The sequence below is a fragment of the Pantoea sp. UYEF8 genome (genome assembly GCF_040546285.1).
In the GTDB taxonomy this organism is placed as follows: Bacteria; Pseudomonadota; Gammaproteobacteria; order Enterobacterales; family Enterobacteriaceae; genus Pantoea; species Pantoea brenneri.
Genome location: NZ_JBEPNM010000006.1, coordinates 170,836 through 259,023, shown reverse-complemented (window position 1 = coordinate 259,023; position 88,188 = coordinate 170,836). Strand labels below are relative to the sequence as shown.

General features: G+C 54.0%; 112 protein-coding genes, 4 pseudogenes and 1 riboswitch (1 of these 117 only partly in view). Of the genes and pseudogenes, 73 read left to right on the top strand and 43 right to left on the bottom strand.

The window, feature by feature from the left end; all coding sequences use genetic code 11:
• The 18 genes from ABIB18_RS14190 to ABIB18_RS14105 all read left to right on the top strand — a co-directional run.
• The coding region (locus ABIB18_RS14190; RefSeq protein ID WP_001401901.1) for an IS1 family transposase at positions 1–80 on the top strand (80 nt) is incomplete at its 5' end.
• Between the two features lie 631 nt (positions 81–711).
• A complete protein-coding gene (locus tag ABIB18_RS14185; RefSeq protein WP_354474553.1) occupies positions 712–1,413 on the top strand; it encodes an antitermination protein Q in 702 nt (233 codons plus the stop codon).
• Between the two features lie 339 nt (positions 1,414–1,752).
• Entirely contained in the window at positions 1,753–1,995 is a 243-nt protein-coding gene (locus ABIB18_RS14180; protein WP_313188872.1) for a phage holin, read from the top strand.
• Between the two features lie 9 nt (positions 1,996–2,004).
• Complete coding sequence (locus tag ABIB18_RS14175; RefSeq protein WP_354474573.1) at positions 2,005–2,508, top strand: lysozyme; 504 nt, start codon at positions 2,005–2,007, stop codon at positions 2,506–2,508.
• The gene (locus tag ABIB18_RS14170) at positions 2,492–2,971 is read left to right on the top strand and encodes a lysis protein (RefSeq protein WP_354474551.1); all 480 of its coding nucleotides are present in this window, start codon (positions 2,492–2,494) and stop codon (positions 2,969–2,971) included. Before ABIB18_RS14175 ends, ABIB18_RS14170 begins: the two co-directional genes overlap by 17 nt.
• A 161-nt stretch (positions 2,972–3,132) precedes the next feature.
• The gene (locus tag ABIB18_RS14165) at positions 3,133–3,324 is read left to right on the top strand and encodes a hypothetical protein (RefSeq protein ID WP_354474549.1); all 192 of its coding nucleotides are present in this window, start codon (positions 3,133–3,135) and stop codon (positions 3,322–3,324) included.
• Positions 3,325–3,362: 38 nt separating this feature from the next.
• A complete protein-coding gene (locus tag ABIB18_RS14160) occupies positions 3,363–3,938 on the top strand; it encodes a terminase small subunit (RefSeq protein ID WP_354474547.1) in 576 nt (191 codons plus the stop codon).
• Positions 3,925–5,397, top strand: a complete 1,473-nt coding sequence (locus ABIB18_RS14155; protein WP_354474545.1) for a phage terminase large subunit family protein — start codon at positions 3,925–3,927, stop codon at positions 5,395–5,397. The genes ABIB18_RS14160 and ABIB18_RS14155 overlap by 14 nt, the downstream gene beginning before the upstream one ends.
• Before the next feature lie 12 nt (positions 5,398–5,409).
• Positions 5,410–6,813 carry a DUF4055 domain-containing protein gene (locus ABIB18_RS14150; RefSeq protein WP_354474543.1) on the top strand — a complete coding sequence of 468 codons (1,404 nt, stop codon included), beginning with the start codon at positions 5,410–5,412 and terminating at the stop codon, positions 6,811–6,813.
• A 104-nt stretch (positions 6,814–6,917) separates the two neighbouring features.
• Positions 6,918–7,670 carry a DUF6651 domain-containing protein gene (locus ABIB18_RS14145; RefSeq protein WP_354474541.1) on the top strand — a complete coding sequence of 251 codons (753 nt, stop codon included), beginning with the start codon at positions 6,918–6,920 and terminating at the stop codon, positions 7,668–7,670.
• A gap of 14 nt (positions 7,671–7,684) precedes the next feature.
• Positions 7,685–8,833 (top strand): major capsid protein, encoded by a 1,149-nt coding sequence (locus ABIB18_RS14140; protein ID WP_354474538.1) that lies wholly within the window; start codon positions 7,685–7,687, stop codon positions 8,831–8,833.
• A 46-nt stretch (positions 8,834–8,879) separates the two neighbouring features.
• Positions 8,880–9,272: a hypothetical protein gene (locus tag ABIB18_RS14135; RefSeq protein WP_313188880.1), complete on the top strand. Its 393-nt coding sequence runs from the start codon at positions 8,880–8,882 to the stop codon at positions 9,270–9,272.
• A 1-nt stretch (position 9,273) separates the two neighbouring features.
• A complete protein-coding gene (locus tag ABIB18_RS14130; RefSeq protein ID WP_354474536.1) occupies positions 9,274–9,915 on the top strand; it encodes a hypothetical protein in 642 nt (213 codons plus the stop codon).
• 1 nt (position 9,916) lies between these two features.
• Positions 9,917–10,720, top strand: coding sequence for a hypothetical protein (locus tag ABIB18_RS14125; protein WP_354474534.1), 804 nt, complete (start codon positions 9,917–9,919; stop codon positions 10,718–10,720).
• Between the two features lie 46 nt (positions 10,721–10,766).
• A complete protein-coding gene (locus tag ABIB18_RS14120) occupies positions 10,767–12,320 on the top strand; it encodes a phage tail protein (protein WP_354474532.1) in 1,554 nt (517 codons plus the stop codon).
• Between the two features lie 32 nt (positions 12,321–12,352).
• Complete coding sequence (locus ABIB18_RS14115) at positions 12,353–12,784, top strand: hypothetical protein (protein ID WP_354474530.1); 432 nt, start codon at positions 12,353–12,355, stop codon at positions 12,782–12,784.
• Positions 12,785–12,794: 10 nt separating this feature from the next.
• Complete coding sequence (locus ABIB18_RS14110; protein WP_313188885.1) at positions 12,795–13,205, top strand: hypothetical protein; 411 nt, start codon at positions 12,795–12,797, stop codon at positions 13,203–13,205.
• A gap of 145 nt (positions 13,206–13,350) precedes the next feature.
• Positions 13,351–13,788, top strand: a complete 438-nt coding sequence (locus ABIB18_RS14105) for a phage virion morphogenesis protein (RefSeq protein WP_354474571.1) — start codon at positions 13,351–13,353, stop codon at positions 13,786–13,788.
• 189 nt (positions 13,789–13,977) lie between these two features.
• Here the strand turns inward: ABIB18_RS14105 and ABIB18_RS14100 are convergent, their stop codons facing one another.
• Positions 13,978–14,808: a DUF3037 domain-containing protein gene (locus tag ABIB18_RS14100; protein ID WP_354474528.1), complete on the bottom strand. Its 831-nt coding sequence runs from the start codon at positions 14,806–14,808 to the stop codon at positions 13,978–13,980.
• Positions 14,805–15,536 carry a HipA family kinase gene (locus ABIB18_RS14095; RefSeq protein ID WP_354474526.1) on the bottom strand — a complete coding sequence of 244 codons (732 nt, stop codon included), beginning with the start codon at positions 15,534–15,536 and terminating at the stop codon, positions 14,805–14,807. Before ABIB18_RS14095 ends, ABIB18_RS14100 begins: the two co-directional genes overlap by 4 nt.
• Positions 15,537–15,968: 432 nt before the next feature.
• On the opposite strand from ABIB18_RS14095, the gene ABIB18_RS14090 reads away from it, so the two are divergent.
• The 13 genes and pseudogenes from ABIB18_RS14090 to iraP all read left to right on the top strand — a co-directional run bounded on the left by ABIB18_RS14090 (position 15,969) and on the right by iraP (position 29,519).
• Positions 15,969–16,658, top strand: coding sequence for a hypothetical protein (locus ABIB18_RS14090; protein WP_354474524.1), 690 nt, complete (start codon positions 15,969–15,971; stop codon positions 16,656–16,658).
• A gap of 720 nt (positions 16,659–17,378) precedes the next feature.
• Positions 17,379–19,658, top strand: a complete 2,280-nt coding sequence (locus ABIB18_RS14085) for a hypothetical protein (protein ID WP_354474522.1) — start codon at positions 17,379–17,381, stop codon at positions 19,656–19,658.
• A 254-nt stretch (positions 19,659–19,912) separates the two neighbouring features.
• Positions 19,913–20,176: a hypothetical protein gene (locus ABIB18_RS14080; RefSeq protein WP_409520458.1), complete on the top strand. Its 264-nt coding sequence runs from the start codon at positions 19,913–19,915 to the stop codon at positions 20,174–20,176.
• 359 nt (positions 20,177–20,535) lie between these two features.
• Positions 20,536–21,462, top strand: coding sequence for a LysM peptidoglycan-binding domain-containing protein (locus ABIB18_RS14075; RefSeq protein WP_354474520.1), 927 nt, complete (start codon positions 20,536–20,538; stop codon positions 21,460–21,462).
• Between the two features lie 2 nt (positions 21,463–21,464).
• Positions 21,465–22,580, top strand: a complete 1,116-nt coding sequence (locus tag ABIB18_RS14070) for a phage late control D family protein (RefSeq protein ID WP_354474518.1) — start codon at positions 21,465–21,467, stop codon at positions 22,578–22,580.
• Positions 22,577–23,191 (top strand): baseplate assembly protein, encoded by a 615-nt coding sequence (locus ABIB18_RS14065; protein ID WP_354474516.1) that lies wholly within the window; start codon positions 22,577–22,579, stop codon positions 23,189–23,191. The genes ABIB18_RS14070 and ABIB18_RS14065 overlap by 4 nt, the downstream gene beginning before the upstream one ends.
• On the top strand, positions 23,184–23,549 hold the full coding sequence (locus ABIB18_RS14060) for a phage tail protein (RefSeq protein ID WP_354474514.1): 366 nt from the start codon (positions 23,184–23,186) through the stop codon (positions 23,547–23,549). Before ABIB18_RS14065 ends, ABIB18_RS14060 begins: the two co-directional genes overlap by 8 nt.
• A 4-nt stretch (positions 23,550–23,553) precedes the next feature.
• Positions 23,554–24,702 carry a baseplate J/gp47 family protein gene (locus ABIB18_RS14055; RefSeq protein ID WP_354474512.1) on the top strand — a complete coding sequence of 383 codons (1,149 nt, stop codon included), beginning with the start codon at positions 23,554–23,556 and terminating at the stop codon, positions 24,700–24,702.
• Positions 24,703–25,365, top strand: coding sequence for a UCP028438 family phage-derived protein (locus ABIB18_RS14050; RefSeq protein ID WP_354474510.1), 663 nt, complete (start codon positions 24,703–24,705; stop codon positions 25,363–25,365).
• Positions 25,366–25,429: 64 nt separating this feature from the next.
• Positions 25,430–26,935, top strand: coding sequence for a gp53-like domain-containing protein (locus ABIB18_RS14045; protein WP_354474508.1), 1,506 nt, complete (start codon positions 25,430–25,432; stop codon positions 26,933–26,935).
• Positions 26,908–27,378 carry a tail fiber assembly protein gene (locus ABIB18_RS14040; RefSeq protein ID WP_354474506.1) on the top strand — a complete coding sequence of 157 codons (471 nt, stop codon included), beginning with the start codon at positions 26,908–26,910 and terminating at the stop codon, positions 27,376–27,378. Before ABIB18_RS14045 ends, ABIB18_RS14040 begins: the two co-directional genes overlap by 28 nt.
• A 568-nt stretch (positions 27,379–27,946) precedes the next feature.
• A pseudogene (locus ABIB18_RS14035) lies at positions 27,947–28,582 on the top strand (alpha/beta fold hydrolase); the annotation flags it as partial.
• Between the two features lie 571 nt (positions 28,583–29,153).
• Positions 29,154–29,519: an anti-adapter protein IraP gene (gene iraP, locus ABIB18_RS14030; RefSeq protein WP_031377586.1), complete on the top strand. Its 366-nt coding sequence runs from the start codon at positions 29,154–29,156 to the stop codon at positions 29,517–29,519.
• Positions 29,520–30,035: 516 nt separating this feature from the next.
• Here iraP and ABIB18_RS14025 read toward each other — a convergent pair.
• From ABIB18_RS14025 to ABIB18_RS14015, 3 genes are all read right to left on the bottom strand, one after another.
• Positions 30,036–30,566 carry a GDYXXLXY domain-containing protein gene (locus ABIB18_RS14025; protein ID WP_354474504.1) on the bottom strand — a complete coding sequence of 177 codons (531 nt, stop codon included), beginning with the start codon at positions 30,564–30,566 and terminating at the stop codon, positions 30,036–30,038.
• Positions 30,559–32,766 (bottom strand): DUF4401 domain-containing protein, encoded by a 2,208-nt coding sequence (locus ABIB18_RS14020; protein ID WP_354474502.1) that lies wholly within the window; start codon positions 32,764–32,766, stop codon positions 30,559–30,561. The genes ABIB18_RS14025 and ABIB18_RS14020 overlap by 8 nt, the downstream gene beginning before the upstream one ends.
• 197 nt (positions 32,767–32,963) lie before the next feature.
• A complete protein-coding gene (locus tag ABIB18_RS14015; RefSeq protein WP_354474500.1) occupies positions 32,964–33,344 on the bottom strand; it encodes a winged helix-turn-helix transcriptional regulator in 381 nt (126 codons plus the stop codon).
• A 99-nt stretch (positions 33,345–33,443) separates the two neighbouring features.
• Here ABIB18_RS14015 and ABIB18_RS14010 point away from each other — a divergent pair, with 99 nt between their 5' ends.
• A complete protein-coding gene (locus ABIB18_RS14010; protein WP_069729129.1) occupies positions 33,444–34,175 on the top strand; it encodes an SDR family NAD(P)-dependent oxidoreductase in 732 nt (243 codons plus the stop codon).
• Between the two features lie 103 nt (positions 34,176–34,278).
• Here the strand turns inward: ABIB18_RS14010 and ABIB18_RS14005 are convergent, their stop codons facing one another.
• The 3 genes from ABIB18_RS14005 to ABIB18_RS13995 all read right to left on the bottom strand — a co-directional run bounded on the left by ABIB18_RS14005 (position 34,279) and on the right by ABIB18_RS13995 (position 37,112).
• On the bottom strand, positions 34,279–34,842 hold the full coding sequence (locus ABIB18_RS14005; protein WP_031377583.1) for a TetR/AcrR family transcriptional regulator: 564 nt from the start codon (positions 34,840–34,842) through the stop codon (positions 34,279–34,281).
• 248 nt (positions 34,843–35,090) lie between these two features.
• Positions 35,091–35,792 (bottom strand): glutathione S-transferase family protein, encoded by a 702-nt coding sequence (locus ABIB18_RS14000; protein ID WP_031377582.1) that lies wholly within the window; start codon positions 35,790–35,792, stop codon positions 35,091–35,093.
• 423 nt (positions 35,793–36,215) lie between these two features.
• Positions 36,216–37,112, bottom strand: coding sequence for a LysR family transcriptional regulator (locus tag ABIB18_RS13995; protein WP_354474497.1), 897 nt, complete (start codon positions 37,110–37,112; stop codon positions 36,216–36,218).
• A gap of 100 nt (positions 37,113–37,212) precedes the next feature.
• On the opposite strand from ABIB18_RS13995, the gene ABIB18_RS13990 reads away from it, so the two are divergent.
• Positions 37,213–38,043 carry an SDR family oxidoreductase gene (locus ABIB18_RS13990; RefSeq protein ID WP_354474495.1) on the top strand — a complete coding sequence of 277 codons (831 nt, stop codon included), beginning with the start codon at positions 37,213–37,215 and terminating at the stop codon, positions 38,041–38,043.
• A gap of 145 nt (positions 38,044–38,188) precedes the next feature.
• On the opposite strand, the gene ABIB18_RS13985 is transcribed toward ABIB18_RS13990, so the two are convergent.
• Positions 38,189–41,278 carry an efflux RND transporter permease subunit gene (locus ABIB18_RS13985; RefSeq protein WP_354474493.1) on the bottom strand — a complete coding sequence of 1,030 codons (3,090 nt, stop codon included), beginning with the start codon at positions 41,276–41,278 and terminating at the stop codon, positions 38,189–38,191.
• Positions 41,275–42,384, bottom strand: a complete 1,110-nt coding sequence (locus ABIB18_RS13980) for an efflux RND transporter periplasmic adaptor subunit (RefSeq protein ID WP_031377580.1) — start codon at positions 42,382–42,384, stop codon at positions 41,275–41,277. Before ABIB18_RS13980 ends, ABIB18_RS13985 begins: the two co-directional genes overlap by 4 nt.
• Before the next feature lie 248 nt (positions 42,385–42,632).
• Here ABIB18_RS13980 and ABIB18_RS13975 point away from each other — a divergent pair, with 248 nt between their 5' ends.
• The 10 genes from ABIB18_RS13975 to ABIB18_RS13925 all read left to right on the top strand — a co-directional run bounded on the left by ABIB18_RS13975 (position 42,633) and on the right by ABIB18_RS13925 (position 50,907).
• A complete protein-coding gene (locus ABIB18_RS13975) occupies positions 42,633–42,845 on the top strand; it encodes a hypothetical protein (protein ID WP_354474491.1) in 213 nt (70 codons plus the stop codon).
• A 271-nt stretch (positions 42,846–43,116) separates the two neighbouring features.
• Positions 43,117–44,304 (top strand): M20 metallopeptidase family protein, encoded by a 1,188-nt coding sequence (locus tag ABIB18_RS13970; RefSeq protein WP_031377578.1) that lies wholly within the window; start codon positions 43,117–43,119, stop codon positions 44,302–44,304.
• Between the two features lie 18 nt (positions 44,305–44,322).
• Positions 44,323–45,171, top strand: coding sequence for an ABC transporter substrate-binding protein (locus ABIB18_RS13965; RefSeq protein ID WP_354474489.1), 849 nt, complete (start codon positions 44,323–44,325; stop codon positions 45,169–45,171).
• 6 nt (positions 45,172–45,177) lie between these two features.
• On the top strand, positions 45,178–45,903 hold the full coding sequence (locus ABIB18_RS13960; RefSeq protein WP_354474487.1) for an ABC transporter permease: 726 nt from the start codon (positions 45,178–45,180) through the stop codon (positions 45,901–45,903).
• Positions 45,904–45,912: 9 nt separating this feature from the next.
• Positions 45,913–46,599: an ABC transporter permease gene (locus tag ABIB18_RS13955; RefSeq protein ID WP_354474485.1), complete on the top strand. Its 687-nt coding sequence runs from the start codon at positions 45,913–45,915 to the stop codon at positions 46,597–46,599.
• Positions 46,596–47,375: an ATP-binding cassette domain-containing protein gene (locus ABIB18_RS13950; protein ID WP_031377574.1), complete on the top strand. Its 780-nt coding sequence runs from the start codon at positions 46,596–46,598 to the stop codon at positions 47,373–47,375. Before ABIB18_RS13955 ends, ABIB18_RS13950 begins: the two co-directional genes overlap by 4 nt.
• Before the next feature lie 407 nt (positions 47,376–47,782).
• A riboswitch (TPP riboswitch) is annotated at positions 47,783–47,902 on the top strand.
• A gap of 140 nt (positions 47,903–48,042) precedes the next feature.
• On the top strand, positions 48,043–48,981 hold the full coding sequence (locus tag ABIB18_RS13940; RefSeq protein ID WP_069729135.1) for an FAD-dependent oxidoreductase: 939 nt from the start codon (positions 48,043–48,045) through the stop codon (positions 48,979–48,981).
• Positions 48,971–49,168: a sulfur carrier protein ThiS gene (thiS, locus tag ABIB18_RS13935; RefSeq protein ID WP_031377571.1), complete on the top strand. Its 198-nt coding sequence runs from the start codon at positions 48,971–48,973 to the stop codon at positions 49,166–49,168. Before ABIB18_RS13940 ends, thiS begins: the two co-directional genes overlap by 11 nt.
• A 2-nt stretch (positions 49,169–49,170) precedes the next feature.
• Positions 49,171–49,929: a thiazole synthase gene (locus ABIB18_RS13930; protein ID WP_159222923.1), complete on the top strand. Its 759-nt coding sequence runs from the start codon at positions 49,171–49,173 to the stop codon at positions 49,927–49,929.
• Between the two features lie 9 nt (positions 49,930–49,938).
• Entirely contained in the window at positions 49,939–50,907 is a 969-nt protein-coding gene (locus tag ABIB18_RS13925) for a ThiF family adenylyltransferase (RefSeq protein WP_354474482.1), read from the top strand.
• A 20-nt stretch (positions 50,908–50,927) separates the two neighbouring features.
• Here ABIB18_RS13925 and ABIB18_RS13920 read toward each other — a convergent pair whose 3' ends face one another.
• Together ABIB18_RS13920 and ABIB18_RS13915 are read right to left on the bottom strand one after the other, a co-directional pair.
• Positions 50,928–51,341: an ASCH domain-containing protein gene (locus tag ABIB18_RS13920; RefSeq protein WP_354474480.1), complete on the bottom strand. Its 414-nt coding sequence runs from the start codon at positions 51,339–51,341 to the stop codon at positions 50,928–50,930.
• 15 nt (positions 51,342–51,356) lie between these two features.
• Positions 51,357–51,560 (bottom strand): annotated as a pseudogene (locus tag ABIB18_RS13915) (sulfate ABC transporter permease); the annotation flags it as partial.
• A 569-nt stretch (positions 51,561–52,129) separates the two neighbouring features.
• Between ABIB18_RS13915 and ABIB18_RS13910 the strand changes: the two are divergent.
• The 3 genes from ABIB18_RS13910 to ABIB18_RS13900 all read left to right on the top strand — a co-directional run bounded on the left by ABIB18_RS13910 (position 52,130) and on the right by ABIB18_RS13900 (position 54,218).
• A complete protein-coding gene (locus ABIB18_RS13910; RefSeq protein ID WP_031377566.1) occupies positions 52,130–52,399 on the top strand; it encodes a hypothetical protein in 270 nt (89 codons plus the stop codon).
• A gap of 164 nt (positions 52,400–52,563) precedes the next feature.
• On the top strand, positions 52,564–53,580 hold the full coding sequence (ahr, locus tag ABIB18_RS13905) for an NADPH-dependent aldehyde reductase Ahr (RefSeq protein ID WP_354474478.1): 1,017 nt from the start codon (positions 52,564–52,566) through the stop codon (positions 53,578–53,580).
• Positions 53,581–53,690: 110 nt separating this feature from the next.
• Positions 53,691–54,218, top strand: a complete 528-nt coding sequence (locus ABIB18_RS13900; RefSeq protein WP_069729139.1) for a sterol desaturase family protein — start codon at positions 53,691–53,693, stop codon at positions 54,216–54,218.
• Here the strand turns inward: ABIB18_RS13900 and crtB are convergent.
• The 6 genes from crtB to ABIB18_RS13870 all read right to left on the bottom strand — a co-directional run bounded on the left by crtB (position 54,157) and on the right by ABIB18_RS13870 (position 60,677).
• A complete protein-coding gene (gene crtB / locus ABIB18_RS13895; protein WP_031377563.1) occupies positions 54,157–55,086 on the bottom strand; it encodes a 15-cis-phytoene synthase CrtB in 930 nt (309 codons plus the stop codon). The two genes, ABIB18_RS13900 and crtB, sit on opposite strands and share 62 nt — an antisense overlap.
• Complete coding sequence (locus ABIB18_RS13890) at positions 55,083–56,561, bottom strand: phytoene desaturase (RefSeq protein WP_354474475.1); 1,479 nt, start codon at positions 56,559–56,561, stop codon at positions 55,083–55,085. The genes crtB and ABIB18_RS13890 overlap by 4 nt, the downstream gene beginning before the upstream one ends.
• Positions 56,558–57,718, bottom strand: a complete 1,161-nt coding sequence (gene crtY / locus ABIB18_RS13885) for a lycopene beta-cyclase CrtY (protein ID WP_031377590.1) — start codon at positions 57,716–57,718, stop codon at positions 56,558–56,560. Before crtY ends, ABIB18_RS13890 begins: the two co-directional genes overlap by 4 nt.
• Entirely contained in the window at positions 57,705–58,997 is a 1,293-nt protein-coding gene (locus tag ABIB18_RS13880; RefSeq protein WP_279810365.1) for a glycosyltransferase, read from the bottom strand. Before ABIB18_RS13880 ends, crtY begins: the two co-directional genes overlap by 14 nt.
• A 9-nt stretch (positions 58,998–59,006) precedes the next feature.
• A complete protein-coding gene (locus ABIB18_RS13875) occupies positions 59,007–59,915 on the bottom strand; it encodes a polyprenyl synthetase family protein (RefSeq protein ID WP_069729142.1) in 909 nt (302 codons plus the stop codon).
• 231 nt (positions 59,916–60,146) lie between these two features.
• Positions 60,147–60,677 (bottom strand): YtfJ family protein, encoded by a 531-nt coding sequence (locus tag ABIB18_RS13870; RefSeq protein WP_031377560.1) that lies wholly within the window; start codon positions 60,675–60,677, stop codon positions 60,147–60,149.
• Positions 60,678–60,848: 171 nt separating this feature from the next.
• Here ABIB18_RS13870 and ABIB18_RS13865 point away from each other — a divergent pair, with 171 nt between their 5' ends.
• The gene (locus ABIB18_RS13865; protein ID WP_031377559.1) at positions 60,849–61,076 is read left to right on the top strand and encodes a hypothetical protein; all 228 of its coding nucleotides are present in this window, start codon (positions 60,849–60,851) and stop codon (positions 61,074–61,076) included.
• Positions 61,077–61,128: 52 nt separating this feature from the next.
• Here ABIB18_RS13865 and ABIB18_RS13860 read toward each other — a convergent pair whose 3' ends face one another.
• From ABIB18_RS13860 to ABIB18_RS13850, 3 genes are all read right to left on the bottom strand, one after another.
• Positions 61,129–61,806: a pirin family protein gene (locus ABIB18_RS13860; protein WP_089562284.1), complete on the bottom strand. Its 678-nt coding sequence runs from the start codon at positions 61,804–61,806 to the stop codon at positions 61,129–61,131.
• Positions 61,807–61,940: 134 nt separating this feature from the next.
• A complete protein-coding gene (locus tag ABIB18_RS13855; RefSeq protein WP_354474471.1) occupies positions 61,941–63,671 on the bottom strand; it encodes a DUF2534 family protein in 1,731 nt (576 codons plus the stop codon).
• Between the two features lie 82 nt (positions 63,672–63,753).
• Entirely contained in the window at positions 63,754–64,167 is a 414-nt protein-coding gene (locus tag ABIB18_RS13850; RefSeq protein ID WP_354474469.1) for a DUF2946 domain-containing protein, read from the bottom strand.
• Positions 64,168–64,397: 230 nt separating this feature from the next.
• Here ABIB18_RS13850 and ABIB18_RS13845 point away from each other — a divergent pair, with 230 nt between their 5' ends.
• Positions 64,398–65,339 carry a D-2-hydroxyacid dehydrogenase gene (locus ABIB18_RS13845; protein ID WP_354474467.1) on the top strand — a complete coding sequence of 314 codons (942 nt, stop codon included), beginning with the start codon at positions 64,398–64,400 and terminating at the stop codon, positions 65,337–65,339.
• Between the two features lies 1 nt (position 65,340).
• Here the strand turns inward: ABIB18_RS13845 and ABIB18_RS13840 are convergent.
• The 22 genes and pseudogenes from ABIB18_RS13840 to ABIB18_RS13730 all read right to left on the bottom strand — a co-directional run.
• Positions 65,341–65,688, bottom strand: a pseudogene (locus ABIB18_RS13840) (glutaminase); the annotation flags it as partial.
• 32 nt (positions 65,689–65,720) lie between these two features.
• On the bottom strand, positions 65,721–67,001 hold the full coding sequence (locus ABIB18_RS13835) for a site-specific integrase (protein ID WP_354474465.1): 1,281 nt from the start codon (positions 66,999–67,001) through the stop codon (positions 65,721–65,723).
• A 31-nt stretch (positions 67,002–67,032) separates the two neighbouring features.
• Positions 67,033–67,281 carry an excisionase family protein gene (xisR, locus tag ABIB18_RS13830; protein WP_094119077.1) on the bottom strand — a complete coding sequence of 83 codons (249 nt, stop codon included), beginning with the start codon at positions 67,279–67,281 and terminating at the stop codon, positions 67,033–67,035.
• A gap of 308 nt (positions 67,282–67,589) precedes the next feature.
• Positions 67,590–67,805, bottom strand: a complete 216-nt coding sequence (locus tag ABIB18_RS13820; RefSeq protein ID WP_354474461.1) for a hypothetical protein — start codon at positions 67,803–67,805, stop codon at positions 67,590–67,592.
• A 64-nt stretch (positions 67,806–67,869) separates the two neighbouring features.
• Positions 67,870–68,103 (bottom strand): hypothetical protein, encoded by a 234-nt coding sequence (locus ABIB18_RS13815; protein ID WP_354474459.1) that lies wholly within the window; start codon positions 68,101–68,103, stop codon positions 67,870–67,872.
• Positions 68,100–68,342, bottom strand: a complete 243-nt coding sequence (locus tag ABIB18_RS13810) for a DNA polymerase III subunit theta (RefSeq protein ID WP_354474457.1) — start codon at positions 68,340–68,342, stop codon at positions 68,100–68,102. Before ABIB18_RS13810 ends, ABIB18_RS13815 begins: the two co-directional genes overlap by 4 nt.
• 32 nt (positions 68,343–68,374) lie before the next feature.
• Positions 68,375–68,899 carry an ead/Ea22-like family protein gene (locus tag ABIB18_RS13805; protein WP_354474455.1) on the bottom strand — a complete coding sequence of 175 codons (525 nt, stop codon included), beginning with the start codon at positions 68,897–68,899 and terminating at the stop codon, positions 68,375–68,377.
• 83 nt (positions 68,900–68,982) lie between these two features.
• Entirely contained in the window at positions 68,983–69,327 is a 345-nt protein-coding gene (locus ABIB18_RS13800) for a hypothetical protein (RefSeq protein WP_354474454.1), read from the bottom strand.
• Positions 69,328–69,376: 49 nt separating this feature from the next.
• Positions 69,377–69,688, bottom strand: a complete 312-nt coding sequence (locus tag ABIB18_RS13795; RefSeq protein ID WP_354474452.1) for a hypothetical protein — start codon at positions 69,686–69,688, stop codon at positions 69,377–69,379.
• Positions 69,689–69,710: 22 nt separating this feature from the next.
• The gene (locus tag ABIB18_RS13790) at positions 69,711–70,259 is read right to left on the bottom strand and encodes a 3'-5' exonuclease (RefSeq protein WP_354474450.1); all 549 of its coding nucleotides are present in this window, start codon (positions 70,257–70,259) and stop codon (positions 69,711–69,713) included.
• An 8-nt stretch (positions 70,260–70,267) separates the two neighbouring features.
• Entirely contained in the window at positions 70,268–70,744 is a 477-nt protein-coding gene (locus ABIB18_RS13785) for a single-stranded DNA-binding protein (protein ID WP_354474448.1), read from the bottom strand.
• A complete protein-coding gene (locus ABIB18_RS13780) occupies positions 70,745–71,464 on the bottom strand; it encodes a Rad52/Rad22 family DNA repair protein (protein ID WP_354474446.1) in 720 nt (239 codons plus the stop codon).
• A gap of 2 nt (positions 71,465–71,466) precedes the next feature.
• Entirely contained in the window at positions 71,467–71,610 is a 144-nt protein-coding gene (locus tag ABIB18_RS13775; RefSeq protein ID WP_354474444.1) for a hypothetical protein, read from the bottom strand.
• On the bottom strand, positions 71,607–71,801 hold the full coding sequence (locus tag ABIB18_RS13770; RefSeq protein ID WP_262287632.1) for a hypothetical protein: 195 nt from the start codon (positions 71,799–71,801) through the stop codon (positions 71,607–71,609). Before ABIB18_RS13770 ends, ABIB18_RS13775 begins: the two co-directional genes overlap by 4 nt.
• Positions 71,802–71,907: 106 nt before the next feature.
• Positions 71,908–72,039, bottom strand: coding sequence for a protease FtsH-inhibitory lysogeny factor CIII (locus ABIB18_RS13765; protein WP_354474442.1), 132 nt, complete (start codon positions 72,037–72,039; stop codon positions 71,908–71,910).
• Between the two features lie 24 nt (positions 72,040–72,063).
• The gene (locus tag ABIB18_RS13760; protein WP_354474440.1) at positions 72,064–72,576 is read right to left on the bottom strand and encodes an HNH endonuclease signature motif containing protein; all 513 of its coding nucleotides are present in this window, start codon (positions 72,574–72,576) and stop codon (positions 72,064–72,066) included.
• Between the two features lie 120 nt (positions 72,577–72,696).
• Positions 72,697–72,918 carry a hypothetical protein gene (locus tag ABIB18_RS13755; RefSeq protein ID WP_354474438.1) on the bottom strand — a complete coding sequence of 74 codons (222 nt, stop codon included), beginning with the start codon at positions 72,916–72,918 and terminating at the stop codon, positions 72,697–72,699.
• A 106-nt stretch (positions 72,919–73,024) separates the two neighbouring features.
• Positions 73,025–73,243, bottom strand: coding sequence for a hypothetical protein (locus ABIB18_RS13750; protein WP_354474436.1), 219 nt, complete (start codon positions 73,241–73,243; stop codon positions 73,025–73,027).
• Positions 73,244–73,245: 2 nt separating this feature from the next.
• Positions 73,246–73,488 (bottom strand): transcriptional antitermination N peptide, encoded by a 243-nt coding sequence (locus tag ABIB18_RS13745; protein ID WP_143789000.1) that lies wholly within the window; start codon positions 73,486–73,488, stop codon positions 73,246–73,248.
• 481 nt (positions 73,489–73,969) lie between these two features.
• Positions 73,970–74,788 (bottom strand): DUF3037 domain-containing protein, encoded by an 819-nt coding sequence (locus ABIB18_RS13740; protein ID WP_476132381.1) that lies wholly within the window; start codon positions 74,786–74,788, stop codon positions 73,970–73,972.
• On the bottom strand, positions 74,785–75,525 hold the full coding sequence (locus tag ABIB18_RS13735) for a HipA family kinase (RefSeq protein ID WP_354474432.1): 741 nt from the start codon (positions 75,523–75,525) through the stop codon (positions 74,785–74,787). Before ABIB18_RS13735 ends, ABIB18_RS13740 begins: the two co-directional genes overlap by 4 nt.
• 102 nt (positions 75,526–75,627) lie before the next feature.
• Entirely contained in the window at positions 75,628–76,338 is a 711-nt protein-coding gene (locus ABIB18_RS13730; RefSeq protein WP_354474430.1) for a LexA family protein, read from the bottom strand.
• A gap of 107 nt (positions 76,339–76,445) precedes the next feature.
• On the opposite strand from ABIB18_RS13730, the gene ABIB18_RS13725 reads away from it, so the two are divergent.
• From ABIB18_RS13725 to ABIB18_RS13610, 25 genes and pseudogenes are all read left to right on the top strand, one after another.
• Entirely contained in the window at positions 76,446–76,643 is a 198-nt protein-coding gene (locus tag ABIB18_RS13725; RefSeq protein ID WP_143788997.1) for a Cro/CI family transcriptional regulator, read from the top strand.
• Between the two features lie 113 nt (positions 76,644–76,756).
• Positions 76,757–77,056 (top strand): CII family transcriptional regulator, encoded by a 300-nt coding sequence (locus ABIB18_RS13720; protein ID WP_354474428.1) that lies wholly within the window; start codon positions 76,757–76,759, stop codon positions 77,054–77,056.
• Between the two features lie 135 nt (positions 77,057–77,191).
• On the top strand, positions 77,192–78,052 hold the full coding sequence (locus tag ABIB18_RS13715) for a replication protein (protein ID WP_354474569.1): 861 nt from the start codon (positions 77,192–77,194) through the stop codon (positions 78,050–78,052).
• Positions 78,052–79,440: a replicative DNA helicase gene (locus ABIB18_RS13710; RefSeq protein WP_354474567.1), complete on the top strand. Its 1,389-nt coding sequence runs from the start codon at positions 78,052–78,054 to the stop codon at positions 79,438–79,440. The genes ABIB18_RS13715 and ABIB18_RS13710 overlap by 1 nt, the downstream gene beginning before the upstream one ends.
• A 184-nt stretch (positions 79,441–79,624) precedes the next feature.
• A complete protein-coding gene (locus tag ABIB18_RS13705) occupies positions 79,625–79,945 on the top strand; it encodes a hypothetical protein (RefSeq protein ID WP_354474426.1) in 321 nt (106 codons plus the stop codon).
• 1 nt (position 79,946) lies between these two features.
• A complete protein-coding gene (locus tag ABIB18_RS13700) occupies positions 79,947–80,186 on the top strand; it encodes a DUF551 domain-containing protein (RefSeq protein ID WP_354474424.1) in 240 nt (79 codons plus the stop codon).
• Positions 80,183–80,374 (top strand): hypothetical protein, encoded by a 192-nt coding sequence (locus tag ABIB18_RS13695; protein WP_354474422.1) that lies wholly within the window; start codon positions 80,183–80,185, stop codon positions 80,372–80,374. The genes ABIB18_RS13700 and ABIB18_RS13695 overlap by 4 nt, the downstream gene beginning before the upstream one ends.
• Complete coding sequence (locus ABIB18_RS13690) at positions 80,352–80,552, top strand: hypothetical protein (protein WP_354474420.1); 201 nt, start codon at positions 80,352–80,354, stop codon at positions 80,550–80,552. The genes ABIB18_RS13695 and ABIB18_RS13690 overlap by 23 nt, the downstream gene beginning before the upstream one ends.
• Positions 80,549–80,725: a hypothetical protein gene (locus ABIB18_RS13685; RefSeq protein ID WP_354474418.1), complete on the top strand. Its 177-nt coding sequence runs from the start codon at positions 80,549–80,551 to the stop codon at positions 80,723–80,725. Before ABIB18_RS13690 ends, ABIB18_RS13685 begins: the two co-directional genes overlap by 4 nt.
• Positions 80,726–80,728: 3 nt before the next feature.
• Positions 80,729–81,163: a recombination protein NinB gene (locus ABIB18_RS13680; RefSeq protein ID WP_354474416.1), complete on the top strand. Its 435-nt coding sequence runs from the start codon at positions 80,729–80,731 to the stop codon at positions 81,161–81,163.
• A complete protein-coding gene (locus ABIB18_RS13675) occupies positions 81,160–81,747 on the top strand; it encodes an MT-A70 family methyltransferase (RefSeq protein WP_354474414.1) in 588 nt (195 codons plus the stop codon). The genes ABIB18_RS13680 and ABIB18_RS13675 overlap by 4 nt, the downstream gene beginning before the upstream one ends.
• Positions 81,744–81,950, top strand: a complete 207-nt coding sequence (locus ABIB18_RS13670) for a hypothetical protein (protein WP_354474412.1) — start codon at positions 81,744–81,746, stop codon at positions 81,948–81,950. Before ABIB18_RS13675 ends, ABIB18_RS13670 begins: the two co-directional genes overlap by 4 nt.
• Positions 81,943–82,146 (top strand): hypothetical protein, encoded by a 204-nt coding sequence (locus ABIB18_RS13665; RefSeq protein WP_354474410.1) that lies wholly within the window; start codon positions 81,943–81,945, stop codon positions 82,144–82,146. The genes ABIB18_RS13670 and ABIB18_RS13665 overlap by 8 nt, the downstream gene beginning before the upstream one ends.
• A gap of 2 nt (positions 82,147–82,148) precedes the next feature.
• Positions 82,149–82,436, top strand: coding sequence for a dATP/dGTP diphosphohydrolase domain-containing protein (locus ABIB18_RS13660; RefSeq protein ID WP_354474408.1), 288 nt, complete (start codon positions 82,149–82,151; stop codon positions 82,434–82,436).
• A 264-nt stretch (positions 82,437–82,700) separates the two neighbouring features.
• Entirely contained in the window at positions 82,701–83,306 is a 606-nt protein-coding gene (locus ABIB18_RS13655; protein ID WP_354474406.1) for a recombination protein NinG, read from the top strand.
• Between the two features lie 154 nt (positions 83,307–83,460).
• The gene (locus ABIB18_RS23785; protein WP_502922714.1) at positions 83,461–83,586 is read left to right on the top strand and encodes a YlcG family protein; all 126 of its coding nucleotides are present in this window, start codon (positions 83,461–83,463) and stop codon (positions 83,584–83,586) included.
• Positions 83,576–84,343 carry an antitermination protein Q gene (locus ABIB18_RS13650; protein ID WP_354474404.1) on the top strand — a complete coding sequence of 256 codons (768 nt, stop codon included), beginning with the start codon at positions 83,576–83,578 and terminating at the stop codon, positions 84,341–84,343. The genes ABIB18_RS23785 and ABIB18_RS13650 overlap by 11 nt, the downstream gene beginning before the upstream one ends.
• Before the next feature lie 664 nt (positions 84,344–85,007).
• Positions 85,008–85,247 (top strand): phage holin, encoded by a 240-nt coding sequence (locus tag ABIB18_RS13645; RefSeq protein ID WP_354474402.1) that lies wholly within the window; start codon positions 85,008–85,010, stop codon positions 85,245–85,247.
• Positions 85,216–85,683 (top strand): lysozyme family protein, encoded by a 468-nt coding sequence (locus ABIB18_RS13640; RefSeq protein ID WP_354474400.1) that lies wholly within the window; start codon positions 85,216–85,218, stop codon positions 85,681–85,683. Before ABIB18_RS13645 ends, ABIB18_RS13640 begins: the two co-directional genes overlap by 32 nt.
• Positions 85,680–86,024 (top strand): DUF7940 domain-containing protein, encoded by a 345-nt coding sequence (locus tag ABIB18_RS13635; RefSeq protein ID WP_354474399.1) that lies wholly within the window; start codon positions 85,680–85,682, stop codon positions 86,022–86,024. The genes ABIB18_RS13640 and ABIB18_RS13635 overlap by 4 nt, the downstream gene beginning before the upstream one ends.
• A complete protein-coding gene (locus ABIB18_RS13630) occupies positions 86,021–86,317 on the top strand; it encodes a hypothetical protein (RefSeq protein WP_354474397.1) in 297 nt (98 codons plus the stop codon). The genes ABIB18_RS13635 and ABIB18_RS13630 overlap by 4 nt, the downstream gene beginning before the upstream one ends.
• 229 nt (positions 86,318–86,546) lie before the next feature.
• Positions 86,547–86,768, top strand: coding sequence for a head fiber protein (locus ABIB18_RS13625; RefSeq protein WP_354474395.1), 222 nt, complete (start codon positions 86,547–86,549; stop codon positions 86,766–86,768).
• Positions 86,768–87,265 carry an HNH endonuclease gene (locus ABIB18_RS13620; protein ID WP_354474393.1) on the top strand — a complete coding sequence of 166 codons (498 nt, stop codon included), beginning with the start codon at positions 86,768–86,770 and terminating at the stop codon, positions 87,263–87,265. Before ABIB18_RS13625 ends, ABIB18_RS13620 begins: the two co-directional genes overlap by 1 nt.
• Position 87,266: 1 nt before the next feature.
• Positions 87,267–87,740 carry a terminase small subunit gene (locus tag ABIB18_RS13615; protein WP_354474391.1) on the top strand — a complete coding sequence of 158 codons (474 nt, stop codon included), beginning with the start codon at positions 87,267–87,269 and terminating at the stop codon, positions 87,738–87,740.
• Positions 87,727–88,188: pseudogene (locus tag ABIB18_RS13610) on the top strand (PBSX family phage terminase large subunit); it runs 908 nt beyond the window's last position. Before ABIB18_RS13615 ends, ABIB18_RS13610 begins: the two are co-directional and overlap by 14 nt.

The following is an 88,188-nucleotide window of genomic DNA, read 5'->3' as shown; positions in this document are numbered from 1 at the left end:
AGTCGCTGTCGTTCTCAAAATCGGTGGAGCTGCATGATAAAGTCATCGGGCATTATCTGAACATAAAACACTATCAATAAGTTGGGACCATTACCGGGAAAATAGGCAAATATTTTAGCTCTTATAAAGGAGGTGCACTGACTGGCTTGAGTGTTTTGCCTACACCCCGATATTAGCGGCTTCGGGATAAAGGTAAACACCTGCTATCAGGTAATTAAAGAGAACTGTGTTTCGTGATGATTAGAAATATTTCTATTTATTAGGATTTAGAAAAGTAAAGACTGAATTTGACAAATGTCACATTTTTCGAAGAAAAATAACCCTTATCGCCTATGGCTGTGATTTTGACGTATGTAGCGTTAGTCTCGTCACATGACCATGCCGGACATTGCAATCTTTAAGTGGTTATCTGCCGTACCGCCCTATTTTGCGAAGAGTAGGTGACTTATCTACAATCGCACGATATTCATACGTCAGACATAAATCAGAGCATTTTTTCTGGCTGTGAGCAGGCATGTCACGACGGAATGGCTGGATAATCAGTGTAAACCGTGATGCAGAATTGTGAATGTTTTCCGATGTGGCCGATTCGTTATTAATGGAACTGGATGAATCATGACTGGTTTGACTTCAAACAAATAAAAGATAAATATTCCCACACCAGTAGTTACTTACATAATCATGATTTTTTTCTGATGTACAGGGGATAATATGGATCTTGAAAAAGCCCTGGGCTTTTTTTCGGCACCTCCCGGTTTAAGGCAGCTTTTATCCGACTATGGAAATAACGATATGCTTAAGAAAACGGACGTCCTGGCTGCCGTTGGTCTGGTGCAGCGTCATTCCAGCCTGGGAATGGCTGCTTTTTTCAGTAAAACGAATGGCAGCCCGCAGGATAAGAAAAAAGCGATCATTTTACTGGCCCGTCATGGTCTGGAATATTGCGATACTGTGCCATCTTTAGCACGGCTTGATCCTGATAATAAAAAGAAAGTAATAGTGTGCCTGGCAGCCTGTGCCTGCGCTGGTTACGCTCACAGTGCTGCAACAACACGCAAATGTATGAAATGCGCCGGCCGCGGCTTAACTGATTTGAAAATTTGTCTGCTATGCAAAGGTAAAGGAGTAATAACTGCTGCATGCCGTGACTGTAAAGGGCGCGGGGAATGCGTCGATCGTTTCGAGTCAGCCAGTCGTGGTCATCCCGTACTCATAACCTGTAAGCGTTGTAAAGGACGCGGTTATCCGCGCTATCCATCCACTACTGCGTATCAGGCACTGACACAGATCACGGATGCCATTTCTCTGGACACCTGGAAGAAGAGTGTTAAGCCTTTCTACGATGGACTTATCAGTAAACTGGAAATGGAACAGGCACATGCGGAAGCCGTGTTTAAGCGCGTAATCAGTTAGCGTTATAGTATCGCTGATGAAAAACTACTGCCTGTTTACTTTTCCCTTTCCTGTGATAAATTACCTCTAACGATGGGTTAATGACCCTTTAGAAAGCCTGGCTACGCGTCAGGCTTTTTTATTGGCGTCTGCGTTTATCTGAATCTGACATGCATTATCGCTGACGCATTCCATGGCAGCTCATGCTTTCCCCTGCCAGAAATTTTAAAACTCCTCATTTTCAGTAATGCTGCTCTCGTGACTCAACGGGGTGTTGCATTTCCTATTTCACGTCCTTTCTGGTTACTCTACCGCTGGCCTGTCATCGCGATTCAGTGACCTTTAGCGTGAGCAAAATCAATGACGCTTTCAGCAGATAAAATTACTTCCGGGGCGGCTTACGGTTCCTCAGCGGGCGTGGTGGCAGATGGGATCCTCAACTGGCTAAGCCCAGCTGAATGGAGCGCTCTTGGCGTGCTGGCAGGTATTGTGGTCGCACTGCTCACATTGCTGATTAACTGGTATTACAAGCGAAAGGCAACCCTTGCCCAGATCAGGGCTTTTCAGCGTTTATCCCGGCTGTCAGGAAGCGCGGAGGAGTGACTTGTGACCATCCCGCCGGGTCTGCGCACTAAACTGATTGCGGCTGCAGGTGGCGGAGCCTTACTTATAGCCACTGTATTCCTTGGTGGCCCGGATGGTGTTGAAGGGCGACGTTACGTTCCATATCCGGATATCGCCGGTGTGCTGACGGTCTGCGATGGTCACACCGGCGCAGATATTGTCAGAAGCAAAACCTATAGCGATCGGGAATGCGACAGTCTGCTGCGCGCTGACCTGCAACCTGTTCAGGTAAAAGTTGATAGCCTGGTAAAGGTCCCCCTCAGTGAGTACCAGCGGGCTGCGCTCTACAGCTTTGCATTTAACATTGGCATTCCCGCCTTCTCAAAATCGACGCTGCTCAAAAAGATCAATACGGGTGACCAGCCGGGAGCATGCGACGAACTCCGCCGCTGGGTCTTTGCCGGCGGCAGGAAGTGGAAAGGGCTGATGAACCGCCGGGATATTGAGCGTGCACTTTGCCTGGTCGAGGGAAGTGATGATCTTAAAGGATAAGCTGTACCTGATCCTTGCGCTGCTGGCTATGTTGGCTGTTTCAGCCGCTGCATCATTAGCCTTTTACTATCGAGGGAATGCGCTCGAGTACAAAACCCAACTGGATAAGGTAAGCAGTAGCCTCAGACTGGCGAACGCCAGCATCGCTGATATGCAGGTCCGTCAGCGCGATGTGGCTGTGCTCGATGCGAAATACACAAAGGAATTAGCCGATGCTCAGGCCGCTATCGATAAGCTGCAGCGTGATGTTGCTGATGGCCATAAGCGGTTGCTGCTGCACGCAAGCTGTCCCGCCATGCCACCCGGTAAAACCTCCGGCTCCGCCAGCATGGATAATGCAACCAGCGCCCGACTTGATGACGCCGCTCAACGGGATTATTTCACCCTCATAAGCCGAATCGAAATCGCTATAAAACAGATAGCCGGACTACAGCAGTACATCAGAGAGCAGTGCATGAAGTAAATGACCATCACAGGACACATTTGCGAGTGCGCCTGATGATGGCTGCCATACCATTTTCTGTGCCACGGTAGTCAGGCTATTAAGCGGGTGTAAAAAAGACCTTTCAATCAAATTAACTCATGCATTGATGTGCAACTTGAATTTACGAAAGGGAAGTTCACATGCAGGATTGGTTTATCTCATGGGTTTTTGTGAGCGAAGAAAATGAAATAACTGCACGAGGTTGGGATATCAGACGCGAATACACGACTACAAGCGCAGTTGATGTAGCAAAAAGATATATTGAAGAAATATCTGCTAAGGATCACATTCCCACCGACAGAATCATTCTCATAGCAATGAACAAACTTTAAAGAAGCCGCCTGAAGGCGATTTTTTTATTGGAGTGAATATGGCAAAGCTCACCGATAAACAAGAGCTGTTTGCCCGTGAGTTTATCAAAGACCTCAACGCCACACGGGCGGTTATTCGGGCAGGGTTCAGCAAAAAGTCAGCCCGTAACCAGGCTTGCCGTCTGATGACAAATGATGACATTTTAAACCGTATTGCCGAGCTGAAGGCTGAGCGTAACGATCGGGTTCGGGTGGATGCCGATTATGTTCTGCACCGCCTCGTCGAGATTGACGAGATGGACATTCTCGACATCATGACAGATGAGATGAGCATTAAACCCGTGTCGCAATGGCCCGCATCGTGGCGCCGATACCTGAGTGGATTCGATCTGGCCGAAATGTTTGAAGGTCGGGGCGAAGAGCGCAAAATGGTCGGCATCCTGAAAAAAATCAAATGGCCGGACAAGGTCAAAAACCTTGAGCTGCTCGGTAAACACATTACGGTGCAGGCGTTCCGCGAGCAGGCCACGACATCACTGACAGGCAAAGATGGCGGCCCACTTGAGGTTGCGCTGCTTTCACGCGAGGAATACCGGCAGGCGCGCCGGGAAATGCTGGAGGATGACGACTGCTGACTTCAGGACCGCTGCACGCCGTATAGAGTGTGAAGAGGACGGGCTCTACTTTGCCCGCTACTTCTTTAAGCAGCGCACCGGCAGCAGAATGATCGTCGCGCCACATCATCAGGTGATCCAGCAGGCACTGGACAGGGTGATTAATGGTGACATCCGGCGACTCATCATCAACGTCCCGCCGGGATACACCAAAACTGAGCTGGCGACCATCAACTTGATGGGCCGCGGACTGGCGCTGAACCGCCGCGCCCGTTTTATGCACCTGTCTTATTCCCACAATCTGGCGTTACTGAACTCCTCGACCACACGCAGCATTGTTAAGTCTGCAGCCTTTCAGGCGATGTGGCCCATGGCACTGCGTGAAGATGCTGACAGTAAAGCCATGTGGTGGACGGAATTCGGCGGCGGGGTATATGCCTCGTCTGCTGCGGGACAGGTTACCGGCTTTCGTGCCGGGCATATGGAGCCGGGCTGGCAGGGGAGTCTTATAATTGACGACCCGGTAAAGCCTGACGATGCCTACAGCGAAACGGTGCGTAACGGGGTAAACACCCGCTTCAACGAAACCATCCGTTCCCGCCTAGCGATCGAGACCACGCCTGTCGTGATCATCATGCAGCGTATCCATTACTACGACCTCAGTGGTTATCTGCTGCGGGGCGGTAGTGGCGAGATGTGGCATCACCTGAATCTGCCTGTACTGATTGACCGCAGCCAGTCTTACGCCTTGCAGTATGCTGAAAACTCACACGCGATACCTATTGAACACGGGTTGCCAGATGGCTGGCTCTGGCCGTTCAAGCATAATGAATCGCATCGGGTGCAGCTTTTTTCACACCGGCGCACCGCTGAAGCGCAGTACATGCAGCGTCCGTGCCGTTTCAATGCTGAAGGCGCGCTCTGGACAGAGGCCATAGTGTCCGGAGCGCGAGCACTGGATATCACTCTGCAGCCGTCACGTACGGTGGTCGCCATCGATCCTCAGGCCACCAACAGCGAAGAGAGTGACGAAACCGGAATAATTGTGGCCAGTTCATACGGACGCGGTAACGATAGTCTCTTCTCCGCTGACGCGGATTACTCCGGTAAATACTCACCGAATGGCTGGGCAAAGCGGGCCATCCGGGCCAGTGAAGAACACCACGCTGAAGCCATCGTTATTGAAACCAACCAGGGCGGAGATATGGCAGAAGACACGCTGCGCAATGCGGGCTTCCGTGGGCGCATCATTCGCGTTCATGCCAGCAGGGGCAAGTTTGCCCGGGCAGAACCCATCTCAGCGCTCTACGAGCAGGGCCGGGTGGCGCACCGTGGCAACCTCTATCAGCTGGAGAATCAGCTGCTGGAATACGCGCCCGCTACGGCCAAAAAATCGCCGGATCGCCTCGACGCGCTGGTCTGGGCCATCACTGAACTGTTCCAGCCGAAAGGCACCACTGTCCGTCCATTTTCTGCCTGACAGAAGATTATCATGAGCAACGACGTCCGAAAGCGATCGCCCAAAATTGAGTCAATGGCCGGCTGCTGGCCAATGATTACCGCATTGCTGGGCGGTACGGCGGCCATGCGCCTTGCGGGAAAGACCTGGTTGCCCAAATGGCCCAACGAAGAGGATGCGTTCTATCAGAACCGGCTGGCAGTGGCCACGCTGTTTCCGGCGTTCTCCCGGACGGTCGAAGTCCTGAGCGGTAAGCCGTTCTCCCGGTCGGTGACGTGGGATGAGAAAATCGTGCCTGCCCGGATAAGCGAGATGCTGACAGATGTGGACCTGCAGGGCACTAATCTCCATTCCTTTCTGGCTGATATCTTTGAAGAGGCGATGGCATACGGTCTCTGCGGTATTCTGGTTGAACACCCGCGAGCCGATAAGCCGCTTTCCCTGTCCGAAGAACGGAAACGGGGGGTGCGGCCATACTTCGTCAAGGTGACCGCGAACAGCCTGCTGGACTACGATTCAGAACGTGTTAACGGTCAGGAGACGTTCACCATGCTGCGCTTTGTCGAAGTGGTGAGTGAACGTGATCCGGAGAATGAATTCACTGTACGAGAAATTGAGCAGGTCAGGGTGCTGAATCCGGGCCGATGGCGCATCTATCGCGAGAAACCTGATACCACATCCGGCGCGCTTGAGTGGCAGCTGCACGACGAAGGCACCACCAGCCTGAATAGAATTACTTTTGTCCCGGTTTATGGCGACAGGCGCGGCTTCATGAACGGCAGACCACCGCTTGCGGAGCTGGCCTGGCTTAACGTCGAACACTGGCAGTCACGCAGCGACCAGCAGACTATTCTGCATGTTGCCCGCGTGCCGGTACTGTTCGGTAAAAAACTGGGTGACGGGCCCATCTCGGTGGGAGCTGCGTCGGCCATCATGTCGGAAGAAGATGAGGCGGATTTGCGCTATGTCGAGCACAGCGGTAAAGCCATCGAGGCCGGGCGCACTGACATTATCGACCTTGAGGAGAAGATGCGGCAGATAGGCGCCGAGCTGCTGGTGATCAAACCCGGCCATCGCACCGTCGTGCAGACGCTGGCAGATAATGAGGCGGGGACCAGCGCCCTGCAGCGCATGGTGTGTGACCTCACCGATGCAGCCCGGCTGGCGATGCAGTATCTGGCGGAATGGACCGGTGAGAAAGACGGTGGACACGTCACCATCTTCAGTGACTTTGGTGCCACCACGCTTGCCGAAGCATCGGCAGACTTCCTTGTGAGCATGTATCGGACGCGTGCGCTTTCAGACGAGACGCTCTTCAACGAAATCCAGCGCCGGGGCCTGATTAACAGTGAACTCCGCTGGGCAGACGAGCAGGGGCGTATCCGTGCCATGCCGCCACCCTCGTCAGATAAACCGGTAACAACCGCTCCGGCTTAACCCCTCCAGGCTCATGCATTTGCATGGGTCTTTTTATTGCCGGCCGCTGTGGATGCAGCGCGGCGCCACGAGCCGGATGGCTCCTGTCTGGTTGGATAACCTTAATGAAACTTAAACTCGATGAGAACGGCCATGTTGTCGTAAACGGTGGCAAGCCTGTGTACGTGCAGGATGACGGAAAAGAGGTGATGTTTGATGCGCCCGGTACGCTGCAGACCATTTCGCGTCTGAACGGTGAGGCGAAGTCACATCGTGAACGTGCTGAAGCCGCGGAAATCCTGTTGAAGACCTTTGAAGGCATCGACGATCCGGCCGCTGCTCTGGTCGCGCTGGAAACCGTAAAAAACCTGGAAGACAAAACACTGGTGGATGCCGGTGAAGTCGAAAAGGTCCGCACCGAAGCCCTCCGGGTACTGGAAGAGAAGTACGCGCCGATCGTTAAAGAGCGCGACGATCTGAGCCAGAAACTCACGGCGGAGAAAATTGGCGGCAGTTTCGCCCGGTCGAAATTTATCTCCGAGAAGATGAGTATTCCGGCTGACCTGGTGGAAGCCCGCTTCGGCAGCAATTTTCAGGTAGTGGATGATGCCGTCACGGCATTTGACCGCGAAGGAAACAAAATATTCAGTGCGATCAAACCCGGCGAAGCAGCCGGCTTTGATGAAGCGCTGAGTATTCTCGTTGAACACTACCCGTATAAAGATCAGATCCTCAAAGGCACCGGTGCATCAGGCGGCGGTTCCGGCGGCGGCAATGGCCACACCAACCCCAACACGCTTACCCGTGAACAGTTTGAATCCCTCAGCCCTCAGGAGCAGAGTGCGAGAGCGTGCGCGGGTGTGCAGATTACCGATTAACAGGACCTCCCTGAATGGCTAATACCCTTACCCAACTCATTCCCGACCTGTATCAGTCGCTGGACATTGTATCCCGCGAGCTCTGCGGGTTTATCCCATCCATTACACTCGACGCAACCGCAGAGCGCGCGGCACTCAATCAGCCGATCCGTATTCCTGTGACTCCTGCCTCAGAAGCTGAAGATGTTAAACCTGGCCAGTTGCCACCGGATGACGGTGACCAGGACATTGGCAACGTGCCGCTGGCCATCACGAAATCCCGCATGGTGCCGTTCCGCTGGGAAGGTGAGCAGCAGAAAGGGATTAAATCAGGTCCTGGTTATCACGGTATCCGACGCGACCAGGTCACCCAGGCAATGCGCACGCTGGTCAATGAAATTGAAGCTGACCTCGGTCAGCTCTTCTGCCGTGCGTCTCGTGCAGCGGGGGAAGCGGGTAAAACACCATTCAAAGACACGCTTACCGACACGGCGCAGGTGCGTAAAATTCTCACCGACAATGGTGCGCCGCTCAGCGATCTGCAGTGTGTCATTGATACTACTGCGGGTGCGGCATTACGCACCATGGCACAACTGACCAAAGCCAATGAGGCGGGTACCACAGCGTTGCGTGCACAGAGTACCCTGCTCGAACTGCATGGCTTTACCCTGCGTGAATCGGCGGGTGTGGCAGAAAACACAGGTGCAAAAGCAGAAAAACTGTCTGTCGGTGACGACCTTGAGGCTGGATCCGTGATCATCCCTGTGGCTGCTACAAGCCCCAATACAAAACCTGATATCCCTGATTCTGTCAGTCCGGGGAGTGTTGTGCTGCTGGGTAAACATAAATATGTAGTAGCTTACGTAACACCAGGGGAAGCCATCATTATTAATGAGCCGGGATTGCTGGAGGATATGAAAGCTACAACCAAATTCGACGTTGTCAGTGAGTTTGTTGCCAATTTTGCCTTCAGCCGCTCAGCCATCATTCTGGCTACCCGGGCACCTGCATTACCGGAAGAAGGTGATATGGCGGATGACCGCATCATGATCACCGACCCGCGCACCAACATGTCGTTCGAAGTCTCCATGTACAAACAGTACCGCCGTGTGTGCTATGAAATCGCCGCGGCATGGGGCTGTCAGAACATTAAACCGGAACACACCTGTTTACTGCTCGGTTAACCCCGCGCAGTCGCTTAAGCGAGAACGTCCCCTGAAGAGGTAACCCATGCTGACTCTAAAGCAGCTTGCCGATGCACGCCGCTATATGGGCTATCCCATGACGGGTGACGCGTTGCCGGACGACCGTAGTGATGCGGCTTATGCGCTGGTCACGTCAGGTCGGTACCAGACGCTGGCGCACCGGCTGGCTTCGCTCCGGGCTGAAGAGGAAGCCATTGTGGTGAACTATCTGGCGACGCTGGCAGGTCTGGAAAGTGGTATTGCCCGTGCGGCAGACAATCTTGATACGGATAAGGCTGCTGTCTGGCAGCGAAACCGCTCAGAAGTGTCAGACCGCACGCGTCTCTACAATCAGTGGCGACGTCAGCTGTGCGGACTGCTCGGTATTCCACCGGGACCGTCGCTGGGCAATGGCACTACACCCGTTACCCGGTGCTGACATGGACGCGTATCAACTGGCCGCGAAGGTGAACCAAGGTAACGGTAAGGCGGCGAAACGTCTGGGTAGTATGGCCCGTCATTACCGTGCGACGTCACCATTCAGCCCTTTAAACGGAGAACCTCTGCAACAGTTCACTGCGTCATTCATCACCGATTATGGCTACATGCGGGCGGCGCGCTTTGGTCTGGCCACCCGCATTGGGATCTTTGATGCGGCGGGATTTGAAGTGGGTGATATTCTGGTCTCAGCAGAAGGTACATTTTACGTGGCAGCGCTGCCGCTGTTACAACCCATCCTGTGTGTCAGATCTGAGCGGCTCGTCAGTATCAGCCGTGCCTGTCAGGCGGGTTCCGGTGCCGGGCTTAAGGAGTACGGTGGCACCACCGTCGTGAATGAAACGCTCATCATGTCCGGCTGGCCAGCCAGTATTATTCTGAGCCGGGGCGGTGAGCACAGCCCGCTGAAGTTACCGGGTGAAGTGCGCAGCGCGTGGCATAACATCCTGATGCCAGCGTACAGGGAGCTGCCTGTGCATACGGGGGACTTTGTGACGGATGATACGGGTCATCGTTATGTCATCAGCGGCACCGAACTGACCGCCATGGGCTGGCGGTTCACTGCTTTACAGGTGACTGTATAACATGGCCAGCGTCGATGATGTCTCACATTTCCTGGCAAGGCGGGTCGCTGACGTGGTGTATCCCGGCGGCATTCAGTTACCTGGCATCGTTAATGCTGCGGTGAAAATCTATCCAGGATGGCCAGTGTCTGGCGACTTACAGCAGGATATCGGGAAGGGCGGCGTTCACATCTCTGTATGGCCATTACCGGCAGAACGTAAAATTGGTAGTGCGCTGGGCAGACCCTGTCGGGTCATTGCGAAAGGCAGACCCTCCCTTCAGATTACCGTAAACGGCAGCTTGATAGGCGTCTACGGTGTGGCTTCGGCGTTCACTAACGTGCGGGTAAGCCTTGATGAAAAGGAATTCAGCTTTCAGTTCAGAGCGGGAACCACGGCTGCACAGGTGGTTCACTCACTCACTGTATTGTTACCGCTGTCATTCATAGTGGGCAGCAAAGTATGTGTCCTTATGGTTAAGCATATTAAGGCTCTCGTGACGACCGCAGGCACGGCGGTGAGGGAGTTGCGCAGGCAGATAAAAGATTTTCAGATTACCGTCTGGGCACCCACACCTGTGCTCAGAAACCGGATCGGCAGCGCCATTGATGTTGCTCTGTCTGAGCAGTGTCACATCGATCTTGACGATGGCGCGCCCGCGCAGCTGCTTTACGCCCGACAGTTCGATTCGGACAGGTCGGAAAACTGGCATGTTTACCGGCGCGACCTGATTTTCAGCGTTAATTACGCCACAACGCAGACCCTGACCGCACCAGAAGTTACCCGGACCGTTGTTACCCTTAACGGGCAGCAGACCACGCGGTAACACCTTTTCTTTTCAGCATCAGCTCATTAATCCGGAGTATTTATACATGCCGATCTATTCAACCGGCGACCTCAACACGTCTGCATTAACGGCACCTGACCTTTACGTCCAGGTTGTTCCGCCACGAGCGCGTTATATTAACGGCGTGCCGACCGACGGGCTGGGGCTGGTGGGTGTGGCAAGCTGGGGGCCGGTTAACAGCGCTTTTCGCATCAGCTCAGATAACGATCTTGCATTTTTTTTGGGCACGCCGAAAGAACGGACGTACGACTTATCCACGGCCGTTGCCATTTCACTTCAGCTGGGTGCCTCAAACCTGAACTGCGTTCGCGTCACCAATGGCCGCGACACGCCTGCCAGTGGCCTGCTCTGTGAAAAGGCCGGTAAGTCAGCTCTGCAGCTGGCGGCACTCTACAGCGGGACGCGTGGAAACCGTATTATCGCGGGCATCGGCAGCGGAACCGCGGTTAACTCGAAAAAGCTGACCATCAGTCTGCCGGGAGTTAGTGCTGAGGTGTTCGATAACCTTACGGGCGAAGGCGATGCGCTCTGGAAAGCCATGGCTGAAGCGGTGAATCAGGGCCAGATGAATATCCGGGGTCCCAGCCAGCTGGTGCGGGCGACGGTTACCGAATCTGAAGCGCCTGCCCAGGCTGCGGTTAAAGAGGTCACGTTCAGCGGTGGAACTGACGGCGCGACCGGCATCACCGATGCTGTACTCCTCGGTACCGACAGCATTGAGGGACCACGTAAAGGCATGTATGCCCTGCGTGGCACTAACTCTCAGGTTATCAATCTGATTGATGTGACCGGCAAAGAGTGCTGGCCCGCAATGGCAGCGTTTGCCCGCTCGGAGGGTGCCTACATCATAGCGCAGGGCGCGGCTTCAGCCGGATGTAAAACCCTATCCGAAGCACTCAACAACTCAGGCGTAGACGACTGGCATTTCAAGCTAATCGTGGGTGACTGGCCATCCTGGAAGGACACAGCTAACGGTATCAACCGCATGGTTGCGCCGGCAACATTCGAGGCGGCGAATATTGCAGCCCGATCACCACATATTTCCACCCTCAACAAACGCATCCCCGGCATCATTGCCACCGAGCGGCAGCTTGCAGGGCGACCTTACTCGGTACCGGAAATCGGTGCCATAAATTCAGCACGCCTCGACGTCATCACCAATCCCTGTCCGGGCGGCAATTACTTCGGCATGCGGTCAGGGCGTAATACTTCATCCAATCCGACCCAGAACGATGACACCTACACCCGCATGACCAACTTTCTGTCACTGACCATTGCCGCGAGTTTTGGCAGTGTGGTCGGTGACAATCAGACCACAGACCTGCGCCGGGAGACTAAAAGTACGCTGGAGTCCTTCCTGTCAAACCTTGAGACGCTGAAGATGATTGGTGATCCGAATGGCGGGCCGGCTTTCGCGGTGCGCCTCGATGCGACGAACAACCCGGATTCCCGCGTTGCGCTGGGCTACATGACGGCCGATGTGCAGGTGAAATACCTGAACGTTGTACGCTATTTCCTGGTGAACCTGGAAGGGGGCGGCAGCGTGTCCATCTTCGTCTCAAATGACTCATCCCGCTAACGGCTGCGGCACTCTTAATCCGGAGATAACCCATGCCAACTCTTGGCTATACCGTAGGCCGCGACATTGCTGTCGATATCAATACGCCCACGGGCAGGCTGCGCATTCCCAAAATTATCAGTTTTGACTCTAAGCCGCAGGTCTCGACCCAAAAAATCACGCCACTGAATGGCATTACTGACGAACTGCAAATCCCCGTCGGCTGGCATGGCACCATCACGGCTGAACGTATGGATGCCACGCTCGATGATTTCTGGGCGAAGTGGGAAGACAACTATTACAACGGCATCGATCAGCCCCGCGGCACCATTACCGAAACCATCACCGAAGCGGATGGTACGGTCAGCGTGTTTCGGTATGAAGGTGTGTCGTTTCACCTCACCGATGCCGGGAACAAGCAGGGCGAGAAGACGGTGAACCAGACTCTGTCATGGACGGCAAACCGCCGTAAAAAAGTGAACTGAGGAATAAATAATGGTGCAGGTCAGAGTGCATGAAACATCACCGCCCGCAGTGGCGGAATCTGCGGTGAAATTAAATCAGGTCAGGGATGCTGGTGGGCGCATCATTACCCTGCGCGAGCTGGACCCGGTGCAGGAATCCCGCCTGACGGTTGCAGTCGGCCCGGAAATGGCCATCAACGTGATGTACATGAACATGTATGCCTTTCCGGTTGCGGCGGTTGCTGACATTGACGGGGACGAATATCCGGTGCCACAGAACCCGAAACAGATTGAGAGCATGCTGGCCATCCTCGGTAAAAGCGGGCTTAAAGCGGTGAGCGCCTGGCTGCGCGAAAAGTCGAAAGAGGAAGAAGATGAGGCCACGGAGACCGCTGCAAAAAACTCGCACGGAACCCCGGGTTCATTAACCAGTGCTGGCTGATGAAGTCCGGGGTTCCGTTCAGCGTTATTTTTCCCAGCCTGACAGCGCTGATGCCCCATGAGCGCATTGCCATGGGTGTGGTCATTGGCGAGCTTGAGGGCGGTGCTTATAACTGGAACACGGGCAGGTGGGAGGAGGGTAAGTGATGGACCTTAAGCAGTTTGCGAGAGAACTGTCGTCTGCCTCAGCCAAAATCGCCGCTGAGCTTGAGCTGGGTTTCCATGCCATTGTCAAAGAGATTGAGGAAACGGCAAAGGAAGAAATCGGGGTCTATCAGCCCGCTGTCGGGCCGTTTGAGACATGGGCACCGCTGGCAGCATCGACGAAAGCTGAGCGCGTCCGCCTGGGTTACACCGAAGACGAGCCGCTGCTGCGTTCAGGCCAACTCAGAGACTCCATTGAGAGCGAGGTGGCTGGTCTGGCGGCCATCGTCGGGACCAAAAGTGAACTTGGACTCTGGCAGGAAGTCGGTACCGACCGCATTCCGCCGCGGCCTTTCGTTGGACCTGCATACGTCAGGAAGATTGACCCGTTAATGGAGTCGATTTATGTGGTGATATCGCGAGGTTTCAAAGTCTACTAAATCAGAAAAAGTCCAGAGGTTGTATAAGGTTGACTGACATGCTCCTATGCCAACATTTCCTGATGAGTTCAGGTTTCAGCATATATAAAAAAGACGATTTGAGCTTAGTCTGTCTGATGCGGAGTACATGTAAAACTTAAAAAGTGCGGATGTACGCATTAGTAATGGGCCCAGTAAAGGGCCCTGCAATCATGACCTATCAACGATGATATTCGATGCGAATTCTATGGCCGAACGATGATCGCTAGCAGGAACATGCGCAATATTATGCTTGTCTAAATTGAGCTTTATGGAATCAAGCACTTTAACTTGGGCTAAGGTAGGCGAGAGTGGTTCCTCAAGAGTAAACAACACATCCTTTACTTCGAGTAACTTTTCTTCTGCAGCACGAGTAACTCTCATTACCCATGTGTCACCATGCTCCATCATCTTTCCGGGTTCGGATTGCTCAAAAGCTAGCGGCTTAATCGCTCGAGATATGACGTCATTTCTCTTGGCGACAAGGGGCATAGAAAACTTTGCAAACGTCCCGTTAATCGTCTGATTTTTGAACATATTTTTCAGGGCATCAATTCTGTCGATGCTTCTTTTTAGTTCTTTGGCTAAAACCTCTTCTCTACGTGTTTTGGTGTAATCACTATGGTTTACATAACGATCATAGATTTTTTTCATTTCTTCTCTAGGGTTGTTTGAAAGCACAACTCTGGCCTGACTGAAGTGAAAGATTGATTCGCGCTTGGCAGTAAAGTAGTGGAAAAACTGAGAAAGAGACTGCGCACCGCTTATTTCAATGGCAGTGCTCTTTGCAAATCCCAGTTCTCTAAAGAATGCATCTTTAGCTAAAGGGAAAATGCAATCGTCGTGAAAAAACTTCCTAACGCGAGAGTCATTTCGACTTGTCATCATGAAGTCGAAAAAATTTTCCTTTGGAGCGCACACGACAACACCTACGTTCGCAAACTCTTCAGTTTCCGGATAGGGTGAATATCGAACGATGCTGTATAAGCAAGGCGTTGTCATGTGATACTGCTCCAAAAATCATCTGTTTCGGCTCTAATGAGCGTAGTCTCAATGCTGTTGATGAAATCCTGATCACTACGCCAGTCATCCGGTACATCTTCCCAGAAGTGAGGCATACGGCAACAGGTTTTTAGAAGTTTTTCTTTATGCACGACACGATCTATCATGTCAAAAGTCCACTTCCTCGATTTGTGAGAGTATACGTGGTAGTCGAAATCTCCAGCATCTGAATTTTGATCAAAGGCTAGATTATGGTCAATAAGGTAATACTTATCATGCTGAACGTCGTACAGCATGTTCACGTTGCCTCCTATTGCAGAGAGGCTCCTGTCGCCATTCATGATCCATCGGTCAAACAAGTAGATTCTCTTTTGATCATCGATCGGCACAATTTGCTCGTTTCTTGATTGAGCAAACGTTAAAGAAACGGCATTTTCAATGTAAAGCGTAGCGAACGCATACCCTGGATTAATGTCACTTTTGAGTTCTGGTGAAAATTCTAGCAGCTCATCAGGGATATAAACGACGGTAAAATCAGGTAACGGAAGACCCAGGTCGTAAGCTAGGCAAGCAGAAATGAATTCAGCCAGAAGATGCTTGGGTGGCATTAAAGGCATTGATTTTACGATGTATTTCTTGCCGTCATCGCATCGACAAAGAATCGGCTTAGTGCTGCCTTCATTTATGCGCCTGATAAATTCGACGACGCTGATTTTAGGAGAATCCAACGTTATGCTCATCCATGCGTTGATTAATTAGGCAAAGATACACGGATAGTTCTAATTGCCATATCCTGATAGATGATCAGTGCCTATCGATAGGGAGCATTCGGCCATTTCTTGTAAGCGAAGACGAAAAGCATGAGGAAATGAAGGCCTGGACAGGAAAGCAGGATAGCCATCTTCCAGCCAAACCCTGCTTTCTGGGCCATCCGTAAGCAGGGTATGAACATCAGAAACCAGATGATTAACGACAGGGCTGCGAGGGGATTAGGCTGTTCCATTTGAAATTCTCCATATGATAAATGCCTTTGAGTATCGGCACGCATCAGTGAAAATTTAATAAAAATGAATTTCGCTAATGATTTCTGTTTAGTGTTCTTCCCATATTCATGGCTATTGATTAGGATAACTCTTATAAAAACTGCTATGGAGAAGGGAATGAGGAAGGTTTTGGGGGTTGTAGTTGCGTTTGCACTCACTGGGTGCGCCACCCAGCCAAAAGATCTGGTCGGAATCAAGGCGATCTCAGCAAACTCTACTCTACCTAAGTCTTATATGATGATTCCTCTCAATCAGGAGGATTTTAACCAAAATAGCCTGTTATATAAGCAGGTGGCTCAGGTTCTTAGACAGTCCCTTTCATCCCGCGGATTTACTTTTGAAACTGACCCAGACAAGGCAAGTCAGGTCATATTTTTAGACCTATACCGAACTGGCGCCAAAAGCTCAACGCGGAATGTGACCGTACCTACCTGGGGACAGACTGGTGTGAGTTCATCAACGACTTACGGAACAATAAACTCTTATGGCAAGGGTTATGGGACCTTGAGCTCTTCAACAACTTATACGCCAACATATGGTGTAACGGGGAGTTATACCTCACAGGTTACGGATACTTTCTACACGATAATTATCTCACTTAAAGCATACGACTTCGCCAAGTTTAAACAAAAAGATAAAGATGAGCTGTGGGAGACTCAAATAGCATTGACTTCTTCTACGCCTGATGGGCTCGGTGCCTATAAGGCTATTGCTGCATATGTCGCACCATATATAGACACGACCTTAGAGCGTGATGCTCAGCTTTACCTGTCGCCGAAAGAATACATGCCGTTAACAGAAAAATAGTCTATTGGTTACAATCATCTTACGACAACAGCATCCTAATATTTCCAAAGATTGGGATGCATACACCATTATTAATGGTGGGTTAGTAAATTTGTTTTAGCGCTCAGGCAGAGTTCAAAGCCACATGGCTTTTTAGGGCCGGACCTGGTGGAATGTTCCAGTATAAACGATCAGCAGGAGCAGCCAGCCACTAAGATAAAAGGCCAGACAATAGAGAAAGCTCGAGAATAGATACCAACTCAACTCGTTAAACATATTACAGAGCACGCTAACCGGCGAGGGCCGTTTTTTTTCTAATGCCCCGTCCTGACTGATGGTCACCGCTATGGTTTCTGCAAAAACTCATTCTCATTAAGCAGACGCTTATGGGTGTCGATGGCATCCCATCTCAGGTCGTGAGTATCACCATCCCATTTCGGGCAAATAGTCATCTCTGCACAAAATAGCTTCAGCCTGATATGGATCGCAGCCACTTCGTCTTGGTTGCATCGTTTAGCGATAAAGTTGAGTTGAGCGCCAGTAGTTCGCTTATAAACCGAGTGTGCATTCCGGGATTTTTCAAATAACCGGACGAGCTGATCTGTTGCCTAAGGCTCCTTTGACAGGGACTGAAGCCAGTTATCGCTAATTCAACGTTAAATTTCAGTGTCGCTCTAGCTCGCTTCGCTCCTCAAGCAGAACCGATCAGGCGGTTTTTTATGCCCGTAAAACGAGGTCTTTATGGATGTTCAGGCTTACCGCGTAGCCGTACGCCTTGCGCTGGATGACCAGATCACGCGCAATCTGCTGCAGGTGAGTCAAGATGTGATCGAACTCAATAAGAAGTTCGTCACCATCACAAAGAACATCAAAGTTTTGAGCAGCGCCGCCCGCGAGGCAACATCTGCGCTGCGGGCACTTAATCGCTCCCTGAATAATCAGTTTTCTGGCACATTCCGCGGTGCCCGTGAGTATGCCAGTGCGATCCGGGAGATTGCAGACCAGACACAACGCATGAACCGTGCCTCCCGTAACGTCCCGCTGTTTGCGGGGAGTTTCGGTACGGCAATGACGCTGCCTGTTCTCGCCGCTGGCGCTGCAGCTGCAGGCGGCAGCGGCGGATATGGTAACCATGGCGGGGGACCTGCGCTGGCTTCGCCTTCAGAACAGGGTGGCTGGTGGCATGGCTGGCGTAACGGTGTGCCACCGGGCGGCTGGGGCGGCGGCGCAGGGCATGGCGGAGGAAATGGTTATCCCCCTGGCGGAGGCTCATATTCAGACGGCATGACCAACCTGGCCACCGGCTATATGGGGTTCAGAATGCTGAAGGGCTTCGTTGATGAGGCGGCCCGTTACCAGACCATGACCGAGAAGTTCAGACAGTTCGGCATGAGTCAGGCTGCAATGGAGGAAGCACAGCATTTCGTGGAAACCACACGTGTCAGAGGCTCATCTGCTACTGACATGCTGAAATATCTGGTGGAGGCGCAGGGGGTATTCAGCGAATCCGGTGCAAAAACGCTTGATGAGCAGCTGCGCGCGGCAAAACTGGCAGCACCGGTGCTGGCGCGTATCACCTTCGCCTCACGCGGACTGGATGAGCATCAGCGCGAAGCCACCACCGCTAAGCAGATGGATATGCTGCGCTTCACAGAAACTGCGGGTGGCCTGAAAAGCCCTGAGCGCTTTAATGAACTGATGGACGCTGCTTTTCGCGCCATTCAGTCTTCAGGTGGCAATGTCGATTTCACCCAGTACCGCCAGTTTATGGCCAAAGCGGGGACCTCCGCGTTCAGCCTCAGCAATAAAGCATTATTCGCCGAGCTTGAGCCCATCATCGGTGAACTGAAGGGCAGTTCAGCAGGTGATGCGCTGATTACCGCTTATAACCGGTTGAACGGTATTATCAGGCTGCCTAATCAGGTGACTCATGACCTGATGAAAATGGGTATCTGGGATGCCAGCAAAATTGAACTCAACAGCCTGGGCGGCGTAAGGCGTTTCCGGGGCAATCCGCTTATCAACCCGCAGCTCTTCAGCAAGTCACCGGTTGAATACTATGAAAAAGTCATCCTGCCAATATACCGCAGGAATCATTACACGGATGAGCAAAAGCAGCGTGAGAACGCCCTGATATTCGGGCGGGCCGGCGGCAAAATGTTCAGCCTGATCGACAGGCAGCTTGAGACGATTCATCATCGTATTGAAGCCTATGGCATCGCGCGGGGACTGAATGATGCCTATGGTGCAGTCGGGAGCACCTATAACGGCAAAGCGATTGACTTCCACAAGAAATGGCAGAACCTGCAGCTGATAATGGGCAGGGATGGCGGCCTGCTGGACACCTTCACGCATGGGCTGGACAGCCTGACGCACTCACTTAAGCGAATGACAGACATTGCCCACAAACACCCTGAGATGGCGAAGTTTGCAGGGCAGGCAGCGCTGGCCGTTACAGGCCTGGCGGGCATCAGCGGTGGGTTCTGGGTCATTAAACATGCGGCTGGCGCATTGCTGTCACCGCTTAAGCTGGCGGGCTGGGGCATCGATCTGCTTATCGGGAAAAGCGCCACCACAGGGCTGACCGGACTCACTGCCGCGCTTACCGGGCTGCCTGGCATCATCTCTGCCGTAACGCTGGCGGCCCTGTATCCGGGAAGCACGGTATCACAGAGCCGGGAAATGGCGGAACGTGACCGGCTGGCTCGTCAGAATGCGCTTGATCACGGGATTGCCTATAAGCCCTGGACGCCTTCTCAGCCGGACTTCGACAGGCAGCAGTTTCGGGAGCAGGCGTATCGTAAAACCGGCCGGTACCCACCGGTACCGCCAGTGACCGCAAGTCACGACTCACAGCCCGTCAACCTTCTTTTGACGTACGAAGGGCGCCAGGTGCTGGTGGCTACCGTAATGAGCGGCATCAGTAAACAGGCCGCCAGGGCACCTTCCACCACCAGCGCTTTCGATCCATCAATGCTGATGGTGTATCCGGGTCAGCCCGGCACACTCTCAACACCCTAGCGGCAGGTTCAGTGAACCTTCGGCCACTAAATGCAGTAGCCGTCATGAAACAGAATCAAGCCTTAAGAAGCCATGTCAGGGGCATGTCTACGGGCTTTATCGACATATGGTTTTTGTCAGGTAATTCGTCCCACCAGAACAGGTAATATATTGCCTCTTTTTCACTCGATTGCAGCCTGTTGTGCTGAGCTAATTTATTCCTCTCACTTCTGGAGGGGATCATGAATAAAAGCAAAATTATCTTTTCTATTCTTATGGCCACCAGTGTCTTTTGGGCTGGTATGTCGGAGGCGAAAACGTCGAAGCAAACCGATGATCAAATCCGTCAGCTTATTATCGAAGATTCAATCGCATCATATCCCGGTGTGTGTGCATGCCCTTTTAACTCTGCGCGCAATGGCAGCAGCTGCGGGAGGCGAAGTGCGTGGAGTAAGCAGGGTGGATATGCACCGGTCTGTTATAAAAAGGAAGTCTCAAAGGAAATGGTTGATGACTGGCGTAACAGTCATGCCTCGTGAATTAACCAGCTCCAGCAGGTTTTAACCCATAAGCCTGGACGGTCAGCAGACAACGGTGCGTAAAGGTTAAGCCCACCGTAAACTTTTTGCTGACCTGTTCACTGTTAATCAGTGCGTCAGATACCGGTTAAGGTGGGTCTCCGCTCAGGGCTGGTGATAAGAACTGAATACGGCTCTTACGTCATCAACAACAGTGATTCTGGCATATCCGTTTTTTTCAAACTTCATGATCTTCCGCTTTTCCCGGCTGTTCCCATACCCCGAAGTCAGTCACTCCTGATACAGGCAAACGCAGCATGTCACTACTGAATTCACTGACGCAGTATGCTCAGGGTATCGATCCGACGATTACACGCCTGATGTTAGGTGAGTTCGAATTCATGCAATTTGAAGTCCCTGAACGCATTGCCATTCGCGGCAGGCAGAAAACCGTACAGCATCAGCTAATTGGCGGCCGGCACATTATTGATGTGCTGGGTACCGAGTACGAGCCCCTGACCTGGTCAGGCATTATCATCGGGTCACTGGCCGGTGAACGAGTGCGTGCGCTGGAGCTGATGCGGGATAAAGGGCACCCCGTAGTGCTGACGCTGGATGATTATCGTTTTACAGTCGTGATTACAGCTTTCAGCCCGGTCTATGAATTTGTCTGGCGCCGCCCTTATTCCATCGAGGTGGCAGTTGTCAGCAATGAGGGCTTCCCGGATAAAGTGGATGCACTGACCGGAGCCCTGCGAGGACTGATCGACAGTGACCTCGGACGTTCACTGGGGCTGGCCAATATCATCAACATTGATGCCGTCACGCAGGCAGTTAACGTCCTGCATCTGGCCGTGAAGCGGGTTACCGATTTTGCCCATGCCACGGTTGGGCAGATACAGGCGGTTATCAGGCCGCTAGTCGCCGCACGCAACATTGTTGAGCATGAGCTGGCATTACTTGAAGCCGCAGCCGCAGACATCACATCACTGGGAGGTTTGGTGCCCGGTAATCCCATTTCAAAAACCGTCAGCAATCTTCTCCTGCAGTTAGATCACACCACGCGCATTCCCGCGCTTTACCGCCTGCAGGAAATACTGGGGCGACTGAACAAAAACGTGAACTCTGGCCAGACGGCTGATGGTGTCAGAGCGGTGACGCTGTCGGGTGGTAACCTGTATCAGGTGGCTTCAGAGCAGTATGGCGATGCGTCTCTCTGGGCCAGCATTGCCGAGGCAAATGACCTCACCGATCCGCATCTGAGCGGTATCCGCACACTTAAAATTCCCACCAGCCCGGCGAGTTAACGATGGACGTCAACAACTCCCTCACTGGATCCAGCGCCCGCCATATCAGCGGGCGTTGTTTTTTAAATGGAATGGACGTGCCCTTTGTGTCGTTCAGTATAGAGAACAATGCCTTTCGTGGCGCCGGGACTTTTGATCTTATGCTGGCCATCTCAGCACTGCCCCCGGCCATGAGTATGCTGAACTGGTGGGCGTTGCAGACCACCATCAGGGTCGAGCTTTTCATATCGATCATTACCCGGGCAGGCACTGATGAGAAAAAGCACATCACTGGCAATATCGATAGCTGGCATTACGATCCGGCACGGTTTGAGATATCGGCAGAAGGGCGCGATTTCACCGCCAGGCTGATTGATGCAAAGACTCCGGGTGAAAGCTTCAGGAACCTCACCAGCTCACAGATAGCGACCATGCTGGCACAGCGTCATGGTCTGACGCCGGTGGTCACGGCAACGACGCAGCGGGTTGGTGAGTATTACCAGATTGATACGGCGCATCTGACCGGCGAGCAGACTGAATGGGACCTCATTACCACACTGGCGGGTATTGAAAACTTCTCAGTTTATGTGAACGGCGACAGTCTGCACTTCGAACCCAAACGGGACCCGGCGAGTCCCGACGACTATGTCATCCGGTGGCAGCCGCCAGGCATGCAGGCGTATTCACAGTGCAATATCTCCGATGACCTGTCTTTTTCACGCTCGCTGACCATTGCAAAAGGGGTGTCGGTTGAGGTGCTGAGCTGGAATGCTAAGCGAAAGAATAAACAGTTCATGGCCTCTTACCCAGGCCCGGGCAAAAGCACAGTCCCCGGAAAAACCTCCTCTGAAACTCAGGTCTATCGCGTCATACGCAACGGATTAACGCCAGAGGCAGCCCATGCGCTGGCGCAGTCCATCTACCGGCAGGTGGTACAGCACGAGATGAAATTCAGCGGCTCAACGGCAGGCGACAACCTGCTCATGCCAGACATGCAGGTAAGAATACAGGGTACAAAGAGCCCGTTCGACCAGATTTACCGCTGCGATCGGGTGCGGCGCACATTGAGCCTGGAAACAGGCTACACGATGCATATGTCGGGTAAGAACCACGGCACGGCACTGGAAATCGGGCGATGAGAGCGCTGCTGAATATCATGGCGGCAACGGCACGCCAGAGTAGTGCGGGTGAAAGCGGCACGCGACAGGGCATCATCACCGCCTATGATCCGGACAGTTATGCAGTAAAAGTTCAGCTGCAGCCAACGGGAGAAGAAACAGGCTGGATACCGCTCAGCTCACCCTGGGTAGGTAATCGCTGGGGAATGGCCGCAGGCCCGATGATAGGTGCAGTGGCAGAAGTCGAATTTGATTCGGGGCTCACTGGTGTGGGTATGGCAGCGGGGCAGTTTTATAACGATGAAGACCGTTGTCCTGGGCCGCCTTCGGGGGAATTCTGGCTGGTGCATCAGAACGGCTCGCTCCTGAAGTTCCTTAACAACGGGGAGGTCATGCTGAGTGCAAAAGAGAGGCTCATCTATGACGCACCGGCACATCATTTCACCGGCGGCGACGTCCTGATGGATGGCAATCTTGTCGTGAAGAAACAGATCAGTGACCTCAATGGTAAGTCGGGTACGGTTAATAACATCCGGGTCATCTATAACGGGCACAGACATCTGGAAACTGGCAGGGGAAGTCTGTCCATGACGCCGGACAGAACAATAGGTCAAAAATTATCTCATGTATGACATCTGGCATTTCACCGGTGGTGATCTGAATATTTCACCGGCTGGCGATCTACGACCGGTCAGCAGCACGGAGCGCGGGAAACAGCGCATCCTTCGACGGCTTATGACCAACCCGGGTGAATATCTTTTCCATCCGGAATACGGCGCGGGGCTTGGCGCCAAGGTAGGTGACGTCGTTCATGTGAATGAATGGAAGGCACTGATTCGTGGACAACTTCTGCTTGAGGAGGCTGTTGCTCAGCAACCGCCACCGGAAGTTACGCTCAGTCTTATCAGTCAGGGTGTCAGTGTCATCATCCGTTATACCGATGCCATCGACGGTACCCCGGAAACCCTTATATTTGACGTGTCGGGCTAACTGTATGACTTCTTTGAATCTGAAATCCTTTGCAGAGCTGGTGAGTGATCAGATTGCAGCCCTTCAGGGACGGGTCCGGGGGCTGGTGGATTTGTCTGTCGGCAGTATTCTTCGTTCACTCGCAGAGTCAAATGCCGGTGTAGTGATGTGGATACAGCAGCTTATTGTCAGGCTGCTGGTAACAACCCGTGCGTCTACCTGTACCGGCGAAGACCTTGATAGCTGGATGGCGGACTTCAGCTTTATCCGGCTGTCAGCAGTACAGGCAACCGGAACAGTGACATTCAGCCGCTTTACCGCAACGCAGCCGGCACTGATCCCTGTGGGGTCCAGAGTCAGTACAGCAGACGGTACGCAGACCTATACCGTTATCGAGGGCATGTCGCGTTCTGACATGGCTAAAACTGAATCGGGTTACGACCCCGGGCAGGTCGCTTATTTTATGCGTGCCGGTGTGCGCTCTGTTGAGGCAATGGTCAGAGCGGAAAATGCCGGCGCGGCCGGTAATGCACAGATCGGCATGGTGTCCGTCATCATGGGGTCGGTACCTGATGTTGATACCGTTACCAATACGGCTCCTTTTTCTGACGGCAAAGATGCCGAATCAGACGATGATTTCCGGACGCGCTTTGTGGCGTGGATTTCTTCGCTTTCCCGGGCAACGAAATCAGCTATCGGGTATGCATTATCCACGCTGCAAAGTGGTATTACCTACACCCTGACAGAAAATGAAATACCTGATGGCCAGCATAAGCCAGGATATTTCTACGCCATTATTGATGATGGCAGCGGCAAACCAGACGATGATCTGCTTAATCGCGCCCGGCGCGCCATCGACGACGTGAGGGCCTTTACCGTTGCCTTCGGTGTGTTTGGCCCCAGGGTTATTGAAGCAAGGGTCTTTATGGTCATTACAACTGAAGCTGCAGATAAACATGCTGTGGTCGCTGCAATGGTTCGTGCTGCGATTGAAAATTACATTACAGGCCTCAGACTGGGGCAGCTGCTCTCCTGTTCACGTCTTTCGAGTATTGCATATGATACCAGCCCACTTATCACTAATGTCACATCGGTAACCCTCAACGGCGGAACGTCTGATCTTCCGGCTACGGACAAAGAGGTTATCCGTGTCGGCAGCATCGTGGTGAGTTAAATGGCGAAAAGTGATCAGGACGAAATTAAAGACAGGCTCCGGGAACTGCTGCCACCCGCATGGTTCAGTTCGGACAGCCCGATTCTGGATGGTATTTTAACGGCAGGTGCACAGGCTCTGGCCTGGTGCCATTCACTACTTACCCTAGCGGGATTACAAACGAGGATTGGCACGGCTACCGAGGGATGGCTTGATCTGATAGCACATGATTTCTTCGGAAAAGAAGTGCAGCGGGCTATGGGTGAGCCCGACGAGGTGTTCAGAGATCAAATCAGGAATAGCCTGTTCAGTGAAAAGGGAACGCGGCAGTCCATCACTGACACGCTTAAGAATATGACCGGACACACGCCGGTCATTTTTGAGCCACAACGGCCTATGGATACAGGTGTGTACGGTGGCCCGATGACGGGTTACGGCGCAGCAGGCGGATATGGTTCCTGTGTTCTGCCGTGTCAGGCATTTATCATTGTGCACCGGCCGGCGGGAGCGGGGATCCCCTGCGTCGCCGGGTATGCTTCTGGCACTTCAGGTTACAGCATCGCCTCCCGCGGCGAGTATGCGTCTCAGAAAATGATCTACGGCTTTGTTAAAGACCCGCAGATTTACAGCGCTATAGCAGCAATCAAACCCGAAGGGACCCTTGTCTGGGTGCGCATTATATAAAACTACGTCTTACCGTATTCAGTTCAGGGCTGCCTTAAGGGCGGCCTTTTTTACAGGAGATAGTATGGATCGCCAGATTGTGTATCCGGGCGCTATTCCGCTTGAGACTGACCTGCTCAACACAAATAAATACGCGATGACTGGCCTGTCAAAACTCGCGGCAGTCCTGATGGGAACTGCTACTTATCTGCGTGGGCTGGTATGTACGCCCTCTGTTCCTGCTTCGATGACCATCCGTGTCGGACCCGGAGAGATTTACAGTCAGCAGAATATCGATAATACCGCGTATTCTTCACTTGCAGCCGATACGTCAGACACCATCCTGAAGCAGGGGGTTGTGACTACGACCACGGAATTCCCGCTGAAAGCGCCGGAGATGGCAGGATACAGCATTAACTATCTGATTCAGGCTGCTTATGCCGATCAGGATTCTGGTGCGACTTTACTGCCGTACTATAACGCGGCGGAGCCATCCGTTGCGTTCAGCGGCCCCGGCAACTCAGGTACAGCACAGAATACGGTACGCGCAGGTGTCTGTGAGCTGGTACTTAAAGCGGGTATTGCTGCAAAGACCGGCTCACAGTCAACGCCATCCGTCGATGCAGGCTACATTCCGGCGTGGGTTATCACCGTTGCACATGGCACATCAGCTGTCACTGGGGCGAATATCGCTGCAGCAGATAACGCCCCTTTTTTACCGGAAGGGGGGCTGGTTACAGCCATTCAGCAGGGCTCAATGACCTGCGCCACGGACAGTGGAGAATCTAATACTTATGTTGCGCGTATAGTTCCGCCGCCGCCTGCATTCAGCGATGGAATGCGGCTCGCTTTTAAGGCCAGAAAAGCAAATACAGGACCTGGTACGCTCTCCATAAATGGAAGCGCTGCATATCCCATTTTCTCATCTGTAAATACCGAACTGCTTGGGGGTGAAATTGTCAGCAGCGGAACCGTTGAAGTCCGTTGGGACAGCGCCTTAACCGCCTGGATTATGTGCGGAAGCGCAGGCGGGGCCTTGCCGGTGGCTGAGGCCACCGGGCCCGGTCATGCGATTAATCTGCGTCAGGCGGATGAACGGTATCAGGCTAAAGGCTGCGGGCACTTTCTGCCTCTCACAGGTGGTAAGCTCGACGGGGATCTTCACATTAATGGGAGCCTTGATGTACTCGGGGAAATCCGTCTGGGGGAGGTGAAGCTTTCTGACAACGGGGATATTACTGGTAAACGCTGGGGACAAAACCAGAATGACAGCGGATTGTTATCAGAATGGATCCAGCGTGAAATGAAAAATGCATTGGACTGCGGTGAGGCGGGCGATTACTGGTGGTACAAGAATAAGCTTAGCGGCCTGATTTTTCAGGGTGGGAAATTATCGAGAGAAGATAACAGGACTTCTGTATTGTTTCCGTTGACGTTCCCTTTCGCATGCTGGGGGGTTCAGGTGACGTTAACTAAAACCGGCCATAAAAGCACCTACAACCCAAGTATCCATTCTTATTCAAAACGTGAGTTTACCATCTTCCTTGGTGAACAGGAGAAAGCATGTTTCTGGTGGAGCATAGGGAAGTGATTATGATTTATGGATTTAGTGCAAAGACAAACTCATTCTATCTGATGGACAGTGAGGCCGATTACAGAAAAAATGGAAGCTGGCCGGATGATGTAAAGCCTGTATCAGATGAAATCTGGGCAAAATATTGCGTGCAGCCACCCTCAGGTAAAGCACGCAGCGCGGATGAGCAAGGCTTGCCTTGCTGGGCAGATGCGCCCGAGCCTGATAAGCACTCGCTTTACGAAATGGCACTGCAAAAAAAGAGTTATTTACTTTCAGAAGCCGATCGTGAAATCCGGATGCTGAATGTTGTATCCGATGTGGGTGAGTTGACCAGAGAAGAAAAAAACAATTTAATGAAGTGGAAAACCTACCTGGCAGCTTTATACCGTATTGATCCTCATGATGCGCCAAATATAAGCTGGCCGGTTGAGGTCACTGAAAATTTGACGGAAGATTAAATGCGTAAAAAAATATCCGCCTCACCAATGAAAGGGCAGATTAATATGAGGTGATGCAACATGAATGCTTAAAAAGCATTCTTTTATTATTTGTCTGGCGAATCAGTAAAACAAGACGACTGATTGTTAATTGATCAGTCAGGATTTTTATTCGACGCTGATGCTATATGGCTTATCTTAGCAATCTCAATTCGCAGAGCAAGCATAAGCGGTAAAAAAAATGATTTTTTTATTGTTGAATTCCGGGGTATATAAAAAGATAAGAAATTCATAAAGATAGTTGTCATCATGAGTTCCTTTTTATTAATCAACCCAGGCGGCCGCTGAGCAAAAAATAAACGTGACGATTAGTGTGCAACACCTCTGTGAGGTAAAGGTTGCGCTTGTTTTACAGCAGGTGTGTCGGGACAGTTCTGCTCAAAAACTCTTCATTTTTCTTCTGCAAAACCATTGGTATGACTTTGAAAAACAAAGATTTAATTTTTGAAAATCCAGCAGGAAAAACCCTTATAGATCAGATTTAAAATATAGTGAAAACAAAAAGATAATATAATTTTTCATTACTAATGACAGCATAGCGCAGCGGGTAATGGCGCTGTTACAGCAGCTCGGCATCACGCGCTTTCATCTGGCGGGACACGATATCGGTGCCTGGGTCGCCTGGTCGCTGGCGGCGCAGTTTCCGCAGCAGGTCAGCCGGCTGGCGCTGCTGGATGGCGGCATTCCGGGCATTACGCTGCCTGACTCGCTGCCCGTGGCCGGCGGTAACGCCTGGAAAACCTGGCATTTCGCCTTCCACTGCGTCAGCGATCTGCCGGAAGCGCTGATTGCCGGCCGGGAGGCGATCTACCTGGACTGGTTCTTTAACCGTAAAGCGGCCAGTCCGCACCGGATAGATGCGGCGGCGCGCGCTGAATATCTGCGCCTGTATCAGCAGCCCGGCGCGCTGCGGGCCGGGCTGGCTTATTACCGGGCGGTTGAGCAGTCGGCCGGCCAGAATCGCCAGCGCGCGCAGGCCGGAAAGCTGGCGCTGCCGCTGCTGGCGGTCAGTGCCGATCAGGGCTCGATACCGGATATGGCGACCCCGCTGCGCGCCGTGGCTGAGCAGGTCAGCGGTGCGGTTATCGGGGAATGCGGGCACTTTATTCCCGATGAGCAGCCGGAAAAACTGGCGGAAATATTAACGGGTTTCTTAACTCATTGATCCGATAAGCGGCTAACCGTGGCAGTGTGCCTGCCGTATCGCCCCAGGCCGCCAGCGGCAGGCTGGCGGCGCTAAGCGGGACTGCTGATATCCTGATGCTGATTAAACAGGCTCAGGGTCGGTCCGGTTTTGAGCTGTTTTCTTCAGCCAGAAAATCTTTCTCATCAGCCCGGCAGAGGACGAAAATTCTGTTCTCCTTCAATAAATCGCTGCTGACGTAAATGTGCTTGTCAATTAACGCTAACCTGCCATGCTGGGTCCTCTTTTACCGGGGATGATCCTAATGTGTATTCATGAGGTTCGCTAAATTTCGCTGCCCGTTTTGCGGTGACAGGAAGTTTACCTATTCTCTCCTGTCTGACATGAAGAAAGGTGCTCACGGAGCAGTCTGTTTTGGATGCGGCAGGCCGGTAACCGTGGCAAATTTTCAGAGGCTTACGCTGGTCAAAAAATAGCGTAATCCGACAGAGGTTTTGTTAATTATTTTCAGCCAGTGAACCAGTGGAAATGGTTAATCAGCGTTTCCTCAACCTGATTAACTGCCAAATATAGGTTTTATAGAGTATTTCCCATGAAAAACGTTGTGTTAAGTATGCTTGCCAAAATCTCTAAAATTGATGCGGCTACCAAACAGTTAACTGCCCGCGTCGAGGCTCAATCGCTTCTGATCAGCGCGCTGGTGCTTGCAGTGAGTAAGCAGGGCGGTGTGACTGAAATGATGGAAAGCGCCGGAAAGGCCATCAATACGATTATTGAGTCCGTGGATACCGATGAGGTGCTGAAATCGGATGCGGCCATTCTGCTGCACGAACTGCAGGACTTACTCATGATGGCCCGGACTGTTGATGGTGCCGCGGCTGAAATCGATCAGGATGGGCTTTCTGACATCACCGGCGTTTCTGCCGCAGAGGATGTGCAGCGTAAAAACGAGCAGTAGCCGAGTACCTGCCGGGCTAACCGCCGCTTATTACTCCCGCAATCTCTGTACCAACGACTATCAACGTTTCCCGGGGAGATGCCCCGGGAAACGAACCCGCGTAGTGTGCACGCCATTAAGCATTACGACGGTTACGTACTTTACCGTGCCACATCCGGTAGCAGGCAACCTGGGTAAGCAGACAGAACCTGCTGCGCGGTAGCGTATCAACAGGTTGCTGCACCAACCATAATCTGCCTGTGCTACTCCGCTTCCGTCCCGACCGCTTTACTCACCCGATTGACCGTTGCCCGCTTATAACACCTCTCCGGCCGGTTTAACTCAGCAGATCGCATTGGCAACTGATGCCGGAACGTTCAGCATCTTAGTAAATATCAGCGCTAAGGCGATGATCGATAACCGGTTCCACAGACCAGCAAGAGCCTCGTGGCGATCCGTGACGGGCATCCTGGCAGGAAGGATCTTAAAGCCGCCTGTCAGAGTATTGTTTGGCAGGCCAGTAAGCGTCTGGCATAGTTAAGGCTGAATCGCTTTACCCTGCTCATCAAGCAGATCGGTCAGGAGTGCCGTGCCATCGCTCCCGACGCGGAATGCCCCGTAACGTGCCTGCGCGAAACGCTCGCCATGGCCTTCCTGAAAGAACCAGGCGTTGGTGCCGACGGTCAGCGAGCCAGAATGTTGATGGTATTTCACCCGTAGCTGATTCGCCTGCAGAGGCTCACCGTGATCAAACCGGGCCTGAGTCGCATGACGCTGCGCATCGAGGTCAACAATCAGCGTCCCGCTGGTGGGCAGGCAGGGCGCTGACAGGGTCGCGCCGCAGGTCTCAGCCTGCTGATACAACGTCAGTTCCAGAGGTCGGGTCAGGGTATAATTCAGCGCCATGTAATCACCCTGCATCAGGGATCGCGGGTCAACCGGCGCAAGGGGTAAAATCATGACCGCGCCCTGTTTCAGCACCTGCTCTTTTTGCCAGATGCTGACATTGACGGCCACCAGCGCCAGCGCTATCACTGCGCCTGCCAGCCATCGGCTCTGTTTACGCATTCTCACTGGCACCTCCGATTGGTGCGGGTAACACTTTTTTGACTCCCCATACCAGCCCCAGTAAAACCAGACCACCGACCATCAGCAGCAGGGATTTCTGCAGCAGAGTAACCGCCAGGAAGTAATACCAGCCAATGACATACAGCACCATGAAACCGCCACTGACCACCAGTAATCCCTGACTTCCCTGATAACGCGCCATCAGAATAAACCACAGGCCCAGTCCAATACCCGGTGCATAGAGGGCGACAGCCCCGCAGATCAGGGCGGCGGGCAGTGTGATAATCGAAAACAGCGACTGGCCATTCCTTTTCTGACTGAGTGCACTCAGCACTAAGCCTGCCGCGATCCCTGTGCCTGTCGCAGACTGAAGCGTAGTCAACTGCGCAGTTGACCAGATGAAATCCGTGAGATACGCCGCGTTTATCCCGAGGAAACTCAGCAACATCAGACCAGCCGGGATGCCATACAGCAGGGGATGTACCGCGTCAGCATACGGCCCTGCCTGTAACCTCAGCTGATGACTGACGATCCACAGCCACCAACACGTTATCGCCGCCACCACTCCGCAAACAGCAAGGCGGCCAGCCGTCGGCGACAGGGACAGCCGGGCCAGAGAATGGCCCGCCAGCACCAGAAAAAAGGTCAGGGCAGTGATGGCCATAAATCGATAAGTGCGGTCGGGCATAGCCACCGCCATCGCGGCCAGGATCGGCACTGCACACAGTGAACTGAGCATAAGGAAGCTGACGTCATTGCTGTGGATTTGCAGCAGAACGCCGGATATCAGCCCGCAGGTCGCCGCAATTGCCCATGCCAGCCCGAGGTGATGTTTACCGTCACGCTGACTGCGCAGCAGGCCGCGCGCAATGACGGCGAGCAGCAGTGAAGGAAGAATAAGGGTGGCGGCATTCGGTTGGTCGAGTAAGTCAGCGGTATAGAGCAGCAGTATCAGCAGTAACAGAATGATGATCGCTGCGATCCAGCCACCGACGCTTAGCGCCAGCCTCAGATACCAGGGCAGGTCGGAGGCGAGATCGCGTTGCTGAATTTCTTCAATCTGCGAGGCGCTTAGCAAACCCTGCTGACGCAACGTGTCTGTCAGTAAGGTCAGCCTGACCGGAACCCGATCGATCGGCTCCTTTTCAACCATTTTGCGTTGCCACTTCAGCAGGATCGAACCATTTACCGCCAGCCAGACTGCCATCAGGGCACCGGTCAAAAACAGATCGCCCGTATCGTAGGCGTAAAGAAATAACCGCATGATTAGCGCACAACCAACAACGGTCAGACTGGCGATGCCCAGCGTCAGCATGCAGAGATCCTGATAGCGGTAACGGTACAGGTAATAACCTGCCAGCAGGGTGATCGCCCAGCCGACCGTGATATCAGTAAAGTGGTTGTCACCGTCCCAGTCAGAGATGTTCCCGGCCACGATGGTGGTCAGCAGCAGCAGTAAAAATCCAGCCATCACCCGTGAGAACCAGCGACTTGCCAGCCAGCTCTCCGGATGATGTGTTATCGCCCGCCAGGCCAGCGCTTCCCTGATAATCAGGCAGGTGGCCAGCAGCGCCAGATATCCGTGAAGCACCGCCGACGGGAGTCGGGTGAAGCTGTCAGACACGGCGAGATCCAGCAGTGAGGTCGGCATCGTGGTGTAATAGAGCTGGAACGCCAGGTTAGCGACCAGCCAGCTGCAAAACCACAGGCTGTTTTGCCGGGCAATCAGCGCCAGTGGCAGAAGAACGCATAACCAGGCCCGGAATAGCTCCCAGCTGTCAGCCCCGGTCTGATAAATCTGCCCATAAAGCGCAAACAGGGCGCCGAAACTTAACCCTGCTGCCAGCAATGCGCTGCGTGCCAGCGTGCTGTACCAGCGCCACCAGACCACCACCGCCAGCGCGACGATCAGCAGTTCGGCCAGGGCAAATTTCGCCATCTTCGGCAGCCACGCCCAGTTCCAGGCAATAAAGAACACCGATCCGGCAACCAGTGACAGTAATCCCAGACAGCAAAGAACCGGGATAAGAAACTGACGCCATTGAGTATCTGACGGTCTGATACCACAAAAAGCATAGATACGCTGGCAGGTCTCCGGGGTCAGGCTTCCTCTTTTCACCAGGCGTGCAGTCTGACGGCAAAGATACTCTGCCGTGCGTGACGGCATACCGGTTATGCCCTCGGGTGCAATCTCCCTCATACTTTCCCTGCCTCTGTTTGCGGAGTTACTTTTAATGTTAACGACGGGTCTTCCCTGCGATCAATCCGCGTGTCGGTGAGTAACACTCTGCTGAGCGGCAGAGCCGCGGATAAGTTTGCTGAATAAATGTAATCATCTTTTCGCGGACAAAACAGCGTCAATCAAAGGCGACTGCTGGACCCGGATTGCAGGATGATTCAACAAACCTCTTCTGCATGCCGGGAATCATACCGCAACTGAGCCTGCTCCATTTCCGCACCATGTTTTAGCGCCCATCCATACAGCGCACTAAAAGGCTCCTGAAGCGTCTGTGCCAGTGATGTAAGACTGTACTCCACACTCACCGGCGAAGTCGGCAGTACCTTTCGATGCACCAATCCATTGCGCTCAAGCCGCTTAAGCGCATCGGACAAGGCTTTGTGCGTAATCCCATCCAGTCGGCGACGGAGTTCATTGAAGCGCACGGGTTCACTACAAAGTACGGTGAGAATTAAAATTGACCATTTATTGGTGATGTTCTCCAGTACCGGTCGGGTTTTTCCTATGTCTGTCAGGTCATTACTCTCAATTTGAGCCATAGCGATATATTCCTCGATACCTGATATAAACAAAGTGCGTAATTGTTATTAAGTATAAAAATTATATCATCTGTTTTCCATCCCGACAGGAGTGAGCAGATGCGTAGATTAGAGAATAAAGTTGCCCTGATACTCGGCGGAGCAAAAGGCATTGGTCTGGCTATCAGCCAGCGATTTGCCAGTGAAGGTGCAACGACCTGGCTGACCTCGCGCCGAAATGAGGAGTTAGCAGCAGCCAGCCACACCATAAAGGGCACCGCCAGGCCCGTTCGTGCTGATGTCAGCCAGATAAGCGAACTGACGCGGATAGTTGATGTAATCAGGGCAGAGTCTGGCCAGATAGATGTGCTGGTCATCAATGCCGGAATGGCAGAATACTCGATGATTGATGACGTCACCCCGGCACATTTTGATGCTATTTTCGGCCTGAATGTGCGCTCACCGCTTTTTGCTATGCAGGCAGCACTTCCCCTGATGAAGAAGGGCGCGAGCGTCGTTTTGATCGGGTCGATTGCCGATGTGATTGGCACGCCGGGATATGGCGTATATGGCGCCAGTAAAGCAGCACTTCGTTCTTTTGCCCGCACATGGACAAAAGAACTCTCCGCCCGTGGCATTCGAATAAATGTTGTCGCCCCTGGCCCCATCGATACGGAAATGATGCTTGCGGCCTCTGAAGAGCTACGTAATGGGATAATCAGCACCATTCCGTTATCAAGAATGGGCAGGCCTGAAGAAGTTGCCAGTGCTGCACTATTCCTCGCAAGCGATGAAAGCAGTTATATAGCCGGAGCAGAAATCTGTGTGGATGGTGGGATGACACAAGTATGATCAATGATGTTCAGTTTTACTAACACCAGAGAAAGGCTGAATGAGAGACGAACCGGGCTATTACCCGGTTTTATCTTTCGCCAAAGCGGGTCGCTGTCAGTGGCTATGCAGGCAGAGGTCCTGATGCGCGGTATGAATCGACCAGGGCATCGAAAAGCGAGATATCCGAGCGACTTCTGGCAAAAAGCTGGGCACCCACAATAGCGGCGAAAATTGCACGTGCTCTGGATTCACTCTCACTTGATTCGCACACCTTCGCAGCCACCAGAAGCTTACTGAGCCACGCAATGTTTACTTCAGCAAATTTCTGGATTTCATTGGTCATTTCAACCGGCAAAGTATCTGTTTCAGCGCCCATGAAACTGCCCAGGCAGAGACGATTGTCGGCCTCAAGCGATCTGCGGAAGATTTCAGGAAAGCGACGCAGCGCGTCAATCGGAGATGGGCTTTCTGATTCGATCATCTCGAGTGCGAGCGCACCGTCCTCCCAATAGCGTCTGGCAACGGCAATACCCAGATCGGCTTTGCTGGGAAAATGGTAGTAAATACTCGCCGCTTTGATACCAACAGCTTCCGCGAGGTCGCGGAAATTCAAACCATTGTAGCCCTGCGATTGGGCAATTTTTTTGGCCGCCAACAAAATGGCTTCCTTAGAATTGACGCTCATCTTTGTGCCTTTCGTCCAGGGACGATCTGTTCAATAAAGAAGGCTATTTTACAGCAAATACCTACCGTGTGACAGGTAGATTATCAGGCAGAGCACGGCGTTCAATGCGACCAGAGTGCTCAGGCAGAAGCCGTTCCATCATGATTCAGAAAGCGGCATCGCCAGCCGATTCTAGCGGGACCACTACGGTCACCGGGAAAGTTAAAGGATGGCGATCCCGGCGTACCGGCGTTTTCATTGAGAAGCTATTACCGGGCTGGCGAATCCAGCTCAGGAATGCCGCTGCTGCGATCGGCGTAGGCTGCCTGGAAAGCAGGACGTTTTGTCCAGCGCTGCCAGTACGCATCCAGGAACTCAAAACGCTCGTCCAGTGGCGTGGCATTGACCGGGAATTTCGAGAAGGCGATGGCGGTTGCCAGCGTAATGTCCGAGAAGGTCGGGGCATCGCCGCCGAGCAGCCATTCGCGGCCGTCTGACAGATGACGATTGACCAGGGCGGCGTGAGCCAGCGCTTCCTTACGGCAGTGTTCGCCCCAGGCCTCATTTTTGGTCAGTTCCAGCTTGAAGCCGAGTCCGGTGTGCAGCACATGGAACGCGGTTACGATACGGTACAGGATGTGCACCCAAATCCGGTTATCCCACATGTTATCCAGACCCTGTTCCAGTGCGGTCTCTCCCATGATCTTGCGACCGGGATACGCCTGATCAAGATAACGAACGATGGCTGCCGTTTCGGAGATGTAGCTACCGTCAGCCAGTTGCAGAGTAGGCGTTTCGCCCCACGGATTCATATTCAAATGACGCCAGCCACGCTGTTCTCCGACAGGAGACATGTCATAGATGGTCTCGGCAAAATGGTCAGCGATGCCTTTTTCGTGCATGAACAGACGCAGACGCTGTGGATTCGGAAAGGCTGAAGGCGAAGTGAAAAGCTGAAGTTTAGTTGTCATGGTCATGATCCTTAAAGTTGGGGGCTGAGTTATCTAACTAACGTTAGGTAGATAAACCTTAGCGGGTGATTCGATAGGCGTCAACACCTATCTAACACTTGTTAGGTAAATATTTTTTGTGCCGTCCCGGTTGATACGCTATTTCAGCGTCTGCCTGGCTGAAGGCAGGGGCAGAATGACGCCAGACGGTCGAACGAAGATGAATGACGGGTAAGGTCGAATGCAAACGGGTAGTCAGATAGGTGGCATGACGTGAAGTTAACGCGATAGCTGATACTGACTATGCGATGCCGCAGAGGTATCGGAGTGGGTGAGGTAGCGTCGGTTTAAAGCGGACGATGGGTCTGAACCGCTCGGTGTTTGCTTACCGTTAATCCGTAACCCGTTTTGACGGGTACGCTGGCCGAATCAGCTGAGTTAATTTCAGGCACGCATCGCTGCTTTTACCGTGTCAACGAACAGTCGCAATGCGACAGGCATGTGGCGATTTTGCGGAAAGTAGAGTGCGATACCCTGAGACGCAATCGTCCACTCTTCCAGTAACGTAACCAGCCGCTTAGTGTCAAGACCCTGCCGGGCGTAGGGCTCTGGCACATAGGCCACACCTAACCCTGCGACAGCGGCTTCCACCATTAAAGCGCTGCTGTCGAGGGTCAGGCTGCCCGGCACATCCAGCGCAAACTGTTGCTCATGCTGCTGATATTCCCAGTGATAACGTTTGCCGCCAGGCAGACGCTGGCGCAGACAGGTATGTTGCATAATGTCCTGCGGGTGGCGAATGTCAGGTCGTCCTGCCAGGTAACCGGGCGATGCTACGGTAACGAAACGCAGCGGCCCGCTCAGAGGAATGGCAACCATGTCTTTAGGCACATCTTCAATCAGCCGGATGCCCGCATCAAATCCTTGCGCCACGATATCCACCAGTTGACCTTGTGCAACTAAATCAATTTCGATTCCCGGCTTTTGCTGGATAAATGCTGGCAATACCGATTCCAGCAGAAGGCTGATTGCCGCATCGCTGGCGCTGATGCGCAACGTGCCGTAAGGCTGCTGACCGCTGGCGGTGACGTCATTCAGCAGTTCATCCATTTCCGCCAGTAACGGTGCCAGACGCGCAATCAGCATTTCACCCGCTTCGGTCAGCGCAACGCTACGTGTTGTGCGATGGAACAACTGCACGCCAAGTGTTGCCTCCAGCCCTTTAATGATATGGCTGAGCGTTGAACGTTTAAGTCCGAGCACGTCAGCAGCGCGACTAAAGCTGCGCTGCGCGGCAATGACTTTCACCGCCTGCAGTTCGTTCCAGGAAGGACGCTTCATTGTTGGATATTTCCCACCACCCCATTCTGATTTGCGGAGATTATGCCACCAATAAACCGGTTTATGCTGTTATCCGGCTTACTAAACGGAGATGACCATAATGAAAACCTGGCTAATAACCGGCGCATCCAGCGGCCTGGGTCGCCTGATGTGTCAAAGCCTGCTGGACCGTGGCGATCGGGTGGTGGCAAGCGTCCGGCGTGAAGCAGCATTAGAAGATATGCGCGTGCAATACGGCGATAATTTGCAGGTGATGGTGCTGGATATCAGCAATACAGCAGCGATTAAGCCCGCGGTTGACGCTGCGTTCGCCTGGGCGGGGCAGATTGATATTGTGGTAAGCAACGCGGCGTACGGCCTGTTTGGCGCAGCCGAAGAGCTGAGCGATAAGCAAATTGAGCGCCAGATTGCCACCAATCTCATGGGTTCGATTCAGCTTATCCGCGCGGCGATTCCATTTTTGCGGCAGCAGGGCGGCGGGCGCATCGTGCAGTTGTCTTCGGAAGGCGGCCAGATCGCCTACCCTGATTTCAGTTTGTATCACGCCACTAAATGGGGAATCGAAGGTTTTGTTGAAGCGGTCCGGCAGGAAGTGGCGGCGTTCGGCATCGACTTTTTGCTGGTAGAGCCGGGGCCGACGGCAACGCAGTTCGGTGCGGGACTGGATATTGCTGATGCCCTGCCGGCTTATCGCAATACGCCGGCGGGCGAACTGCGATCGGCACTGCTATCGGGAGAGTTTGCGGTTAAAGGTGATGCTGAAAGATGCGTGACAGCAATAATAGCCGCAGCAGATGCGGCCAGCCCCCCATTACGTCTGCCGCTGGGCAGCACAGCCTATGACCATATTGAAGCCGCATTAAAAACGCGTCTGAACGCGCTGCAGACAATGAAAACTGTGGCATATGGCGCAGATCGCAGGGAAATGTAGGTAACTGAACGGGCGCAACGTCTGGCTAATGGGCGAACCTGTCACCGGGATAAAACCTCTCGGCGTAAGGTAAACCTCTTTATCCCATTCGATGGGGTAAAGGCCGTGATCGCTTATTCAGGGATCACGGCGACTTTCACAACCGTCAGGTCAGGGCTTTTTCATCAGCAGACCGCGGTTTTTCAGGGCGGATCCTGAACCAGATCGCGTACATCGCGGGCAGGAACACCAGCGTAATAACGGTGCCGCCCAACGTACCGCCAATCAGGGTATATGCCAGCGTTCCCCAGAACACCGAATGCGTCAGCGGAATAAATGCCAGAATGGCGGCCATTGCCGTCAGCAACACCGGACGGGCACGTTGTACCGTTGCCTCTACCACCGCATCAAAAGGCGCGAGTCCTTGCTGCTCATTGTGGTGAATCTGGCCTATCAGGATCAAGGTGTTACGCATCAGAATGCCCGACAGCGCAATCAGCCCGACCAGTGCATTGATGCCAAACGGCTGGTTAAACAGCAGTAACGTGGGCACGACGCCAATCAGTCCCAGTGGCGCGGTAAGAAAGACCATCACCATCGCTGACATCGACCGCACCTGCAGAATGATAATCAGCAGCGTCATGGCGATCATAATCGGGAACAGCGGTGCCATCGCTTTTGTCGCTTTACCGGATTCTTCTATCGCTCCCGCCTGCTCAATGCGGTATCCAGCCGGAAGATTGTCGATAACCGGCTGCAATTGTTTGAGCATGGCGGTGGAGACATCCGGCGGTTGCAGATGCTCAGCAATATCACCACGTACCGTAATGGTCGGAGTACGATCGCGACGACGCAGAATCGGATCTTCCATGCGGACGCTGACTTCCCCTATCTGTGACAGCGGAATACGCTGACCGGATGAGCCGACCAGGGTAAAGCCCGCTATTTTGGCCGGATCAAGCCGGATGTCGCCTGCCGCGCGTCCCATAACCTGCACTGAACGAATGTCTTCACGCACCGATGTGATCGGTACGCCTGAAAGCAGGAACTGAAGCTGCTGTGCCACCGCATTGGATGTCAGCCCCACGGCCTGCAGCCGATCCTGATTGAGCGTGAAATGCAGCGTTGGCACTCGCGGGCCCCAGTCGGTATTGACGGTTCTCATCATCGGGCTGGCCTGCATCACGGCCTCCACCTTGTCAGCAATCGCGCGCAGCGTGGTCGGGTCCGGACCCATGACGCGATAGGCCACCGGATAAGGCGAGTAAGGGCCAAACACCAGTTGTGTCACCCGGACGCGTGCCTCTGGTGCCAGCCCGTGAGCCGCCGCTTCTCGCAGCCGGAACTTCAGTGCCTCACGTGCCGCCTGACTGTCCGTCAGCACAACAATTTTGGCAAACGACGGGTCGGGGAGTTCCGGTGCCATGGCCAGATAAAAACGCGGTGACCCCTGGCCGATATAGGCGGTGACGATTTTTGCCTCTTTCTGCTGCTGAAGCCACGCTTCGACTTTTGCCGTCGTGGCGCTGGTCTCCTCAATCGAGGTGCCATAAGGCATCTGGACTTCTACCAGCACTTCCGGGCGGTCAGAGGTAGGAAAAAATTGTTTTTTAACCAGTCCCATCCCGAGAACAGCGGCCGTAAAAATGGCAATAACCGATCCGGCTACCCACCATTTTCTCGCGATGACGCGGGACAGAACGCGCCGGAAGCGATTGTAATGACGGGTGTTGTAAATGGCAGCATGTCCTCCCGCCACGGTTTTGATTTCCGGCAGCATTTTCACGCCCAGGTAAGGCGTAAAGACCACCGCGACCACCCATGAGGCGATCAGGGCGATGCCCACTATCCAGAACATGTTGCTGGTATATTCGCCGGCGGTGGACTGTGCAAACCCGTTGGGCATGAAGCCAACGGCCGTAACCAGCGTACCCGCCAGCATCGGCGCAGCCGTGTGGCTCCAGGCATAGGCGGACGCTTTGATACGGTCGTAGCCTTCCTCCATTTTCACCACCATCATTTCTATGGCGATAATGGCGTCATCCACCAGCAAACCCAGCGCCAGGATCAGAGAACCCAGCGTGATACGGTCAAAGTTCTTACCGGAAGCCTCCATCACCACAAAAACGACAGCCAGCGTCAGTGGCACGGCGGCGGCAACGACGACGCCGACCCGCCAGCCCATACTGATGAAGCAGACCACCATCACCACCAGCAGCGCGACAAAGAATTTGACCATGAACTCATCAACGGCGGAACTGATGTTCACGGACTGATCGGTGACTTTGGTCAGCGTCATGCCCAGTGGCATACCCTGATTGATTCTGGCCGTTTCCGCATCCAGCGCCTTACCCAGATCCAGCCCGTTCCAGCCCTCACGCATGATGACGCCCAGCAAAAGGGCCGGTTCTCCCTGATTACGTACCATAAAGGTCGCTGGATCTTCATAGCCTCTTTCAACCGTTGCCACGTCCGAAAGCCGCAACGTTCTGCCCTGGACCACAACAGGCGTTTGGCGGATTTTCTCCAGTTTGTCGAAGGCGCCATCCAGACGAACGAACACCTGAGGTCCGTGAGTATCAATCGAACCGGCAGGGGTCAGAACGTTCTGGCTGTTTAGTGCGGAGAAGATATCCTGCGGAGAGATACCGAGCGTGGCCAGCCGGTCATGTGAGAAGGAGACAAAAATCCGCTCACTCTGCTCACCGATAATGTTGACCTTTTTCACGCCGGGCACGTGCAAAAGCTGCTGGCGCAACGACTCTGCATCGCGCGCCAGCACGCGCTGTGGTTCTCCCTTCGCCTTAAGCGCAAACAGGGCAAAAGTCACATCAGAGAACTCGTCATTTATCATCGGCCCGATCACGCCCGCCGGCAGATTTTTGGCTTCATCACCCAGCTTTTTACGCGCCTGGTAGAATTCCTCCTGTACTTCTGCAGGCGGCGTGCTGTCCTGCAGTGACAGCATGGTAAAAGCCAGGCCGGGACGGGTATAAGTCTCACTGCGGTCATACCACTTAAGCTCCTGCAGCCGCTTCTCAAGCGGCTCGGCAACCTGATCCTGCATCTCGCGGGCGGTTGCACCCGGCCAGGCAGAGATAATGGTCATCTGCTTGACGGTAAAAGGCGGGTCTTCAGCCCGGCCAAGTTCGAAGAAAGAGAGAATACCGGCGACGGTAATCAGAATGATCAGGAACAGGGTGATTGAGCGCTCGCGGACCGCCAGTGCTGAAAGGTTGAAGCGGCCGCTGCTCATGGCTGGCTCCCGGCAGCACTGACGCTGCTCTGAGGGGCGATCCGTACCGCTTCACCGTCATGCAGCAGATGCGCACCCAGCGCCACCACCTGATCGCCCGGCTTGATCCCACCGGTTACGCTGGCGGCATCGTCCCCCAGCCCGACCACCTGGACGGATCGCCAGGTGACGTTGGCCGGCTTGCCTGAAATAACCCAGACGCCAGCCCCTTTGCCGGGATCATAAATCGCCGCTAACGGCACCTGCAGGCGCTGACCGGGTGTTTTATCTTCTGCTATATGCAGCGTAACGGTGGCACCGAGCGGTGCGCTGGCCAGTGCGCCTTCAAGCACATATCTGGCTTCGAAAGTGCGTGTCACCGGATCGGCGGCATCGGAGAGGAGACGCAGCCTGGCGGTAACAGACTGTTTTGCGCTACCGTACAGTTTAGCCTGCGCCTCGCTGCCGATTGCCGGCCGCAGCGTCTCAGGCAGCTGCACGACGGCTTCACGCTGTCCCGCTCTGGCCAGCCTGATGACTGGCTGGCCTGCCGCAACCACCTGGCCGGGTTCGGCCAGCGTTTCCATCACCACACCGTCGGCATCCGCCAGCAGCACGGCATATCCGGTCGCATTCCGGGCGAGATTGGCCTGTGCCTGTGCCGCGCTGAGTTCGGCTCTGGCCGAATCCGCGGCGGCCTTTATCTGGTCGTAGGCTGACGCAGAAACAGCTCCTGTAGCGACCAGTCCCCGATAACGAGCCTCATCAGCTGTAGCCTGTCGGGCACGCGCCCGCGCAGCGGTAACAGCCTGCGTCTGCGCCTGTGCCTGGAGGCTCAGGTCAACCGGATCCAGACGCATTAATGGCTGACCCCGCTTAACGGTCTGGCCGGTATCGACCAGACGCTCAAGAATTTTGCCCTCTACCCGGAAGCCGAGGTCGCTTTGTGTGCGTGCAACAACAACGCCAGTGAAGGCGCGCGAGGTATCGGCAGCACTCACTACGGTGGCCGCTCTGACCAGAGGAGGCTGAGTCCGCGGATCGTCGGTGCCGGACGGGTCGCCGCAGGCTGCTAGGGCCAGCGGCAACAGGCAGACAGCAAGGGCGGCAGGTTTGAACCTGAGCATAGGTTACCTTATTCATTCATCAGCAGAGTAACCGCATTCTCAGACCAGTGACTAATAATGTCAATAGTCACAATCTCAGGGCAAACCGTGTTTCTGCATCAGGATGATTACCGCACTGCTGAACCATTCGTGAAGTAAAGCGTCGCGTATCAGGTCATTGCTGCAACCGCATCCCAACGTAGCGAGATTGACAATTAGTGACCATTTAATAATCTGGTCACAATTCAGCATCGACTCAGGGGCTCTCCATGTTCGCCTCACCAACCCTCGCACTGATGGTCAGCGCCAGCCTGCTGGCCGGTTGCGCTGTCAGGGCCGATCGGGATTCGATAGCGGATAGGGTGACACCACTTCGTACAGTGGCTAAGCAGGTCAGCGCTGAAGCTCTGCTCAACTGCGGGGTTTTATTACTGATGAACAGCCGGGAAATGAGCGGAAATAGTAATGACTCTTTAATTTAGCTGAATCACTAAGCGACTTTCTGCTGCCGATAAGTAGTGAAAGTAATTTCATCTGGCGGATTATTAATATTATTGCTGATCCGCCCGCTTCTCATTCAATCTTCCTATGGTTATTCCTATCTCATTGATTTTAAACCAGCTGCGGCCGGCTTTTGCGCGTTGCTTTCTGCGCCGTGCTGTGAATAAATAAACGGTCGCAAATACCAGAAATCATGATCACATAAAAAAAGAGTCTGCATTACGATGCCGACCCAATATTGCCGGGGCTGCTATGAATCAGGATAAAGCACTGCTGGCCAGGGAAATAAAAGCCAGAACAGAACAACTGGAATCCCATTTAGTGGCGATTCGACGTGATATTCATGCCCACCCGGAATTAGGTTTCGATACGCTGCGTACCGCCAGCCTGGTGACGCAACAGTTGCAGGCGCTGGGGCTGACGCCAAAAACCGGTATCGGCCGCAGCGGCGTGATGGTGGATATCCAGGGCGCAGAGCCGGGTAAAACCCTGCTGCTGCGCGCTGATATGGATGCTTTACCGATCCATGAACAGACCGGACTGCCTTTTGCCAGCGTCTGGCCCGGTAAAATGCACGCCTGCGGACACGATATCCACACGGCCACCCTGCTTGGCGTGGCGGCGATCCTGCCACATTATCGTCAGCAGCTGAAAGGGACGGTGCGGTTGATTTTCCAGCCGGCCGAAGAGACGCCTGACAGCGGCGCGCAGGCGATGATCGCCGATGGTGCGGCAGAGGGCATCGACTGGGCAATCACCCTGCACAACAAGCCGGAACTGGCGGCCGGAGAAGTGGCGCTGACCCGTGGCGCCAGCACCGCCTCCAGTGACGAATTCGACGTGACGGTGCATGGCGTATCGACCCACGCCGCCCGTCCGCACATGGGCAGCGATCCGATTATCGCTACCGTGCATCTCATCAGTCAGCTACAAACCATCATTTCGCGTGAACGCGATCCGGCCCACTCCGCGGTGTTGACCATCGGTCATATTCAGGGCGGCACTACCCACAACATTATCCCCGACAGCTGCCTGTTTCAGGGCACCATCCGCACGAAATCGCCGGCGGTGCGTGCCGACATGGAAGCCGCGTTTAAGCGGATGTGCGAGGGCGTGGCGCTGGCCCAGAACGTGCGTGTGGAGGTCAATTTCCAGCGTGGCGTCCCGCCGTTGATGAATGACGATCGCCTGATTGATGCGCTGGAACCGATCCTGTCGCACCAGTTTGATAAGCCGATTATCGCGCAGCCCAGCGACAGTTTTGGCGCTGAAGATTTCTCGCTGTTTACCGAACGGGCTCCGGGTTGTCAGATCCACATTGGTTCTGCCACGCCGGGCCGTGACGATCACCTGCATAACTCCGACTATCAACCGGATGAACGCAGCATTGCCGCCGGGACGCAGGCGCTGAGCCGCCTTGCCATTGAGCTGCTCTCTTAATAATAAAATGAGGTTTCTATGATGATGCACAACCGTCTGTTTGCGGCTTCCCTGACCGTGGCGCTGCTGGCAACCTCCGTGGTCAGCCAGGCAAAAGATTTTGGCACCCTGAAATTCGCTACCGAGGCGGCTTATCCACCGTTTAACCAGACCACGCCGAGCGGCAAAATTGTCGGTTACGAGCCTGATATGGTGGCGGAGCTGGCTAAGCGCGCCGGTTTTAAATATGAAATCATCGCCCAGAAATGGTCAGGTATGATCCCGGGCCTGATTGACGGTAAATATGATGCGGTGATTGATGCGGTCACCGTCACGCCTAAGCGCGCCGAAGCGATCGACTTTACCCATCAGTACACCGTCAGCGTCTCCAGTTTTGTCACCTCTAAAACCTCGCCGCTGGCAACGCTGCCAGGCAGCGGCACGGTGGTTACCGCGGATGATGAAGCAGGCATGAAAAAAGCGATTGAGGATCTGAAAACCAGCTTTAAAGGTAAAACCATCGCGGTGCAGGTCGCCACCATTCAGGCCGATTTCCTGCAAAAATACCTTGGCGATGTGGCCACCATCCGCACCTATCAGGCTGGTCCGGAAACCTTCGCTGACCTGATGAATGGTCGGGTCGACGCGGTGATGGCCTCCCGAACTAACCTTAACGCCTTTGTGAAAAAACACGCTGAGGCGATCAGCAGCAGCGGCTACGGCTTCTCCGGCGGCGTACTGGGGGCGGGATCGGCTATTGGTCTGCGCAAAGGCAACAGTGAGCTGCAGCAGGCGCTGAATCAGGCGCTGGACTCAATGATCAAAGACGGCACGCTGAGCAAACTGTCAATTAAGTGGTTCGGCGAAGACGTCGCGCCCAAAGCGTAATCGCTGATGTTGATGAATATCGACTGGCAGATACTGGGCTTTGGCGACGAAGGATGGGGCGGGGTACTACTGAGCGCCGCTGCCGTCACCGTCACGGTATCACTCTGTGCCTGGTTGCTGGGCGCGGTGCTCGGCAGCGTGCTGTGCTGGATGCAGATTGCCGGCTCGCGCTGGCAACAGCGGCTGGCGGCCAGCTACATCACCCTGTTTCGCGGCGTGCCTGAGCTGCTGGTAATCTACCTGTTCTATTTCGGTGGGCGACAGGTGGTCTCGACCGTCGGCATCGCGCTGGGTTTGCAGGGCCCGTTTGATGTGAACGGCTTTGTGGCCGGCGCGATTGCCATCGGGCTGATTTCCGGTGCCTATCAGAGCGGCGTGTTTCGCGGCGCGTTCTACGCCATCCCGAAGGGCACGCTGGAAGCGGCGACGGTCACCGGTATGGGGCGCTTAATGATGTTCCGCCGCATTATTGTGCCGCAGGCATTGCGCACCGCGCTGCCGGGAATGGGCAATCAGTGGCAATCGGTGATCAAAGAGTCGGCGCTGGTGTCGGTCACCGGACTGGTAGAAACCATGAATCAGGTATCAACTGCGGCTAACTCCACTCAGATGTCGTTTTTCTTCTACAGCGTCGGCGCGGTGATCTACCTGATCATCACCACCTGTTCTGACATGGTTTTCCGCTACGTGGAAAAATTTGCGATGCGCGGTCAACAACGCGTGAAGGAGTAAGGAGTCCACGTGGATATCACTTTTTTACAGCAAACCTTGCTGGCGCTGCTGAAAGGGTTGCCGCTGACGGTTAACCTCGCGCTGTTATCGCTGCTGGGCGGTGGCCTGCTGGCGCTGCTGCTCAATCTGCTGCGCATGACGCGGGTCGGCAGGCTGTTCTGTCGTTTCTATGTCTGGCTGTTTCGCGGTACGCCGCTGTTAATCCAGATTTTCATGGTCTATTACGGACTCGGCAGCTTACCGGCAGTGCGCGAAAGCCTGTTCTGGCCGCTGCTACGCGATCCCTACTGGTGCGGCTTGCTGGCGCTGATCCTCAACGATGCCGCCTACACCTCTGAGATTCTGCGGGGCGGGCTGCGCGCCGTCAGTACGCAATCGCTGGAGGCGGCAAAAGTTTCCGGTATGGCATCACACAAAATCTTCACCCGCATTACCTTACCGATCGCCATTCGCCAGGCGTTACCGGCCTACAGCAACGAAATTATCTCGATGATTAAAGCCACCTCACTGGTCAGCACCATCAGCCTGATGGAGATGACCGGGATTGCCGATTCGATAGTCTCGTCGACTTTTCGGGCGCTGGAGGTGTTCCTCAGTGCCGCGGTGATTTACCTGATACTGACCATGCTGGTCAGCAAAGGCGTGTCGATGCTGGAACGTCGACTCTCACCTTACTACTTTGGAGCGCGCTCATGACGGCACCGACAATCATGCTGAGTCATCTCAGAAAGAGTTATGCGGGACATGAAGTGCTGCATGACATCAGCCTGACGGCGCAGGATGGCGATGTGATTTCGCTAATTGGCGCCAGCGGCTCCGGCAAAAGCACCCTGTTGCGCTGTATACCGTTCCTTGAAGTGCCGCAGGCGGGGGAAATTGCGGTCGGCGAGGTATCGGTTACGCTGGATAACGCCGACGAAAAACTGAACCGCGAGCAGCGTCGCCGTATCAAACTGATGCGGATGCAGCTCGGCTTTGTGTTCCAGAGTTTCAACCTGTGGCCGCACAAGACGGTGATGCAGAACATCATTGAAGCACCGATTCACGTGCAGAAACGCAGTCACAAAGAGGCGCTGGAAGAGGCTGAAGCGTTGCTGCATAAGGTGGGGTTGTATGCAAAGCGCGATGCCTGGCCATCGCAACTTTCCGGCGGTCAGCAGCAACGCGTGGCGATTGCCCGGGCGCTGGCGCAGCAGCCGAAAGCGATTCTGTTTGATGAGCCGACTTCCGCGCTCGATCCCGAACTGGTGGGGGAAGTGCTGCGGGTGATCCGTAGCCTGGCGGAAGAGGGACGTACCATGATCATCGTGACCCATGAGATGGGCTTTGCGCGGGAAGTCTCCAACAAAGCGATTTTCCTGCATCAGGGCATGATTGAAGAGTCCGGCGCGCCGGAACAGGTATTCCTCGATCCCATCTCGCCGCGCTGTCGCGCCTTTGTGAACAGCCACTTTGAGCGTAATGCGGGTTAAGCCTGTGGGCCGCTGAAAGGAGCAGACATTGCGTCATACCACTTTCAGCGGCCGCTCTGCGTTCCTGCCGGCCATGACACACCGCACTGGACGCCACCGTTTCAGCTATTGATACTACCTTTCGGACCGCTCATCATTGGGCTGGTCACGCAATTTTGTTGCCTGAAGGAAAACACTCTCTTGTTTCCCGTTGAGAAACAGGCGTGATTAAGAGCCGGAAGCATAAGGGATTGCAAAGGCTATACGAAAAAGGTGACACCAGCGGTCTGCAGGCAAAGGATATTGATCGGATCAGGCTGCGGCTGAGGGTGCTGGATAATGCCATGACAATTAATGAATTCAGCCATTTTCAGGACGGTTGATCATCGCCTCTTCACTTGACGAACCTGCCCGCTTAACTTAAAACTAGAACCCGTCAGGGGAGTCTCGCCAGAGAGACTGAGAGGCTAATAGCGCACTGCGCGGCTTAGCGACCCTTCGAACCTGACCCAGTTGATACTGGCGTAGGAAGACGGGCATCCGCTCTCTGCAGATGCTTGCCGCAAGGGCATCGCCATTCATGCTCTCGCCTTTTTCCCTTCTGGTATCCCGGGTCTTCGCGTAGTTACGACGAGGCCACTATGAACCATCCTATCCTGAATGACGCGACGCCCGCCCGGTGGGCAACATGAGCCGCTGGTCGGTACTCGGCAGCGGCGTGGCCGGGCTGTGTGTCGCCACGCTACTGGCAGAGCGGGGCGAAAAGGTTGAAGTGATTACCCGGTCCGACGTCCGTGCAGCCTCCCACTGGGCGGGCGGCATGCTGGCACCCTGGTGTGAAGCGGAAAGTGCGCCGCCGCAGGTGATTGAATGGGGCCAGCATTCGGCGGCCTGGTGGGCGAAACGCATTGAAGGCGTGACGCAGCACGGGACGCTGGTGGTGGCACCGCCGCGCGACAGTCGCGAGCTGACCCGCTTCGCCAGTCTGACCCATAATCATCAGTGGGTGGTTCCGGGCGAGGTCGAACCGGCGCTGGAAAATCGCTTTGCCCGTGGCCTGTTTTTTGCCGCCGAAGCCCACCTTGATCCGCGCCAGGCGCTGCGGCAACTGGCGCAACGTTTGCGCCAGGCAGATGTGCCGTTTCATCCCGGCGCACCCGGAGGTCAGATTATTGACTGCCGCGGCATCCACGCCGTCGCGGCACAACCGGCGCTGCGTGCGGTGCGCGGCGAAATGCTGATCCTGCACGCGCCTGAACTGCATCTCTCCCGACCCGTCCGCCTGCTCCATCCGCGTTTTCCCTGTTATCTGGTACCGCGTGCCGACGGTATTTTCATGCTGGGCGCCACCATGGTTGAGAGCCACGACAGCAGCCCGATCAGCGCACGCGCAATGATGGAACTGCTCAGCGCCGCCTGGTCCCTGCATCCGGCGCTGGCCGAGGCGCGCGTGCTGGAGAGCGGCACCGGGCTGCGACCGGCTTACCGCCATAATCTGCCGGAAGTGCGCTACGAAAACGGGGTCTTCTCGCTCAACGGACTCTATCGCCACGGTTTCCTGCTGGCACCGCTGATGGCGGAACAATTAATGCAGCAACTGACTCAGGAGGTGATTCATGCGGATTGAACTGAATGGACGTGTCATTGATACCACGGCGCGCACGCTGGACGAACTGTTGCAGGAGCAGCAGATCGATCCCGCCACGGTCGCGACGGCGCTCAACGGTGAATTTGTACCGCGCGCCCGCTATGCCAGCCAGTCGCTTGCGGCGGGTAACCAGATTGAAGTGCTGTCACCGATGCAGGGAGGATAACCATGTTTTATCAACACACCCCATCATCACGATTTTTGCTGGGCACGGCAGGCTATCCGTCGCCCGCGATCCTGCAACAGGCGATTGAGACCTCAGGCGCAGAGATTATTACGGTCAGTCTGCGGCGCGAGGGCAGCGCGGGCGGCGCTTTCCGTGAGCTGTTGCAACAGCTCAGCACCCGCATTCTGCCTAATACCGCCGGTTGCCACACCGTGAAAGAGGCAGTAACCACCGCGCAGATGGCCCGCGAACTGTTCGGCACGCCGTGGATCAAGCTGGAGGTGATTGGTCACGCCGATACCCTGCAACCCGATCCGTTCGCCCTGGTTGAGGCGGCACGTATTCTCTGCGCTGACGGTTTCCAGGTCTTTCCCTACACCACCGAAGATCTGATTGTTGGCGAAAAACTGCTTGAGGCTGGCTGCGAAGTGCTGATGCCGTGGGGCGCGCCGATTGGCTCAGGGCAGGGGCTGCGTAATATCGAGGGACTGCGCAGTATGCGGGCCTGGTTCAACGATGTGCCGCTGATTATTGATGCCGGTATCGGCGCGCCTTCGCAGGCAGCGCAGGCGATGGAGATGGGCTTCGATGGCATTCTGCTGAATACCGCCGTGGCGAAGGCGCGCGATCCGGTGCGCATGGCCGCTGCGTTCTCAGCCGCCATTGATGCCGGTCACCAGGCGTTTCAGGCGGGTCTGATGGAGCAACGTGATATGGCCGCGGCATCAACCCCGATTTTTGGGCTGGCACAGTTCAGCTAAGGAGAGGTGATGGATCGTTATCAGCGACAAACCATACTGCCGGAGATCGGTGAGGTGGGGCAGCAACGCTTACGCGCGGCGCGGGTGCTGGTGGTCGGCGCGGGGGGACTCGGTTCAACCGTGCTGCCGTTGCTGGCCGGGGCGGGCGTGGGTTTTATCCGTCTCTACGATGGCGATCGGGTTGAGCTGCATAATCTGCACCGCCAGACTTTGTTCGGCATGGCGGATATTGGTGAGGCAAAAGTTTCAGCCGCCCGGCGCGCGCTGCTTCAGCGTAATCCTGACTGCGAGGTCGACGCCCGTCCGCAGGTGCTGAGTGCCAGCCTGCTGCCGGACGCCCTCGACGCCATCGACCTGGTGATCGACGCGGCTGACAATTTCGCTATTACCTATCAGCTGTCGGACGCCTGTCTGCCGCGCGGTCTGCCGCTGGTCTGTGCGTCCGTACTGGGCCGCAAAGGCTACGTCGGCACTTTTTGCGGCGGTGCGCCAGGCTATCGCGCACTGTTTCCGCAACTGCCGACCGCGGCGGGCAATTGCAACACGGCCGGGGTGATGGGACCGGCGGTGGCCACGCTGGGCGCGTTACAGGCGCAGATGGCGCTCAGCCTGTTGCTGGAACTGACGCCGTCACCGCTTGGCTGCATGATCCACTGTGATTTCATCAACTGGCACCTGCGACAGTTTCGTTTTGATGATGCGCCGGAACCGGAAAGTGCTGGCGTGCCGTTTATCGACCCGCCGATGCTGACCGCCGATGACTGTATCGTGGAATTGCGCAGCCGGGATGAAGCGCCGGTCAGCGTGGCAGAGCAGGTGCTGCGGATCCTGCCGCAGCAGATAGCGGACTGGCAGCCGCCGGCAGATAAACGCATCGTACTGGTGTGCGCCAGCGGAATGCGCGCCGCCCAGGCGGCTGAGATCCTGACGGCGCGCGGTTGTTCACGGCTGGCGGTGATGGCGGCAAACAGCCTGTAGCGTGGGTTGGCCGGAGCGGTTCAGATCACTTCGACCAGCTGGAAGGTTTCAAACACCAGTTCCATTTCCGGATGGAAATAACCTTCGCGCTGGAAAAAGCGCTGATGCTCCTGCTGCCAGTATTCCAGGCTGAGATCGCCTTCGCCTTCCAGCATCGCCATTTCAGGCGTCACGCGGTCAAAGCGCGTCAGGAACAGCCCGGTGGTACGGATCACACATACCGGCCGCTTCTCGCCGTTGAGGATAATGCTGTAACGGCCCGGCTCAGGTTTATCCTCATCATCCTGCCAGCTGTGCAGCGAACCGCAGCTGGCTACTTTCTTACCGGCAATGACCAGCGTCGCCAGCTGGCTGGCGAGTTCCGGGGAGTCACCGAGCGATGCCGCGTTGGCATCCGGGTATTTGTCTTGCAGTTGTTCCAGCGTCATTGCCATCAGAAAATCCTCGATTCAGGGTTGCCGCTGACGGCTGTTTTGCGCCTGACGTCGGGTAAGCGCGAAGCAGGGCAGCGGGAGCGGTAAGGTAAGCAGCAGTAACCACAGCAGGACACAGACTGCATCCACGCCATCATTCTGCAAATTGTGGTACAGCTTAACCGGCATCTCCGGCGTAAAACAGGCAAAAATCATCACGATACCGAATTCGCCCGTCGCCTGGTCCTGAATCCATCATGCAGCCGATTAAGCGTGACTGGATCGCATTACTGGCCGTAACAGGCCGGCTCCGGACCGACCAATCCGGACAGATAAGATGGATGGCTGCATCGCTATATAAACAAAACCATAGCGAATAATGGATCTGACGTCCGGGCGGATCAGTAAGCGATAGACTCAGTCTGATTGCCGCTGTCTGCGACTAAAGTGCTGTCAAATGACGCTAAATCCTGACGCTGTGGCTAAACCTCGTGCCGATCTGCGGCGAATCGTCCAGAAAGGGAGGCGGACATAGCAAAATCCCCGGCACATCAGCCAGTTAACCTGTCGCCACCACTGTTAAAAAAATCGACAGTCGAACGGCTCGGGCGGGTTAAAACGAGACAAAAATGGCCAAAAACATTTAAACTTGTCGGCTTTTAGAATTCTGACGGTGTAGCCCGGCGCAAGCGTGCAGAAACAGCTATAGTTATCACCAGACTTTAGAGCCATGACTTTGCAGACCCGTTGCTGCGATAAATTCCGCTGTTCATTTGCCCGGAGCCGATAAGCGTTAAAAGAGGTTAATTTTGCAGACAGAGCTCTCCTGGAAAACACTCCACCAGATTATTAATCAGACCATCTCTGACATGCTGGATGAACATCAGTCGATTAACGTCCTCTCTTTACGGGCGAGGCTGCGTGAACTGGCTGAGAAAGAGGAGGATGAAATGATGGTGCTGTGTTACTGGCAGGCGACTAAAATTCTGATGCGATTACCGACTACCGTAACGGCCAGCCAGCTAATGGCCGCGGCGCGCCATGCTTTCCGGACACCTCTCAATCACGATCCGCTTTAGCTGTCACCGCGCAGCATCCGCTGTGCCGCAGAAAAATTCCGCATTTAACCGATGAAAGCCCCGCATTTACAGCAGTTTATGACCGCTGCCTGTTGCTATGCTGCCGGTTGCGTTGCCGCTGTGATCGTCCGGCGACGCCTTCATCCGTTGATTGAGGAATGCGAATGGGTATTAAAAGTTATGCCGCGCTCCAGCCCGGCGAAGCGCTACAGCCTTATGAGTATCAGCCCGGACCGCTCCAGTCAGAAGACGCTGAGGTCGCGGTAGAATACTGCGGCATCTGTCACTCCGATCTCTCGATGATTGATAATGCCTGGGGCGGATCGACCTATCCGCTGGTGGCGGGACATGAGGTGATCGGCCGCATCGTGGCATTGGGCGACGGTGCGCAGCACAAAGGGCTGCATATTGGTCAGCGCGTCGGCATCGGCTGGACGGCAAAAAGTTGCCATTACTGTGATGCCTGCCTGAGCGGCGATCAGGTTAATTGCCGTCGCGGCAAAGTCTCCACCATCAATAATCACGGCGGATTTGCCGAGCGACTGCGGGCAAACTGGCAATGGGTGATCCCGCTGCCGGAAGCGCTGGATGCCGCCACCGCAGGCCCGCTGCTGTGCGGCGGCATGACGGTATTCAAACCGTTGCTGATGCACAACATCTCAGCGCTCAGCCAGGTCGGGGTGATCGGTATCGGCGGGTTGAGCCACATGGCGATCAAAATCCTGCGCGCGCTGGGGGCTGACGTGACCGCTTTCACCTCGAGCAGCGAAAAGACGCCATCCTTACTGGCGCTGGGGGCAAACCAGGTGGTCGACAGCCGCGATCCTCAGGCGCTGACGGCGCTGGCGGGACAGTTTGATTTAATCATCAACACCGTTGCGGTCGATCTTGACTGGCAGCCCTATTTCAGCGCGCTGGCGCCGCATGGAAAATTTCATACGCTGGGTGCGGTGATGACGCCGTTCAGCGTGCCGGCCTTTAGCCTGATTGTGGGCGATCGCAGCCTGAGCGGTTCTTCCACCGGTTCACCGGTTCAGCTACGGGCGCTGTTAAAGCTGGCGACCCGCGCTGATATTGCCCCGGTGGTGGAGTATTTCCCGATGTCGCAGATCAATCAGGCGCTCGACCATTTGCGCGCCGGGAAAGCTCACTATCGCATTGTGCTGAAGGCCGATTTTTGATTGTCAGACATTAGTTTGCGGCTGCCGGGTCCTGGCGCCGCTGTTTTTCCTGAACTCTGTTAAAATTAATCCTTTACGCCACTTTGCAGGATGCAGCTTCAGGAGAAACTATGTTGTGGATTTGGAACGCCCTGATTGTTCTGGCCACCGTTATCGGGATGGAGATAACGGCTGCGCTGGCGCACAGATATATCATGCATGGCTGGGGTTGGGGCTGGCATCTTTCACATCACGAGCCGCATAAGGGCTGGTTTGAACTCAACGATCTCTACGCGGTGTTGTTTGCCGGTCTGGCGATTTTACTGATCTATCTCGGCAGCGTTGGCGTCTGGCCACTGCAGTGGATTGGTGCCGGCATGACGGTTTATGGTCTGCTCTATTTCATGGTACATGACGGGCTGGTGCATCAGCGCTGGCCGTTCCGCTACATTCCGCGTCGCGGCTATTTCCGCCGACTCTATATGGCGCACCGGATGCATCATGCGGTGCGCGGTAAAGAGGGCTGTGTCTCGTTTGGCTTCCTGTATGCGCCGCCGCTGTCAAAGCTGCAGGCGACGCTGCGCGAACGTCACGGCGCTAAAGCGGGCGCTGCCACAGATCGGCAGGACGAGGAGCATGACGCGCCAGCCGGGAAGTAATCGCCTGGCCTGAGGCCGCCACCAGCAGCGCCAGTTTCTCGGGTGTGCTGGTGGACTGGCGCTGATCCCACGCCTGCTGACCCGCTTCATCAACCTTCATGCCAATCTTACGATAAACCTGCTTCGCCGTGGCAATCGCCCATGCCGAGCGCAACGGTAATCCGCTCAGGCCCGCCGTGGCAGAGTGATAATAGGGTTCGGCGTGCTGCACCAGCCGCCGTGCAACCCGGCTCAGCGCCTGACGATGTTCCGGTGAGGCCAGGTTTTCCGTCGTCAATCCCTCTTCTGCCAGCCAGGTCGCCGGCAGATAACAGCGTCCCGCCTGCGCATCGTCGACGATATCACGCGCAATATTGGTCAGCTGAAAGGCGAGGCCCAGATCGCAGGCGCGATCGAGAGTAGCGTTATCCCGTACTCCCATAATCTGCGCCATCATCAGACCCACCACACCCGCCACGTGATAGCAGTAGCGCAGGGTATCATCCAGCGTCTGGTAACGAGCGCCACGCACATCCATCGCAAAGCCGGCCAGATGATCGAAGGCGTAGGCGGGCAGGATATCATGCGCCATGGCCACTTCCTGAAAAGCGGCAAACGCCGGCTCATGCATCTGCGAACCGGCGTAGGCCTGGCGCGTTTTCATCTCCAGCTGGGCCAGTCGCTGCTCGGGTGATTGCAGCGAGGGGGAATCGCTACTGAAACCCAGCTGCTGATCGTCAATCACGTCGTCGCAGTGGCGGCACCAGGCGTAGAGCATCAGCACGCTGCGCCGGGTTTTGGCATCAAACAACTTTGAGGCGGTAGCAAAGCTTTTCGATCCCACCTCCATGGTTTCTACCGCATGATCGAGTAATGACGCATTATTCAAGCCAGATCCTCCAGCATTAAACCTGCGGTTGCTTTAGCCGAACCAATGACGCCGGGAATGCCTGCACCCGGATGCGTCCCCGCGCCCACCAGATAGAGATTGTCGATATGCTTATCGCGGTTGTGCGGCCGGAACCAGGCGCTCTGAGTCAGAATCGGTTCCACCGAGAAGGCCGATCCCTGATAAGCATTCAGCTCATCGCGGAAATCAAACGGCGTGAACATCCGATGGGTGACCAGCTGGCTGCGCAGACCCGGCATGTAATGCTGCTCAAGATAGTCAAAAATGCGATCGCGCAGCCGCGGACCTTCAACGGCCCAGTCAAGATTGGCCGTACCGAGATGCGGCACCGGTGCCAGCACGTAGTAGCTGCCGCAACCCGGCGGGGCCAGCGACGGATCGGTAACGCACGGCGCATGCAGATAGAGCGAAAAGTCGTCAGCCAGCGCATCGCGATTAAAAATCTCGTCGATTAACTCGCGGTAGCGCGGGCCGAAGCAAACGGTGTGGTGGGCGAGCTGATCGTGATGATGATTAAGGCCGAAGTAGAGCACAAACAGCGAGTTACTCATTCTTTTGCCCTGCAGCGTCCGGCCCTGTGCGGCGGATGCCGGGTGCTGACTCAGCAGATCAAGATAGGTATGCACTACATCAGCATTTGAGGCGACGGCGGTCGTCGGGAACACCCGTCCATCCTGCAGGTGTACGGCGGCAATGCTGTTATCCTGCGTCTCCAGCCGCGCCACTCTGGCGTTCAGTTCCACTTCACCGCCCAGATCTTCAAACAGTTTCACCATGCCCTGCACCAGCGCGCCGGTGCCACCGCGTGGGAACCAGACGCCCCATTCACGTTCCAGCGCATGAATCAGGGTATAAATTGATGAGGTGGCAAACGGATTACCGCCAACCAGCAGCGAGTGGAAAGAGAACGCCTGACGCAGATGTTCATCTTCGATGTAGCTCGCCACTTTGCTGTAAACACTGCGCCACGCCTGCAATTTAGCCAGCTGTGGCGCGGCGCGCAGCATATCGCGGAACGATAAAAACGGCACGGTACCGAGCCTGAGGTAACCTTCGGCAAACACCGCGCGGGAATAAGCCAGAAAGCGGCGATAGCCTTCAACGTCGCGCGGATTAAAGGCGGCAATTTGCGCCTCAAGCGCCGGTTGATCGTTGTCGTAGCTGAACACCTTGCCGGATTCCCAGCACAGGCGATAAAACGGTTTAACCGGCAGCAGTTCAACGTAATCGGACAGCTTTTTGCCGGCCAGGGTGAATAGCTCTTCAATCGCGCTGGGATCGGTGATCACCGTCGGGCCAGCGTCAAAAGTAAAACCCTGATCCTGATAAACATAGGCGCGGCCGCCCGGCTTATCACGCTGTTCCAGCAGTCTTGTCGGAATACCCGCGGCCTGCAGGCGGATTGCCAGCGCCATGCCACCAAAGCCTGCACCAATTACTGTGGTTCTTTTCATTGCATCGCCTGTTGACGGTGAGGAGTCATAATAGCCTGTAACGCCGCCAGTACGGGAACCGGTGGCTTGCCGCTTAAAATGCGCAGCCGATCAGGCAAAGTGAGTTTTCCCGCATAAAAACGGGCGATCAGGTCCTCGGGCAGACCGTAAAACCGCTGCATTACCTGCCAGCGACTATCGGCCGGACCGGCCAGAAAAAGCATACGATTCAGCATGCGAAAGAAGCGCTGCTGTTGCCATGTCTGGCTGGCGAAGAGCTGAATCGTGGCGTGCAGGGTATCGGAATTAAACAGCGTCATCTGCGATAACCGATCGGCCAGCGCCACCGCCAGCGGTAACGAATAGCCGGTGGTGGGATGGAACAGACCGGCGCGTAACCCGCTGCACGGTCGATCGCGCTGTTGCCAGAAGGCATCAATGTCACCGGTCAGGGTAATCGGCAGCGCGCCCTGTTCTTCACGCAGCAGTCGCGTTAACTGCCATCCCTGGCGTTCAGCGTAGTCGCGGATATTCTGCCGGGCGCGATCGGCGCTCAGCGTGGCATCGTCAATATAGTGGGTATCTTCAATCAGTAAGGTGTCGGCTGAAAATGGCAGGCTGTAGACAAAGCGATAGCCCGCCTGTTGATCGACCGTGGCATCCATGATGATCGGCGTGCTCAGGCCGTGCGGCTGACTCAGTTGCCACTCCTGACCGACAAACGCCTGAAACCCCATGCGTAATGCCGCCTCCGGCTGATAACCCCGACCATCAATTACCGCGCTGGCCTCCAGCGACCGGCCATCGGCCAGCGTCACCGACCGTGAGGCCACGCTTTCCACCCGGGTGTCCAGCATCAGATCCTGTTGAAAGCGATCGTGCATCACTGCGGCGAAACGTTCCGCTGTGACGCAGAAGTAGCCGCTGTTGAGGCTGCGGGTGCGGTGCGGAAAACGGACCTGATAACCCGGCCAGTGATGAACCACCAGCGGGGCGATCCAGCGGTGCTGGGTTTCGCTGAGATCCTCGGCGTGGAACGACCAGGTATGTCCGGCACCCGGCTGGCGCTCAGCGTCAATCAGCAGGATGCGCAGCGAGGGATGCTGCTGGCGCAGACGTAAGGCTATTAAGCCATTAGCCAGACCGGCGCCGACCAGAATCAGATCATACGACGGCATAATCCCTCCGGCTCACTACCGGCCTGCGGGTCAGCACCGCCTGCTCAACAATCGCTGCCGCCAGCGCGCTGCCGCCGGCTTCGGCCACGGCGTTGCGCATCCGCAGCATCTGCTGCCGGTAGCGGTCGTCAGCCAGCAGCGCCTGCAGCTGCCGCGCCAGGGCATGGCTGGTGGTGAAGCGTGAGGCGCGACGTCCCACACCGTGATAGACAATGCGTGCGGCGACGCCGGGCTGATCAAAGGCCAGCGGGATCGCCAGCAGCGGGGTCAGATGATTAATCGCATCCAGCACGGTATTCATGCCGCCGTGGGTAATCGCCAGATCGGCCTGCGCAAGCGCCGCCGCCTGATCGGCAAAATCCACCACCTGCGTCTGGCTGGCGCGTGCCAGTTTCGCCGCCTGAAACGGCGTCAGGCGGCCGCAATGCGCCAGCAGCAGCTGTGCATCCAGCTCCTGACAGGCCCGGACGATGGTTTTGAACAGAGCGTAACGGTGTCCCTGCAGCGTGCCGAGCGAGGCGAAAATGCGCGGTTTATCGCCGTGCGGGAAGTAGTGCGGCGCAGAGGAAGACGACGGCTGAATGGCGCGCAGTGGCCCGACTGCGTGGAAATGGTCCGGTAACGACTGACGCGGAAAGTCGAATGCCGGGATCAGCTGGCTGATCTGTGCCAGCGGAGAGAAACAGTGGTGCAGTTTTTCCCGTGGCGCTAATCCCAGCGCATGGGCATTGCGGGCGATAACCCGGTCATGACGGCGCATCAGCCAGTCATAGATTTTTTCACTGGTGCGATAACGCTCCAGTGCCGCATCGCTGGTGCCATAGTCAAACGGCATCACCGCCAGCGGGAAATCAGCTTCACGGTTGAGCGGCAGGGCGCAGGCAACCGAGACATAAGGCAGATCCAGCGCTTCGGCTGCCAGTGCGCCGGCGGGCTCCATCTGATCGACGATCACCCCATCAACCGCCAGCGTGTTAAGCACCACCGGCAGCTCACGGCACAGCATATCGCTGGTGCGGGCCATTTCGTTGATCAGCTTCAGCATCGACGGACCCAGCGGATGCGCCGCCAGTTGCAGAGTATGCGCCAGGCTGCCGGCCGGATGGCTGGCTAATCCCAGCGGGAAAAAACCGATGTCGCTGTCGCTCAGTAGGGCCTTAACGTCGATCTGCTGGATAAACGTCACGCGATGTCCGCGTGCGATCAGGGCCTGGCTGAGATGCTGAAGCGCGCGAACATGGCTAAAGAAAGGCGGCGCAATCACCGCAAAGTGGCTCATGCAGCATCCTTAACTGACGGCAGCGAGTTTTTTCTCAAACCAGGCCTGAATGAAATGTTGAGTGGCATAGCCGTCCTGGCACGCCAGTAACAGATGTTCACTGGCGCAACGCAAATGGTCGCGCAGGCGATTTTCCACCGCCTGCGCACCCAGCAGATTGACCAGCGTCGATTTGCCCGCATCCTGGTTACAATCCTTTCCGGTATCGCTCATGCCATCGGTTAAATCGTCCAGCAACTGAAACGCCTGGCCGAGATTGAGCGAGAACCGGTGCAGCTGTTCACGCACTTCATCCGAGGCACCGGCGGCAATCGAGGCCATCTGCATTGAGGCGCAGAACAGGGTGCTGGTTTTAAAGTGATTGGTCATCAGAATGGCATCAGCGCTGCGCGGTTTATCGCCTTCCGAGAGATCTTTAAACTGTCCCTGCACCAGCCCCTGCATGCCAATCGCGTGGGAAAGTTCACTCACTGCCTGGGTTCGGGCGCTGGCGGACAGGCTCTCGGCCGTGGCGATCACCCCAAAGGCTTTACTCAGCAACGCGACCGCCGCCAGAATCGCCACGTGTTCGCCATACTGACAGTGGATGGTAGGGCGTCCGCGCCGCATCTGCGCGTCATCCATGCAGGGCATATCATCCAGAATAAGCGAAGCGGCGTGGACCATCTCTACCGCGCAGGCGAGATCCAGCAAGCCGTGCGGACTTGCTTCACAGCCCAGATCGCGTGCCGCCAGCAGCAGCAGCATCGGACGAATACGTTTACCCGGTGCCAGCGCGCCTTCGCGCATTGCCGCACCAACAAAATCACGTTCACCTTCAACCGGCAATAAAGAATCGAGTCGTTGTTCAATATCATTCAACAGGTGTGCTGCATCGCTGTGGGTGGAATTGACGTGTTTTTCTGCGCAGACCGTCATTAAGGCTGTCCTTATCTACAGAGGAATTCACAGCAGGTCGAAATTATTCGATGCCATCTTTAATAATCGTCCCCGGCTGCCATAGCATAGTTGGCAGGTTTTCAAAGAACGGCGGGTCAATCCATTCAAACAATAATAGTTGAAGATCGGGAAAAAGTTGGGGAATTCAGCAGCATTCAGCGTTTCTTTACCTGAATTTTCACCGCTGAGCGTCGCCTGATTCAGCCTGAATTATCCGAGTAAGCTGCGTAGCTGACTGATTATTCCGGCAACCTCGTCAGCGCTTAATGCGCCATCTTTAGCGAAACGGACAATGCCCTGGCGATCAATCACCGCTACCGCCGCGTTGCCCGGTTTTAGCTGCCAGCTGTGCGCTGTTACGCCGCTATTATCAATAATAAACTGCTGCCATGGTGCCGCTTTTTTGCTGGCTGCAATACTGCGAACCACAAACAGGCTGCTGCCGGGCAGGGCATCATCGGTATTGACGATGGTGGTGGTCTGGAAACCCTGATGCGGTAAATTCGCCTGCTGAATGGCCTCGATTAATCCCGCGCTCTGCTCTTTGGCCGACAGACGACCCGCGACATGAATAATTAACCTGACTTTGCCGGTCAGGGTCTGGCTATTCCAGCGCTGGTAATTTACATCGCCCTGATCAATCACCATTTCGCCTTTATCGGCAATATAAACCGAGGGAACGGGCTGACCGGGCACCAGAGTATGTGCGCCACTCAAGGCTGAAAAAAATAGCAGACTCATCAATCCATAACGGCGCACGGTATCCTCACTTCGTTGTCTGATTGTGGAGGGCAGATCACCTGTTTTCATTGGCAGGCAGATGATTAGTAACACATCCTTGTTTCAGATCAATAAATGCCGGTAAGAAATGGACCGAGAATGCAGGCTGATTTGTTGTTCAGGAGGTTGGAAATGAGTACAGCATTAATGACATTACCTGAATTTGCGCAGTATATCGGCATCGAAACGCCTGCGCTGGCGCGTGCGTTTTGCTGTCGCGGATCGCTGGCCGGCGTGCCGCTGCCCCAGGCACTGGATGACGCGCCCCTGACCCAGCGTCACTGGCTCCGCGATGATGTTCGCCAGTTTAAGCATGCGTTTAAGCGGGTTAAGGCGATGCAGCAGCAACAGCCGCAATAGCAGACCGGACAGAGCCGAAAATAAATAGTGCGGGAAAGGTTCCCGCGCTTTGTTATGCCGCGCTGTCAGGTTTGAGCAGGAAGCAGATCAGATTGGCGTCGCGATCGCCGACAATTTCCATGTTCTCGTCCACGCCGCTCACCGCGTCACCGCGCGACAGCCGCTCCTCACCGATCCGAATCACGCCTTCCAGCACGGTAATGTAAGCGACAAAACCGGGCAGCGACGGCACCTCAAGCGTATGACCGCGCTCCAGCAGGGCGTCAAAGATATAGGCATCCTGCCGCAGTTCCAGCGGCGCATCGGAGGTTTCCGGCCCCGCCAGTTCGGTCCAGCCGTTAGCCATAATGCCCTGGTCACGTTCCAGCACTTGCGTCATGCCTTCACCGCCGCGATGAGCCGGCCGGATCACCGCCTGCAACAGTTCTGCTTCATACAGCGGAACCGACTCTTCATACTGCACACCCTCACCGGCGTTCACCAGCATCACCCGTTTCGCGGAGAGTGAGGTGCTTTCGCCGTTGCTGTCCTGATGGCGCATTGAACCGCGCCACAGATAGGTAAAGACCTCTTCATCACGATGTTGCTGCATTGGAATGCGTGCATCGAGTTTCAGCGTCATCAGGTCAACGCTGACCAGCGGGCTTAAGGCCTCGCCTGGCCGCTGGCGGCGTACGGTAAACGGACCGTACTCAAACAGTTGTTCAGGATTCGCTCGCACGATGTTCATGATTCGCTCTTTCATCAAGGGGTCAATAATGACGATGATAACCGTTACGCAGGGAATGAGAAGCCGGCAGTTTTGCCGGGCCTCGTCAGTTAATTTGAATAACAAGCTGCCTGCCGGGAGGGCAGGCAGGACGCTTACTTGCCTTGTTCGTCGCTTTCGCCAAGGAAGAAATACCACAGCGGAATGGATAACAGGCCGGTAAATACCGTCGAGTAGAGCAGGATCATCATCGCCTGGGTGATGTACATGGTCAGCGACCAGCTGCTGAACGGAATCTGATACTGATCGATCACTCCGCCGATCATCGCATTTGCCATCACGGTGATCACAATCAGCGCCAGCACCGTCACGCTGCGCAGGAAATAGCGCATCTCTTTGCGTTTGACGGCGAAGCGCGCCTGAATAATCGCCAGCGGAGACTGTTTATCCGGCGCGGTATCGACACGCCGTTGCGCGCTGCGTTGCGCACTGCGCCAGCGCTGAATATCAAGCAGCACCAGCACCAGCAGGCTAATCCCCATCAGCGGCAAGGCATAGCCCAGCGCCAGCACCACGATCAGACTGACTCCCTGACCGTAACGCGGCAGCGCCAGCCAGGCTGACAACAGCGTTTGCGACGGGCTGAGCTGCGGCACCGCGGGACGGCGTATCCACCACATGCGGTAGCCCAGCACGATCATTGCGCACAGACCGAAACCAAACAGCGCCAGAATCAGCTGGTTAGGCAGGCCAAACAGCACGCCCATATGCGCATCTACGCCCCAGCGGGTCAGTTTTGCCACCAGTGGGAAATGGGCGAACTCCACCCGATCGACCAGGCTAAAATCGTTGGGATTAATCGAGACAGCATCGACCTGGCTCGGCCAGCTGCGATCAATCTCAGAGATGGTCCACGCCTGATTGGGGGTTTTCGGCTGACGTAACTCCAGCTTATCAGCATGCAGACCGGCCTGACGCGCGGCGTCGAGGGCGCGATCCCAGTTGCCGTCCGGCTGATTTGGCAGCGCGGGCGCGGCTTTTCGGGCCGGCATCGCCATATCGCCCATGGTCATGCCTTCATCGTTGCCACGATGGTCAGCATGCGGATCGGCCGGTGCCGCCGGTGCGTCACCGTTGAGCGCAGTATTGACCTGCGGCGTCATCCAGCCAAGATCGCTGCGCATTTTCTCAATATTATTGCCCGCCCACTGCGACCAGGTCAGTCCGGTAACCGAAAAGAACACCAGCCCGACCGCCAGCACCAGCCCCAGCGTAACGTGCCAGTGACGCAGAGCGGTAAAACCACGGCGCGGTTTTCTGGCAGAACGGCGTGGCCGGGTGCCGAGCCATAACACCACGCCGCCGAGTGCCGCCACCCACAGCCAGGAGGCGGCCAGTTCGCTGTAGTTGCGACCGAAATCGCCTAACAGCAAGCCGCGGTGCAATTGGTCGAGCCACATCCGCAGCGGCAATACGCCGCTGGTGCCGTAAACCGTCATGTCACCCTTCACCTGCAGGGTATAGGGATCGATAAACAGTGAACGCGATTCTGACGGGCCGAGGTCGCGCCCGGAGAACTGCACCCGGGTGGTATCCTGCGGACCCGGTGCCGGTCGAACGGCATAGATACGTGCGTTTTCACCGGCACGCTGGCGGGCTGCGGCGATCTGCGCCGACAGCGGTTTCGCCACGCCGTGCGCGTCAGTGGTTAAGGCATCATGGTAGATCGCCTGCTCAATCTGCGGCGTCAGAACGTAGAGGGTACCGGTCAGCGCGGCGACAAAAATAAACGGCGCAATAAACAGGCCAATATAAAAATGCAGGCGGCGAAACAGATTTAACACCGCGCCGCGCGGTGCAGGGGTCATTTCCTGAGAAGAGGACATAGCATTCCACACTTTTCAAAAGACAGGACAAAGCTTCTGACGCCGTAACGCGTAAGAAGTACAGGTCAAAAAACAGTGAGGTTTACGCCAGTAGCGGGGGCGCACGCGGACGGTGGGTGCGCAGAGAGCGTCGCCGCCGCGGTGGAGCCGTGGCGGGCGGAGGTGGTGCCCGGGAGATCAGGCACATCCACCAGATGAACGGGATAAACACCCATAACATCAGCGGCACATGAATCAGTAAATCGCAGTAGCCGCAGGCGAAACCGGGCGCCATCATCTCATGGCCGGCCATCGGCATGTCGCTGTGATGATCCATCATCGCCATCTCACCGTGATGGTCCATCATCACCCTATCGCCGCTGATGACGGAGAGGCGCTGCAGGCTGGCGTGATGTTCCGCCAGATTTTTTGACACCATCGGCGCAACAAACAACAGCAGCACGGCCAGGATCGCAATACTGGCGGTGAGTCGTTGTCTGTCGGCAGGTGTTCGCATGATTTACATCAGAATAATAGGTCAGAATTCAGGGCGGCAGTGTAACGCGAAGGGGATAAAAGGGTTAAAGAAAGTGGCATAAATTCTGAAAAAATTCGCACAGTTTGAACATATTCACTTTAATTCTGCTGTCATTTAACCTGTTTGTTACTCTGGAAATACATAAGGCTAACATTGTTGCGCGCCAGAAGTGGGTCGGCTGCGTTTATTGCTGTCAAAAAGGATGAAAAATGAAAATTGTAATGCTGGATGGGGCTACGTTACCGGTTCCGTTGCCTGCGCTGCCGGGCTGCACAGACTGGCAGGTGCGGGAACAGACGGCGGAAGACGCCATCGTAAGCGCGCTGAAAGACGCCACCGTAGCGATCACCAATAAAGTGCCCCTGCGGGCGGCCACGCTTGAGCAACTACCGGCGCTGCGCTTTATCTGTGTTGCCGCAACCGGCTACGACTGTATCGATCTGGATGCCTGTCGGGCGCGTGGCATTGTGGTGAGCAACGTACCGGGTTATTCAACCCAGAGCGTGTCGGAAGGGGTCATTGCCGCGATTTTTGCCCTGCGGCGTCAGCTACCCGATTACGCCAGCACGACCCGGGCGGCGTGGCCAGAAGCGCAACATTTTTGCCTTCATCGTCAGCCGATTCAGGATATTGGCGGTGCGACGCTGGGTATTATCGGCAAAGGCGATATTGGTCAGGCGGTAGCAAAACTGGCGCAGGCGTTAGGCATGAAGGTGCAGTATGCCGAGCGCAAAGGCAGCACGACGCTGCGTGACGGCTACGTCAGTTTTGAGCAGATGCTGGCCAGCAGCGATATCATCTCGCTGCATTGTCCCCTGAGTGAGCAGACCCGACAGATGATTGACCGCGAGGCGCTGAGTAAAATGAAGCCGCAGGCGCTGTTGATCAATACCGCACGCGGCGGGCTGATTCATGAAGCGGATCTCGCTATGGCGTTGCAGCAGGGCCAGATCGGCGGGGCAGCGCTCGACGTCCTGAGCAGCGAACCCCCGGCCGTCGACAATCCGCTGCTGCAACCCGGCCTGGCGAATCTGCTGCTCACGCCGCATATCGCCTGGGCCAGTCAGAGTGGGGTGCATAATCTGATCGAGGGCATTACCGCTAATCTCACTGCCTTTCGCCACGGCCAGCCGATCAATGTGGTGAGCTGACTCAGAAAATTGAGCGGCCCAGTTTATCGGTCAGACACTCCAGCGCGGCGGTTCCGGCCAGTGAATTACCCGCGCTGTCCAGCCCCGGCGACCAGACCGCAATGCTCATTTCGCCGGGGATCACCGCAATAATCCCACCGCCAACCCCCGACTTGGCGGGCATCCCGACGCGCCAGGCAAACTCACCCGCACCGTCATACATGCCGCTGGTGATCATCAGCGCGTTAATCTGCCGCGCCTGACGCGGCGTAATCATCCGGCTGCCATCCAGCGTCAGCCCCTGGTTCGCCAGATAGACGAAACTGCGCGCCAGCTCAATACAGTTCATCGATAGCGAGCAGTATTGATATGGAAAGATGCAATAAATACAGAAGGTTATGTTTAAGCGGTTTTCTTGTGGGGCATGGGTGGGGCATTTTGTGAAAAATCAGCGTTCAGGAGAGCGACCTGATCGTGATTATTCTCGGTCATCCATTTACCGTAAACGTTATAAAGCATCTGCGCCGAAGAGTGCCCCATCTGGTGAGCAACAAAGTTTGGGTTGGCTCCGGCCGCAAGTGCCCAGCATGCAAAAGTATGCCGCGTTTCATATGACTTCCTCATTCTGACTCCAGCCTTCCTCAGCATCGTTCTCCAGGCGGCGTTGATTGTCCCTGATGTGTACCAGTCTGCCGTCCCACCATTACGGGTTGTGATCCTCGGTGAAAACACGAAAGTACACAGGTCTGTTCGCGTCGCCTCCTTCTGCCGCAGATGAATCGTTACCTCATGCTGTTGTCCCATTCTCGTCAGCACCATCTGTGACTTCAGCGCCTCAATAGCAGGGGCGGTCAGCTGAATGGTCCTGATGCCGGAGTCTGTTTTCGGCGGGTTGAAGTAATTCGTCATCGACTGCCCGCGCACTATCTTCACCGTCCAGTCCACAGTATCAATATCTTCCCACGCCAGAGAGATAATCTCTCCATGCCGCATACCGGTATTAACGGCAAAGATAATGAGATTTGTCATCTGCTCGGTGGGAGAGGCGGCGATCACCCTTGCGTACTCCTCACGGGTCAGCGGGTCAGGGGCTGGTCTGGATTTTTTCAGCGGCGCAAAAGTCTCCATCGGGTTTCTCTGCACATAGCCATTGGCCGCGGCGAACGAAAACATTCCCTTCAGACAGGCGAAGTATGAATTCACCGTTGGCACCGTTCTGCCTCTTCCGTTAGGTGCCGGGTTCCTTCCTCGCGGCCGCTGTATTCCCGTCAGCATCTCCTTCCTTGCAATCAGGATGTCTTCCTGCGTCACTGAGTCAGCCATCTTTTCATGGCCGATTACATCCAGGCATGATCCAACGTATGACCTGTAATGCCTCAGTGCGTTTGCGGTAAGGTCCATTTCCTTTACTGAAAGCCATTTGTTTGCCAGCTCAGCCAGTGTCACCAGCCTTCTCTGTACGCCATATTTACCGGCGCTCGGAGAGCCTGGAAACTGATCTGGATAGCTGAAGGTGCCGGTTTTTACCTGATAGCAAACAGAAGCCCTCAGCTCTCCTGCTGCCTTCCTGTTTTTCGGTGTATCTGGCAATCCCAGACCTTCCCTCACTCTCTTACCTTTATAAATGAACCATATGCGCAGAAACCCTCCGTGGTTTTCTACGCCTGTGGGGTATTTAGCCATCACTGCTCCTCGTTGTTGAAAGGGAGTCCATTTAAGCAGAAATGCGGCGGCGGATCGCCGGGCGCTGTTTCTCAATCCATTTATTTATTTCTGGCAGGCAGTACATGATCGGGCTGTTTTCTTTTGGCGCGAGGTCGGGAGCCACATGGCGATACTCCTTCCCCTCAAGCCAAGTTGACCGGCGCGCGTGCTGAATCATGTGCTTGGTCATGCCGGTTACTGTGGTAAGAACGGCCTCGGACACCCATTTATTGGGCATCAGCTGAACAACATTTTCCATATCTACTCCTTTGGCGGCTTACCGCGGATAAATGCGATGATTAGCAAAATTAAAAGGGCAAGGTCAGTTAAGAGCTCGCCCGGAGTGATTTCGTCGTAGGTGGTGGTCATTCCTCAGTGGGTACCATTTCAATATCTGACACAGTGGCTCCGGCTATGGATGACCAGAGCATGATGTGATCAATGCAATCACCTTCATCCTCTACCTCGAAAACCCTTTCAAAAGGCGTTCCATTCCATTTGGCTGTGACTTTTATATGCATAACAACTCCTCACGCAGAGCGCGATAGTGAATAGGGTTAGTGGGAATTAGTAGGAGACGAGGAGGAGTTTACGGTAAATGTCAGGGTCTACTTCTGGGTTGTGCCGAATATCTGAGTCCAGAGCCGCCACGATTATCTCGGCGTCCTGCTCTGAAAAATAATCTTCCCGATAGTCGTAAAACGCCGCTGCGCATACTCTACCGCCTAAAAGTTGAGTGCCAGCGTCAATAGGCGGCTCCTCCCCATCCTTGAACTCAACCACAAACGTCATCCTTTGGGCGTAAAAAAACCTGCCGAAGCAGGTCTGTTTTTTTCATGTCAGCAGCTCACATCTCTTTCGCACTAAATAAGTGATAACCCTGACTCGTTATGTCGCGCATGGCATTTTCGGCATCTACACCAATAATCTGACAATGACTCGGCGATCGCATGTCGAATGTGGCTATACTGGAATAGGATTTACCACCCATTTTCAGCACACCGTCAGGGAGACTGGCGCCGGAAATAACTATCATGTAATTGCCTTTTGTCTTTTTACAGCGGCAAATATCAACAATCACTTCCCTTCCTCCTTCTGATAAATCGGGTCAGTGCCGCGCGGGTACTGCAGCGCAACGTTCCTGTAATGCTGCAAGCGATCACGGAAGTGCGGCTTCAGCGCTTCCTGCTGCTGCATCTCCACCTCCATGGCGATAACCGGCATATTCATACACTCCTTGTACGCTACTCCTGACGCGGCTAAATCAACGTTAATCCTGTCTCGCTCTTCTCTGCTGCGTGCTGCTAAGTTGTGTGACATGGTGATGTCCTCCTGTGGGGAGTATATCGCGATTATGATGCAGCGTTTTGGAAGTGCTCCACTGCTTTAGCGTAAATGCTTTTAATTGTTGTCCAGCTGACAGGCACCTCTACCAGGATTCGTCCGCTTCCATCACAATTCTCGCATTCATCATCGCCAAAACATTCAGTACAGGGAATCGATGTTTCTTCGGTGAACTCACCCATCAACGCAGCCTTGGCTCCGTTTTCAGCCGTAAGTCTGAGTGGCATGAATGAACCCTTGCGCAGCTCCAGCAGCTCCTCATCCTGAGCCTTGATGCGAGCAATTAGAGTCAGGATTGTTTCGGGATTTGTTGCTGCGATGAATGTTGCATCGTTATCATTTCGCCAATGAGAAAGGTTGCCCGTATCCTCATTCCTGACTAACGGTCCCATATCATTGTCAGTGGCAAACACAATCTCAACATCACCAGCTTCACCACTGAACGCCACCATCGAATGACCGTGACTATCAATCCACCATTTACCAGGTGTAGCCTTCTTGGCCAGCTCGACTAACTCATCCAGATCTTTCATTTTACGCTCTTATCCTTTACGCATCTGAGGTCTGATTTTCGCCATGCTATGTGGCGTCGGGCGGGAAGGGTTCGGTTAAGCATTTAGTCCTCCACCTGATAACCGGCTGCGCGGATGGCTTCTGCACATCCATCTATAGCGGCATTGTGCGTCAATAAAATGGTCATTTGCTGCGTGTCGCATCCTGGAAAGATATGCTCCTTGTTCGGCAACTTAACCGGCGGCGCAGTCAGCGCGGCCAGCGCGTCACGCTCCTTATAAACGCGCATCGCCGCCTCAGCATCCTCACGAAACATGCAGTCGATAATGCCCTCGCTCAATCCTTCTTCATTGCGGCGATACAGCGTCCAGAACTGCGCTACACTGTCATCGCACATTGACACATCGTCACCATCGGCAACGCATGCTGATACGTAGTAATTGCTCATTCTCTTACCCCTCATGCCGTTGTCAGGCTCAATGCCGCGGCGAAAATAGTTAGTCGCCGTGATAGCGGCGTGCTGCCCATTCCGGATAGGCAGGGTTGGTATCTCTGACCGGCATGTCATGCTTGCTGTGCCGGTTGCGCTCGATTGCTTCCTGATGCTCGACGTACTTAGTCAGGCGCCGCTCCGTGGCTTCCTGCACCCATTCCTTTGTCTGCTCAGTGGTCCGTACTGATAGCGACACCCTCACGCCTTTCTTCGCCAGAATCTGCTGCTGTGCGTCCTGCATCGCTAATATCCATCTGCGCTGTGATTCCGTTTCATCAGGACGTGCAGAGTCCGCCGAGGAGTCGGTGATGGTCATGAGGGTGCCTTATTGGTGGGTGTTATTTAACGAGGCGCTGCCAGATGGCGGATACGTATTTCGCCTGGTGGATTGCGTCGGCTAGCGCGTTGTGCCGGGTTCCTTCAAAGGGCATGTCCCGCTTAGGATCGAAACCTATTGCTTTGCCCAGCTCAACGATTGTTCGCACGTCCCGGTCATTCCACCAATTCCACGGTGGGTTTTGTCCGGTCATCTGATACGCGCTGCGAAGGATGACGCAGTCAAAAGAAGCTCCATTCCCCCAAACCTGAACAAACTTGCTGTTCGTGTTTTCGAAGATGAAGTCATTGAAGCGTGATAGTGCAGTCGAAAGCTCTAGCGGGTTATCAAGGAGCGAACTCCGAGCCTCTTCGCTTTGCCCCATCCACCACATAATTGTTGATGAATCCGGCCGGGCGCGATGACGCATTGATGACTCAAGCGAGACATTCACCTGAAACTGATCACCGGTCGCGCCTGATGCTGGGTCAAAGAAGACCGCGCCGATTGAAACGACAGGGGCGTAGGTGCCATTACCCATCGTTTCGAGGTCAACCATTAAGTTATTCATTTTCATCCTTAAAATGGAATGTCGTCGTCAAAATCCATCGGCGGCTCATTGTTTGCCGGTGGAGTAGATTGCCCAGCCTGCTGCTGCGGACGCTGCTGCTGATTTTGCTGTGGTCGGTTTCCCTGACCACCTTCCTGTTTGCCACCCAGCATCTGCATGGTGCCGCCCACATTCACCGTAACCTCGGTGGTGTAGCGTTCCTGCCCACCCTGGTCTTGCCACTTGCGTGTACGTAGCTGGCCTTCGATATAGACCTGAGAACCTTTGCGGAGGTATTCACCTGCAACCTCAGCAGGCTTCCCAAACAGCACCACGCGGTGCCATTCGGTTACTTCCTTGTTCTCGCCTGTCTGCTTGTCACGCCAGCTCTCAGAGGTTGCCAGCGTTATGTTTGCCACTGCGCCACCATTGGGCAGGTAACGCACTTCCGGATCCTGACCAAGATTGCCGACCAGGATTACTTTATTGACTCCACGACTCGCCATTTATGCCGCCTTGCTAAGTTCTGCGCCGCGGGTTTTAAACACCTCGACGCACTTCTGTTGATGTTCAGCAGAGGAAGCCAGAGCATTCCACGCTGGTTTATAGATGCCCTTTAGGTCATCAAGGGTTGCGCACTCAGCTGCCTGAGCGGTGAAATCGGCAAGGATGTCATCTGCAGGACGCGCTGCAGGTGATTGAGGTGTTGCTGGGGTGTCTGTTTTAGAATTTGCGGGTGGTAGCGCCCATGATGGCAATGTAGGGGGTTGCCACCAAAGCTCCCTGAATTGCTGGGTTTTCTTGTCTTTGAATGATGCTCTATTCCATCCCTGACGCTTCTCTGCGGATGCCTCTGCAAAGTTCTCTTCAAGGCCATACAGGTAGCGACCAATTCCCCACTGAACGGCAGATCTCTTCATCGAGCCAGACATTCCGCCTTTAACGGCTTCAACCTGAGTTTTTTCAGCTCCGTCCCATTTAGCAATCCACTCATCTCCCACGCGAATCGAGATGCCGCACATCACGCCCCCATCGGGGCCGGGCTGGAACTCGTTTTTCCAGTTCTCTTTTCCGCAAACATCATCAAGGCGCTTCATGATCGCCCGGTTCGTTACGTAAGCCAGAACCATCGCCCACGCCTTGCCACTACCAGCTATGCCGCACTGCTGAACGCGCCACTCAATGTCTTCAGGCGGAAACGGCTCATCTAAACGTGAAAGCTCCACAATTAACCCTCCATTCTCTCTGCCTGTCGCTCCGTACGGTAATCAGCCGCCGCATCCATTGCAGCCTGCTGTGGCGTCATCTCATCAAGCACTGGCTCTAAGATGGCCTTCATCATTTCGAAGAAATAGATATCCGGATCAATCATGCTGCGTGCTCCTGGTGAATTGTGTAACCCTGCTCTGTGAGCCACTCCATGACGTCTTTGATATCAAGCTGGTTAAGTACCTGCTTGCCGCTGAAGTCGAGCAGAGAGACCTCATCTGCTTCTATAATCATCATGCCGGGGCGATATCCGGCGCGCGTCTTAAGCTCGCCACATTCAATCTTCATTTTCATTTCAGCGCCCTCCGCAGCAGTTGCATCGCCATAGCCCACTTGGCACCATCGCCGAACAGATGAGCCTCTCTTGAAAGCTCCTGAGCCTTCGTGAAGTAACGTGATTTCATGGCTGACCTCTTTGATTCAGGGTGTCGATAAGGTTGCGCCAGCTAGTGCGGAGGCGGCGTGTGATGGTGTCGAGGAGGGATTCAGAGCAGCCAGCAACAGGCCACCCTGCAACTGCGAGCTGTTGCATGGCTTATTCCTTTGTGTGAATGGATTAATTGGTTTTTAGGAAAAATTCGCCGTGGTTTTCTTGAGCGAATTCTTGATATTTTTTTATTGCATCTTCCTTTTTGGCGAATAAACCTAGATAAATTTTCTTTCCATCTAGCTTGCCAGTGGCTCTCCATCTGCGCTTCCGCTTAACCCAATCAACGCCTTTGCAGCCAGACGTGTTGGCGCAAGAGAGCTTGCTGTTCATCATGTTCTGGGAGTAATCAGCCTCCCTTAGATTGGAGAATCGATTGTCGCGCTTATCGCCATTTATGTGGTCAATGAGTTTTTCTGGTGGCTTGCCGGTCATGTAATACCAGGCGAGCCTGTGGGCGAAGTAAATGCGCCTGTTTATGCATATCCGAGTGTAATCAGAGCCGCTATTTGAGCCTGCCGGCCTTTCTTTTTGGTATTTGGTGAGTGCTTTCTTTGTGAACAACCCAGTATCAGGGTCATAATGAAAGTTCTTTGTGAGCTCATCCCAAGAAAGGTGGGCGCTCATGTCTAATGGCTTCACTTTTCTATTCCCTCAAAAAGAAGGGAGCCATTGCGGCCCCCAGAAGGATGATACGATTCTCTCTCTAAAGCGTATGGTGCGTAGCACCTCAAAGCCGTCTGAGTAGGCGGCTTTACGGTGTCACTCAATGTCACAGAGATATTCAAAATCTCCACATGAGGTGGTTCCTTCACTGGACTCCGACTGGACTGGCGCGCGTACTAAAACGGCATCCATCCCGCCCCAGTCGCGACTCAGCTTCCACTGCTTAGGCGGCGTTCTTCCAAGCGACGCAAAGACTGCTGCTCGATCGGTATCAAACCTCGCCCTGCCATCCATGACAAAGAATTCAAACTCCTGCATCTCAACCTCCTGCTATAAACCCCAGCCCCATCAACACACCAATAGCTATCCAGCCGATAAAACAGTCAGCGTTGCTCATGGTGAGCTCCAAATAAAAAAGGCCGCGTTAGGCGACCAGTTTGAATTCGTTTTCCTCGCACCACTTCCTGGCACCATTAATTCCTGCCATTTGCGTAAGGCAGGTGCCATCCTGGACAACATCGAAGCAAGCAGCGCGGTAGTAGATATCGAAGCCACAGTGAGACGCCACTTTGCGCTCCGGCTCGTAATACTCCGGTCCGTAACCTTTACCTCCCTTGAACCAGATGTTTTGATATTTGGTCATGATTATCTCGCCGTTACGATGTCTTTTGAGTTGCGATACCCGGCAGCGAATATCGCGATTTCTGGTAAGCACTGTGATGTGCTCTCATGCCTGTCACGCAGAGAAGGGGAGATAACTGCTTTCTCTACTCTCTGGTTGCAGCTGGATAAGGTGCTGACGATGCGGCGCTCGAAGCCTTGCTGTTGCAGCTTCATTGCCCGATGCTCAACTGCGCGTTGCAGCTTCTTGCGTTGCTTGTTGTTCATGTTGCCTCCGGTAATTGGCTTAGGTGGTGTGATGGCTGGCGTCGAGATTGCCAGCTTCCGTGGAGGTCTTTTTTGTCAGGCTGCCGGGATCGGCCGCAGTGCCTGACCATAACCCGTCGTGTTTTCTCGGCGACAATTCCCACGGTATTGAAACCGCTACCTTTAGCGCATCGACCTGCGCATTCATCACACCCCAAAGCCAACTGCACTTTGGTGAGACCGAATCAGTCTCAATCTCTATTGTTAAAGAACCCGCCACTCCGTTCCCTGTGGCCTGCCAGCGTCCTGCTGATGGGATAAACAATACTAGCGGTATTAATAATTAGCAATACCCTGAGTATTAAAAATAATAGCAGCGGTATTACTTGTATGATTTTGAAGGGAATTTATTTTTCGCGGGGGATCGATAGGCACAAAAAAGCCCGCTCAGTGGCGGGCTATCGGCTGCAGGCATGAAAAACCGGCGCGGTGGTCGGGCTAATCACAGAGCATGTTTGGCAAAGTCAATAATCGATGTTTCGTCGTCATGCTTGAAATGAGCCAGGCCATATTTGTCGAATGTTTTCCTTATCTCACTCATGGCTTTGGACTCTGAAGCTGAAGGTGCAGCGTGACCATCTATCGTAAAAAGCACATTAGCCAAATTGAGTAAATTTTCATTAGCAGCTCTTGTTACACGAGCCACCCAAGAATCGCAATGCTCCATCATTTTACCAGGCTCTTTCTGATTAAAAGCTAAGGGCTTGATAGCACATAATATTTTACTGTCATTTTTGGCAACGAACGGCATTTTAAAACGCGTTAGCTCACCGCCAAGTGTATCCTCTTTGAATGTACCCTTGAGCTCAGAATAAGAGTTGATACGTGCTCTCAACTCCTTAGTTAAAATTTGCTCCCTGCGTTCTTTACTGTATTCAGAGTGGTTAATGAACTTCTCATAAAGGCTGTTAAGTTCTTTCTCCGGGCTCTGAGCCATAACAACACGAGTAGAGCTAAAATGAAAAATAGACTCTTTTTTTGCAGTTAAGTAGCTGAAGAAATTGGCAAAATCCGTTGGCGTTTTGAATGAATGTGTATGTGCTTGAGCCAACTGTAACTCACGAGCAACGGCATCTTTTGCAAGAGGAAAGATAGTATCGTCTCGAAAGAAAGCGCTAACTCGTGCATCGTTACCATTCGTCAGCTTGAAGTAAAGAGTATGTTTTTTTGGCGCACACAAGACTACCCCTATGTTTGCAAACTCTTCAGTTTCTGCATAGGGTGCATATCTTACAATGCTGTAGAGACATGGCGTAGTCACTTGATATTGCTCCAAAATTTATCTTCTAATACCCTATCTAAAGTTGACCTAATAAAATCAACATATGCTTCATGTTCATAATCATCCTCTAGATTCCATTCTTCAGGAATCGCGGAAAGTGAAGCCGGAAGTATGGCCTTTACTCTTTTGGTCTCATCCTCAGCAGATTCTCTATCTACTAAATCGAAAATCCATGAACGGTGTCTTTCACTATAGACATGGTGATCAAACTCACCAGGGACTTCATCATGGTCGAACGCAAGGTTATGGTCAATTAGGTAATGTCTATTGTTTCTGTAATCGAAAATTATATTCACATTACCACCTGCAGGTGACAATGATCTGTCAGAGTTATTTATCCACTTATCAAACAGATACACTTGTTTTTGGCTAATGATATCAACATTGTTATGAGCCTGAGGAAAGGTTATGGGAGAAACTCCACTGATAAACCTCGTGGCGAAGGCATATCCCTCGTATAGCTCATTCTTCCATTCAGGAACAAATTCAGTTAGAGACTGATCGACGTACACAATTTTGAAGTCTGGCAAGGATAATCCAAGCTCTTTAGCCAAGCTGGCTGAGACCCATTCTGCGATGAGTTCCTTTTTAGTTACGCATGGACTGCCTTTAACAACATAAAGCTCATCATCATCGCATCTGCATAAAAATGGTCGAGTAGCACAGTCCATTATGCGCCTAACTATTTCTATAACTTGAAGATTATCTGCATTCATTGTCTTACATAGCATCCCTGAATGTATAAATATTGGGCCATTGCATTAAGCTCAAAAGCAGAATGCCGTCAAGTTTCAAACGTCTCTTTCGGCCACTGAGCCTTAAACCAGCCGCATCTTCGTCTCGATCGCTACGCCAAGCACTTTGCAGTTACCGTTCACCGGCACCATAGGCCACTGTGGGTTCAGCCCCTTCAGGTACTTCTGACTGCCGTCAATGATGAGCTTCTTGAATGTGGCTTCATTGTCATCAGTAAGCTTCGCAACGACCAGGCTTCCATTCACCGCTTCACGCCCTGTATCGAACAATACATACGTACCTGCCGGAATACTCAGCCCGATCGGCGCCGTCATCGAATCGCCTTCCACCTGTAACCAGAAAGCATCTCCCTGCGTATGTGCGTCAGATTCAAGCCACATATCGACATCCTTTATCGTATAGGGTTCACAAGCCTCATCCCATGCGCCGGCCTGAACCTTGCTTAATACCGGGTAGCGAGCTGTGGGTTTGTGGTCTCTCGGGTTTGAGACGTTAGCATCAGCTGATGAAGCGTAGCTACTTGCCTCTCTGGCAAGAGTGGGGCTGAAGTCAGCGATTGAGCACTGAAGCATCTTCGCAAACACAGACGCCACTGACACGTTCAGAGAGTTTCTTCCGTTTAGGTAATGCCCAACACCGCCTTGGGTTATATCCAAAGCGTCGGCGATATGCTGTTGCGTAATGCCCAGCGACTTCTTCTTTGACTCATACAAAGCTTTCAGACGATTAGCGTCAGCAACCTGCTCTGGAGTCAGTTCTTTTTTCTTTTCCATCCCCGGATTCTAATACCCAAGTTATTAAAAAATGAAATACCGCAAGTATTGATATATTTAATACTTGTAGTATTATTGGTTCATCGGTAATCACTCGGAGGAAACCGATGGATAAGTTAACCCTGGCTGATTACGTCAAGGAGAACGGACAGGCAAAAGCCGCCGATGCAATCGGTGTTCACCAGACAGCAATCAGTAAAGCAGTACGGGTAGGGCGGAAAATTTTCGTAACCACGCTTCCTGATGGACGCGTGCAAGCAGAAGAGCTTCGGCCTTTCCCTAGCAGTAAAAACGCTGCTGCATAAGCAGCGTTGCTCTTTATCAATCTGACCGGAGGCTGTTTCGGCCCCCAAAAACCGAAGTGACTTGCTCACCGCAATGTCACGCAATTACTTAACCAACAAAGGAATTTTACATCATGGAAATTGCAAGCTATCGCAAAAAAGCGAGAGAGATTGAAAGCCAGTTACTGAACAAACTGGCTGAACGTGGACAGGGAACACTGGCGAAGGTACTCGACCTGGACGACGCAGCCGTAAGCCGCATGAAGCGTCCATCAGGAAAGCAGCGTCACAGCTTCTTCCAGATGATGAGTCTGGCGCTGGCTTATCTGGATGTGGTTTCACCTGAATCAGAAATGGCGCAGAGGTTGTTGCGCATAGAGCAGCTACTGACAAAAGAAAAAGCGCCGAACTGCGGGAACAGTTTCGACGCTTGATAGCAATTTGCGAACACAAATAACTGGAGGAAATTATGCCAGGACTAACTGGATATGTAAACAGTAAAGGGGGCAGTTATGTCAACTGCTGAACTTTTTGATTTCAACGCAGCTCGCAAACACAGGAGCGCAAGGATGGAAAACCAAAAGCAGGGGCATTTTGCACTGTTCCGGAGTCTTCTGTCCAAGGATTGGGCCAAAGATACAGCCAAGCTGGCAATGTGGATTCGGCTTATCGGTGAGGCTTCCTACAGGCCACGCACAGTAGAGTTTGCTGGCAAGGAATGGAATCTTCAACCCGGCGAACTGGTGACCACAGCGGCGATTATGGGCCGTAAATTACGTGATCAGGATGGCACGGAAAAGAGTCCGCAGGCGGTGACCAGAATGATTAATTTCTTCGCCAGAGAAGGGATGATCACCACTAAGGGAACACGCTTCGGGACGGTGATCACCATCACGAATTATGCCGAATATCAGGTCATTTCAGCCGATGAACCTCGCGAAAGACCATCCGATAACAACAAACCCAGCACTGGTGCGGCTTTGAATGCTGTAACCGATGAACCATCCGATAAACCATCCGATGAACAGAACAAGAAGTTACTAGAACAAGAACTAAAAGATAAACCCCCCCATACCCCCAAAGGGGGCTTGGAAGGTGATCAGGTTAAACCTGAAAAGCGTCGGGCAGAGCGCATTGATTACGAATCTTATCTGGTTGCCTACAACGAGGAGGTTGGTGATCGCCTTCCACACGCTGTATCTGCCAATACTCAGCGTCAGCGCCGCCTGAAAAAACTTATCCCTCAGCTCAAAACCCCAAACGTCGCAGGCTTCCGGTCATATGTCCGCGCATTCGTCTGCCAGGCCAAGCCGTTTTACTTCGGTGGAAACGAAACTGGCTGGTCAGCGGATCTGGATTTTCTCCTGCGTGAAACAACGCTCACCGGCGTCAGGGAAGGCAAGTTTGCAGACCACAAGGAGCCAGCATGATTAATACCGATATCGAAGCCAGCGTAATTGGCGGCCTGCTGATTGGCGGTTACACGCCGGATGCCAGCGACGTCATCTCAACACTGGACGAAAGCGCATTTAGCGTAGACCTGTACCGCCGCGCATTTGGTGAGATTAAGCGTCAGGCGAAACAACGCAGCCTGATTGACGGGATGATGGTTGCCGAAGCCATGGGTGATGAGTATTTCGGTCACGTCATGGAGACCATGCGCAAATGCCCTTCGGCAGCAAACCTGAAAGGCTATGCCCGCGTGGTGGCCGATTATCACAAGGTGCGCCGGTTCACTGAACTCATGGACGCTGGCAAACGTGAAATCACTTCAGCGGGAAACCACGAGATTGCTCTGAACGCTATCAGCCAGTTCATGACATCACTCACCGATATCGACCGCCCTGGTGATGAAATCAGGCCAATGCATATCCGTGACGTTCTGGACGGTTATCAGGAGATGCTTGAGAAGCGCGTTCGTCAGGGTGAAGAGTCCGACACACTCAAAACCGGCATTCCTGAGCTTGACCACATCACCGGTGGCATCAACTCCGTCGACCTGGTCATCGTTGCGGCGCGCCCTGGCATGGGTAAAACGGAATTCGCGCTTACCGTAGCTGAAGGTGTCGGCCGGCAGAAACTACCGGGCAGCAATCAGAAACGCGGCGTGCTGATTTTCAGCATGGAGATGGACGCTAATCAGGTGGTAGAGCGGCAGATCGCCGGTGCCGGTAATCTGCCAGTTTCAGCACTACGCAACCCTGCGAAGATGAACGATGAAGGCTGGGCGAAGGTAACAAACGGACTTGGGCGCCTGTTAGAGCTGGATGTGTGGATTGTCGACGCCAGCAAGATGAACGTTGAGCAAATCCGCGCCATTGCAGAACGTCATAAGCGCAACAACCCGGCGTTATCACTCATCCTGGTGGATTACCTCGGACTGATTGATAAGCCAAAGGCTGAACGTAACGACCTCGCTATTGCACACATCTCCGGCAGCCTGAAGCGCATTGCAAAAGACCTCAAAACACCGGTTATGTCACTCAGCCAGCTATCCCGCGATGTTGAGAAACGCCCGAAAGGTCAGCGCCGCCCGACCAACGCCGACCTGCGCGACTCCGGCAGCATTGAGCAGGACGCCGACAGCATCATCATGCTCTACCGCGAAGCCGTCTATGACGAGGAGTCACCAGCTGCGAACTATGCAGAAATCATCGTCACTAAAAACCGCTTTGGACAGCTCGGAACCGTTTATCAGTCTTTCAACAACGGACACTTCCAGCCAACGGATCAGGAAGCCGCAGCAAAACTCTGCCGCGCCCGCCCTGAGCAAACCCAGCAACAATCACGCCGCTACAACAAAGGGGCTGACGTATGAATTTAACCTACGAAGATTCAGAAGTAATTGCAGCATATCTGTGCGCAGACAGGCCACAGTACAGAGGCCCGGTATTCATCGACCTCAGCAAACTGGAAGACCTGCACATGCGGAGCGCTCAGGCTCACGTTCGCTATGCACTCATGTTTGCATCCGGAAAGTGGACATCGACCGGGAGAGCAGCATGACACAGGTAATTCACGGACTACCCTGCAACATCATGGTCACTCTGGCGGCGGATCCGGCACTTATGCATATGGTTGAAAAATGCCTGGAGGAGAAAGAATTGGTAGATCAGTTTATCCGACTGTACGGCGTCGGCCTTCCACGCCCTCCGCGCAATGGCCTGGATGCCATGGTTGATGAGGTTACTGGCTATCGAAAAGACACATATGACAAATTTTTCAATGCCTTCATTCCATTCGTGCATCGCGCAGTTTACCTGCCGATGAAAGCACAACTTGAGCAGCAGGAGCAGCCCACCAATCAGAACGGAGAGCAGTGATATGAGCCAGTGGATTAAGTGCAGTGAGCGGATGCCCATAGTTATTGAAGATGTCCGGGTTTATAAATCAGTGGAAGTGATAGTGACTGACGGGAATCTGGTCACAACCTGTGACTGTTGCGCCGGGATGCCTAACAGTGACCCTGAGCAATTCTGGGTTTCATTCAGTCACTACGGAAACATGCCAGCTAGCCAGATAACTCACTGGCAACCACTCCCATCTCCACCGGAGGAAGCATGACCATCAACGATGAGCTGGAGCGGCAGAAGTTTGAAGCTTGGTTTGAGGCCGAATATAAACACCTCGAATCATCAAAATATACCGACACTGTGCCGCATATCAAATATGGATTCTGGAATGCCTGGCGGGCCGCCTGGAACACCCGCGCTGAGATGGAGAAGAGTGATGAAAATTCAGGACAAAACTAAGCGCACTGTAAGGCTGGAGCTTACTACAGATGACTTGCTGGAAATTTTTGTCGATAAAACCGGGATGGGCGACATCGACGATTTTAGATGGTTGCTAGGCAGTAAAGATGGTGACCGTGAATTAAATTCTGGAATAACGGGTATCGTTATTATCGCTGATAACCTGGAGAAGTCATGACTGACAACGTAATCCCCATTAAGCGCCCAGACCACGCTCAGGGCATTCAGGACGCACTGACATTGCTGAGAGTTCTGGTAATGGGCGGCCACAGCCTGATGACCATCAATGACGTCATTCTCAAAGCTGAGGATGAGCTGGCTAATTTGCAGGAGCAGATAAACCGGAGGTGACCCGTGGACAAGCAGAGCTATTTTCTGGTTGATGCAACCAGGCGAAGAAACTGCACTGAATTCATTAACGCATTACCAACTAACCCCGAACACCCCCTCGTAGTAACCATCCAGGAACGCACCCGCAGCCTCGACCAGAACGCCAAACTTTGGGCATGTCTCAATGACATCTCAGAGCAGGTCAACTGGCATGGGCGAAAGCTAACGAGCGAAGAGTGGAAGTACGTTTTTACCGCAGCACTCAAGAAGCAGGACGTCGTGCCTGGCATTGATGGCGGCTTTGTAGTGCTGGGCCAGTCAACAAGCAGAATGCGCGTCAGTGAGATGCGTGACCTAATCGAACTTATCAGCGCCTTTGGTGCAGAGCATGGCGTCAACTTTGGTGACGACGCTACGTGCGCTATGCGCTGGGCAGCCCATTACGGGAGAGCAGCATGAAAAAATACACCCTGATTTATGCAGATCCACCCTGGACCTATCGCGACAAAGCGAACGATGGCGAGCGCGGCGCCGGCCACAAATACCAGACCATGACCGTGCCAGATATTTGCCGATTGCCGGTGTGGGATTTGGCAGCTGAAAACTGCCTGCTGGCTATGTGGTGGGTGCCGACACAGCCGGTTGAGGCGCTGAAAGTAATGGACGCATGGGGATTTCGTCTGATGACGATGAAGGGATTCACCTGGCATAAGACCAATAAGCACAAAGGTAACAGCGCGATCGGCATGGGCCACATGACCCGAGCCAATAGCGAAGACTGCCTGTTTGCTGTGCGTGGGAAGTTACCGGCCCGTATTGATGCATCAATTTGCCAACACGTTACCGCGCCGCGCATGGGGCATAGCGCCAAGCCGCCAGAGTTTCGCGATCTGCTGGTCAGGTTGCTGGGAGACGTTCCGCGCTGTGAATTATTTAGCCGCGACAGCGTTCCCGGCTGGGATATGTGGGGCAATCAGTGCGACAGATCATTTGATCTACTACCTGGCGTAGCAACCGAAAAGCAGAACAGGAGTGCAGCATGAGAAATACATGGAGCCGCGAGCATCTCGACATTCTGGCTCGCGATTACGCAAACGCATCAACAGACCTGCTGGCAATCATGTTCGACAAGCCACGGCAACAGGTAACGAACAAGGCCCGCGAGATGGGACTGAAGAAATCACCTGAATTTCTGGAAGTTGTCCGGGCAGAAACCGGCGCGATGAGGTGGAGAAATCATGCGTGAAACCTGGTTCACTCACCCCGACCCGATAGACACAAAAACAGCAGATGAGCTGATAGCCAGTTACAAATCACGAAATATCCAGGCCAAAAAGTGCCTTGCATTTGACCCGTGCTACTGGCTGGTAAGCGCGCTGCTGCCCGAGTTCCGGAACGAGCCAATACCGAGCAGGCAGTATAAAAACCCAATGTGGAGCTGAGCATGACAACAAAGTATGACGCCGGTAAGTGGCGGTTCAGCCTGGTGCCAATGAATGCGATCAGGTCGGTTATCGACGTGCTGGAATTCGGAGCTAAGAAATACGCGCCGGACAACTGGAAGACGGTTCCTGATGCCAGAACGAGATATTTCGATGCGACTATCCGACACGTCACCGCGTGGTGGAATGGAGAGAAGGACGATAGCGAAAGCGGACTGCCACACCTGGCGCACGCAATCTGCTGCCTCCTGTTTCTTCTCTGGCTGGATGAGGAGCAACCCAATGTGTGAACGCTGCTGCCGCTGTCACATAACACTCACCTCAGAAGACAAGTATCACTACGGGGCTAACTGTGAAGCCTGTAATACGGACTATCTCTATGAAGAACACGAAAGGGACCATCCAATCAAATCTGCCTACTGGCGATGGAGAGCAGTGTGCTTCTGTGTGCGCTTTCTGTTCTGCGGCGCTGCCAGAGTCGGTGGTTTATTGCTGCACAAGCTGCGAAATAAACCTGATGCAGGATCCAAACTTTCGGATGTGTGGAGAGGGCCATGAGGAAAGTCAGGAGGAAATGTAAGAACCCAGCCTGCCGCGAATGGTTTCATCCAGCCTTCCAGAATCAACGCTGGTGTAGCGCAGATTGCGGAACGGTACTGGCGATGGCTGAAAGGGAGAAGAAGCGGCAGAAAGCGGTACAGGAAGCAGAACGACGACGAAAAGAAGAAGCTCAGCAGGAAAAGCGCCACACCAAAATCCGCAAGTTAGCAGTTCAACCCATCAGTCACTTCCATAAGCAAACCCAGTCAGCCTTCAACGAATATATCCGCACTCGCGATGCCGCCGACCCCTGCATCAGCTGTGGACGATTCCACGAAGGGAAATATGACGCCGGGCATTATCGAACTCGCGGTGCTTCACCAGCTACACGCTATGAAGAAACCAACTGCCATAAGCAGTGCGTACCCTGCAACCAGCACCTTTCCGGCAACATTGAAAACTACACGCCCAATCTGATTAAGAAAATCGGTCAGGCTGCTTTCGATCGCCTTATGGGTCCGCACCCCGTGAAAAAGTGGACGCGGGAAGAGCTGCAGGAGTTGGCTGCACATTACAGACAGAAAACCAGAGAGCTGATTAAGCAGAGAGAGGCAGCATGAAACCAATCGATCATTACCGGCTGGCTATGTATTTGCACAGTCGAAAACATCTTCAGCATCGACTGAACGAAATCAACAGCAAGATTGAGCGCGTCCAGTATCAACCCCAGCGCAGACTGCCATTAAGCCAGCGCATCATGAATTGGTGGTTCGCATGACCGAATACCTCAGAGAAAAGTGGCTCCGGCTAAGGCTGATGCGAATGCCGGGCATGGCAGAAATAAACTACCGACTTATCAGAATAGAACTGAAATTGAGAGGGGCTAACCATGGGGCTTGAAGCGACAGTTCGTTATCACTTTCCGAAAACGCAGAACTTTAGTGGAATGACACCTCAGACATCACCAGACACGCTAACAGGAACTGATTACATCGCCGGCATGGGTATGGCTATGTCACGCGCTCCGCTGGGCTACAGTGCGTTTATGGGTAAGGTTGGAGTAAGCGATAACGACGCCCGACGCGCCGTATCGTTATTAACTGAATATGCGTTGAGTACCTGCGATAAGGTTGCCGCCTTACGCAAGCTAGACACAGATATTAAGCCAGCGGTTATGCAAACGCTCGCAACTTATGCCTACATGGATTATTGCCGCAGCGCTGCCAGCGTCAAGCCGTGCGAATGCTGCCGGGCGAAAGGGTTTATTGAGGCGGATGTGTTCACCATGAAGTCACCGCTATCAGGCGGATCATCCCGTAGCGTGAAAGAGGTTGTTCGCGTCATCTGCAAAACCTGCAGAGGGAAGGGGGTAGTCTCGTCATCATGCCGTGACTGTAGCGGACGCGGAAGGGCGGTTGATCGCAAGCTTACTGAAGAACGGGGTGTGCCGGTTCTGGGTGACTGTAAGCGCTGCTGCGGTCGCGGTTATGAGCGGATCCCCGCGGTGGAGGCGTTTCGCAGCCTCTGCGATATTACCGATGCAATCAGCCTGGCTACTTGGGATCGAAGTGGAAAGCCGTTCTATGACCAACTAATCGGCAAGCTGGAGATTGAAGAATCATGGGCTAACTCAGCGCTGAATAAAGTAACTGGATAGCGCAATCGGAAATAGCTCATTATTTTATCGTGAGCTATTTACTTTTCAGGAAGCTGGGGATATGATTCCTAACAGTTGAAGTTGCGCGCTGTTGTTTGACGCGGTAACGTAATCCAGTCAGTTCCATCGATTTGTGATAGTCAAAGCGCCCTGCGGTCTCACCAACTGCGAGGGCGTTTTTTTAATTCTGCACAACAGGTAAGAGCATTGGCGTGACGGCTTCATAAGCCAACCCACGCAGCAGCATAGACCCCAGGCAATGTGTGCAATGTTCTTTCCGTTGTGGTGAATACTGGCTTCCTTGAAATGGAGTCGGAGATAAGCACCGGCCCACCACAATAACTGAGCCGAATAGCAGCGCCTAATCGGCTCATCCCCTCCCGGGGATAAGCATCACCGCATACCCTATTGCGGATAAGTAACATCACTAAACTATTTCAAAGGTCAGCCATAGAGTTGGCCTTTTCTGTTTTGCGCACGCCATTCGAAACCAGAAAACATTTTCCCTTGGTGGCGTAGCGCATTTTTTCAAACACAGCGGATGTAATTGCGGCGGGAGAGATGCAGGAAGGTTTCTTACGTGACACTAAGAATTCTAACCTGGCTCGCTCAGTTCACAATTTCATCAATTCCTAAAAGCGAGCCTCCAGTCCTGGAGGTGGATATGAAAACTATGGCAGACAAAGTAACGACAGCCGCGGCGTATACAACGTCGGGGGCGACTTTCCTTGCCGGGAGCATGTCTCTAAACGAGTGGTTAGCTGTGGGTGGTTTCATGCTGGCTATCGCGACATTCATTGTGAACATTTACTTCCAGCGTAAGCGAGATAAGCGCGAAGAGCGCATGAGCCAAATGAGATGGAGAGCGATTGATGAGTCAGATAATCCCGATCCTCAACTTTGAGGAAGGTTATGTGGAGTCGCCTTACGTCGATTCTCTTGGCTTCCCAACGGTAGCTGGCGGTATCCGCATTGGCCCCAAAGGCGCATCGTTGAGTAACTATACCTTTCGCGTTCCTCGAAAAGTTGGCGACACATGGAAGCAAGTGATTGTTGATGAGAAAGTGCTGGACATGAACAGCCGGCCGGCCATTTACGCTGCACTTAAGCAATGCAACCCGGCCCGCGCAGATGTCCTTTACAGCATGGCTTACCAGATGGGCGTCGATGGTCTTGCAGCGTTCAAAAACACGTTGGTCATGATTTCCAACGGTAACTTCACTGGAGCAGCTGAAGGGATGCTGAATAGCCTGTGGGCTAAACAGACACCCGGTCGCGCCCGCCGTCATGCTGAAGTCATGCGCACCGGCTCATACGATATCTACAAGGGGAAGATATGAACGTTATTACCTTCCTCGCCGTGGTTATCGTTGTGATCGCCCTGGTGCTACTGGTGCGTAAGTACAGCTCAGTTGAGTTCGTTGCTCATGCCCGCTTACTGTTCCGCGCCTGGTCTGTCTGGCTCACCGGTGCTGGTACATTGCTGGGCGTTTATCTCGCTTCGGCTCCTGATGCAATTATCTCAGCCTGGAACATGCTACCGCCTGACCTTAAGGCGATGCTGCCCGTCAACATTGCGCAGTACGTCAGTTATTTCATTGTTGCGCTCGGCGTTATCTCTCAGTTCATCAGGCAACGAAATTTGAGTGATCGCAAACAGCAACTGGATGAAAAGCAATGACAACTCTCGTTAACCTTTTCGCCGGCGGGTGGAACTACATTATCGCCTTTCTGGCTCTGATTGCTGCCGCTGCAACCGCTTACTTCAGTGGTAAAAGCAAAGGGAAGACAGAAGAGAAGGCCAAGGCGGATGTGACAGCAGCAAAGGTAGAGTCACAGCAGGTTAGCGATGTGGCTAAAGTGCAGGCAATTAACACGGAGAAGGCAAACAGTGTTAAAGAAAACAATTCTTCTCTGTCTGACGATGCTGCTCGCGACAAGCTGCGCAGATCTGAATTCAACTCCGACGACTAACCCGGCTCCCACCAAAACAGTAGATTCGCTTTGTACTCAGGATGCATCCATCAGGACGCACGGCAAAGATGCTGACCTGATGGACATCAGAACGGTGAGAGCAATCAACACGCATAACGACCTATGGATGGCGCTGTGTGGGAAGCCAGTAAATCTGTAATGCATTGCAAGAGGCATCAACTTTTCCAGATGCCTCTGACAATGAATTGCCTGAAACGAGGAATCGATCATGAGCACTAAATGCATGTCAGTTGGTGGCTACCCGGTAGATGTCGCAACGCCTGCAGACGTTGAGGGTGGAGATTACACCTTGCCGGCAGCTACGACATCTGCAATCGGCGGCGTAAAGAAAATGACTAATCAGGCAAACACAGCAGCTACTGATGTAGCTGGTCTGGTGACTGACTTCAACGCTCTACTGTCAAAGCTTAAAGCGGCAGGAATGATGTAATGGCAAAGCTCACCGACAAACAAGAGCTGTTTGCCCATCCTGATGATGTATGTGTCGGTGAATGCGTGATTTATGCCGGATACACAAACAAGCGAGGGTATGGGCAGAAGCATATAGCCCGCAAGCCGCATTATGCTCATCGAATTGCATACTGTGAGGCTAATGGCGTCTCGTTAGATAGCATCAAGCACCTTCTCGTCAGGCATAAGTGTGACAACCCATCATGTGTAAATCCGGAACATCTCATTACAGGAACCGCAGCCGACAATAATCGCGACAGGTCAAGAAGGGGCAGAAACTCGTATCCTGACCGCTCGGGTGAAAAGAATGGAATGGCAAAATTAAAAGTGTGCGATGTCATATGCATTCGGCGCGAATATGTGCGCGGAAGCATTGGTAACGGGCTTAGAGCGTTAGCAAAGAAGTATGGCGTATCGACGACCATGATTGCTGACATCGTTAAGCATAAAAACTGGAGCAACGTTTCGGAGGTGTGATTTGAAACAGCTCACACCTAAGCAGGAACTGTTCTGCAGGGAATATTTAAAAGACCTCAATGCCACTCAGGCAGCTATCAGGGCGGGTTACAGCGAGAAGACCGCCAAAGAGACTGGATATGAGAACCTCACAAAACCTCACATTCAGGAGCTGATAGCGGAGTTGAATAAAGACAGGCTCGATCGGTTGCAGGTTGACGCTGATTACGTTCTTCGCCAGGCGGTAAAACTTCATGAGCGCTGCATGCAGGAAGTGGAACCAATCACTGACCGGCGCGGTGAAGAGGTTACTGATGAGCAGGGTAGAACAATTTACGGATTCGACGCAAAAGGCGCTGTGGCGTCGCTTAAGCTCATTGGCGATCACGTTACCGTTCAGGCCTTCAAGCAGCAAATCAGCAATGAGATGCGCGGCAATATTGGCATCAACTTGAACAAATCTCTCACCGAGCTATTCGACGATGACAGCAATTAACCCCATCTTTAAGCCATTCGTGAAGCCTTACCGCTACAAAGTGGCAAAGGTGGTCGCGGGTCAGGGAAGAGCTGGACGATTGCCCGGTTACTGGTTGAGATAGCCAGGCGGGGCGCTTATCGCTTTCTCTGCGCCCGCGAATTGCAGAACAGTATTAGCGACTCAGTAATCCGACTTCTTGACGACACGATCAACCGTGAAGGCTATCAGGCTGAGTTTGAAGTTCAGCGTGCAAGTATTCGCCACCTGATTACCGGTAGCGAGTTCATGTTTTATGGCATCAAGAACAACCCGACCAAAATTAAGTCGCTTGAAGGTATCGACATCTGCTGGATGGAGGAGGCAGAGGCGGTATCTAAAGAATCGTGGGACATCCTGATACCCACCATTCGTAAGCCTGGCTCAGAGATATGGGTCAGCTATAACCCAAAGAACATTCTCGACGATA

What these genes read in the sequence shown, in the direction of transcription:
- ABIB18_RS14185 (WP_354474553.1), top strand. Translation starts at nt 712, where the DNA reads ATGGATCTTGAAAAAGCCCTGGGCTTTTTTTCGGCACCTCCCGGTTTA.
- ABIB18_RS14180 (WP_313188872.1), top strand. Translation starts at nt 1,753, where the DNA reads ATGACGCTTTCAGCAGATAAAATTACTTCCGGGGCGGCTTACGGTTCC.
- ABIB18_RS14170 (WP_354474551.1), top strand. Translation starts at nt 2,492, where the DNA reads ATGATCTTAAAGGATAAGCTGTACCTGATCCTTGCGCTGCTGGCTATG.
- ABIB18_RS14165 (WP_354474549.1), top strand. Translation starts at nt 3,133, where the DNA reads ATGCAGGATTGGTTTATCTCATGGGTTTTTGTGAGCGAAGAAAATGAA.
- ABIB18_RS14160 (WP_354474547.1), top strand. Translation starts at nt 3,363, where the DNA reads ATGGCAAAGCTCACCGATAAACAAGAGCTGTTTGCCCGTGAGTTTATC.
- ABIB18_RS14155 (WP_354474545.1), top strand. Translation starts at nt 3,925, where the DNA reads ATGACGACTGCTGACTTCAGGACCGCTGCACGCCGTATAGAGTGTGAA.
- ABIB18_RS14150 (WP_354474543.1), top strand. Translation starts at nt 5,410, where the DNA reads ATGAGCAACGACGTCCGAAAGCGATCGCCCAAAATTGAGTCAATGGCC.
- ABIB18_RS14145 (WP_354474541.1), top strand. Translation starts at nt 6,918, where the DNA reads ATGAAACTTAAACTCGATGAGAACGGCCATGTTGTCGTAAACGGTGGC.
- ABIB18_RS14140 (WP_354474538.1), top strand. Translation starts at nt 7,685, where the DNA reads ATGGCTAATACCCTTACCCAACTCATTCCCGACCTGTATCAGTCGCTG.
- ABIB18_RS14135 (WP_313188880.1), top strand. Translation starts at nt 8,880, where the DNA reads ATGCTGACTCTAAAGCAGCTTGCCGATGCACGCCGCTATATGGGCTAT.
- ABIB18_RS14130 (WP_354474536.1), top strand. Translation starts at nt 9,274, where the DNA reads ATGGACGCGTATCAACTGGCCGCGAAGGTGAACCAAGGTAACGGTAAG.
- ABIB18_RS14125 (WP_354474534.1), top strand. Translation starts at nt 9,917, where the DNA reads ATGGCCAGCGTCGATGATGTCTCACATTTCCTGGCAAGGCGGGTCGCT.
- ABIB18_RS14120 (WP_354474532.1), top strand. Translation starts at nt 10,767, where the DNA reads ATGCCGATCTATTCAACCGGCGACCTCAACACGTCTGCATTAACGGCA.
- ABIB18_RS14115 (WP_354474530.1), top strand. Translation starts at nt 12,353, where the DNA reads ATGCCAACTCTTGGCTATACCGTAGGCCGCGACATTGCTGTCGATATC.
- ABIB18_RS14110 (WP_313188885.1), top strand. Translation starts at nt 12,795, where the DNA reads ATGGTGCAGGTCAGAGTGCATGAAACATCACCGCCCGCAGTGGCGGAA.
- ABIB18_RS14105 (WP_354474571.1), top strand. Translation starts at nt 13,351, where the DNA reads ATGGACCTTAAGCAGTTTGCGAGAGAACTGTCGTCTGCCTCAGCCAAA.
- ABIB18_RS14100 (WP_354474528.1), bottom strand. Translation starts at nt 14,808, where the DNA reads ATGACAACGCCTTGCTTATACAGCATCGTTCGATATTCACCCTATCCG.
- ABIB18_RS14090 (WP_354474524.1), top strand. Translation starts at nt 15,969, where the DNA reads ATGAGGAAGGTTTTGGGGGTTGTAGTTGCGTTTGCACTCACTGGGTGC.
- ABIB18_RS14085 (WP_354474522.1), top strand. Translation starts at nt 17,379, where the DNA reads ATGGATGTTCAGGCTTACCGCGTAGCCGTACGCCTTGCGCTGGATGAC.
- ABIB18_RS14080 (WP_409520458.1), top strand. Translation starts at nt 19,913, where the DNA reads ATGGCCACCAGTGTCTTTTGGGCTGGTATGTCGGAGGCGAAAACGTCG.
- ABIB18_RS14075 (WP_354474520.1), top strand. Translation starts at nt 20,536, where the DNA reads ATGTTAGGTGAGTTCGAATTCATGCAATTTGAAGTCCCTGAACGCATT.
- ABIB18_RS14070 (WP_354474518.1), top strand. Translation starts at nt 21,465, where the DNA reads ATGGACGTCAACAACTCCCTCACTGGATCCAGCGCCCGCCATATCAGC.
- ABIB18_RS14065 (WP_354474516.1), top strand. Translation starts at nt 22,577, where the DNA reads ATGAGAGCGCTGCTGAATATCATGGCGGCAACGGCACGCCAGAGTAGT.
- ABIB18_RS14060 (WP_354474514.1), top strand. Translation starts at nt 23,184, where the DNA reads ATGTATGACATCTGGCATTTCACCGGTGGTGATCTGAATATTTCACCG.
- ABIB18_RS14055 (WP_354474512.1), top strand. Translation starts at nt 23,554, where the DNA reads ATGACTTCTTTGAATCTGAAATCCTTTGCAGAGCTGGTGAGTGATCAG.
- ABIB18_RS14050 (WP_354474510.1), top strand. Translation starts at nt 24,703, where the DNA reads ATGGCGAAAAGTGATCAGGACGAAATTAAAGACAGGCTCCGGGAACTG.
- ABIB18_RS14045 (WP_354474508.1), top strand. Translation starts at nt 25,430, where the DNA reads ATGGATCGCCAGATTGTGTATCCGGGCGCTATTCCGCTTGAGACTGAC.
- ABIB18_RS14040 (WP_354474506.1), top strand. Translation starts at nt 26,908, where the DNA reads ATGTTTCTGGTGGAGCATAGGGAAGTGATTATGATTTATGGATTTAGT.
- iraP (WP_031377586.1), top strand. Translation starts at nt 29,154, where the DNA reads ATGAAAAACGTTGTGTTAAGTATGCTTGCCAAAATCTCTAAAATTGAT.
- ABIB18_RS14025 (WP_354474504.1), bottom strand. Translation starts at nt 30,566, where the DNA reads ATGCGTAAACAGAGCCGATGGCTGGCAGGCGCAGTGATAGCGCTGGCG.
- ABIB18_RS14020 (WP_354474502.1), bottom strand. Translation starts at nt 32,766, where the DNA reads ATGAGGGAGATTGCACCCGAGGGCATAACCGGTATGCCGTCACGCACG.
- ABIB18_RS14015 (WP_354474500.1), bottom strand. Translation starts at nt 33,344, where the DNA reads ATGGCTCAAATTGAGAGTAATGACCTGACAGACATAGGAAAAACCCGA.
- ABIB18_RS14010 (WP_069729129.1), top strand. Translation starts at nt 33,444, where the DNA reads ATGCGTAGATTAGAGAATAAAGTTGCCCTGATACTCGGCGGAGCAAAA.
- ABIB18_RS14005 (WP_031377583.1), bottom strand. Translation starts at nt 34,842, where the DNA reads ATGAGCGTCAATTCTAAGGAAGCCATTTTGTTGGCGGCCAAAAAAATT.
- ABIB18_RS14000 (WP_031377582.1), bottom strand. Translation starts at nt 35,792, where the DNA reads ATGACAACTAAACTTCAGCTTTTCACTTCGCCTTCAGCCTTTCCGAAT.
- ABIB18_RS13995 (WP_354474497.1), bottom strand. Translation starts at nt 37,112, where the DNA reads ATGAAGCGTCCTTCCTGGAACGAACTGCAGGCGGTGAAAGTCATTGCC.
- ABIB18_RS13990 (WP_354474495.1), top strand. Translation starts at nt 37,213, where the DNA reads ATGAAAACCTGGCTAATAACCGGCGCATCCAGCGGCCTGGGTCGCCTG.
- ABIB18_RS13985 (WP_354474493.1), bottom strand. Translation starts at nt 41,278, where the DNA reads ATGAGCAGCGGCCGCTTCAACCTTTCAGCACTGGCGGTCCGCGAGCGC.
- ABIB18_RS13980 (WP_031377580.1), bottom strand. Translation starts at nt 42,384, where the DNA reads ATGCTCAGGTTCAAACCTGCCGCCCTTGCTGTCTGCCTGTTGCCGCTG.
- ABIB18_RS13975 (WP_354474491.1), top strand. Translation starts at nt 42,633, where the DNA reads ATGTTCGCCTCACCAACCCTCGCACTGATGGTCAGCGCCAGCCTGCTG.
- ABIB18_RS13970 (WP_031377578.1), top strand. Translation starts at nt 43,117, where the DNA reads ATGAATCAGGATAAAGCACTGCTGGCCAGGGAAATAAAAGCCAGAACA.
- ABIB18_RS13965 (WP_354474489.1), top strand. Translation starts at nt 44,323, where the DNA reads ATGATGATGCACAACCGTCTGTTTGCGGCTTCCCTGACCGTGGCGCTG.
- ABIB18_RS13960 (WP_354474487.1), top strand. Translation starts at nt 45,178, where the DNA reads ATGTTGATGAATATCGACTGGCAGATACTGGGCTTTGGCGACGAAGGA.
- ABIB18_RS13950 (WP_031377574.1), top strand. Translation starts at nt 46,596, where the DNA reads ATGACGGCACCGACAATCATGCTGAGTCATCTCAGAAAGAGTTATGCG.
- ABIB18_RS13940 (WP_069729135.1), top strand. Translation starts at nt 48,043, where the DNA reads ATGAGCCGCTGGTCGGTACTCGGCAGCGGCGTGGCCGGGCTGTGTGTC.
- thiS (WP_031377571.1), top strand. Translation starts at nt 48,971, where the DNA reads ATGCGGATTGAACTGAATGGACGTGTCATTGATACCACGGCGCGCACG.
- ABIB18_RS13930 (WP_159222923.1), top strand. Translation starts at nt 49,171, where the DNA reads ATGTTTTATCAACACACCCCATCATCACGATTTTTGCTGGGCACGGCA.
- ABIB18_RS13925 (WP_354474482.1), top strand. Translation starts at nt 49,939, where the DNA reads ATGGATCGTTATCAGCGACAAACCATACTGCCGGAGATCGGTGAGGTG.
- ABIB18_RS13920 (WP_354474480.1), bottom strand. Translation starts at nt 51,341, where the DNA reads ATGGCAATGACGCTGGAACAACTGCAAGACAAATACCCGGATGCCAAC.
- ahr (WP_354474478.1), top strand. Translation starts at nt 52,564, where the DNA reads ATGGGTATTAAAAGTTATGCCGCGCTCCAGCCCGGCGAAGCGCTACAG.
- ABIB18_RS13900 (WP_069729139.1), top strand. Translation starts at nt 53,691, where the DNA reads ATGTTGTGGATTTGGAACGCCCTGATTGTTCTGGCCACCGTTATCGGG.
- ABIB18_RS13890 (WP_354474475.1), bottom strand. Translation starts at nt 56,561, where the DNA reads ATGAAAAGAACCACAGTAATTGGTGCAGGCTTTGGTGGCATGGCGCTG.
- crtY (WP_031377590.1), bottom strand. Translation starts at nt 57,718, where the DNA reads ATGCCGTCGTATGATCTGATTCTGGTCGGCGCCGGTCTGGCTAATGGC.
- ABIB18_RS13880 (WP_279810365.1), bottom strand. Translation starts at nt 58,997, where the DNA reads ATGAGCCACTTTGCGGTGATTGCGCCGCCTTTCTTTAGCCATGTTCGC.
- ABIB18_RS13875 (WP_069729142.1), bottom strand. Translation starts at nt 59,915, where the DNA reads ATGACGGTCTGCGCAGAAAAACACGTCAATTCCACCCACAGCGATGCA.
- ABIB18_RS13870 (WP_031377560.1), bottom strand. Translation starts at nt 60,677, where the DNA reads ATGAGTCTGCTATTTTTTTCAGCCTTGAGTGGCGCACATACTCTGGTG.
- ABIB18_RS13865 (WP_031377559.1), top strand. Translation starts at nt 60,849, where the DNA reads ATGAGTACAGCATTAATGACATTACCTGAATTTGCGCAGTATATCGGC.
- ABIB18_RS13860 (WP_089562284.1), bottom strand. Translation starts at nt 61,806, where the DNA reads ATGAACATCGTGCGAGCGAATCCTGAACAACTGTTTGAGTACGGTCCG.
- ABIB18_RS13855 (WP_354474471.1), bottom strand. Translation starts at nt 63,671, where the DNA reads ATGTCCTCTTCTCAGGAAATGACCCCTGCACCGCGCGGCGCGGTGTTA.
- ABIB18_RS13850 (WP_354474469.1), bottom strand. Translation starts at nt 64,167, where the DNA reads ATGCGAACACCTGCCGACAGACAACGACTCACCGCCAGTATTGCGATC.
- ABIB18_RS13845 (WP_354474467.1), top strand. Translation starts at nt 64,398, where the DNA reads ATGAAAATTGTAATGCTGGATGGGGCTACGTTACCGGTTCCGTTGCCT.
- ABIB18_RS13835 (WP_354474465.1), bottom strand. Translation starts at nt 67,001, where the DNA reads ATGGCTAAATACCCCACAGGCGTAGAAAACCACGGAGGGTTTCTGCGC.
- xisR (WP_094119077.1), bottom strand. Translation starts at nt 67,281, where the DNA reads ATGGAAAATGTTGTTCAGCTGATGCCCAATAAATGGGTGTCCGAGGCC.
- ABIB18_RS13810 (WP_354474457.1), bottom strand. Translation starts at nt 68,342, where the DNA reads ATGTCACACAACTTAGCAGCACGCAGCAGAGAAGAGCGAGACAGGATT.
- ABIB18_RS13805 (WP_354474455.1), bottom strand. Translation starts at nt 68,899, where the DNA reads ATGAAAGATCTGGATGAGTTAGTCGAGCTGGCCAAGAAGGCTACACCT.
- ABIB18_RS13800 (WP_354474454.1), bottom strand. Translation starts at nt 69,327, where the DNA reads ATGAGCAATTACTACGTATCAGCATGCGTTGCCGATGGTGACGATGTG.
- ABIB18_RS13795 (WP_354474452.1), bottom strand. Translation starts at nt 69,688, where the DNA reads ATGACCATCACCGACTCCTCGGCGGACTCTGCACGTCCTGATGAAACG.
- ABIB18_RS13790 (WP_354474450.1), bottom strand. Translation starts at nt 70,259, where the DNA reads ATGAATAACTTAATGGTTGACCTCGAAACGATGGGTAATGGCACCTAC.
- ABIB18_RS13785 (WP_354474448.1), bottom strand. Translation starts at nt 70,744, where the DNA reads ATGGCGAGTCGTGGAGTCAATAAAGTAATCCTGGTCGGCAATCTTGGT.
- ABIB18_RS13775 (WP_354474444.1), bottom strand. Translation starts at nt 71,610, where the DNA reads ATGATTGATCCGGATATCTATTTCTTCGAAATGATGAAGGCCATCTTA.
- ABIB18_RS13770 (WP_262287632.1), bottom strand. Translation starts at nt 71,801, where the DNA reads ATGAAAATGAAGATTGAATGTGGCGAGCTTAAGACGCGCGCCGGATAT.
- ABIB18_RS13765 (WP_354474442.1), bottom strand. Translation starts at nt 72,039, where the DNA reads ATGCAACAGCTCGCAGTTGCAGGGTGGCCTGTTGCTGGCTGCTCTGAA.
- ABIB18_RS13755 (WP_354474438.1), bottom strand. Translation starts at nt 72,918, where the DNA reads ATGCAGGAGTTTGAATTCTTTGTCATGGATGGCAGGGCGAGGTTTGAT.
- ABIB18_RS13750 (WP_354474436.1), bottom strand. Translation starts at nt 73,243, where the DNA reads ATGACCAAATATCAAAACATCTGGTTCAAGGGAGGTAAAGGTTACGGA.
- ABIB18_RS13745 (WP_143789000.1), bottom strand. Translation starts at nt 73,488, where the DNA reads ATGAACAACAAGCAACGCAAGAAGCTGCAACGCGCAGTTGAGCATCGG.
- ABIB18_RS13735 (WP_354474432.1), bottom strand. Translation starts at nt 75,525, where the DNA reads ATGAATGCAGATAATCTTCAAGTTATAGAAATAGTTAGGCGCATAATG.
- ABIB18_RS13730 (WP_354474430.1), bottom strand. Translation starts at nt 76,338, where the DNA reads ATGGAAAAGAAAAAAGAACTGACTCCAGAGCAGGTTGCTGACGCTAAT.
- ABIB18_RS13725 (WP_143788997.1), top strand. Translation starts at nt 76,446, where the DNA reads ATGGATAAGTTAACCCTGGCTGATTACGTCAAGGAGAACGGACAGGCA.
- ABIB18_RS13720 (WP_354474428.1), top strand. Translation starts at nt 76,757, where the DNA reads ATGGAAATTGCAAGCTATCGCAAAAAAGCGAGAGAGATTGAAAGCCAG.
- ABIB18_RS13715 (WP_354474569.1), top strand. Translation starts at nt 77,192, where the DNA reads ATGGAAAACCAAAAGCAGGGGCATTTTGCACTGTTCCGGAGTCTTCTG.
- ABIB18_RS13705 (WP_354474426.1), top strand. Translation starts at nt 79,625, where the DNA reads ATGACACAGGTAATTCACGGACTACCCTGCAACATCATGGTCACTCTG.
- ABIB18_RS13700 (WP_354474424.1), top strand. Translation starts at nt 79,947, where the DNA reads ATGAGCCAGTGGATTAAGTGCAGTGAGCGGATGCCCATAGTTATTGAA.
- ABIB18_RS13695 (WP_354474422.1), top strand. Translation starts at nt 80,183, where the DNA reads ATGACCATCAACGATGAGCTGGAGCGGCAGAAGTTTGAAGCTTGGTTT.
- ABIB18_RS13690 (WP_354474420.1), top strand. Translation starts at nt 80,352, where the DNA reads ATGAAAATTCAGGACAAAACTAAGCGCACTGTAAGGCTGGAGCTTACT.
- ABIB18_RS13685 (WP_354474418.1), top strand. Translation starts at nt 80,549, where the DNA reads ATGACTGACAACGTAATCCCCATTAAGCGCCCAGACCACGCTCAGGGC.
- ABIB18_RS13675 (WP_354474414.1), top strand. Translation starts at nt 81,160, where the DNA reads ATGAAAAAATACACCCTGATTTATGCAGATCCACCCTGGACCTATCGC.
- ABIB18_RS13670 (WP_354474412.1), top strand. Translation starts at nt 81,744, where the DNA reads ATGAGAAATACATGGAGCCGCGAGCATCTCGACATTCTGGCTCGCGAT.
- ABIB18_RS13665 (WP_354474410.1), top strand. Translation starts at nt 81,943, where the DNA reads ATGCGTGAAACCTGGTTCACTCACCCCGACCCGATAGACACAAAAACA.
- ABIB18_RS13660 (WP_354474408.1), top strand. Translation starts at nt 82,149, where the DNA reads ATGACAACAAAGTATGACGCCGGTAAGTGGCGGTTCAGCCTGGTGCCA.
- ABIB18_RS13655 (WP_354474406.1), top strand. Translation starts at nt 82,701, where the DNA reads ATGAGGAAAGTCAGGAGGAAATGTAAGAACCCAGCCTGCCGCGAATGG.
- ABIB18_RS23785 (WP_502922714.1), top strand. Translation starts at nt 83,461, where the DNA reads ATGACCGAATACCTCAGAGAAAAGTGGCTCCGGCTAAGGCTGATGCGA.
- ABIB18_RS13650 (WP_354474404.1), top strand. Translation starts at nt 83,576, where the DNA reads ATGGGGCTTGAAGCGACAGTTCGTTATCACTTTCCGAAAACGCAGAAC.
- ABIB18_RS13645 (WP_354474402.1), top strand. Translation starts at nt 85,008, where the DNA reads ATGAAAACTATGGCAGACAAAGTAACGACAGCCGCGGCGTATACAACG.
- ABIB18_RS13640 (WP_354474400.1), top strand. Translation starts at nt 85,216, where the DNA reads ATGAGTCAGATAATCCCGATCCTCAACTTTGAGGAAGGTTATGTGGAG.
- ABIB18_RS13635 (WP_354474399.1), top strand. Translation starts at nt 85,680, where the DNA reads ATGAACGTTATTACCTTCCTCGCCGTGGTTATCGTTGTGATCGCCCTG.
- ABIB18_RS13630 (WP_354474397.1), top strand. Translation starts at nt 86,021, where the DNA reads ATGACAACTCTCGTTAACCTTTTCGCCGGCGGGTGGAACTACATTATC.
- ABIB18_RS13625 (WP_354474395.1), top strand. Translation starts at nt 86,547, where the DNA reads ATGAGCACTAAATGCATGTCAGTTGGTGGCTACCCGGTAGATGTCGCA.
- ABIB18_RS13620 (WP_354474393.1), top strand. Translation starts at nt 86,768, where the DNA reads ATGGCAAAGCTCACCGACAAACAAGAGCTGTTTGCCCATCCTGATGAT.